Here is an 88365-nt window from a genome sequence, read left to right on the forward strand (position 1 = left end):
GGGCCCCGACCACCGGGGCCCGGGCCGGCGCGGCCTGGGCCGGCTGCTGGTGGTGCTTGCTGCCGCTGCGTACGCCGTCCTGCTCAGCATCTCCCCCGCCCAGGCGCACGCCTCGCTGATCGGCACCGACCCCGAGGAGGGGGCGGTCCTCGAACAGGCGCCGGAGACGATCACCTTCACCTTCGACGAGACGGTGACGCTGCCGCCGGCGGGCGTGACGGTCTACGACGCGAAGGGTCAGGAGGTGACCTCCGAGGCGACCGCGAGCGGCACCGAGATGAAGGTCTCCCTCGCGAAGGCGAGCAGCCTCGGCGACGGCACCTACGTCGTCGCCTGGCGGGCCGTCTCCGCCGACGGCCACCCGATCTCCGGCTCGCTGACCTTCGCGGTCGGCGCCCCGAGCCTCAGCGTCGCCCCGCCGCCGTCCACGGAGCCGTCCAGGGCGACGGCGGTGATCCACGGTGTCCTCCAGTTCCTCCAGTACGCAGCGTTGCTGCTGGTCGTGGGCCTGGTCTGGTTCCGCGGGGTGATCGTCGGTGAGCACCGCGTCCCGGACCGCGCCATCAGCCGGGTCCAGCGCGTCCAGATCCTCGGCGGCATGGTCGCCGTGGTCGCACTGGTGGCCCTGGCCCCGGCCAGCGGGGCGCTGCAGAGCGAGAGCGGACCGGGCGCGATGCTCACCTTCGACGCCTGGTCGCCGGCCTCGGTCGGCAAGGAGTGGCTCAGCGCCCTGGTCGGGATCGTGGGCATCGCGGCCACGCTCGCGCTGCGCGAGCGGCCCCGCCTGGCCTCGGCCACCGCACTGGTCGCGATCTGCGCCCCGGCGCTGGTGGGCCACTCCCGCGCGGTCGTACCTGCCTGGCTGGTCACGATCACCGATGTCGTCCACCTCGTCGCCGGTGCGCTCTGGCTCGGCGGCCTGGTCGGTCTCGCGCTGACCCTGCCGCTGATCACCAGGCGCGGCACGGTCGCGGCCGAGATCGTCACCCGCTTCTCCACCCTCGCCGCCGCGTCCCTGGCCGCTCTCGCCCTCTCCGGCGTGCTCATGGGCTGGCGGATCCTCGGCTCCTGGGACAACCTGCTCAACAGCACCTACGGCACTCTGCTGATGACCAAGATCGCCCTCGTCGTCGCGGTCGCGGTGATGGCGGCCGGCAACCGGCTGCTGGTCCTCCCCCGCGTGCGTCAGGCCGCCGGCCACGACGACACCGTCGAGGCGGGGTCGATGCTGCGCCGGGCGGTGCTGATGGAGGCGGGCGTGCTCGTCGTCGTCCTCGGCGTCACCGGCTTCCTGGTCGACCAGCCGCCGCAGGCCGGCGCGGGCTCGACCGGGGCCGGCACGGCCACGGTGGCGCAGACCAACACCCGGGCCGCGGAGCTCGGCGACGACCACCGCGTCTATGCGACCCTGACCCCCGCGGGTCCGGGCCCGAACGTGCTCCGGCTGCAGATCCAGGACACGGCCGGCGAACCGGTCGAGGCGGCCGCGGTCCCGACCGCGAAGCTGCGCTCAGGTGACGTCGACCTGGGCAGTCTCGCCCTGCGGTCGGTCGGCGCCGGCACCTGGGAGGCTGACGTCGTACTGCCCAAGGGTGGCACCTGGGAGGCGACCGTCGGGCTGCGGCTGGGTGAGTTCGAGAGCCCGCTGGGCGTGCTGAAGTTCCCCGTCAGACAGTGACCGGGAGTCGGAGCGTGTGGATCATCCCGTCCACCCGCGCCTGCACGAAGAAGACGTAGTCACCCGGCTTCGGCGGCTTCACGTGGATGCCGAGGCGGGTGCCGTCCTCGCCGTTCTCGGGGCCGCCGAGCGGGTGCAGGTGGATCACCTCGCCGGTCTCGCGGCTGAAGGCGGTCACGTGGGCGTAGACCCCGAGGTAGGTGCCGAGGTTGACCGGCTTGCCGGCCGGGTCGGAGAGCAGGACACCGATCTCCTGGTCGATCCCGGGCTTCGGGGTCTCCTCCAGCGCGGCGATGACGGTGCCGTCGTCGGAGCCCGGCACCTCCACCTCGGCCGGCCCCGCGACCTTCGCCGACGTGCCGAGCATCGCCTGGTCCCCCTTGCCGTCGGGAGCCCGAGCGGCGAACTCGACGACCACGCGGTAGGTGCCGCCGGCCGGCAGGGTCAGGTCGCCGGACCAGGCACCGGGTTCGCCCTCGGTCGGGTGCAGGTGGCGGAAGACCTCCAGGTCGTCGCGTACGACGTAGAGGTGGAGGTCCTTGGTCTGCTCCTCGATGTAGTCGGTGACCGGGTCGCCGTCCTTGGTGATCGTGAAGCTCACCTTGCCCGGGGTGCCCGCCTCGGCGGGCAGGCTGACGTCACCGAGCGTGTAGCCGCCCGCGGTAGCGACGGTGCCGTCGGCGCCCTCGATCTCGGTCACGACGGTCGCCTCGCTCGGCGTCGAGGTGGGGTCGGCCGCCTCCGGTTCGCCGCCGCAGGCGATCAGGGTGACCGCAAGACCGAGACAGAGAACGACAGCAGCAATTCCGACACGCACGGGGTAAAGAGTGTCATGCGACTGGTTGAAGCGGAGCCCGAGACCGTCAGCTGGGTCAGAACCCGACACCCGGATTGAGAATCCCCAGCGGGTCCAGGGCCGCCTTGATCCGGTGCTGGACGTCGATCGAGCCGGCGCCGACCTCGGGCTCGAGCCACCTGCGCTTGAGCCGGCCGACGCCGTGCTCGCCGGTGGTGGTGCCACCGAGCTCGAGGGCGAGGCCGAAGATCTCGTCCCCGGCGAGGGTCTCCGCCGGTGGCATGACGCCGGGGACGTCGCCGGGCGCAGGGTCCCAGCCGATGACCGGGTGGAGGTTGCCGTCGCCGGCGTGGGCGAGGGTATAGATGCGTACGCCGTGCCTGTCCGCGATCTCGGAGATCCGCTCGACCGCCTCGGCGAGCCGGGACCGGGGCACGCAGATGTCCTCGATGAAGAAGGCACCCTCCGCCTCGATGGCCGGCAGGACCTGGCGGCGGGTCGCGACGAGGCGGTCGGAGGACTCCTCGTCGACCCCCTGCTCGATCCAGGTCGCCTCCTTGCCGAGGACGGCCGCGATCGCCTCGATCTCGGACTCCGCCGCGGTCCCGTCGGCCTGGGCGATCACCAGGGCGTCACCGCGGGAGGCGTAGGAGGTGCCGGCGAACCGGTCGATCGCCTCGAGACAGCGCCGGTCGATGAGCTCCAGCATCGACGGCACCCGCCGGGCGGCGGCGATCTCGGCGCAGGCGCGAGCGGCCGCTGCCACCGAGGCGTACGCAGCAGACGCCGTCAGCGTGGAGAGCGGCCGTGGCCTGAGCCGCAGGGTCGCGCCGACGACGATGCCCAGGGTGCCCTCGGAGCCGACGAAGAGGGCGGTGAGGTCGAGCCCGGCGACGCCCTTCATGGTGCGGCGGCCGGTGTGGATCAGGGTGCCGTCGGCGAGCACGACGTCGAGGCCCAGGACCGCCTCCCGGGTGACGCCGTACTTCACGCACCGCAGCCCACCGGCGTTGGTCGCGACGTTGCCGCCGATCGAGCAGATCGCCGCGGAGGCCGGGTCGGGTGCGTACCTCAGCCCGACCTCGGCCGCCGCCGCATCGAGCCGCGCGGTGAGCACACCGGGCTCGACGACCGCGAGCTCGTCGACCGGGTCCAGCTCGAGGATCCGGTCCATCGCGGAGAGGTCGACGACGAGGTGGCCGGTGCCGGCCACCGCTCCCCCGGCCAGCCCGGTGCCGGTGCCCCGCGGGACGACCGGAACCCGGTGCGCCGAGGCGACCCGCATCGCCGCCTGGACGTCCGCGACGCTGTGGGCTCTCACCACCGCCGTCGGGAGACCGTCCGCGACCGATCCGGACCGGTCGGTCGAGGCGGCGAGCAGCGAGAGCTCGTCGGTCACCACCTCGGAGACGTTGGCGGAGAGGTCGTCGACCAGGGCAGGCTGTGGCTCCGTCGTCATCGCGCCATTGTGTCGTCCGGCCGATGTCCTTGACCACGATTTGCAGACCCGTTCGGCGATACCGGTACCCTTTGCCCCGAGGGGAGTACCTCACCAAGCTCATTCCGGTCAGTACGTCGGTGCCGACACCGTCCCGGAATGGCACCCCGATCCGGGGTGAGGGAGACCTCAGACGTTCATCGACACGCCTGAGGAACCCGCATGCTCGATACCATTGCCACGCCCACTTTGTGGGCCGTCACCATCGCCGCCGTCGTGGTGCTGATCGCCCTCGACTTCGTCCTGACCAGGAAGCCTCACGACGTCTCCATGAAGGAGGCCATCGGCTGGTCGGTCTTCTACGTCGCGCTTCCGCTCGCCTTCGGCGTCTGGGTCTGGAACGCCCACGGCAGCCAGACCGGATTCGAGTACTACACCGGCTACATCGTGGAGAAGTCGCTCAGTGTCGACAACCTGTTCGTCTTCATGCTGCTGCTCGCGGCCTTCGCGGTGCCACGCCACCTGCAGCAGAAGGTGCTGCTGTTCGGCATCGTCGGCGCGCTGGTGCTGCGCGGCATCTTCATCGCCCTGGGCGCCGCCGCGCTGTCCCAGTGGGACATCGTCTTCCTGATCTTCGGCGCGATCCTGCTGGTCACCGCGGCGAAGCTCTTCATCGAGGCGCTCCAGGGCCACGACCAGAAGGTCGACCCCGAGGAGATGCTGGCCGTACGTCTCGGCCGCAAGATCGGCCTGAAGCCGATGGCCATCGTGGTGCTCGCCATCTTCGCCACCGACATCATCTTCGCCGTCGACTCGGTGCCGGCCGTCTACGGCATCACCGGCGACCCCTACCTCGTCTTCGCCACCAACGCGTTCGCCCTGCTCGGCCTGCGAGCCCTCTACTTCGTGCTCGAGGGCGCACTGTCCAAGCTGGTCCACCTCTCCTACGGTCTGGCCGCGATCCTCGCCTTCATCGGCGTGAAGCTCGGCCTGCACTGGGCCCACGGCCACTGGGACGGCGTCCCGGTCGTGCCGACCTGGCTCTCCCTGGTGATCATCGTCGGCATCCTGGCCGTCACGGTCACCACCAGCCTGATCGCCTCCGCGCGCACGGAGACGCGCGAGGAGACCAAGGACATGGAGGAGACGAACGCGTAGGCGACCGCGTTGGTCTCGACACGCCTCCGCCTGGCGGCTCCGGCGGCTCCGGCGGCTCGACCGACGGGCACCCCGTCGGTCGAGCCGGACTCGTGAGGAACGAACGAGTCCGTGTCGAGACCAACACCTTCCTACCCTGGTCAGTCCAGCGCGAGTCCCTCCGCCGGGCTGACCCTGGTGGCCCGCTTGGAGGGCAGCACGCAGGAGACCAGGCCGGCGACGCCGGCGACGATCACGACGCCGATCAGCTGCAGCACCGGCGGGTCGAAGCTGGCGTCGGGCAGCATGTCGCCGATGAGGATCTCGCTGCCGCCCCAGGCGAAGAAGACGCCCAGCGCGGTGCCGACCACGGCGGCGACCGCGGAAAGCAGCACCGCCTCGGCGGCCAGCGTCCGTCGCAGCTGACGCTTGGTCAGGCCCAGGGCCCGCAGCAGGGCGTGCTCACGACCACGCTCGAGCACCGAGAGACCCAGCGTGTTGGCGATGCCCGCCAGCGCGATCAGCACCGAGATCGCGAGCAGCCCGATCACGGCCCAGGTGAACACGTCCAGCTGGAGCTCGACCCAGGCCCGCTGACCCTTGCCGTTGATCAGCTCGGCGTCCGGAGCGAGCACCCCGAGCGCCCCGGCCAGGTCCTCCGGGTCGGCTCCGGCATCGGCCCGGACCCAGACGGCGTACGTCTGCGGGTCGGCGGTCAGCTCGCGCAGCGTGGCGGCGGAGATCTGCGGCGCACCGTCGATCTCGCGTACGTCCAGGGTCACGGTGGCCTTCCGGTCACCGACGACCAGCTCGATCTTCTCCCCCGAGGCCTCGAAGGAGTCCTCCACGAAGGCCGAGGCGGCGACCGGCGAGAGCACCATCGTGCCCGGCTTCACGCTGAGGTCCTTCAGCGCGATGTCGCCCGCGGGCGGGGCCACGACCGGCACCGGAACGGGCTTGCCGTCGGCCTCGACCGAGGCCAGCGCACCAGGAACGGCGACCGCGTCCGCGACGCCCGGGACCGCCTTCGCGTCTCCGAGGACCGAGTCGGCCAGCGGCTCGGACTCGGCCTGCAGCGCGATGTCGATCGGGTGCTGCGCGGCCATCTCGTCCAGGGTGGCGGCCCGGATGGTGTTCATCCCGGTGAGTACACCGGTGGTGAGCGTGACGCCGACCAGCAGCGAGGCTGCGGTGGCCGCGGTGCGCTTCGGGTTGCGTCCGGCGTTGGCCGCGGCCAGCTTCGCCGGCGATCCGACGACCCGCGCCAGGGCCGACCCGGCCAGCCGTACCAGACCGGGCACCAGGGCCGGTCCGAGGAGCATCACGCCGATGAACGTGACCCCGCAGCCGACCAGCACGATCAGCATCCCGGTCTGCGCGTCGTCCCAGCCGACGGCCAGGAAGATGATCGCAATGCCGGCCAGCGTCGCGAGCCCGCCCAGCCCGAGCCGGAACATCCCGGCGCCGCGTACGTCGAAGCCCTCCTGGGGACGGAGCGCGGCCAGCGGGCTGAGCCGCATCAGGCGGCGGGTGGGCAGCCAGGAGGCGACCAGCGTGGTGAGGGTGCCGAGCACGAAGGCGCTGAGGAGCCACGGCCACTCCAGGGCGACGTCGCCCAGCGGCGCGGTCTCGGCAAGCTGCCGCACCACCGCCACGATCCCCCAGCCGAGGACGGCGCCCACGACCAGGCCGAGCAGCGAGGCGAGCAGGCCGAGCGCGAGCGCCTCGCGGCGTACCGACCTCAGGACCTGGCGCTTCGTCGCACCCATCGCCCGCAGCAGCGCGAAGTCGCGCATCCGCTGGGCGAACAGGATCGAGAAGGTGTTGGTGATGACCAGCACGGAGACGAACAGGGCGATGAAGGCGAAGATCAGGACCATGTACGCGACGATGTTGACCTCCTTGTTGAGCTGGGTCTGCAGCTCGGTGAGGTAGTCGTCGGTGTCCAGCCACTTGTCGGCCGTGTCGCCGGTGCCGGCGGTCATCACGGCCTGGACGTACTGGTCGTTCCAGCCCTGCATCTCGGGCCAGGTGACGTAGATCGGCGAGGACCACATCGACGGGGCGTCCACGAGGCCGACCACGGTCGTCTCGACCGCCGCCTTCCCGCTGCCGACCTTCAGCGTGTCGCCGATGGCGACCTTGTTGGTCTTGGCGGCATTGGCGTCGACGACGGCCTCGCCGGCGCGGGTCGGGAACCGGCCCTGCTCGAGCTCCTGCCACTGCCAGCGCTTCTCGGTGGAGACGGCGCCGACCATGATGTCCTGGCCGAGCATGGTCGTGTCGGTGCGGACCGGCTGCATCGACATCGCCAGCGCCCAGCCGCCCTTCTCGACGTACTTCTCGGTGACCTCCTCGCTCGGGAGGTCGACCGCGCCGGCCGCGTTCCGGAACGGCGCGTCGATGCCCGCGAACAGGCCCGACTTCGTCGCCGAGGTCAGCGCGTTGGTGACCACGATCAGCGCGACCGCGGCGACGACCGCCACCACGGCCGCGGCGTATCGGCGGGCGTAGGTCCGCAGGGATGCGAACAACACCGTCCGCATCAGCGCGTCACCCCTTCGATGTGTCCGTCCTTCACGGTGACGATCTCGTCGGCGTACGCAGCCGCGGAGGCCTCGTGGGTCACCATGACCACGGTCTGGCCGAGCTCGCGGACGCTGCGGCGGAGGTGGTCGAGCACCTCGGCCGAGGTCTCGGAGTCGAGGTTTCCGGTGGGCTCGTCGGCGAACAGGATCGCGGGCTGGGTGACCAGCGCGCGGGCGATCGCCACTCGCTGCTGCTGGCCGCCGGAGAGCTCGGAGGGCTTGTGGCCCAGGCGCTTGCCGATGCCGAGGGTGTCGGCGATCATCTGCGCCCGCGCGCGGGTCTCGTCGGTCACCCGCTTGCCGGCCAGCTCCAGCGGGAGCTGGATGTTCTGCCCGGCGGTCAGCATCGGCAGCAGGTTGAACGCCTGGAAGACGAAGCCGACGTTCTCCCGGCGGAACACGGTCAGCTGGTCGTCGTCGAGGTTCTCCAGCGGCTGGCCCGCGACGGTCACCTCACCGCTGGTGGGGCGGTCGAGCCCGGCCAGGCAGTGCATCAGCGTCGACTTGCCCGAGCCGCTCGGGCCCATGATCGCTGTGAACGCGCCGCGACGGATCTCCAGATCGACCCCGCGCAGCGCGTGTACCTCGGTGGCACCCTTGCCATAGGTCTTGGTCAGGCCCACCGCTCGGGCGGCGGCCGTCATCGTGGGAACAGAGGTCTGTGTCATGCCCCAGAGCCTCTCGTCGTGGGGAGTCAACCCACATCGGGCTGGAGGCTGATCCCGGCGTACGACCTGGGGTTGATCGGCAAGGGTCGGCTCAGGGTCATCCCCGGGTCAGGGTCACCCCGTCGGCCAGGCGGTAGGGGTTGGTCGAGACCAGGGCGCCGATCGAGCGGCGCAGCCGGGAGACCTCGGCGCGCACGGTGACGATGTGCTCGGCGTCGCCGAAGACGGCCTCGCTGAGCCCGCGGGCGGTGAGGCCGGCAGGACCGGCGGCGTCGACGAGGGTGAGGATCTCGACATGGCGGCGGGTCAGCGTCGTGCGCCAGCTGCCCGACTCCGAGGCGACCTCGAGGGTGCCGTCGGGATCGAGCCGGGCGGTCAGGCTTCCCGAGCCCGACGAGGTGGGCCGGACCAGCCAGCCGCGTTCGCCGACCCGCTCGGGCAGGCACAGGCCCAGGCCCGGGACGGTCAGCATCTTGTCCTGCCGGGGCGCCGCGATCCGGTCGCGGGCGGCCATCCCGGCGTGGTGGGCGACCCAGCCGTCGTCATCGACGACCAGCAGCGGCCCCTCGACGCCGGAGACGACATGGTCGGTCTCGCGGCGCAGCCGCTCCAGCCACTCCTGGTGGTGGCGCCACAGGCTCATCTCGGCCAGGCGCACCGCGCTCTCGACCAGGGCGCCGATCGCCGGGTGCAGGGTCAGCGCGGGCCCGCTGACGTCGACCACACCGAGCAGGGCTCCGGTGCGGGGGTCGTGGATCGGGGCCGCGGTGCAGTACCAGGGATGCTGGGCCTGCTCGAAGTGCTCCGCGGAGAAGAGCTCGACCGGCGCCGCCTCGGCCAGCGCGGTGCCGATGGCGTTGGTGCCGACCGCGCGCTCGGTCCACAGAGCGCCCTCGACGAAGCCGAGCTGGTCGGCGATCTTGAGCACCCGCGCCGAGCCCTCGCGCCACAGCACCACGCCCTCGGCGTCGGTGACCACCATCAGGTACGTCGCGGCATCCGCCGCCGAGGTCAGCACCGCCCGCAGGTCGCCGATCACCGTCGCCAGCGGCGAGCGGGCTCTTCGCGCCGCGCACTCGGCTGCGGACGGCGTACGCCTGCCGTTGCTGCTGCCGGGCTCGAGGCCCATGCTCATCACCCGGCGCCAGGAGCGCTCGACCAGGATCCGGGGTGTGCTCGGCGGGCGGCCGCCGGACAGGACGGCGTCGTGGACGCGTACGAGGTCACGGGCCAGGCGCGGCAGGTCTGCTCCCGCCGGCACTGCTCCGGTCGCTGTCATCTGGCGTCCACCTCCGACTCCGAGGGTAGGTGCTTGCTGTGACCCGCGCCACATGCAATCCGCTGCAACCCTTTCTCCCGCGCCCGCGTGGCGGTGTGCTGGAGGCATGACGCAGACACTCGAACCCCCTACCGCGGCCGTGCAGAACGGCCCGGCGCAGACCTGGCTCGCCGACTTCGAGGCGGCTCTGAAGGAACGCGACATCCCGCGGGCCGCGGGCCTGTTCGCCACCAAGAGCTTCTGGCGCGACCTGGTCGCCTTCTCCTGGAACATCACCACCGTCGAGGACCCCACCGGGGTCACCGACCTGCTCTCGGCCACGCTGGAACGGGTCGACCCCTCCGGCTTCGCGCTCGAGGAGCCGGAGGCGACCACGGACGGTGTGACCACGGCGTGGTTCACCTTCGAGACCGCCATCGGCCGCGGCCGCGGACTGCTGCGGCTGAAGGTGGAGGACGACCGCCCCAAGGCGTGGACCTTCCTGACCACGCTCTACGAGCTCAAGGGTCACGAGGAGCCCCGCGGCGTACGTCGTCCGAAGGGTGCCGAGCACGGCGTCAACCGGGACCGGGTCACCTGGGCCGAGAAGCGCCAGGCCGAGGCGGAGACGCTGGGCCTGACCGAGCAGCCGTACGCGGTGATCGTCGGTGGCGGACAGGGCGGGATCGCGCTCGGTGCCCGGCTACGTCAGCTCGGCGTGCCCACGTTGGTCATCGACCGCTACGAGCGGCCCGGGGACCAGTGGCGCGGCCGCTACAAGTCGCTGTGCCTGCACGACCCGGTCTGGTACGACCACCTGCCCTACCTGAAGTTCCCCGACAACTGGCCGGTCTTCGCGCCCAAGGACAAGATCGGCGACTGGCTGGAGTCCTACGTCAAGGTGATGGAGGTGCCGTACTGGTCCTCGACCACGGCGACCAGCGCCTCCTACTCCGATGAGGACGGGGAGTGGACGGTCACCGTCACGCGTGGCGGGAAGGAGATCACCCTGCACCCGAAGCATCTGATCATGGCCACCGGGATGTCCGGCAAGCCGAACATCCCCGACCTGCCGGGCATGGACATCTTCGAGGGCGAGCAGCACCACTCCTCCAAGCACCCGGGCCCGGATGCGTACGAGGGCAAGCGGTGTGTGGTGATCGGGTCGAACAACTCCGCCTTCGACATCTGTGGCGCGCTCTACGAGCACGGCGCCGACGTGACGATGGTGCAGCGCTCCTCGACCCACATCGTGAAGAGCGACACCCTGATGGACATCGGGCTCGGTGACCTCTACTCCGAGCGGGCGGTCGCCTCCGGGATGACCACGGAGAAGGCCGACCTCGTCTTCGCCTCGCTCCCCTACCGGATCATGCACGAGTTCCAGATCCCGCTGTATGAGCAGATGGCCGAGCGCGACGCCGACTTCTACGCGCGCCTGGAGAAGGCCGGGTTCCGGCACGACTGGGGCGACGACGGCTCGGGGCTGTTCATGAAGTACCTGCGCCGCGGCTCGGGCTACTACATCGACGTGGGCTCGGCCGAGCTGGTCGCCGACGGGTCGGTCAAGCTCGCCCATGGCCAGGTCTCCCACCTGACCTCGTCCGCTGTGGTGCTCGAGGACGGCACCGAGCTCCCCGCCGACCTGGTCGTGTACGCCACCGGCTACGGCTCGATGAACGGCTGGGCCGCCGACCTGATCAGCCAGGAGGTCGCCGATCGCGTCGGCAAGTGCTGGGGGCTCGGCTCCTCCACCACGAAGGATCCCGGGCCGTGGGAGGGCGAGCAGCGCAACATGTGGAAGCCGACCCAGCAGGAGGCGCTGTGGTTCCACGGCGGCAACCTGCACCAGTCGCGCCACTACTCGCTCTACCTCGCGCTGCAGCTCAAGGCCCGGTTCGAGGGGATCTCGACGCCGGTCTACAACTTGGCGCCGGTGCATCATCTGTCCTAGCTGGCCCCGGTGGTCGAGCTTGTCGAGACCATCTCTCACGGGACACGTGATGCCCCGGTGGTCGAGCTTGTCGAGACCATCTCTCACGGGACACGTGATGCCCCGGTGGTCGAGCTTGTCGAGACCATCTCTCACGGGACACGTGATGCCCCGGTGGTCGAGCTTGTCGAGACCACGCGTCCCGTAACCGTTTCTTCGGGGCTGGTCTGGGCCGCCGACCCTTTCCTGAGGGTCTTCTCGATCTGGTCCGGCGTCAAGGACGGGCCTTCGGCCCGCCGGCTTCGCCGGCCGCTTCGCGGTCCTGGACTCCGGACCAGATCGAGAAAAGATTTGGCTGGCTATCGGGGCGGCGGCCCGGGTGTGGCGCAGCGAGATTGTACGGAATCCGGAGTGTTCCGGGGAGGGATGGTGGCCCTTCGGGCCACTTACCATCCACAGAAACGAGCCCGTTCACTAAGTGCGAAAACCACGCTTGAACTGGGAAAATAGATGGATCGATCAGGGCTGCTGGCGTAGAATCAGACCCATCACAGCACACCTCTGAAGGGAGGAACGTGATGAGTCTCGGGCGCGAGATCGACCACTGGGGCACCAACCCCGGCGACATGATCGACGCCGCCCTGACCGCCATCGAATCCTCCCTCCACGACCTCCTCGCCACCGATCCTGCCTACTGGCGCACCGAGCAGAAGAAAGACCTCCTCGAGCGGCTGGAGCGACTCCAGGCCCAACAGGCCGCGGTGAAGCTGCGGGTCCTCGCTGCTGCTGGGGATATCGCCGAGGAGACCGGCGCCAAGGACGCCTCGGGGTGGCTGCGGACCGAACTCCTGGTCGACAAAGGTACGGCCCGTTCGCAGATCAAACTCGCCGCCGGGGTCGCCAAGTACGACCGCGTGGCCGCCGGCCTGGCCGAGGGCGCCGTGTCCGTCGACAAGGCGCGGGTGATCACGACGGCGCTGGACAAGATCCAGGCCGACCCGGTCGCGAGTGCCGAGGACCTGGTGCTGGCCGAGAAACTGCTGGTCGACCACGCCACCCGGCTCACCGCCAACGAACTACGCATCGTCGGGACCCGGATTTTGCGGGAGATCGACCCGGCCCGGTTCGAAGACGTCGAAGCCCAGGCATTGCTGGCTGAGGAGGAACGGGCCCAGCAGAAGACCGCGTTGCGGGTCTGGGACAACCACGACGGCACGATCGGGTTCGACGGCGTGCTGCCTGTCTCGATTGGGATGCGGTTCAAACGACTCGTCGAGGCCTACGCCCAACCCCGCAAACAACACTTCCTCGACAAGGGCGCCCCGCTGCCACCGTGGGAACGACTCATGGGGCAAGGCCTCACCCGGTTGCTGGAAACCATCGACCCCGCCAGCCTGCCCCGGCACGGCGGCGACGCCACCACCATCAACGTGGTCATCTCCCTCGCGGAACTCCGCAAAGACCTCGGTATCGCGACCCTCGGCTACGACCAGACCAACGGCACCACGATCAGTGCGGCCGAGGCGCGGCGGATGGCGTGCAACGCCACCATCATCCCCTGGGTCCTCGGCAGCGACAGCGAGGTCCTCGACGCCGGCCGAGCCAGCAGGCTCTTCCAACCCATCCAACGCAAAGCACTCCGGCTGCAGCAGAAATGCTGCCAAGCCGAAGGGTGTGACGTGCCACCCGAATGGTGCGACGCCCACCATCTCGACCCCTGGGCCGCCGGCGGCAAGACCAACCTCAAAAACGGGGCCCTGCTATGTCTGCACCATCACCGGCTGGCACACAACCCGGCCTACCTCCATGAACGACTACCCGACGGCACGATCCGGTTCACCCGCCGCCCCTGAGCAGCGCACGATTGGCGACGAAGGGTCGGCCGCAGACCCGCTTGACGAGCGCGCATCGCCGGCAGCACCATCGTCGGGGCACCCGAAGGAGGCCCCATGACCAAGGTGACCACTGGCACCGTCGAGGCGCCCGGCGCCGTCTTGACCTATGACGTCCGCGAACCGGACACGCCGAGCAAGCACCGTCCGCTGTTCATCTTCGGCTCCCCGATGGCGGCCTCGGGCTTCGAGCAACTGATCAGCCATTTCACCGACCGCACCGTCATCACGTACGACCCGCGTGGCGCCGAGCGCAGCACGCTGACTCCCGACGGCACGGTCACCGGCGAGCTTCACGGCGAAGACATGCACCGTGTCATCGAGGCCACCGGTCTGGGGCCGGTCGATGCGTTCGGCTCCAGCGGCGGCGGAGCCTTCGCCCTGCACTGGATCGTCAAGCATCCCCGCGACGTCCGAACGCTGGTCTCGCACGAACCGCCCCTCTCCACGATCCTCGAGGACCGCGAGATGGCCCTCCGGGTCAGCGAGGACATCGTCGCGACCTACCAGCGGGAGGGCTACGGCCCGGCGATGGCGAAGTTCATCCAGCTGATCATGCATCCAGGTCCGCTTCCGGACGACCACCTGGACCGCCCGGCACCGGATCCCGCAGCCTTCGGTCTTCCCACCGAGGACGACGGCACCCGCGACGACGCCCTGCTGAGCCGCAACCTTGCCATGCCGCCCTTCGAGCCCGACCTCGAGGCACTGCGAGCTTCCAGGGTTCGGATCGTCCCCGCGACCGGCACCGAAGGAGACGGCACGCTCGCCCGACGTGGCGGTGAGGCGCTGGCGGAGGAGTTGGGTGTGCAGCCCACGGTGTTTCCGGGCGACCACGGTGGATTCACGGTGAGCCCGATGTCACCCGGCAACGAGCCTGCGGCCTTCGCCGCGAAGCTGCGTGAGGTGCTCGACGACGCGTGATCGGGCTTGGTCGGGGTCAGCGGCCGACGAGGCCGGTCTCGTAGGCCAGCACCACGAGCTGGACGCGGTCACGGGAACCGGTCTTGGCCAGCAGCCGGCCGACGTGGGTCTTCACCGTCGCCTCGGCGACCACGAAGGTCTCGGCGATCTCGGTGTTGGACAGGCCACGGCCGACCAGCGTGAGCACCTCGCGCTCACGCTCGGTCAGTGCCGCCAGCCGCTGCTCGGCGGCTGCGGGGGCGGTGGTCGAGGGCGCGGAGGCGGCGAAGTGCTCCAGCAGGCGCCGGGTGGTGCTGGGCGCCACGACCGAGTCGCCGGCGTGCACGGTCCGGATCGCGGTGAGCAGGTCCTCGGGCCGGGCGTCCTTGAGCAGGAATGCCGCGGCGCCGGCGCGGATCGCGGCGAAGGCGTACTCGTCGAGGTCGAAGGTGGTCAGCACGATCACCCTGGGTGCGCCCTCGCGGCCGGCGATCAGGCCGGTCGCCTCGACCCCGTCCATGCGCGGCATGCGTACGTCCATCAGGACCACGTCCGCCTCGGTGCCGTTCTGGGTGAGCGCAGCGACAGCCTCCTGGCCGTCGCCGGCCTCGCCGACGACGCTGAGGTCGGGCTGGGAGTCGATGAGCATCCGGAAGCCGGCGCGTACGAGCTCCTGGTCGTCGACGAGAAGGACACGGATCGTCATAGCGGCATCTTTGCGTAGACGCGGAAGCCGCCGCCGGGAGCCGGGCCGGTCTCGAGCGTTCCGTCGTGGGCGCTGATCCGCTCCTCCATCCCGACCAGCCCGAGGCCGCCGGACTCCTTCGCGTCCGCGGCGGCGCCCCGGCCGTCGTCGGCGACCTCGATCTCGAGGCTGCCGCTCGCAGCCGTCACCATGACCCTGGCCGCGGCGCCGGGACCGGCGTGCTTGCGTACGTTGCTGAGTGCCTCCTGCACCACCCGGTAGGCGGTCAGCGCGACTCCCTCGGGCACGGCGAGGCCGGGCTCGGGAAGGGCCGCGGCCAGCTCCATCCCACCGGCCCGGGTCTCCTCGACGAGCGTCGCGATGTCGCCCAGCCGCGGCTGTGGGCGGGTCAGCGTGTCCCCGTCGCGCAGCAGACCGAGGAGCTGCCGCATCTCCGCCAGCGCCTCGCGCGCGGTCTGCGCGACGGTCTCCAGCGCCTTGGGCGCCAGGGCGGGATCCTGCTCGGCGGCATAGCGGGCGCCGTCGGCCTGCACCACGATCACGCTCAGCCCGTGGGCCACCACGTCGTGCATCTCGCGCGCGATCCGGGCCCGTTCCTGGGTCGCCCCGAGCTCGGCGCGCTGCTCGGCCTCGCGGCGCAGCTGCTCGTTGCGCTGGATGAGGGAGTCGACGTACGCCGTTCTCGTGCGGGCCAGCGCGCCCAGCGCCCAGGCGGCGACCGGGAAGGTGGCGAGCGAGAGCGCGACCGGGACGTACGTGCTCCAGTTGATGCCGTCCTGGGGCTCGCCGCCCGAGGTGGTGTCGACGGAGCTCATCCAGTCGTGCGTGCCGAGGACGGAGCCGAACAGGCCCACCGCGAGCGCCGCCAGTCCCCAGCGCGGGCTGGCGTAGCGTGCCACGGAGTAGACCGCGATCGGGTAGGAGACCTGCGAGACCAGCGGGTAGTCGATGAGGAGCACCTGCAGGCCGCAGGCGCCGGCCACGATGGCGTAGACGATCACCGGGTGCCGGCGACGCCACAGCAGCGGCACCAACTGGACCACCACGAGCACCAGGTCGGCGACGTGGCTGGTGCTGCCGACGTCCTTTGCGGCGCCACCGTCGAGCAGGACCTGGATGGCGTAGAACGGGATGATCAGGAACAGGGTGCCGGCGAGCAGGACGTCGAACCACCATCGCCCACGCGCGCCGAGCCGCCAGGGGCGTACCAACTCCTCCACAGGCCCACCGTAGAGGAGCCGAGGCGGGTGCGGCGTCAGCCCGGGGACGGATGTCAGGGTCAGACCGCGGGCGGACTAGAATCCAGAGGCTGGCAATGGATCTGGCATCGGTTACTGGGTTGGATGACTGGGTTGGAGGACTCGTGGAGGCAGTGCGCTACGTCGCGATCGGTGACTCGTTCACGGAAGGGGTCGGCGACGAGAGGCCCGACGGTCACGTACGCGGCTGGGCCGACCTGGTCGCCCAGGGCTGGGCGGCCTCGGGCACGCGGGTGGAGTACGCCAACCTCGCCATCCGCGGACGCCTGATCCGCCCGATCGTCGAGGAGCAGCTTCCCGCCGCGCTGGCGCTGAAGCCGACCCACCTCTCCTTCAACGGCGGCGGCAACGACATGCTCCGCCCGAAGGCCGACGCGAACGCGATCGCCGATCTCCTCCACCCCGTGCTCGAGGCCTGCGACACCCACGGGATCACACTGATCCTGCTCTCCGGCGCCAACCCGTCGGCCCGGCTCCCCCTCGGCAAGGTCTTCCAGCGCCGCGGCGACGAGCTCGTCGGCCTGGTCGAGCAGCGGGTCGCCCACCGCGACGACATCGTGCGCGCCTACAACTGGCCCGACACCACCCTCATGGACGGCCGCTTCTGGTCCGAGGACCGGCTGCACATGAACGCCCGCGGCCACCACCGGGTCGCCGCCCGCGTCCTCGACTCGCTCGGCGTCGAGGTGCCCGAGGGCTGGTGGGACCTCGACTTCGAGGCCGCCGTCGGCAAGAAGGGTCTGGCCTACTACCGCGAGTTCGTCGGGCCCTGGATCCACCGCCGGCTCACCGGTCGCTCCTCCGGCGACGGCCGCACCGCCAAGTTCCCCACCTGGACCGCGATCCCGAGCTGAACCTCAGCCGAAACTGCAGTTCTGGCGCGCCGAAACTGCAGTTTTGGCGGACCGAATGGGTTGTTCTGGCGACAGCGGGCGCCAGAACAACCGACTCGGCACGCCAAAGGTGCGGACTCGGGCTTCAGGACCAGTGGCGGCGGATCACGGCGGTGACGTCGAAGGGGTCGGCGCCGCGCTGGGCGGCCAGGAGGCCGGCGCCTTCTGGCGAGCCGGTGTAGAGCAGGCCGGAGCCGCCGACCCAGTGCGCCCAGGCTGCCCGGAACGCCTTCGCGTCGGCGGCGCGACGGCCGAGGGCTACGGGGACGGCGTGCCAGGCCTCGGACTGGGCAGCGTGCCGGCCGGAGATGCCGAGACGTAGCGTCTCGAGCGGATCCAGGGTGCCGACGACCGGACGCGAGACCAGGTAGCGGGGTGCCGCGATGGGCGCCAGCCCCTCCTCGAGCGAGGCGGCGAAGAGCGCCGACTCGCCCTCGGACACACCGGCCAGGTGGACGCGGTAGCTGCCGTCGGAGTCCACGGCGATCTCGAGTCCGTCGGCGCCGACCGAGGTCTGTCCGGTCTCGTGCAGACCGTCGGCGACCGCCGCAGCGACGGCGCCCACACTCGGTCGCCGACGCAGCTGGGAGGCGATCCGGGTGCCGTCGCGGTAGACGTACGCAGCCCAGAGTGCCCACAGCCCGCCGGCCGCGCCACCGAGCGCGGCCGCGCCGCCACCGGCGCCGGCGAGGACGACCGCGAGGAGCACGACGCTCAGCAGCGCCGCGGGCGCGAGGACAGCCTTGGCCGGCAGCCGCCACTCCGGGACCCGCCCTTCGAGCAGCCGGAAGCCCGGCGGCCGGGGCGCGAGCACGACTCCCGACGGCGCGCGCAGCGCACCCGCCCTGCGCAACCGGATCCTGACGGTGCGGCCGGCGACGTCGGCGTACGGCTCCCCGATCCGCCACCGCTCCCGGATCGCGGCACGATCCTCCGAGCGCGCGACCATACGGGCGTTGACGGTGTCGAAGTCGGACTCCGGCGGGGCGGCGTACGGGGAGAAGGACTCGTCGATGTGGCCGACGCCGTCGACGACGGAGCCGTCCTCGTCGGCGCCGAAGAAGCCGGTGTGCTTGCGGACCAGACGCTTCCAGTCGTTGTCGCCGCGCGGGTGCTCCTCCTCGACGCAGACGACGGTCCAGTTGACGGCGACCTTGTCGGGCCGCCCGGGATCCGTACGCAGCGACCGTCCGCGCAGCTGCACGACCGCCGTGGTGGTCGTGGCCGCGGTGAGATCGACGATCCCGGTCACCGACCGGGCGTCCCAGCCCTCCCCGAGCAGGCCGCGCGTGCCGACCAGGACCCGGCACCCGCCGGCCTCGAAGAACCGGGTCACGTGGGCGACCCACTGCCGGCTCCCCCAGCGCCCCACGAGGGTGGCGTACGCCTCCTCCTTCTCGACCGCAAGGCCCTGGGCCAGAGCGGGGTCGGTCTCGGCGATGTGCGCCACCAGCGCGTCGAGGGTCGCCGGCGGACCGGCGACGGTGGCGCCGGTGACCAGCAGGACGTCGTCGTGGGACGCGCACAGGGTGGCCAGCACCGCCCGTGCGGAGCCGGACTGCTCGGCGATCACCCCGCGCAGGTCGACCGGTAGCGTGGCCGAGGCCCGCTCGTGGTCGGTGACGACGAGGAGCCGCAGCGAGTCGCCGTGTGCGAGCCGCTCGTGGTCGACGATGGCCGCGGTCGCGGTCGTCTTGGCCTCCGAGCGCGCCAGCACCCGGTCCACCGGCGAGCGCCCGGCCCGGATGCCGCGCCGGGTCAGCGAGTAGCCGACCGCGGGCAGCGCCTGCTTGATCGCGGCCAGCGCCTCCTGATCCGCCGCCTCCTCGGAGGACATCAGGTGTCCGCGTACCCAGTCGCCGATCAGCGCCACCCAGTCCTCGGCGGACGGGTCGCGGCGATGGGCCTCGGTGAGCGTCGCCCCCTCGGGCAGCGCGAGCAGCCCGCGATGATGGGCCCTCAGGGCGGCGGTGGTCAGGTCGGGCGACGCCTTGGCGAGCTCGGCCCAGGACAGCGCGCCCTCGGACCGAGCCACGAAGCGCCGGTCCAGCCAGGTCAGGAACGGCACACTGCCCAGATCGGCCGAGGTCAGCGCGGTGAGCAGCTCCTCGAACCGCTCCGCGCTCCCCCTCAGCCACTCGCGCTCGCTCGGCGTGGGCGTTGTCAGCCACACCAGGTCGGCGAACGGCGCCAGGTCGCCCTCGCGGACGACCGCCGGGATCGAGGTCGAGAAGACGATCTCGCCGAACAGCGTCCCGACCAGCGCGGACTCCTCCTTGGTGAGCGCCTCGGGCGGGGTCGCGGTCAGCCCCAGCACCCGTGCGTCCGGCAGCAGCTGCAGGATCTCGCCCAGCAGCTCGCCCCAGACCTCGAGCAGGTGATGGCACTCGTCCAGCACGAGCAGCAGCGGCCCGGATTCTCGTAGCGCTTCGACCAGGGCACGGCCGTTGTCGTGCAGCCTGGCCAGGTGGCTCTCCCCGGTCTCCGCCTCGTCGTCGGGGTCCCCGAAGACCGCGACGGACTGGTAGGTCAGCGACGTCAGCGGCGCGACGAGCTCACGCGACGACGACGCCTTCAGATCCCGCGCCGCCGCCTGCCGCAGCCACTGCCCCTGGATGGCGGTGTTGGGGCTGAGCACGACGACCTTCGCCCCGTCCGCGATCGCCTTCCGTGCCGTCTCCAGCCCGACCAGCGTCTTCCCCGCACCAGGCGGCAGCACCACCCACGCCCGCGACCGCCCCGCCTCCTGGGCCGCGCCCAGCGCGGACAGCGCACGCTGCTGATGAACACGGAGCTCCACTCCGCGAAGCCTAGCCAGCGTCGAGGCGTCACCCTCGTCGGCAGGCTGGTCAGGCCGCCGTGGCGAAAGCCGCCTCCGACTCCGGGTTACGGGCGACCGAGCGGCGGGCGAGGGAGAAGGCGACCGCGCCGAGGACCGAGGTGAACACCATGGTGATCGCCAGCGGCACCGCGGTGTGCTCGCCCGCGACAGCACCGAGCGGCGAGGCGAGGCCACCGCCGAGGAACATGATGCCGCCCATCAGCGCCGATCCGGCACCGACCGAGGGGCGCGCCTGCTCGATGGCCAGGGCGCCGGTGTTGCCCATGATCAGGCCGACGGAGGTGGTGACGACCACGATCGGCAGCAGGATGAGCACCTTCGGCACCGGCAGCAGCGCCACGACCAGCACGGCCAACGCCGCCAGGGCCATCACCGGCTGTGCCGAGCGGATGATCCGCGCCGGGTGCACCTGCCGCTTGGCCAGCCGCGCCGAGACCAGCCCGGCGACCGTGAGGAAGGCGGCGTTCACCGCGAACCCGATGCCGTAGACCGCCGCAGAGGTGCCGATCACCGACTGGTAGAGGAACGAGGAGGAGGAGACGTACGTCATCAGGGTGGCGAACGTGAGCGACTGTGTCAGCGTGTAGCCGAGGAAGGCGGGCTTGGCGAGGAGGCGGCCGAGGTCGGCGTACTCGACCCGGATGCTCCGCCGCTCGACCGGCAGGCTCTCCCGGACCACCAGCAGCACGACGACGACCTGCAGCACGGCGATCGCGGCGACGATCCCGAGCACTCCGCGCCAGGGCACGAACCCGGCGAGGGCACCGCCGATCACCGGGGCCAGGATCGGCGCGATGCCGCTGATCGACATCATGATCGACATCGCCCGGGCGGCGGCGAAGCCGTGGAGTACGTCGGCCACGATCGCCCGCGCCATGACGATGCCCGCCGCGGCGGCGAGCGCCTGCAGGAAGCGGGCCGCGATCAGCAGCTCGACGGTCGGTGCCAGCGCGGCCAGCACGCCGGCGAGCGCGGCCACGACCGAGCCGATCAGCAGCGGCTTGAGCCGCCCGAACCGGTCCGAGATCGGGCCCCAGGCGATCTGCCCGAGGGCGAGTCCGATCAGGAAGGCGGTGAGGGTCAGCTGCACGTTGCTCGCAGCGGCGCCGAGGTCCGAGCCGATCTGCGGGAAGGAGGGTAGGTAGAAGTCGATCGCAAGCGGCGCGGATGCCGAGAGCAGGGCGAGTGCGAGCAGGAGCCGCGGCGGGACTGACGTCACCGAGGGAACCTCCGGAAGAGTCTGGTCGAAGAAAGACAGTTGAAGAAGACAACCAACCGAACGCCGTGGCCCCGCCGGGCATTCCTCACCAGAGCGTGATCGACCTCTCGAAGATCCCGGTCAGGTCCTCCGCCGACGGCTGCTTCGGCGCGGTGGCGAGCAGCCGCTGCTGCTTGAGCGCCCCCTCGACCAGGTCGGGGATGTCGCCGGTTCCGAAGCCGACCGAACCGATCCCCGCCGGGATCCCGATGTCGCGCATCAGGTCGGCGAGCACCCTGGGCAGCAGGTCGCGCGGCTCCTCCTGGGACTCGTCGAAGCCCGGGGCCAGCAGGCGGGCCGCCCGCAGGTGTCGCTCGGGCGCGGCGTCGAAGGTGTAGCGGAACGCCTCCGGAGCGGTCAGCGAGACCGCCATCCCGTGCGGCACCAGCGCCTCGTCGCCGGGGTAGTCCGCCGGGTGGAAGTCCCGCACCCGCCCGGCGATCGGGTAGGCGCACGCGTGCGGGATGTGCACGCCGGCGTTGCCGAAGCCCAGGCCCGCGAAGGTCGCCGCGAACGCCATGTCACCGCGCGCGGCGGTGTCGTCCCCGTGCGCGACCGCCTGCCGGAACGAGTTCGCCAGCAGGGACAGCCCCTTCTCCGACCACATGTCGGAGATCGGGTTGGCACCGCAGTAGGGCACCCGCTGAGCGGGCTCCTTGCGGTCGTAGGAGGTGTAGGGACGGGCCGTGTAGCTCTCCAGCGCGTGACACAGGATGTCCATCCCGGACGCGGCGGTCACCCCGGCCGGCTGGGTCATCATCAGTTCCGGGTCGACGACGGCCAGCGTGGGCCGCAGGCGCGCGTGCGAGATCCCGGTCTTCACCTTCAGCGACAGCACGTCGAGCACGCACACGGTCGTCGACTCCGCCCCCGTCCCGGTGGTCGTCGGCACCGCGACCAGCGGCAGCAGCGGCTTCGCAGGGGCGAGCCCGCGGCCGACCGGCGCGTTCAGATAGTCCTCCAGCGATCCGTCGTTGGTGGTCAGCAGGTTGACCGCCTTGGCGGTGTCGATGCTCGACCCGCCCCCGACCGCCACGATCGCGTCGAACGGCCCGTTCTCACGGGCGAACTCCACCGCCGTCCGCATGCTCTCGTCGGTCGGCTCGACATGGACACCGTCGAAGACGACAGCCGTGACGTCGTACGCCTTCATCTGCTCGGCCGCGCGCTGCGGCAGCCCCGTCGCGGAGATGCCGGGATCGGTCACCACGAGAGCACGGCGGGCGCCCAGCGACGCCAGGTCGTAGCCGATCTCGGCCGATGCACCGGTGCCGAACTTGAGCTGTGGGGAGCCATAGGTGAACACGGTCTCGGATGTGGCGAGCGTCATGAGGCGCACGATAGCGGCCGGCCGAGGCCGGTTTCACGGGTCGGACTGCCCAACCATCATCAGGCGAGCGTGAAGCCGACCTTCCGGGCGACGACGTCGGCCGTCTCCAGCCGCACCTCGACCTCCTCGCCGAGCGGGAGGGCCGTCGTGCCGGTGACCCTGGCCTCGATGGCCGGTTCCTCGACCGTGATGGAGCCCTTCTGCTTGTCCTCGTCGTCGACCTCGACGATGACGGCGGTGAACGTCTCCCCGACCCGCTCGGACAGCAGCCCGGCCTCGACGAGGTCGACCACACCGCGCTCGTAGGCACCGCTGGCCCGGGACGAGGCCCGCATCGTCTCGGGGAGTGTGGTGAACGCGCTGGTCACCCAGTCGGGGACCGGCTGGTCGGCGCACAGCGCCAGGCAGACCTCGCCGGCGTAGCGGTCGATCAGCCGGCGCAGCGGAGCGGTGACGTGCATGTACTCGTTGGCCAGCGCCGAGTGCTCGGTCAGCTCGGGGAGCTCGCCGTTGAACGAGGCGTACCCGCTCCCGCGCAGCAGCCTGGTGCAGGCGATCGCCATCGCGGCGTGCTTGCCGTTCTTGCCGTCCAGCGACCGGATGAAGTCGGGGTAGAGCATCTCGGCGGGCCACTCCAGCCCGAGCGCACGGGCGGTGCGGTGGAGCCGCTGTACGTCTCGGGGATCGGGCTCGGGAAGGGTCCGCAGGAGCCCGACGCGGGCGTAGACCATCAGGTCCGCCGCCGCGAAGCCGGTGAGCAGCGAGATCTGGGCGTTCCAGTTCTCGACCGGCAGCAGGTCGCGGTACTCGAGCGACCAGTGCTCCCCCACGACCGAGATCTCCTGGTCGCGCAACGGCAGGTTCACCCCGCCCCGGGCGGCCTCGAGGGCGATCCGCTTCTCGCCGATCTCCTTCAGCAGCTGAAGCGACTCGCCGATCCGTTGGTCGAGCTTGTCGAGACCAGCGAAGCCTTCGCCGTCGAACATCTTCTGCACACCCTCGTAGGAGAGCTTCGCCCGCGACCTCACCAGCGCGCGCTCGACGAAGGTGTCGATCCCCTCGCCGGTGGCATCGAGCTTGTGGGTCCACAGCAAGGCCGGTCGCACCTGGTCGGGAAGCAGCGAGGCGGCGTCCTCGGAGAGCACCTTGGGGTGGAGCGGGATCTTCGCATCGGCGGCGTAGAGCGACTCGCCACGCCTGTTGGCCTCGATGTCGACCGGGTCGCCGGGCGCCACGAAGGCGGCCACGTCCGCGATCGCGTAGTGCACCAGGTAACCATCGCCGTCGCGGGCCAGGTGGAGCGCCTGGTCGAGGTCCATCGACGTCGCGGGGTCGATGGTCACGAACGGCAGATCGGTGCGGTCCAGCTCGGGAAGCCTCGGGTCGGCCGCAGCGGCGGCCGCCGCCTGCTCCACCTCCGGCGGGAACTCGGCACTCACCCCCAGCTCGGCCTGGAGCGCGGCGATCCCGTCGCGGAGCGTGGTGGCGGCGACACCGTCGTCGGCACTGGCCACCCGGATGATGCGTGCGGAGCCCATGGCCGGAACTCTAGTGGCTCTCTGCTCCTCGAAGCCTCGTCCGTCCTGCGCGGCGGCGCGCCCCCATTCGGCCATCCCGGTCCCGGACGGCACCATAGTCACCGTGCTGATCCTGCTGCCGCCCTCGGAGGGCAAGACCACGGCCGTACGCGGCAACCCGCTCACGCTCGACGAGCTCCGTCTCCCGGTGCTCAATCCGGCCCGCGCCAAGGTCATCGACGCGCTGGTCGAGCTCTGCTCCACCCGCCCCGAGGCCGCCGTCGAGATCCTCGGCATCCCGAAGACCCAGCCCGAGCTGGTCACGTTGAACGCCGAGCTGTTCGAGGCGCCCACCGCGCGCGCCGACCGGATCTACACCGGCGTCCTCTACGACGCCCTCTCCCCCGCGACCCTGTCACCGGCCGCGAAGCGCCGCGCGACGAGCCGGGTCATGGTAACCAGCTCCGTGTTCGGCCTCGTCGGCCTGGCCGACCGGATCCCTGCGTACCGTCTCTCGGGGGACACCACCCTCCCCGGCATCGGTGGCATCCAGTCCCACTGGCGCGCCCACCTCGGCGCGGGCATGACCGAGGCCCTCGGCGACGACCTGCTCGTGGACCTCCGGTCCGGGACGTACGCCGCGTTCTGGCGCCCCGACGCCGAAGGGTCGAGCAGCGTGCCCGCCCGCACCGCCACCGTCCGCGTCCTCCACGAGCACAACGGCCAGCGCAAGGTGGTCAGCCACTTCAACAAGGCCACCAAGGGCCGCCTCGTCCGAGCCCTCCTGGAATCCGGTGCCAACCCCCGCACCCCCGCCAAGCTCGCCGAAGCCTTCCGCGACCTCGGCTGGACCGTCGAAGAAGGCGCTCCGACGAAGAAGGGCACCCAGCTCGACGTCGTCGTCACCGAGATCTAGCCGTCCCCGCCGAGTCGGCGCGTCTGTCCCACCAGGGACCGTCGAGTCGGCGCGTCTGTCCCACCAGGGACCGTCGAGTCGGCGCGTCTGTCCCACGAGCACGAGACAGACGCGCCGACTCGGCGTCCGGCGAGCGTCAGAAGGTGCCGGTGGCGAAGGGGTCCCGGGCGAGCGGGAGGCCGTTGAAGAGGCGCATGGAGGCGCGGCCGTCGGCGTAGAAGGACACCACGGTCACCGAGGCGGGTGAGAGCTCCATGTTGAAGACGCCGCCGATCGGGGTGCCCAGCGCGTGAGCGACGATCAGCTTGATCGGCGAGACGTGGGAGGTGACCACGACGGTCTGGCCGGCGTGGGCCTCGAGCACCCGCGAGAGTCCGTCGAGCACGCGGGCCCGGGCGGAGTCGAACGACTCACCGCCGGGAGGCGCGACCTCGGTCGCCCCCATCCAGGTCTTCATCTCGTCGGGGTACTGCTGGGCGACCTCGGCGAAGGTGAGCCCCTCCCACTTCCCGAACTCGATCTCCGCGAACGCCGGCTCCTCCTCCAGCCGGGCGCCGAGCGCGCCGGCGAGGATCTCACCGGTCTCGGCGGCGCGCAGGACCGGCGACGTCACGACGGCGTCGACAGCGGAGGCGAGCGGCTTGAGCCACTCCGCGGTCAGCAGCACCTGCTCGCGGCCCTCCTGGGTCAGCGGCGGGTTGTCGCCGCCGAGCCCGCCGGAGAACGCCTTTGCGGCCGTGTGCTTGGTGACCCCGTGACGCACCAGGACGAGCGTGGTCGCGGCCGCCCCGGCGCTCCAGCCCCGCGCGGGCTTCTCGCTCACAGGCCGGACTCGGCGGTGCGGACCAGGATGCGGGAGCACTCCTCGCAGCGCACCACCTCGTCGGCGGCGAGGCCGCGGATGCGGGAGATCTCGGCCGGATCGAGCTGGAGGTTGCAGCCCCCGCAACGGCGGGCACGCAGCTCCGCGGCACCGACGCCCATCTTCTCGCTCAGGCGCGAGTAGAGGGCGAGCAGGTCCTCGGGGATGCCCTCGAGCGCCGGCGTACGCTCCTCGGCGACCCCGGCCAGCTCGGTGTCGATCTTCGAGGTCTCGACGTTGACGGAGTCGACCGCGACCGCCAGCTTCTCGGTGATCTCGGCGAGCTCGGCCTCGAGCCGGGTCACCTTCGCCTGAGCCTCCTCGAGCTGCTCCATGACCTCGAGCTCCTCGTCCTCGAGCACCGAGATCCGGCGGTCGAGGGTGACCAGCTCGTGCTGCATGCGCTCGAGGTCCTTGGCGCTGCTGATCGCCCCGGAGTCCATCCGCTCCTGGTCGCGGCGGCGGCGGGTCTTGACCGCCTCGACATCGGCGTCGGCCTTCTTCTGCACCCGCTCGAGGTCGTCGCGGGCGACCCGGGCGTCGCGTACGGCATCGTCGGTGGTCTTCTTCGACGCCTGCAGCTCCGCCACGACGGCGGCCTGCGGCAGATGCGCACGGCGGTGGCGCAGCTGGAGCGCACGCGAGTCCAGCTCACAGACGTCGAGCAGCTTCACCTGGGCGAACGGGTCGGCTTTCAGCGGATTCTCCTCAGTTGTTCACAATCGCAAAGTCCACGGGTCGGTGACGATCTCCGAGACCCGGGTGTCCACCGTATCCCCGAATACCTCCCGAAGTCGCCTCGCCAGCACAGGCAACCAGGTCCACTCGGCCGCCCAGTGCGGGATGTCGATCAGCGCACCACCCTTCTCACAGAACTCCGAGGCCGGATGGTGGCGCAGATCGCTGGTCACATAGACGTCGTACGCAGCCACCTGATCGAGCAGGAAGTCACCCGCCCCGCCGCACAACGCCACCGAGGACACCGGCCGGTCGAGGTCGCCCGCGACCCGGATCCCGGCCGCGGTCGCAGGCAGCGCCGCGGCCACCGACTCGGCGAAGGCACCCAGGGTCGTCGGCTCCACCGTCCCGGCGCGACCCGTACCCACCTCGTCACTGGCCCCCGGGATCAGCGGCCGCAGCGAGCTCAGCCCGAGCGCGAGCGCCAGCGACTCCGAGACCCCGCCGAGCGCCTGGTCGGCGTTGGTGTGCGCGGTCAGCAGCGCGCACCGCGCGGAGACCAGCGTCGAGAGCGTACGCCCTTTGGGGGTCGTCGCGGCGAACCCGTGCACACCCTTCAGGAAGAGCGGATGATGGACCACGACCAGGTCCGCACCCCAGGCGGCCGCCTCCTCGGCGACCGGGAGGGTCGGGTCGACGGCGAGGAGCACCTTCGAGACCGGCTGCGAGGGTTCGCCCCAGACCAGCCCGACCGCATCCCACTCGTCAGCGGTGGCGGGCGGATACCAGTCGTCCAGCAGCGAGATGACGGCAGACAGTGTCGGCGGGGTAGGCGCGGTCGGCATGGTGCAACCCTAGATCCCGCCCCCGGGACCACGCCTCACGACAACGCCTGAAACGGAATCCAGTTCGTAACCGTTCTTTTACAACCGATTCCGTACTTTTCACCGGATCTTTGTGGTGGAATGCAGCGCTAAGTGAACAATCGACTGGAGCAGCGATGACCACGAAAGCTACCCCGGACCCATCCTCCGGCTCGGTGACGATCAGCGGCCTGACCAAGACCTATGGCCAGGCCACGGCGGTCGACGGCCTCGACCTGGAGATCAGGGCCGGCGAGTTCATCTCGTTGCTCGGTCCCTCGGGCTGCGGCAAGACGACGACGCTGCGCATGATCGCCGGATTCGAGAAGCCCGACTCGGGCAGCATCGTGATCGGCGGCAGGGACGTGGTCAGGCTCGCGCCCTACCAGCGCGACGTGAACACGGTCTTCCAGGCGTACGCGCTGTTCCCGCACAAGTCGGTCGCGGAGAACGTCGCCTACGGCCTGCAGCAGCGCAAGACGCCCAGGGCGGAGATCCGCGAGCGGGTCGTCGAGGCGCTGCGGATGGTGCGCATGCTCGACTTCGCCGACCGCTCGCCGACGCAGCTCTCCGGTGGCCAGCAGCAGCGGGTGGCGCTGGCCCGGGCGCTGGTCAACCGGCCCAGTGTCCTGCTCCTCGACGAGCCGCTGGGCGCCCTGGACCGCCAGCTGCGCGAGGAGATGCAGCTCGAGCTGAAGCTGCTCCAGTCCCGCCTCGGGATCACCTTCGTCTTCGTCACCCACGACCAGGGTGAGGCGCTCGCGATGAGCGACCGGATCGCGATCATGCGCGCCGGGAGGATCGAGCAGCTCGCCGACGCCGACACCGTCTACAACCAGCCGGCCAGCGCCTACGTCGCCGGCTTCGTCGGCCAGCAGAACTTCCTGCACGGCGAGGTCAGCGCCGACGGCACCACCGTCGAGACCCCCTTCGTGGTCGTCGAGGGCCCCGCCAAACCCGACGGGAAGCCCGGCGAGGCCCACCAGGCCGCGATCCGTCCCGAGCTGATCTCGATCGAGCCCGGCACCCAGGCCGAGGGCCTCAACACCGTCGCCGGCGAGGTGCTGCAGGTCTCCCCGCTGGGTGAGGTGATCCAGTACCTCGTCAAGGTCACCGACGAGACCAGCCTCCTCATCCGCCGCCCCACCCACGGCGCCGTCCGGCTCTCCCCCGGCGACCCGGTCCTCTGCGGCTGGGCCGCCGAGGACGTACGTCTCTTCCCCCTCGACACCCCACTCGACCCGACCACCGCTAGGAGCCCGCAATGAGCAAGCCTGTGAACAAGAGTGGCAACGTACGCATCCTGGCCAGCCATGCCGGCGCGCGAGCGATCCGCCAGGAGCTCTCCCGCCGCCACTTCCTCAGCCTGGCGGCTCTCGCCGGCGCCGGCGTCGCCCTGACCGCCTGTGGCTCGGACGGCGGCGAGAAGTCCAGCGCGGTCGAGCCGGGCGGCGGCGCGACCGGCGGGCCGGTGGAGAAGTCGCTCTCGATCTACACCTGGGGCGACTACGACTCCCCCGAGGTGATCGACGCCTTCGGCAAGACCGGCCCGAAGGTGACCCTCGACTCCTACGGTTCCAACGAGGAGCTGATCTCCAAGCTGGTCGCGGCCAAGGGCACCAGCGGCTACGACATCGTCGTGCCGACGGGCGTCTACATCCCGCAGCTGATCGAGAACGAGATCATCGTCCCGTTCAACAAGGACCTGATCCCCAACATGGCCAAGGTCGACCCGCAGTTCCTCGGCCAGGACTGGGACCCGGAGAACGAGTACTCGGTGTGCAAGTGCTGGGGCACCACCGGGTTCGTCTACGACACCACCGTGATCAAGCGCGACCTGGTGACCTGGAACGACTTCATCGACGCGATGCAGAACGAGGCCTCGGGCAGGACCTCGCTGCTCGACGACCCGCAGGGTGTCTCCGGCCTCTACTTCTGGGCCAACGACATCGACTGGAACACCGAGGACATGGCCGACTACGACGCCTACGAGGCCGAGGCGGTCGAGAAGTGGGCGCCACACATCGCCGGCTTCGACTCCTACCCGGCCACCGGCGCGATGCAGCAGAACACCTTCGCGCTGATGCAGAACTGGAACGGCGACTCCCGCCTCGGCATCCTCGAGCACAAGCAGCCCGACCGCTGGAAGTGGGTCCTCCCCGGCCCGACGACCGAGCTGTGGATGGACAACTGGTGCATCCCGGCCGGCGCACCTCACCCCGAGGCGGCCCACGCGTTCATCGACTACGTGCTGGAGCCGGAGAACTCCTTCCTGGAGATGGACTACATCGGCTACAACACCGGCATCCAGGGCATCGAGGAGATGGCCGAGGAACGCAAGGTCGAGCTGCCCGAGATGATCTTCTTCACCGAGGAGCAGCTCGCCACCATGAAGAACGGTGCGGTCAACGAGGCCCAGGACCGGCGTACGGAGGTCTACGACAAGCTGAAGGCCGCCGCCAGTGCCTAGGAGCGCGTCCAGCAGGCTCCCCGGGTTCGTCCTCGCCGTCCCGGCGTGGCTGTGGCTGACGGTCTTCTTCGTGGTGCCGTTCCTGCAGATCGCCTGGTTCAGCCTCGGCGAGAAGCCCGGGATGTTCGGCACCCACAGCAACGCGGTGATGTCGCTGGACCGCTACGCCGAGGCGTTCAGCCCGACCTTCTTCACGATCTTCCGGGCAACGCTGTGGATGAGCGTGCTGGGGACCGTCGCGTGCCTGCTGATCGCGCTGCCCGCTGCGTACTACATGGCGCTCAAGGTCCCCGCGCGCCGTCGCGGGCTGCTGGTCGCGCTGGTGATGGTGCCCTACTGGACCTCGTTCCTGATCCGGACGATCGGCTGGAAGGTGATCCTCTCCTCGGAGGGCGCCCTGGCCGGGTTCCTGACCGACGTCGGCCTGGTCGGGGACCCGCACGACCTGCTCAACACCCGCGGGGCGGTGCTGCTGGGCCTGATCTACAACTATCTTCCGCTGATGATCCTGCCGATGTACGTCGCCTTCGACCGCGTCGACAGCGCCCTCGGCGAGGCCTCCAAGGACCTCGGCGCCGGCCGGCTGCGGACGTTCTTCCAGGTCACGCTGCCGTTGGCTCGGCCCGGGATCATCGCCGGCGTGATCCTGGTCTTCATCCCGATGATGGGCGACTACGTCACTCCGGCCGTCCTCGGCGGCGCCAAGGGCACCATGGTCGGCTCGCTGATCGCCAGCCAGTTCCTGACCGCGCAGAACTGGGCGCTGGGCTCGGCGATGGCGGTCGTCCTCATCCTGCTCACCATGCTCGTCGTCATCCTCTCCATCGCCCTGCTGTGGGGCGTGGGGTGGCTCATCGGGCGACGGAGCAGGCTGGTCATCGGGACGAGGGCCGGGACGAAGGCCGTCGCAACGAAGGAGGTGGCGACCGCATGAGCAGGCCGTCCGGGACCAATCTCGCGCTCGGCGCGTGGACCACGCTGGTCTTCCTCTTCCTGTTCGCCCCGATCATCGTGATCGGCATCTACTCCTTCAACGGCGGCCGCCTGCTGACCGCCTGGGACGGCTTCAGCCTGGAGCCGTTCACGGCGATCGTCGAACGGCCGACCGTACGTCACACCGTCGCCGTCTCCCTGCAGACCGCCGTGATCGCAGCCCTCCTGGCCAGCGCGCTCGGCACCCTGGCCGGGATGGCGATGGCCCGGTTCCCGGGCCGCTGGACTGGCCCGTTCACGCTGTTGTTGCTGCTGGTCTCGGTCACCCCCGAGATCGTCGACGGCATCGCGCTGCTCCCCTGGTTCGTGACACTCGGCCAGGACTGGTCGCTGCTGCCGTTCAACAACGGCTACGTACGCCTCGTGATCGGTCACTCGCTGTTCGCGACCGCGGTCGTCACCTACATCGTCCGTGCCCGGCTGGTCGGGCTGGACGCGTCCTTGGAGGAGGCGTCGGCGGACCTCTACGCGAGGCCGGTCGCGACCTTCTTCAAGGTCACCCTTCCGCTGGTCGGCCCGGCGGTCCTGGCCGGCGGGCTGCTCGCCTTCACCCTGAGCCTCGACAACACGGTGATCTCCTCGTTCATCAACGTCTCCGGCACGACCTCGTGGCCCGTCTACGTGCTCTCCTCGGTCCGCTCCGGTCTCAAGCCCGAGATCGCCGCGGTCTCCACCATCCTGCTGGTCTTCACGCTCCTGGTCCTCGGCCTGGTGGCGCGGGTGCTCAAGCGCTCGGGCTCCTCGGTCACCGACACCATGGCCGCGGCCTGATGGGTGGACGGGCTCTCCCCGCGGAGCTGGTGCTGCGCGGTGGCCGGGTGTTGCGCGAGAACCGCTGGGAGGACGTGGCTGTTGCTGTCCGGGATGGGCGCATCGCCGCCGTCGGCGCGTCCCTCGACGCGCTCGTCGGTCCCGAGACCGTCGTCGAGGAGCTCGACGGTCGCTGGGTCCTGCCCGGCTTCCACGACTCGCACGTGCACCCGGTCCAGGCCGGGCTGGAGATGAACCAGTGCGACCTGACCGGTCTGTCCACGCTCGAGGAGTATCTGGACGCCATCGAGTCATACGCCTCCGCGAACCCCGGGCGTGCGTGGGTCACCGGAGGTGGCTGGTCGATGGACTCCTTCGCCGGCGGGGTGCCGGACGCTGCGCCTCTCGACCGCCTGCTTCCCGACAGGCCGGTCTTCCTGCCCAACCGTGACCACCACTCCGCCTGGGTGAACACTCGCGCGCTCGAGATCGCCGGCATCGACGCCCGCACCCCGGACCCGGCCGACGGGCGCATCGAACGGGACGCCGCCGGCAACCCGACCGGCGCGCTGCACGAAGGTGCGATGGCGCTGGTCGGGTCGCTGATGCCCGCCCCGACCTCGCACGACCTGACCGAGGCCCTGCTGACCGCGCAGCGCCACCTGCACTCGGTCGGCATCGTCGGCTGGCAGGACGCGCTCGTCGGCGCCGGTCTCGGCATGCCCGACTCGCTGCCGACCTACATCGCCGCCCGGGACTCCGGCGCGCTCACCGCGAAGGTCGTCCTGGCCCAGTGGTGGGACCGCGACCGGGGCCTGGAGCAGCTGCCGTCGCTCATCGAGCGGCGTGCCCTGGCAGCACAGGCGGGGCTGGACGCGGGCAGCGTGAAGCTGATGCAGGACGGCGTCTGCGAGACCCACACGGCCGCCATGCTCGACCCCTACCTCGACACCGACGGCCATCTCACCGACAACCGCGGGCTCTCCTTCATTCCGGCCGATGCCCTGGCCAGCTACGTCGCGGCGTTGGACGCGGCCGGGTTCCAGGCGCACATCCACGCCCTCGGCGACCGGGCGGTGCGCGACAGCCTGGACGCGATCGAGCACGCACGGGCGGCCAACGGAGCCAGCGGACTGCGCCACCATCTGGCCCACGTGCAGGTCGTCGACGCCGCCGACGTGCCCCGCTTCGCCGAGCTCGAGGTCACCGCCAACATCCAGCCGCTGTGGGCGTGCCTGGACGAGGCGGTGGAGGTGCTGACGCTGCCGTTCCTGGCACCCGCCGCGCGCGAGCAGCAGTACGTCTTCGGGTCGCTGCTGCGTACGGGTGCCCGGATCGCGTGCGGGAGCGACTGGCCGGTCTCCGACCCGGCACCGCTGCTCGGCATGCACGTCGCGGTCAACCGCCGCTCCCCCGACCAGCCCGCCGACGCCACCCCGCTGCTGCCCGAGGAGGCGCTGACGGTCGCGGAGGCTCTCGCCGGCTACACCACCGGCACCGCCCACCTGAACCGCCTCGACGGAACCACCGGCCGGATCGAGACCGGGTACGCCGCCGACCTGGTCGTGGTCGACCACGACATCCTCGGCGAGGACACCACCGTCCTCGGCCGGACCCAGGTGACCCACACCTACGTCGACGGTCGCGAGGTCCACCGGCGCTGAGCGCGTGCAAGACTCGTTGCCATGATCATCTTCGGGTTCAAGACCTACACCCGGCTGCTCGCGACGCTCTCGCTGGTCTGCCCGAACTGCCGCCAGCAGGCTGCCCAGCGGCTCTTCGAGGTCGTCAACAAGTTCACCCTCTTCTTCATCCCCCTCTTCCCCGTCAGCAGGTCGCGCCGGATGGACTGCACCTACTGCGGCTACGCCTCGAAGCTGTCCAAGGAGCAGGCGGACCAGCTCCAGTCCGCGCCACGTCCGAGCGTCGGCTGAACCTCGGCGGCTCTCACAGGAACCCCACAGCCGGGGCAGGAGGTCCTCACGGATCCGGACGTCAGAGTCAGGTCAACGCACCAGACAGACGTCAAGGAGAACCGAATGAGCCGCGTACCCGAACCCGAGAACACCCCTGAAGGCCCGGCCTATGAGGGCCGCCTGCTCGCCCGCCCCGAGGAGGAGGTGGTCGACCAGGGTGCCGGCTTCGACATCTCGACCCTGCTGACCCGCCGCCGGGTCCTCGGGCTCGTCGGGGTCGGCGTCGGGGCCGCTGCCCTGGCCGCTTGCGGGGCGTCCGGCTCGTCGGGCTCATCGGGCTCCTCGGGCGGCGCCGCGTCCAACGCGTCCACAACGGCCGACGGCGAGATTCCGCAGGAGACCAACGGCCCCTACCCGGCCGACGGCACCAACGGCACGAACGTGCTGACCGAGTCCGGGATCGTACGCAGCGACATCACCTCCAGCCTCGACGGCGGCACCACGGTCGACGGTGTGCCCCTGCGGTTCACCTTCACGGTCACCGACATGGTCGACGACAACGTGCCCTTCGAAGGCGCTGCGGTCTATCTGTGGCAGTGCGACGCACTGGGCCGCTACTCCATGTACTCCGAAGGTGTCGAGGACGAGACGTACCTCCGCGGTGTCCAGGTCGCCGACGCCAAGGGTCAGGTGACCTTCACGACGATCGTGCCCGGCTGCTACGACGGCCGCTGGACGCACATGCACTTCGAGGTCTACCCCGACGCCGACTCCGCCACGACCGGCGAGAACGCGATCGCCACCTCGCAGGTCGCCTTCCCGGAGAAGATGCTGAGCAAGGTCTATCAGGACGACGCCTACGAAGGCTCGGCCGAGAACCTGACCAAGGTCAGCCTCGAGAACGACAACGTCTTCAGCGACGGCTACGAACTCCAGATGGGCACGTTCACCGGCAGCCCGAGCGTCGGCTACCGGGGCTCGCTCGCCGTCGCCGTCGACACCACCACCGAGGCCGCCATGGGCGCCGCACCCCCGACCCGGCGCTGATGTCCCACCAGAACCCGCCGAGTCGGCGCTACTGTCCCGGGCTGGCGGGACCCCCACACCGGGATGGCCACGCGGCCGGCGCCCTACCCTGATCGGGTGAACGACGCCCAGAAGCCGAAGGATCCGGCCGGCGACGCCGCGGCGCGCGGGACGCGTCGACGGGAGCGAACCCGCGCCCGGGTGCTCGACGCCGCCGAGCAGCTGTTGTCGCAGCACGCCCCTGAGGAGATCCGGATCGAGGACGTCGCCGCCCTGGCGGGGATCTCCCCGGCCTCGGTCTACGTGCACTTCGGCACCAAGGACGGGCTGATGGCAGCCGTCACCGAGCGAGTGCTGACGGTGGCCACCGAGACCCTCCGGGCGGCCTACGCCGCGCAGACGACGCCGCTCGAGCGCTTCGCCGGCGTCGGGTCGGCCTACCTGAAGCTGCTGCTGGAGCACCCGACGGTTGTGAAGTACCTGATGGTCACCGGTGAACGCGGCCCCGGCTCGGCGGTAGAGGATCTGGTCGTCGAGCGGTTCAGCGAGCTGCGGGGCGAGTTCGAGCAGAGTATCCGTGATGCGGTGGACTCCGGCGCGATCCGGAAGGTGGATCCGGAGCTGTTGTCCTACTTCCTCTTCGGAGCCTGGAACGGGGTCGCCGCGCTGGCGTTGCGCCGGGACGCACTGGCGGTGGAGCCCGAGCGCGTCGAGCTGGCCGTGATCGAAGCCGGCCTGGTCCTGCTCGAGGGTCTGATCCAGGCACCGCCGCCCGCCTGACGGACATCGGGTCTTGGCGGAACGGGTCGAACCGAGTTAACTGGAGTCCGACTCCAAATTACTGCTCCGAAAGCGACCCGTGATGACGCAGACCGCGACACCCCCCGCTCCGGGCCACGAGGCCGACGACCACACCTGGGACGCCGTGGTGGTGGGCGCCGGGCCGGGCGGCCTCACCTGCGGGGCCTACCTCGCCGCCAACGGCAAGCGGGTCCTGGTGCTCGAGGCCAACCAGGTCGTCGGCGGCAGCACCCAGGTCTTCCGCCGCGCCGGCAACAAGTTCGAGTTCGACGTCGGCACCCACTACGTCGGCGAGTGCGGCCCCGGCGGCCGGATGCAGACCGCGCTGTCCGGCCTCGCGCTGGCCGAACGGATCAAGTGGCTGCGCCAGCGACCCGAGGGCCACTGCCAGGTGATGATCCCCGGCACCACCTTCCAGACGCCGACGGGCTGGGACACCTACCTCGACCGTCTCGTCGCGGCCTTCCCCCGCGAGGAGGCCGGGCTGCGCCGCTGCGTACGGATCATGCGGATCATCGCCGCCGGAGAGCAGCCGCGGCTGCGCCCCTACCACCTGCTGCGCTGGGGCATCCGGCCGATCACGAAGCTGATGGACGCCTGCGGCCTGAGCGCAGACGCGCAGGCCGTGATCCTCGCCGAGAACGGCGACTACACCTGGCCGCCCTACCGCACGCCCACCGCGATGCACGCCGGCTTCCTCCACCACTACCTCCAGGCCGGCGCCTACTACCCGCGCGGCGGCGGGCAGGTCATCGGCGCCCACCTCACCGACGTGATCACCACCCACGGTGGCCGGGTGCGCACCAAGGCCCGCGTCGAGAAGATCCTCATCGAGGACGGACGGGCGGTCGGCGTACGTCTGGCCGACGGTGAGGAGATCCGCTCCGAGGTCGTCGTCTCCGCTGCGGACTTCAAGAGGACCTGGGCCGATCTGGTCGGCGACGAGCACCTGACCCGCCGCCTGCGGCGCCGGCTGAAGGACCTCGAGATGACGCTGCCGATGTTCGCGGTCTACGTCGCCCTCGACGTCGACCTGCGCGAGCGCGGCACGCCGCCGCTGGCGTGGGTGTGGCCGACCAACGACATCGACGGCTACTACCGCGAGGTCGAGGCGGGCCGCTGTCCTGAGCAGATGCCCGTCGGGATCAGCTGCCCGACCGCCAAGGATCCTGAGGGTACGCACTCGGCACCGGCGGGGTACTCCACGCTCGAGCTGGTCAGCTGGGCGCCGAAGGACCACGGGTTCTGGAACGTCTCCGCGGACCCCACCGATGGAGCGTCGTACGGCCGGGACGAGCGCTATCTCCAGCTCAAGGAGGAGCTCACCCAGCGGGTGCTCGACACCGCCGAGCTGATGATCCCGGATATCAGGGAGCGGATGGTCTTCTGCGAGGCCTCCACGCCGATCACCCAGGAGCGCTTCACGTTGACCAGCGACGGCTCCTGCTACGGCATCGCGCCGCTGATCAAGAACCTCGGCCCCTTCCGGCCGCGGGTCACCACCCACATCCCCGGGCTGTTCCTCGCCGGCGGCAGCACGGAGCACATGTTCGGCATCAACGCCACGATCTGGGGCGGCATGGGCACCGCCGGTGCCGTGCTCGGTCGCGATCTCGCTGCAGAGGTACGCGACGGCGCGGTCTTCGTGGACGAGGCCGACCTGACCCCGATGACCGACGACTTCGACCCGCTCCTGGCCTCGAAGCCCGGCTCGGTGATCCGTCGGGCCGCCCGGCGTCGCCCCAGGGCGACGGCCTGAGCGACCCGCCGGATCGTCTAGTTGACCTTGCGCTCGCGGTCGCCCCAGTAGGGCTCGCGGAGCTTGAACTTCTGCAGCTTCCCGGTGGCCGTACGCGCCAGGGAGTCGCGGAACTCGACGACCGTCGGCGCCTTGTAGCCGGCGGCGCGCTCCTTGCACCAGGCGATCAGCTCCTCCTGGGTCGCGGAGGCGCCCTCGGCGAGGACGACGAGGGCGAGGATGGTCTCGCCCCACTTCTCGCTGGGGACGCCGATGACGGCGACCTCGGCGACCGCGGGGTGCAGGAAGAGGACGTCCTCCACCTCGGCGGAGCTGACGTTCTCGCCGCCGGTGATGATGACGTCCTTGATCCGGTCGGAGATGGTGAGGTAGCCGTCGTCGCCGAGGCTGCCGCCGTCGCCGGTGTGGAACCAGCCGTCGGCAAGGGCCTTCTCGGTCTCCTCGGGCTTCTCCCAGTAGCCCTCGAGCACCACGTTGGAGCGGGCCAGGACCTCCTTGTCGGGCGAGATGTCGAGGCTCACCCCGATCGCGGGCGCACCGGCGCGGGTCAGCTTCGCGGCGCGCTCCATCGGGTCGAGGTCGTCCCACTCGGCACGGGTGCGGTTGATGGTCAGCAGCGGCGAGGTCTCGGTGAGGCCGTAGATCTGGATGAACTCCCAGCCGAGCTCCTCCTGGACGCGCACGACCGTCTTCGTCGGCGGCGGAGCGCCGGCCATGATGATCCGCACCTTGTCCCGCCCCGGGATCTCGCCCTCGGTCTCCTGCCACTGCGGCAGCGCGTCGAGCACGGCGGCCGCCACGGCGGGGGCAGCGCACATGTAGGTGACCCCGTGGTCGCGTACGCGGCGCAGGATCTCCATCCCGTCGACCTTCCGCAGCACGACGTGCTCGATGCCGAGGCCGGTCGCGGCGAACGGCATCCCCCAGCCGTTGGCGTGGAACATCGGCAGCGTGTGCAGGTAGACGTCACGGTCGGTCAGCCCGGCGTGGAGCCCGAAGGTCAGCGCGTTGGTCCAGATGTTGCGGTGGGTGATCTGCACGCCCTTGGGCCGGGCGGTGGTGCCGGAGGTGTAGTTGATCGCCGCGGTCGCGTTCTCGTCCGGCTCCCACGGCGCCGGCTCGACGCCCTCTGCGGCGTAGAGGTTGGCGTCGTCGCCGAGCACGAAGCGGTGCTTCGCGGTCACGTCCTTCAGCGCCTCGTCGACCTCCGGGTCGACCCACAGCACCGAGGCGCCCGACTGCTCCACGATGTAGGAGACCTCGTCGGGACGCAGCCGGAAGTTCACGGGCACCAGGATGCGTCCGTAGCCGGAGACGCCGTAGAACGCGGTCAGCAGCCGCGCGGAGTTGTGGGAGACGATCGCGACCCGCTCCCCCACCCCGATGCCGAGCTCGTCCAGCTTCGCCGCCATCCGCTTGGCGAGCGACTTCATCTCCGCGTACGTCACCTCCCCGAGGGAGGCCGCCGGCTGGTCGGGCTCGTCGACGATGCCCACCCGCTCCCCGTAGACGGATGCGGCACGGTCGATGAAGTCGTTGACGCTGAACGGGACGAACACGGGCGTTACCTCCAGGTGCAAGTGGTGACCCGGATCACTGTATCGATGAGAGGTCTCTCATGGACCCCCACTTCGGACAGGTCGTCAGGCACTATCGGAGGGTCATGTCCCGCACCCTGAAGTTCCTTCTCCCGCTGGTAGTGCTCGTGGCGGTCGGCGTCTACCTGGCCGGCTCCTTCGCGGGAGCCTCCGAGAACGACCCGCCGCCGCGCGAGCCCGTCGTGCTGCCCTCGCAGTCGGCCACGCCGTCCGCCCCGAGCACCGGAGCGTCCCCGAGCACGGACCCCTCGGGTGTCCCGGTCGTCACCCCAGGTCCCGTCGACGATGATGATGACGACGATGACCGCGACGACCGCCATGACGACGACTGACCCTCGAGCTCCCGGGACGACGCCACCGCCTCGCCGGGGGCTGTCCGTACGCGCCCGGATCACCGCCTCTGTCGCCCTCCTGGTCACCCTCGCTCTGGCCGGCGCCGGTCTCATCGTCTACGCGGTCGAGCTCAGCCGGGTCGATGCCGCGACCACGCGCGAGATGGAGCAGGAGCTCGATGAGTTCTCCCGGCTGCGCACCGAGGGCATCGACCCCGAGACCCGGGCGCCGTACGACGTGGAGGGCCTGTTGCGGACGTTCCTGAGCCGCAACGTGCCCGACGACGACGAGCTCCTGGTCGCCTGGGTCGACGGCCGGCCGCGCGCGCACTTCCCCGAGGACCCGCTGATCTCCACGGCGCGGTTCAGCAGGGCCGTCTCCGGCGTCGTCGTCGACGGCGGGACGACCTATCTCGACACCCCCGACGGCGAGGTACGCATCACCAGCCAGCCGGTGCGGCAGGACACCGCCACGGGCACGACCGAAGGTGCCCTCCTGGTCGTCTCCTATCTCGACGAGGACCGTGCCGAGCTGCGCAGCACGATGCGGACCTACACGATCGTGGCGGGTCTCCTCGCCCTCCTGGTCACCCTGGTCGCGGCCTGGCAGTCGGGGCGGCTGCTGGCGCCGCTGACCCGGCTGCGGGAGGCCACCGGCGCGATCAGCGCGACCGACCTCTCGGCCCGGCTGCCAGAGTCGGGAAACGACGACATCTCGGCCCTGACCAGGAACTTCAACGACATGCTGGCCCGCCTGGAGCAGGCGTTCTCCGACCAGCGGCAGTTCCTCGACGACGCCGGTCACGAGCTGCGTACGCCACTGACGATCATCGGCGGCCACCTCGAGCTCCTCGACGAGTCCGACCCGACCGAGGTCGAGCAGACCCGGCGGCTGGCACTCGACGAGATCGACCGGATGAGCCGGCTGGTCGGCGACCTGATCCTGCTGGCCAAGCACGACCGTCCCGACTTCCTCACGCTCGAGGAGGTCGACGTCGACACCCTCACCGAGGACATCCTGGCCAAGGCCAGCGCCCTGGCCGATCGCGACTGGCACCTCGACGAGGCCACCCCCGGCACCTGGCGTCTGGACCCGCAACGGGTCACCCAGGCGATGCTGCAGCTGTGCGACAACGCCGCCGGCCACACCGCGCCCGGCGACCGGATCGCGGTCGGCTCGGCGGAGGTCGACGGCACCCTGCGCCTGTGGGTACGCGACACCGGCCCCGGGGTTCCTGCCGAGGACCGGGACCGGATCTTCGAGCGGTTCGCCCGCGGCTCCGAGACCGGCTCGGGCGACCGGCCGAGGCTCGGCCTCGGCCTGGCCATCGTCTCCGCCATCGCCACCGCCCACGGCGGCACCGTCGGCGTCGAGGACGCGACGCCACCGGGTGCCCGTTTCACCATCACCCTGCCCGCACGCCGCGACCCACACGAAGGAGAGGCATGGCCCGCATCCTGATCGTCGAGGACGAGGACCGCATCGCGGCGTTCCTGGCCAAGGGCCTCGGCGCCGACGGCCACCAGGTCAGCACCGTCGCCGACGGGCTCGAAGGACTCGAGGAGGCGCTCAGCGGCGCCTTCGACCTGATGGTGCTCGACATCGGCCTCCCGACCATCGACGGCTTCGAGGTGCTCGACCAGCTCCGCGCCCAGGGGTCCCGGATGCCGGTGGTCGTGCTGACCGCCCGCGACTCGGTGCACGACACCGTCTCCGCGCTCGAGGGCGGCGCCGACGACTACCTGGCCAAGCCGTTCCGCTTCGCCGAGCTGCGGGCCCGGATCAACGTACGCCTGCGGCAGCAGGACAACACCGACGCCGAGGCGGGCGAGCTCCGCTCCGGCTCGGTGGCGCTGGACCTGCGTACGCGACGGCTGCGGGTCGACGGACGCGAGACCGACCTCTCCGCGCGCGAGTTCGCCCTGACCGAGGTGCTGCTGCGGCATCCGGGTCAGGTGCTCTCCCGCGCCCAGCTGCTCGACCTGGCCTGGGGCATGGACTTCGACCCGGGCTCCAACGTCGTCGACGTCTACGTCGGCTACCTGCGCAAGAAGCTCGGCCCGGCCCGGGTCGAGACCGTCCGCGGCATGGGCTACCGCTTCCAGCCCTGACCCGGGCCCTGTGCCGGCTCGGGGGTCAGCTGATCCGCAGGCCGCCCAGCGAGGCTCGCGGAAGCCGGTCGAGCGCGGGCGAGACGGTCTCGGCGATCTCGGCGGGCGCGGGGCGGTCACCGGCCTCCGGGGCGAGGCACGCGTCGATGACCTTGACGATCTCGGGCGGCGTACGTCTGGGGAGGGCGTGGGGGCGGGAGACGAGCTGGGGGTAGCGCTCGGTGCGGACCTCGGCGCTCGGGTCGCCGTGGGGGAAGGGGCGTTCGCCGGTGACGGCGTGGAAGAGGGTCGCGCCGAGGGCCCAGACGTCGCTGGCCGGGCCGACCTCGCCGAGCTCCCCGGGCAGGCACTGCTCGGGCGCCATGTAGGCGTCGGTGCCGATCTCGTGGCGCAGCGCGGCCGCGGCGGCCACCGGCCGGGCCACCGAGAGGTCGATCAGCCGGGCCGGCGAGCCCATGATCAGGTTGCTCGGCTTGATGTCGAGGTGCACCCAGCCGGAGCGACGCAGGTAGTGCAGCGCGGAGGCGAGGTCGAGCGCCAGCGGCAGGTACTGCTGCTCCGGCAGGCGCCCGTGGCGGCGGATCAGGGTCGAGAGCCGCGGGCCCTCGACGTGCTCCATCACCACGTAGGGCCGCTCGCCGTCGAGGTCCTCACGCAGGGCGCGGACGAGGACGGGGTGCTTCAGGTTCGTCAGCGCGTCGGTCTCGCGCCGCAGTGCGTTGCGGCTGGTCTCACTGGCGACCAGCCCCGGTCGCAGCACCTTCGCCACGACCGGACTGTAGGTGACCTCGTCGAAGGCCAGGAAGGCCTCGTACGACGAGCCGCCCCCGAGCAGCCGCATCGCGGTCAGCTCGGGGGTGATCGCGTCACCCTGGACCAGGCCCCAGGTGTCGGTCATCTTCGACTCAGCCCTGGGTCCGGTCGTCGGTGTTGTCGTCGCGCGTGTTGTTCTTGGTGTTGTCGTCCTTGGTCTGGTCGTCGCGGGTGACCTTGTCGCGGGTGTTGTCCCGGGTGTTGTCCTTGGTCGCCCGGGTCACGCCGGTGCCGTTGGTCGCGGTGTCGTTGCCGGCGGCGTCGCGGGTGACGTCGTCGGCGTCGTTGTCGTCGTCATCGTCGACGGTGGTCACCTGGGTGTTGGACTTCTCCTCACGCTTGGCATAGCCGTCGTCATCGACAGCGGCAGCGCTCTGGTAACCGAACACAGCGGCCGCGACCACGCCGACCAGGCCGGTCCCGAGGATCATCGGAAGCTTCTTCATCATTCGTCCCTTCAGGTTCTGCCCCGGGTGTTCCCGGCGCCGTGCAAGAACCATCTCGACCCGCGGTGAGGTGATCGTGAGACGACCATGAGAGCTCTCTCATCCGCGAGCCGGTTCGGGTCCCGGGGCCGCTGGTGGTAGGAACGTCCCGTGCAGAGCAGCGAGTGGCGCGAGATCGCGCTCAAGGTCGGCGTCCTGGTCCTCGTCGGGGTGCTGATCTCGATCGCCGGCTACGGCTACTCCCGCTCCCGTTTCCGCGAGCACGCCACCGATCAGGCCGAGACCGCCGCCAGCCGGTTCGCGCGGACCACGAGCTGGACCACGGTCGAGGCGAAGCCGGAGCTGGTGGCGCAGTGGGCCCGGGCCTGCCCCGCGGTCCAGACCCCGCCGACCGAGAAGACCGCCGACGCCCGCGGCCACCTGGAGAAGGTACGCATCACCTCCACCGACCTCACCGAGACCGGCGCCACGGTGGAGCTGACCCCGGACGGCGGTCAGTCGGTGTTCACCCTCGTCGTCACCCGCTCCGGGAAGGGCAAGGACGAGGAGTGGCAGGTCACCGAGGTGACCTGCGCAGCCGGCTGAGCGAGGCCCGTGTCAGATCCCCCGCCGGTGGGTACCAGACCGGTATGGACACCGCTGGATTCACCAACCTGTTGAACCGCCCAGGTCCGTACGCCACCGTGCTGGCCGATGTCAGCCAGGACTCGGAGAACGCGGCCCACGCCAAGGAGCTGCGCGTACGCGCGGTCTGCGAGGAGCTCTCCGCCCAGGGTGCGCCGCCCGATGTCGTGGCACAGGTCTCGGAGAGGCTGGGGACGAACGTTCACCAGCCGGCTCCCCTGGCACACGTCGTCGTCGCGACCCCCGAGGGGATCGCCTACGACCAGGTGGCCGTCGCCGAGGTCCCGAACCAGGTCGCGACCTGGGACGCGCTGCCCGACCTGGGCTCCTGGATCGCCGCCCGCGACGCCTCGATGCCGTTCGTGCTGGTCCTGGTCGACCACGCCGGCGGCGAGATCTCGCTGTGGGACTCCGGACTGCCACGGCCGACGAGCACGACCACCGTGGAGGGCGACGAGCTCGAGCACGTGCACAAGGTCCAGGACAACGTCGGCTGGGCGGCCCTCCGCATGCAGCAGACCACCGACAACGTCTGGCGCCACAACGCCGACAAGGTGGCCGAGGAGGTCATCCGGCTGATCCGCGACCACGGTCATGAGCTCGTGCTCGTCGGCGGCGACCCGAACTCGGTCGGCAGGCTGCGCGACGACCTCGCCGACCAGCCCGTCGAGGTGATCGAGCTGGCCAGCGGACAGCGTGCCGCGGACGGCGGCGACCAGGCTCGTGACGACGCCATCCGCAGCGCCCTGCTGGACCGGGTCGTACGCCGCCGCACGGCCCTCGTCCGCCGCCTCGAGGAGGCCTGGGGCCGAGGGGACCGCGCCGCGACCGGCGTACGCGACGTCGCCGACGCGTTCGTCACCGGCCGCGTCGAGACGCTGCTGATCGACCCCGACGCGCTGGCCGGGCACACGCTCGACCCGGCGGACCACCCCGGCCTCACCTTCGGTGAGGCTCCGGTCACCGGTCCGGTCGAGGCCGGCGAGGCGCTCATCGCCGCGGCGGTCCTCACCGACGCCGAGGTGTGCGTCCTGCCCGCCAGCCTGCTCGGCGACGCCCCGGTCGCCGCGCTGCTGCGCTGGTCCTGACCCGCCTCAGCGGTGCCAGGCCCGGACCTTGTCCGGCTCGGTGTCGGGAGATTCCGTGGCCGCCCAGACCTTGCGCCACTCGGCGATCTCCTCGCCGGCCGGGTCGGGCGTGCTGCGCTCGGCCGCGCGGCGCATCGAGGCGTACCAGTCGGTGGCGTCCTCGTCCAGCAGTCTCGACACCGCCGACCGGATCCGCGGCCCGAACTCGCGCACCGACTCGCCCTCGGCCGGGCGGAGCGGCTCCCCGAAGCGTACGGTCAGCTGACGGCGGCCGCCGGAGGTGTCCTTTCCGGGCCAGTTGACCCCGCGCGGCATGGCCGCGTAGGTGCCACGGTGGGCGATCGGGACGACCGGGACACCGTACTCGATGGCCAGGTAGGCGGCGCCGGACCGGAACCGGCCGACGGTGCCGTCCTTGGAGCGGGTGCCCTCGGGGAAGACGACCAGCGACCAGCCATCGGCGAGCACCTCCCCCGGCTGGGTCGAGAGCGCTCCGCCACGACGGTCGATCGGCAGCGTGTTGAAGATCAGCGAGGAGCCCACCGCGCGCCACCAGGTGTCGAAGAAGTAGTCGGCCGCGGCCGCCACCGCGGTCTTGCGTCGCCACGTGTCGGGGAGCGACAGCAGGATCAGTGGCGTGTCCAGGTGGGAGGCGTGGTTGGCCACGAAGATCACCGGCCCCTCGAGCCGGTCGAGCACGTCGAGGCCCTCGACCTGGGTCTTCACCTGTGACCGGAAGACCGCCTCGAGCCCGGCCTGAGCCACCTCCCGGACCGCTCGCGCGGCCGGCTTGCGCGACCACTCGTTGTCGAAGACCGTCGTCGTCGCCGGCGGCACGAACGGCTCCGCCGACCGCGGCACCTGCGCCCGGTGGCCCCAGCGCCAGCCCCGCTTCATCAGACGTACGTCGCGGGCGGTCTCTTTCCAGAAGCTGCTCATCGACGACACCTCATCGCACGTCCGCCAGCAGGTGCGGAGGATTGCGCAGATAGGTGATCGACGGCGACGGCCCGACGGTCGAGCTGGCCATCTCCAGCGCATCGCGCAAGGTCGACGCCGACCGGAAGCCCATCCGGGCCGCGGCCTTCGGGTTCCCGCCGACCCAGATGACGTCGCCGAGGTGGTCGAGCGCGTGCGCGATCCAGTACCACATGTAGAACGGGTGGACGCCGTGATAGGCGTTCGAGGTGCGGTAGAGGTGGACGTACCAGGGATCGGTGGCGAACTGCTCCTCGAACTTCGGCCCGATCAGCGCCGGATCGGTGGTGTCGGCCAGCACCTCCTCGTAGAAGTCGACGTAGGAGGGGTGGGTCAGGGTGTTGAAGCCCTCGTCGAGCGGGTGGTAGAGGATCGCGACGCCGCCCTCGCGCACCACCGGCTGCCGCAGGTAGGAGTTGAAGTAGTAGCCCAGACCCATGCAGGCGGCCAGGATCGGGTTCATGGTCGAGTTGACGTTGTAGGGGCCGAGATAGGGCACCCCCATCACCATCACGTCGGACTGCCCCTCGACCTTGACCCGCTGCTGCTGGTGGACCCGCTGCACGGTCAGCTCGTGCACCGGCTCGACGGCGCCGGCGGTGATCCCGGTCAGGCCGTAGTTGGAGCGCAGGTCGTGGAACATCGTGTGGCGCATCTTCTGCGGCGCCACGGCCAGTCCTCGGCGCAGGCCGAGCACGGTCGCCTGGTCACGCAGCGACCACTCCCACTCGCGCTTGAGCAGCGTGTCGTAGGGCTTCCCGAAGACCTCGTTGTCGAGCGTCGTCTCGATCTGGAAGACCTTCACGTTCTCCCCGATCAGCCGGCCCATCCGCCAGGCCGAGGAGTGCATCTCGGAGTGCTTGTGGTCCATGAAGGAGCGCGAGTGGACCATCGTCTTGGCGTTGTGGTGGTGCTTGATCGACTTGTAGGACGCCAGCCCGATGCCGACCGACTTGTGGCCGCCGTCCATCGCGACGAGGTTGACGTTGACGTAGATCAGCAGGTCGGAGGTGGCCGCCCGCTTGTTGATCTCGACGTCCTCGCCCTTCTCGGTGACGCCCATGTGCTCGAGGTTGGAGCGGTCCTCGGCGTCGTGGTTGTAGAGCAGGCCCTGCGGCGCGAAGCTGCGGAAGACGCGCTCGCCGACGATGTGCTTCATCTCGGCATCGGTCATCCGGCGGTGCAGGGCGAGCGCGGCGATGATCTCGACGTCGTCGACACCCTTCTCGGCCGCGATCGTGAGCACCTGCTCGATGATCCGGCCGCGGATGTCGGGCGCCTTCATCGTGGGCAGCGGCAGGGAGAGGTCGTCGAAGGCGATCGTCAGCCGCATCCCCGGGAACATCAGCTCGCGCAGCGGCTCGGAGTCGACCGGGTTCTCCAGCGCCTCCCGGATCGCCCCCTCCACATCCGGCACCGTCGGCAGCGACTCGGGCGGATAGACCACCCGGGTGCCCTGCGGGAACTCCTCGAGCCGGAACCCGAGCCCCTCGTGGACGAGCAGGGGCGGCGTACGGTCGTCCACCTCCAGCACGAATCCTGGGCGTGTCATCGATGACTCTCCTTCTATGACGTACGTCGGGGGTCGAAGGCCACCTTGACGGTGCCGAGCCGACCGGCTGAGTGGGCATGGTCGAGGGCCTCGCGCCAACGGTGGAGCGGGTAGGGCGCGACGGTCTTGGCGAGGCGGCACATGGCGTCATGGCCGACCAGGTCGAGGGCGGTGGCGAAGTCGCCGGAGCCCCGCGAGGAGGCGTACGTCCCGACCACCTCGAGCTCGCGGAACCAGGCCGCGGACAGATCGGCGGAGGCGGGCATCCCGGAGAGCACCACCCGGCCACCGGCGCGGGTGGCGTGCAGGCAGGTCTGCAGCGACTCCTTGGAGCCGACCGCGTCGATGGTCACGTCCACGCCGCCGAGGAGGTAGGGCGCCGACAGCATCTCCGGCTCGAGCATGAAAGCGCTGGTCGCACGGCGAATTCTCCGCAGCGTCTCGGACGGCGCGACCACCTCGGTGGCGCCGAACTCCATGGCCAGCTCGCGCTGGTGGGCGTGCTTGGCGACGACCAGGATCTCGCCGGCGTCGGTGAGCTCGCGCAGGGCCAGCGTGGCCAGCAGACCGACCGAGCCGGCGCCCGAGACGAGCACCCGGTCACCGGGCTTGATCGCTGCCCTTCGCGCCGTGTGGACAGCACAGGCGACCGGCTCGGCGAGCAGCGCCTGCTCGTCGGAGTAACCCTCCGGTACCGCGTGGAGCTGGGAACGGTGCACCGAGAGCTGCTGGGACCAGCCGCCGCCGGTGTCATGGCAGAACCCGGTCTGCAGCCCCGAGGAGATGTCGCCGACGGTGATCCGCGAGCACCGGTTGGTCTCGCCCCGCGCGCACGCCTCGCAGGCCTCCAGCCCGCGCGCGGCACAGGTCAGGACCGGGTCGACGACCACGCGGGTGCCGGCCTCCAGGTCACCGCACGGGTCGAGCAATTCGCCGACGATCTCGTGGCCGGGCACGAACGGCAGGCTCACCAGCGGCTGGAAGTAGAGGGAGGTCTTCCCCGACAGCATCCCCAGGTCGGATCCGCAGATGCCGGAGAGCGAGACCCGCAGCCGGGCCCAGCCCTCGTGCTCGACCTTCGGCGGATCCAGCGTCACCATCCGCAGCGGTGCCGCGGCCCCGGTGAGCAGCAGCGGCAGCCGGCCGCCGGCCATCTTCCCCAGGGCAGTCTTCGCCACCGATCGATACATCTCAAGCGCGAGCATCGTCACCCCTCCTGCTGTCGAGTCGGCCCGTCAAGACGGGCCGACTCGGCACATATTTTCGTCAACATGGGCCGACTCGACATGGTCATCGCCTCCCCGCAGGGTCCAGCGTGCGGCTCGCGTGCCCGGGAGACTCCCAGTCGACGATCGTCCAGTGGGCCTTCTTGGCGTGCCGGAAGAGAGGTACGTCGGGCCGGACCGCGACCGGATGTCCGACCGCCGCGAGCAGCGGGAGGTCGGAGTGGGAGTCGGCGTAGGCGAAGCAGTCGGCCGTATCGATCCCGGATCGGCGGGACCACTCGCGGACGAAGGCCCCGCGCGACTCCCCGACCAACGGCGAGGAGGCCAGGTGTCCGGTGCAGAACCCGCGGTCGTCGACGGCCAGGTCGGCGGCCTCGATGTGGTCGAACAGCGGCAGCAGCGGCCTGGTCAGCGGCCGGATCGCACCGGTGACCAGCACCGTCACGTGCCCCGCGGCACGATGCTCTCGGATCCGCCGGACCGCATCCGGGGCCAGCCGCCCGAGGATGTGCGTGGTCAGGTGCTGGTCGACGATCTCGTCGAGCTCGGAGAGCCGCGCACCGGCGTACTCCTTGTAGACCGTACGCAGCAGCGAGCTGCGCTCGGCCCGGTCCGCCCAGACGTACTTGGGCACCTTGCCGGCCATCCGGGCGATCTCGGCGGCCTTCTTGGTGCCCGACAGCTCGCCGAGGCGCAGCCAGAGGTAGGTCTCGATCACGTTGGAGGACATCAGGGTGCCGTCGAGGTCGAAGAAGGCCGCGACCCGCTTCTCGTCGGTGGGCGAGGCCGCCGAGATCCGCGGCATCCGACCGGGGACCGGCTTCTTCCGCAGCTTGCGCAGCTCGTCGAGCTCGCGGACCGGCTTGGTCACCGACGGCACGTGGATGTCGTGGAGATACTCGTGCCAGTCGATCACCCCGGTGTCGAAGGCGAAGGTCTCCTGGTCGGCCGGCGACAGCGACCGATACAGGGCGAGGGTGTTGGCGTCGACGAAGCGGAGGTCGGCCTGGGCGTACTCCTTGTAGAGGTCCAGGTAGCGCCGAAGGAACTTCAGCCGCCGGCCCTGCCGGTCGAGGTCGCGAGCCCAGCCGCGGGTGCGGTCGCTGCGCGGGGCCAGCCCGAGCAGCGTGTCGGCGACCCTGTGCACCTTCTCCCCGGTCGCCATCATCCGCTCGACCGAGGCCCCGCCCGGGAAGGTCCACTCCGGCAGCCGCGCGGCACCGCGGTCGCCGGCCGCGAACGGCTCCTTGGAGAAGTAGGCGCGCACGGTCTCGTAGAGCATCCCGAACGTCACCGGGTTGCGGTCGCCCGAGGCGAGGTGGAAGTAGGCGGGCTCACCGTGCTGGGGCGGGTGCGCCAGGCAGGCGACGATCGAGGCGACCACGTGGTCGACGGGCACGATGTCGATGGCGGTGTCGGCGGCGGCCGGGAAGAGCGGCAGCTCACCGCGACCATAGGCCAGGATCAGCGGCTCGGCCATCTTGAAGCCCTCGATCCAGCCCGGATGAGGGCGGGAGACGGCCGACTCGATGATCGCCGGGCGATAGATCGTGGCTCGGTGGCCGGCGGCGGCGTGGGCCTCCACGACGCGCTCCCCCAGCGCCTTGGTGAAGGTGTAGCAGTCGGTCCAGCCCAGCGAGCGCGCCCGCTCGGTGCCGAGACGTACGAGCTCCTCCTTCACCCACTTCTTGCGCGCCTCCTCGGCGGCAGCGGCGGCGGTCATCAGCCCGGCCCGGCCGTGCTCGCGCTCGGCCTGCTTGCGCAGCTTGGAGATCACCTCGACGCTGCGCGAGCGCTCCTCGACGGCGGCGCGCTGCGCCAGCCCCCAGGCGAGCTCGGCGTCCACGTCGACGGCATGGTCGACGGGCCCCTCGGGGATGTGTCCCCGTCGCCGCCCGGAAACGTACGCGGTCGAGACGTGCAGATAGTGGATGTCGCGCCCGGTCTCCTCGACCCGCTTGAGCAGCTCGCGCACGCCGACGACATTGGTGACGAACCCTTCGTCGACCGGCGGGTCGAACGAGACGTCGCCCGCGGAGTGCACGACGGCATCGAGGTCCTGCGGCAGCGCGGGCGGGTCGGAGAGATCACCCTCGACGACGTTCACCTCCGCGTCCGAGACCGCCTCGAAGATCGGCTTGGCCAGCAGCTTCGCGATCCGGTCGGCTCCCGGGGTCGATCCCTTCGGGCGCACGAGCACACTGAGGCGTACGTCCGGCACCTCGGTCAGCAGCAGGTGCAGCAGCGCCTCCCCCACGAACCCGGTCACCCCGGTGAGCAGCACATGCTGTCCCGCGAGCCGCTCGCGGATCGAGGTCCGGGGGTCGCCGTCGTTGATTGCTACCTGCACCAGGTCCGAGGTCACGGATGCGATTGTGCCCGGTCCAGGCAACCCCCGTGACTCCTTTTCCGGGCTCGACCTGAGAAACTGCATGGAACCCCGCAACCCGAGGAGACGTACGTGTCGAGGAAGCTGCTGAGCGTCGCGGCTGTCCTCTCGGCGACCGCTCTCGCCGGCTGCGGGTCCGGGGAGCCCAGCAGCGGCAGCCCTGGCCCCAGCCCCTCCACCTCCGCACCCGCCGAGGCTTCCGGTCCTTGTCTCTTCGAGCCCGCCCAGGTCGCTCGTGCCATCCCTGGGTCCTGGTCGCAGAGCGCCGACGAGGACGTCTGCACCTACACCAGCGACCGGGGCGCGATCTTCGTGACAACGCTGGTCGACACATCTGTCTCGGCTGGGCTCTCCGCCAGCCGGGAGGACTGCATCCCTTCTCCTCCGCCTGTGGAGGTCGGCGATCGGGCGTTCGTGTGTATCGAGTCGCACGACGACGGGGATCTCGTGGTCGGGAACGTTGCTGTCGGGAGTCGGTTGTGGTCGCTCGTCATCGTTCCTGACCAGGGGGTTCATGATGCTGAGCTCGGGGCCATGGGGCGGCTGGTCGAGATGGTCGCTGACTCGTAGGACTGCTGGCACCGCCGGAGCCGCTGGGCGGACGCGTGTCGAGACGCGGCGCACCGGTGGTCGAGCTTGTCGAGGCACCCGTGAGGAAACCTCGGTTTAGCGGCTGTGCTTTCGTTTCAGGGTTCGCCGCCGACCCTTGCTTTGAGTGTTTCTCGATCGCGCGCCGCGTCAAGGACGGGCTTCGCCCGCCGCTTCGCGGTGGCCTTCGGCCATCCTTGACCCGGCACCCGATCGAGAAAGATTTCGCCTATATCGGGGCGGCGGCGAGGGTGTGGCGCAGCACTCACGCGTCTTGTTCGCTGACTGCATAATTGCGTTCTGAACAGCAAAAACAGATAGCACAATGGTGTTCGAACGCATATAATAAGCACTATGTACGAGACCATCGACCGCCTGCTCGACGGGCCACCTCCGGGTGCGTCCGAGGGTGAGCTGGTCGACTGGATCTCTCGCCTCGAAACGGTGAAGTGTCGCGCGGAGGCGGTGCAGGCCGAAGCAGCGGTACGTCTCGAGGAAGCCGCCCGGGCACGGCAATCAGCCGCGGGGGTTCCTGCCCGGAAACTCGGCGAGGGGGTCGCCTCGCAGGTCGCGCTCGCCCGGCGGGTCTCCCCGGCTCGGGGTGCGAAGCTGCTCGGGCTGGCGAAAATCCTTCTGGCCGAGATACCCCACACCTTCAACCTGATGAAGGCCGGACTGTTCTCGCAGTGGCAGGCCACCATCCTGGCCCGCGAAACCGCCTGCCTCTCGCTCGATGACCGTCGGGTCATCGACCACGAACTCTGCGCCACTGGGCCAGGCGGTGAACCCGCCCGAGCGGTCGCGATGGGACTACGCCAACTTGAGAACGCCGCCAAGAAGCTCGCTATCTCGCTGGACCAGGCCTCCGTGGTCGCCCGTGCCGCCAACGCCGCGAAAGACCGGCGGGTCAGCCTGCGGCCGGCACCGGACACGATGACCTGGTTGGGTGCCCTCCTCCCGGTCAAGGACGGCGTCGCCGTGTTCGCAGCATTGGACCGGGCCGCCAATGCCGCCCGCGCCGCCGGGGATGAGCGGAGCCGGGGTCAGGTCATGGCCGACACCCTCGTCGACCGGATCACCGGCCGCGAAGCCGCCGGGGCCAAGCCTCGGGTCGAGGTCAAGATCGTCATGACCGCCGACGCTTTGAGCAACGACAGCGAGCAGACGGCGATGGTGGAGGGCTACGGCCCCGTCCCCGCCACCTGGGCTCGCGAGGCTCTGGCCGACGCCGACGTCTTCATCCGCCGCCTCTTCACCGACCCCGCCGGCCAACTCGTCGCGATGGAATCACGCTCCCGCAAAGCCCCCGACGGACTCGCCGAGTTCATCACCACCCGCGACGGCGGTGTCTGCAGGACCAACGGCTGTGACGCTCCGATCCGCAACATCGACCACATCCAACGCCACACCGACGGCGGAACCACCAGCGCCGAGAACCTCCAAGGGCTCTGCGAGCGCTGCAACCTAGATGGGGAATTTAGTACCCTTGCCGCATGAGCACCGGCACCCTAGAACGACAAACCAGCCCCGAGGCTGACCCGCTCGCCGCCCTGATGGCCGCGAACCGGGACCTCATCAACACGATCACGTACCGGGTCCCCACTCGGCTCGTGACCTACTCGCGGATGTCCGACACCTCCCACAGTGAGGACGGCGAAGGCGTCGGCGAGCAGCGGGACGACTCGACCGTCTACGCCGAACGGCACTACCCCGACGCGGTCATCGTCGGCCACTACGCCGACGACAACCTCTCCGCATACGACGAGGACGTCGTCCGCGACGACTTCGAGCGGATGCTGCGAGACGCCAAGGCGGGCCTCTTCGACGGGGTCATCGTCCGCGACTCCGACCGGCTCTACCGGCGGGTCGCGGAGATCTCACGGATCACCAAGGAACTGATCCCGCACGCCCAGGTGATCGCCCGCCACGAAGGCGAGGTCGACCTCTCGACGGCGGCCGGAATCTTCCGCGCCCAGATGCTCGGAGCCGCCGCCGAGATGGAGTCCCGCCGCAAGGCCGAGCGGGTCCGAGACAACGCACGCCACCGCGCCCAAGGAGGCCGCATGACCAGCAGCACGAGACCGTTCGGGTGGGCCTGGAAGGAGCCCTGCGACGCCGGGGAAGGTTGCCGCCACAAGGGCCGTCCCTGCGCCGACTGCAAGGCCGCCAAGAGGTCCCGGGATTGCGAGCACAAGACGTGGCACGCCCCCGAGGAACTCCCCGTCATCGGGTCCCGACAGGGGCTCGTCCCGCACCCGGTCGAGGGCCCCCTGCTGGCCAACGCGTACGACAAGGTCGCGGCCGGGGAGGAGTTGCGGACCGTCGGCCGCTGGCTCGCCTCCCAAGGTGCCCGAGGTGTCGGCGGAGGCGTGTTCCGGCCCGACTCCCTGCTCTACATGCTGCGGTCCCCGAGGCATGCCGGGCTGGTCGCCCACGGTCGCTACACCGAGAAGGAGGCCGCGAAGGTAGGCAAGCGCCCCGGCGAGTGGCGGGTCGTCGCGGAGAGCGCGAACGGTCACCGGATCGTCGACGTCAACCTCTGGCAGCAGGTGCAGACGGTCCTCGACGCGTCGGCGAAGCGGAAGACCCCGGGCCGTCCGGCGAACAACTACCTGACCGGGATCGCCAAGTGCGGCCGGGTCATCTGCGAGACCTGCGCGAAGGACGAGGCCGACGCTCGGCATCACGGCGGAGGCGACCCCGCGTCTCTCGTGGAGGCCGAGCAGCCGCATTCCTACGAGCCCGTTGTGTGCGGTGCCCCGATGGTCGCTGGGGCGAAGCACAACACCCGGGCGAGCGGCGAGAAGGTGAAGACCCCGACGTACCAGTGCAGCCGGTACGTGCATACTCGGAAGGGTCGCGCCGATGTTGACGAGCATGTCCTCGACCTCGTCGGGGTCTACCTCGTGGAGCACGCCGACAGGTTGGCCGCGAAGGCGACCGTCGGTCCGGGCGCGGCCGAGCAGTTGGCGGCACGGGAGGTCGACCGTCTCGGCGAGCAGATCGCCTCCTATCAGCGGCTTGCTGCCGACTTCGACCCGGCCGACCTTGCTGCGATCCTGGCCGATCTGCGGGCCAAGCAGACCGAGGCGAAGCGGAAGGCCGTCGTGGTCGCTCCTCGCCCGGCTGTGGCTGCCCTGGTCGCCTCGGAGGACATCGGGGCCGTCTGGCAGGCGATGGTCGAGGACGAGGATCGCGACCCGGTTCGTGCGGTGCTCCGCGACCTCGTCGACGAGGTGACGGTCCGGCCGACCGGGAGGCGTGGTGCCCCGATGGACGAGTGCGTCGAGATCCGCTGGGCAGCCTGGGTTATCGACCCCTCCTGATCGTCTACGTCGAAGGCCCCGTCCACCTGATGGTGGGCGGGGCCTTCCGCATTCCCAATCTCGTCGGGATGAACAGGCCCGGCGCAACGGCGGCAGTGGGCGAATTTCTATCGGCCGAGTTCGAGAGCTTCTTGCGGTGGATTAGGTCCCGTATTCGGGGGATAACTGCCTTAGGTCGGTGGATAACCCTGTGAATGTTGGGCCGAGCCAAACAAGTTAGCGAGCGCCCAAACCGGTCACAGCGTGAATTCCTTGCATAACCCATACGCCGCCCGTTTAGGTGGGGAAAGCACAGGAATCACGCCGTATAAAGCACGGGGCGGCCGACTGAACACCGGCAAGTCTCCGGTCGGACCGCCCCGCCACCAATCCCAAGTAGGAAAGGCGGTACCAAGTATGCCCGCATCCGGAACCGACCCCGAATACGGCTCGCTCGCAACCGTCGGTCAGCGCTACGGCTACTCAGCCGACACCATCGAACTCCTCGTCGCACGAGGACTGCTCACCGCCTATCGGCTCGCAGGGACCGGGCACCGCCGCGTGCGATACGCCGACGTCGAGGCCCTCCTCGTCCCCGAGAAGGAGATCGCATGAAGCCCGCGACCGCCGCGTGGCTGCGATCCCGGTTGGCTGCCCGGATCCGGCCCGATGACGACTCCCCGGCTGCCGAGGCCGAGCGGGAGGCACGGTTCGAAACCATCGACCGCGAACTCGCCAAGACCCAGCCGCCCTCCGACGATCACGCCCGGCGGCTCGCCGCCCTCCTCGGCCTCCGTGCGGGAGGTGACGCCGATGCCGCGTGACCAGCGACCGCCCGGAGACGGGAGAGGCCGCCCCTGCAAGGGCGGCCCCGTATCCCCGTCGCCAACGAAGAACCAGGCCAGCGTAACCGAGCCCGTCGACATTCGGTCCGGCTCATGTCCCTGCGGCTGCCTCCTCGGCGTCGACTGCATCGCCGACCGGTCCGCGCCCGTCGTCGTCAACCACGGCTGCCACTGCGGACCCCTCGGGCTCGACGGGATCAAGGCCGCCACTGCCGCCGGGCTCGTCTGTGGTCCCGGGCGCTGTGCCTACGACGAGATGCGGGGTGCCGCATGAGCACCCCCGCCCTCGGTGTCACCCATCCGGAGAAGTGGTCCACCGAGCCGACCCCAGAGCCCGCACACCTCGCCGTAGACATCGAGGATGGGACACCCGTGCAACCAGCCGACGAGGAGTCGAAGGAGTCGCTGCTCGGACTCGAGATCACCACCGCCGACAAACTGCGCTACCTCCTCCCGGACCCACCCCCGCCACGCATCGCCGGAGTGCTCCCTGGACGTGGCGGGGCCGTCCTCATTGCCCAGGCCGGAGCCGGGAAGACCACCATGCTCGCCAACCTCGCCCGCGACCTCCTGGAGGGCACCGCGTTCCTGGGGCGCCAGGCCGTCCGCCAGATCGGGGGTCGGGTGGCGCTGCTGTCCTACGAGATGGACGCCGCCGAACTCATCGACTGGTGCGGCTCTGCCGGGGTCGATCTGGCCCGGCTGGTCGTGGTCGACCTCCGCGACATCCCGAACCCCCTGCGCGATCCGTTCGAGCGCGAGATCCTCGCCAGGGCCCTCGATGCGTTGGAGGTCGAGATCGTCATGGTCGACACCTTCGGCCGTGCGTTCACGGGGGAATCTCAGGACTCCGCCTCCGACGTGACGGCCTGGTTCGCCATGCTCAACCAATTCACCCGGAGTCAGGCAGGTGCGAAGGAGTGGATTGTCGCCGCCCACGCCGGGTGGACCGACGGCCGGGGACGCGGATCCTCGGCGTTGCATGACGCCCCCGACTCGGTCCTGATCTACAAGCGAGACCGCGATGGCGAGACCCGGACCCTCCGCGCCGACAAGTTCCGAGGCCGCGACCCGTTGCCCGAGGTTGCCGTCGTGATGGACCCGACCACGCTGCGGCTATCCAGCGAGTCCCCGGCCCCGAGGGGCGAGACGTATGCCGCCGGGGTGATGGCGTACGTGACCAAGCATCCGGGATGTAGCCAGCGCGATATTCGCACCGAGGTCCCGGGCAACGAGAAGTCGGTGGCCGATGCACTGGCTTCACTGGTCCGCCAGGGGGTTATCGAGCGGACCCCAGGCCCCCGGAATTCATGGCTTCACACCGTCACAGACCCGAGTGGTGCCACTGGTGCCGACCGTTGCCGGCACCAGTAGTGGTGAGTGGTGCCCCCTCTTTATAAGGGGCACCACTCACACCACTCACCAATCACCGGAACCAGCGGCACCAATCCTCACCCCATAACCAGCCGAAACGAGGAGCGACACGAATGACCTCAGCCCGCGCCACCCGCAGCGCGGTCCCGTACCTGCCCGAGACGATCGCCGCCGACATCCACGACCTCGATGAACGGGTCGTGTGCGACCGCTGCGGCGAGCCCTACCTGATCATCGGGAGCGGCAGGCAGCGACGTCTCCAGCCGAACCACCGGCCCACGTGCACCTTCTATCGGGCACCAAAGCTTCAGAACGCCCCTGTGAGTCCCGACCAGGCCCCGAGGGACCCCGAGGCCCAGGACGCGCAGCCAGGCCCCCACAGGCCCGGCTACATCCGGCCGGAGAACCGGCGCTGCAAGCCCTCAAGGAGCACCACGACGCCGCCGGTCGACATCGACCTCGCCCGCCTCAGCGACCCGGGCTATCTCCGCGCAGTGACCCGCGACCTGTTCGGGCCCCGAACGCCCGAACCAGGCCCATGACCCCGTCCGACACCCACGACAGGAGCACACCATGACCACCAGCCCGCTCAACCCCAACCTCAGGGGCACCATCACCCTGCTGACCTCGACCCTCCACGACCTCGGCCGCGACCTCCCCGAGGCCCTCACCGCCGCCATCGCCGAAGCCGACGCCGCAGCCCAAGTCCCGCGCGACCTGATGCCCGACCCGGAGCGGGCAGCCCAGCGCTGGTTCGAACTACGCCGGGCGGGCGAGGACCCCATCAACGACCCCGAGATCGCCGACCTGCTGACCCGCAACTGGCAGACCATCGGCTCCGTGGAAGACCACCTCCGGCGCTTCGCCGACGACCACAAGGCTGCCGCGGTCGCCGACGCAGCAGGCGACATCGTCGAGGCGCTGCGCGAGGTGGTCGCCGAGGCGCAGGAGCCCATCACCGAAGCCCAGGACGCCATCGGCGACCGAATCACCCGCGCCGACACCGGCGGCCTCTCGCCCGACGGGGCCCGGCAGCACGCCCGCGCCCGGGAGGCGTTCAGCCGGGTCGACCTCGCCCGACGAGCCTGGGTCCTCCTCGCCAAGCACACCGGAGCCGCGACCTGGCGTCCCGAAACCGCCGAGGAGTTGCTGATCCTCAGCGACCTCGACCTCGACGCAATGTTCGCCATCGACCAGCGGGTACGCCGAGCCAAGAGGGACCCTGGTACTGCGCCCCGGGTCGAGGCGTACGACGCGAGGACCATCGTCGCCGCCGGACACCCGCTCGACCTTGCGACGTTCGAGGAGTTCCGTACTCGGCTCGCCACGGTCACCGCACAGGCACAGCGCGAACGTGACGCCGACGCCCGCAAGAGGAGCCCCCGCGAACACGACGGCATCGACCCCGTGGGGACCCCCGTCCGAGCCTGGGTCGACGCCACGTATTAGTCAGCCAGCGGGTCAACGTCACCCGGGCCGAGGTCGTGGGCATGGCCTCGATGCGCAACCCGGGATCGAAGGTGGCGAGCGTCGAACTCCTTCCGCCTAGACCCACCTGCCCGCCTCCTGCGCCCCCTCCCCGCCAGCCCCGGGGAGGGGGCGCGTCGCGTCAGAGGTGGGGGGAGGTGCGCCCCCGACCCCGCCCCGCCCGACCCCGCCCCGCCCGACCCCGCCCCGCCCGACCCCGCCACGCCCGATCCCACCCGTACGCCGCCGCGACGGCCGACCACGACGGCCGACCACGACGGCGGAGCCACCGCGAACAACCGCCCCTCAGGGAACCGAAGTGCTCCGGCAGGCACAGACGCTCCGGACCTCGTCGTTAGCCCCATCAACGCCGTTAGCCCCATCAACGCCGACGGGATCGGCAGCCCGAGGCCGACGACATGGACCCGACGAGGTGCCGGTCGTCCAGTCGGCTCGGGTTGGCGCCTACGACCGCCACAGCGGGCCGCACAACGCGCTCTGCGCGATGAGAACCGACGAGGTGCATCCGAGGCCCGTGGGTCCCGGTCGAGGCCATCAGGGAGCCAGACACGGCGAGCGGGGGGTGGGGAACGTCCCCCCACCCCAACCGGGCAGCCACCCCTCGTCATAGGGCCGATCCCTCTAGATGCCCCTGGGGGTCACGCGGCCTGGCATCAGTTCCAGCGGTGACTGCCCGAGCGGGAGGCGTCATGTCGCGCCGCCCCATGCTCGGATCCTCGGCCGACTAGGTCGTCCAGCGGGGTAAAGAACTCCCGCCGATTTGCCACGCGACGGGACATCCCGATGCCACGATAACCCTCATGCTTCTGGCCTATGTCGATGAGACCGGCGACACCGGCGACCCGGCACTCGCAGGTTCGAGCGCCTGCTACGCGCTCGGGTGTGTCCTGGTGGAGGTGAGCGACTGGCCCGAAGCTTTCGACGCCATACTTGCCCACCGCCGCCGCATCCGGGACACCTTCGGAGTGCTGCTGCGTGACGAGTTGAAGGCCAACTACCTCATCCGTGGCTCCGGCCCGCTGAAGCGGTACAACCTTTCCCCGGACGCCAGGCACCGGATCTATCGGTCTGCCCTCACGACGCTCCAGTACCTGCCCGCCCGCGCGTTCACCGTGGTCACCGACAAGACGAAGACCGGGTGGCAGGGGCAGCAGTGCTTCGAGGGCACTTGGGAGATGCTGCTCCAGCGACTCGAACGCACGTCGTTCTACGAGGGCAAGAAGCCGCTCATGATCATCCACGACGAAGGCGAGAACGACGCCGTGCGCCGAATGGTACGGAAGGCCCGCCGACACCTCACCGCCGGGCGCATGTTCGGCGGTGGCACCGTGCGGAACCCGATCCCTCACCTCATCGACGACCCGTCGCCGCGCGCCTCGAATCACTCCTACTTCGTGCAGATGGCTGACCTCGTCGCATACGCCGGGTGGCGCACCTACATGCACCCCAGTAAGAATGTGGCCCGGGTCGTCCCGCCAACGATGTGGGACCACCTGGGAGACGCGACCCACCGAAACGTGAACGCCTACTCCGGTGGAGCGCCCGGGGTCGTGGTGCGGAAATGAATAGGCCCCCGGGTCTCCCCGGGGGCGGCAAGCGCCTACCCCGGCCAGTAGGGCGCGGATCAGCACTTACGGGCCAAGGTAGTAGATAGAGCCGAACGGTGTGGCATTTCGACCGTATGTCGCCGAATCTGGCCACATCTAGCCATATCCCGCTGAATCGGCCGAAGGCGGGACCAGACGCAGTGGGGGCAGATGAGAAAGTCGTCACCTTGCCCCGGTCACGGATGCGGGCTCGCCGGGTGTCAATGGACGAGCAGGGCCCGCACGTCTCCGGTCGCGTTCTTGATAGCGGCCTGGAAGGCCGGGATGGTCTCGTTCTGCACCTTCTCGACGTCGACGGCCAGCAGGTCGCTGTTCATGGCGTGCAATACGTTCACCAAGTCCAGGCCGTAGGTCTGAAGCGTCCGGCCGATGTTGGCGAGGCCATCGGGCCCGAACACCTCGGCTTCCAAGATCAATCGGCTCAGATCGCCCATCCCCGAGTTGAGGGTATTCGTAAACGCGGCGACCTGCTCCTCGTTGGGGTGTCGCCCGAGTGCACCCTGGTCGTATGCCACCTGGGCAAGGGTTCGGCCCTGGCGCTCAACGGTCGCTGCGGCCGTGAGGAGTCGGATGGAGCGGGCGGCCCGCTCCTGCTCCTCCTGTTCTTTGGTAGCTTCCTTGGCCCGCTTGGTCGTACCCAACTCCGAGAGCCACCAGCCGAGCCCGATACCCGCCGGGCCGACCGCGACCGCCACCACCGTCATCACCTGTTCAAACGTCACGGGCGCACCGTACGGCCGGGCGCTGCCCTCCGTGGCCGATTCAGATGCGTGCCCGCGAAATTCGATGAACCGTGCTCACCCCCCTCGCCAGCGCCCTAGTGTCGGTTGCTGTGACGGAGGGATCGGGCGATACGCAGGGATCGCACGCGAAGTTCAACGTCTTCGTGCGGTCGTATCTTGACTCCGATGCCGTGCACCGGGTCCGAGGCTTCATCCTGGAGAGCGCCGCGTCGCTGGAGTTCGGTATCAATGAGGTCCTCGGAGCCTGGCTGGCTTCCAACATCGAAACCAGTGACGAACTCGCCGTCAACGTCCTGACCCGCATGCCCGTCCGTGACCGCATCGCAATGCTCGATCGCCACATGAAGGAGACGGGAGCCGACGAACTGTGGCCGCTCCTGGTACCGGTACTCCAGCGCATCTATGACCTGCGCAACCGCTACTCCCACGGATGGGTGACGCGTCTCGGCGACGGTGGCATCCGGATCGTGACATGGAACCGAGGCAAGGGATCGGCGGTCGAGTACGACCCTGATCACCTACTATGGCTGGCCTACGAAGCGGAGATCGCGAGTATCGACCTGGCACGGCTGTGGGCGTTCTGGGTGCCTGCCGACCCGGTCTGGCATGGCGACGAGGCCGCAGAGTGAGAACCAGTAGGGCGAGGTTCACGACTTCTGCGATTTCACTGCGCATGAGCGGGTACTCGGTCAACATTGCGGCCGTGGACACAGCATGGATCAGCGCGGCCAGCGGATTCGTCGGCGCGCTCGTTGGCGCTGGCGCTGCATTGGGCGGCAAGTGGCTCGACGCCTATTTCGCGCGCAAGGCGGAGCGACGTCGACGGGCAGCGGAACTCCTAGAGCAGTTCTGGGAGGTCACCGAACGTATGTGGCGGCTCGGTATGGAGGCCGATGAACTCGACCACTGGATCGACGGCAACCCGGTCGGCGAAACCCGGTTCCCCGACGAGCCTCCGGTGTCCGAGCAAGACCATGCCGTTTGGAGGCGGGAGGCGTCAGAACGGCGTCTGGGCTGGACCGAGGCCAACAGAGAGGCTGGGATACTTCTCGGGCGCATGCGGCTACTGAATCTGCCGATCACCGAGGAGGCCAAAGCGCTCCGGGCAGCGTCAGTCCGCTCGTACGGGCGGGAGAAGAATCCGCTCGTGAAGCGAAAGGAAGCCCTTGAGACCTTCGAGAAGGCGGCGCAGCGCTTCATGGGCTCGTGAGGCCTGGTCCCGACCAGCGCTTGGGTACTGAATACCCCAACTAGCAATCAAGCCAAAGAAGCCCTCGGATGGCAGACCAGACCCGGACCCGACGGCAGCATCACCACCATCACACCCACCGGCCACACCTATGTCAGCCCACCACCCGACACCTGGCGGGCGAACCCACCACCCCTGTCTCGAGCCGAGTTCACGCTGCGCGACGTACTCCTCGACCACATCCTCGCGGCCTGACGCCGTGACCGCACCGTGTACGCCGAGATGAAGAACTACACGTGGCGCTTCACCACCGGCGACGGCCGCGTTCTGCGACGCCCGACTGCCCGAGCAGCACGACGTCTACCGCGACAGGCTGCGGGCCACCCTCAACGAGGTCGCGCAGAAGCTGTCGTGAGTCAGGGCAGCTCGAGGAAGACGTACTGGGCGACCTTGTGCGGGAGCTGAACCACGGGACCGCGCTTGAAGCCGTAGTCGTCGAGTCGGGCGATGGAGGCTTCGTTCGTGGCGTCCGGCTCGGCGACGATTCGGCGGGCGCCGGCTTTGACGATGACCTGGTCGATGAAGAAGTCGATGACGTCTTCGGTCCGGCCCTTACGGGCCGGGGTGTCGCCCAGGAAGAGGTGCGCGCCGAGGTCGCCGGGGCGGCGGTCGTAGAAGGTGCCGAGCTCGTCGACCTCGGGGTCCCAGGTCTGGAACAGGGCGACCGGCTCGCCGCCGATCTCGACGATGTACGCCGCCAGGTGCGGTTGCTCCTGCAGCCAGGTGTAGATCTCCTCGATCTCCTCGCGCGGCTTCTCGACCATGCCCCAGAACTCGGCCCGGTCGGCGTGCAGCCAGTCGCACAGGAGGTCGATATCGGCCGAAGGCTCGAGGTCGCGGATCGTCAGGGGCATGTCTTCTCCTCGGTGAGCAGGGACCAGTCGGTGACGACGCGTACGGCGCCTCCGCCGGCCCAGGCATCGTGCTGGTCGGTGTGGTGGGGGCTGTCGGGGTCGCCGCTGACACCCAGCGGCACGACCCAGCGGCTGTTGTCGCGGTCGGCCAGGTCCCAGGCGTAGCGCGCCACCGAGCCGCGGACAGTGACGGTGGTGCCCGGGATCCAGGCGTTGCAGCGGACCGTGTCGGTGTCGCCGGGCAGCGGAGTGGCGGGCGCCGATCGCGTGTGCGGGAGCTCGAACTGCTCCAGCGCGTGCAGCGGCCAGAAGCGGTGGCTCTCCGGCCACGGCGCCGACTCACGGCCGGAGACGGCCTTCGCCGCCTCGGTGACCAGCTCGCGCAGATCAAGGCCGAACGGCTTTTCGGCGGCCAGGATGACGTGCAGCGCACCGGCGACCCGGGCGGGCAGGCTGAACCACGGCGCATAGAGCGGCCCGTGCTCCGACGGCTCCCGCAGCGGCGCGAGCGTGGGTGCCGCGCAGATCCGGTCGACGACCTCGGCGCGCAGCGCGGCGTACCAGGCAGCGCCCGGCGACCCGTCCATCGCGCCGTCCCACTCGTCCAAGGCCTGCGGCCGCAGGTCGACGGGAACCAGCGCCAACAGCGGCCCACCGGCGCTCTGGGCGGTGTCGGCGAGCACCGCCACCGCGTCCGTCGCTTCGAGCGGGCCGGCGCCGTCGAGAAGCTCGCCGATCCGGTGCGCGCGGAACGGCGGCGCGAAGCCGGTCGCGAGCACGTCGAACTCCGGCATGCACCGGTCGTTGGCGGTCACCACGGCGCCGCCGGGAGAAGCCGTACGCCGCGGGAGCGGGTCGACCCAGCCGGTCCACTCCCCCGCCTCGTCACGCGTGGGCACCCGGCCGCCGACCGTGTGGACGACGTCGCCGGCCACGTCGGCGATCACCCAGTTGTTGACCGGCTCGACCCAGTGCGCCACCGCCGCCTCCACGTCGGCGACGGAGCGGGCCCGCAGCAGCGGCAGCAGGGCTCCGAAGCCGAGGTCGCCGAGCTCGTGGCCGGGCGTACGCAGCGCCTGACCCCAGCCCTCCTCCGGATCACCGAGGACCACCGGCCCGCGCTCGGTCTCGAGGATCTCGACCGAGACCGGCTCCTGTCCGCGGACGAGAACCGTCTCCTCGCTCCGCCGCACCGCGTCACCGCCCGGGCGCAGATCGACACGGTAGAGATCCTGGTAGTCACCCATCGCGTTCGTGATCCCCCACGCAACGGACCCGGCATGCGCGAAGTGCTGCACACCGGGAACACCGGGGAAGGTCATCCCGACCACGTCGAAGGCGTCGTCGGGATCGGTGCACGCCAGCCGTACCTGGAGGTAGACGTTGGGCGCCTCGAAGACCCGGTGCGGGTCACCGGCGACCAGGGGCAGACCGGAGCGGGTGCGGCCGCCGCCGACGGCGTACGCGTTGGAACCGCCGGAGAGGCCGCCGGTCAACCCTTCGGTGCGGAACAGCTCGGCCTCGGAGCCGAGCACCCGCGCGGCCCGGGCACCGAAGAGCTTGGAGGGGAACGAACCGAAGAGGATCTGCTGCACCCAGAAGACCGCCAGCGGCGTCCACGGCTGCCAGGTTCCCGGCGCCGGACCGAACCCGTCAGGCCCGTCGAGCTCGACGCAGGACGTCTCGGCGAGGCCGGTGCGGACCCCGTCGACGTACGCCGTCAGGAACTCCTGCGTCTCCTCGTCGAGCCCGGCATAGGCAGAACGCGCGACGGCAGCGATCCGGGCGCGGCGGGCGAAGACGTCCCACTCCAGCCCGGCCGGGCCGAGCAGCTCGGCGGTGCGGCCCTCACCCCGCAGCCGCTCGATCTCGAGCTGCCAGGCGCGGTCCCGCGCGGTGGCCCAGCCCTGCAGCCGGGCCACCTCGGTCAGCGAGGCACCCCGCACGTGCGGAATGCCCCACTCGTCTCGACACAGCGTCATGCGACCGGATCGGCGATCGGGTTGGCGAGCGTGCCCGCGAAGATGAGCGACTCGGCCTGGTCGGTGATGTCGACCATCTGCAGCGTGTTGCGCAGCTGCAGCCGGTTGAGGCACGAGTGGCGGAAGCGCGGGCGCAGGAAGTCGTAGCGCGCGACCGCGTCGGCCAGCTCGGGGTGGTCGGCGGCGTGGTCGACGATGCACGCCCGGGCCTCGGCCCAGAACTCGGTCTCCGGCAGCACCCCCTCATCATCGAGGATCGCGGCGACGTAGCGCAGCACCCCGTCGAAGATGTCGGTGTGGACCGCGAGCGCCTTGACGTCATCAGGGAAGGAGCCGCGGATCCGGGAGACCTCCTCGGGCAGCGGCAGGTCACCCATCACCGCCACCTCCTCGCCGATGTCCTTCATGAACATCCGCACCGGGACGTGGTCGCGCAGCACCATCACCAGGTTCTCGCCGTGCGGCATGAACGCCAGGTCGTACGCCAGCAGGCAGTGCACCAGCGGCCGCAGGTAGGCGTCGAGGTAGCTGCGCACCCACTCCCGGGCGGGCAGCCCGGAGGCACGGACCAGCTCGGCGGCGTACGAGGCACCGGCCGCGTCGCGGTGGAGCAGCGCCGCCATCGTCGCGCACCGCTCCCCCTCGGCGAGCCGCGGCACCGGCGACTCGCGCCACAGCGCGGCGATCATCTTCCGGTAGGGCGAGGGGGTCGGCAGTTCGTGGAAGATGTCGCCGGTCCAGCCGATCGAGGCCAGCTCGCGCAGCACGCCGAAACCGCGCTCCTTCAGCTCCGCGTCACCCTCGACCAGGTCGGCGACCCAGTCGTTGATGACCGGGGTCGCCGCCATGTAGGCGGGCGAGAGGCCGCGCATGAAGCCCATGTTCTGGATCGACAGCGCGGTCTTGACGTAGTGCCGCTCGGGACGAGAGGTGTTGAAGTACGTCCGGATCGACTGCTGCGGACGGTGAACATCTTCCCCCGAGCCGACCAGCACGATCCGGCGCGCGGCGACGTCGGCCGCGAACGTGACCGCCAGCTTGTGGCGCCACTGCCACGGGTGGACAGGCAGGTAGCGGAACCCGTCCGGGTCGAGCCCGAGGCCGCGCAGCTTCGCGGCGAACCGGGCCAGCGTCGGCTTCCCGAGCTCGGCCTCGTAGAGACGCTCCTCGTCCTCGCCGCGGCCCAGGGCCAGGTGGGACTGGTCCCGCGGGACGGCGACCCACAGCAGGCTGAGGTCGTTGCTCGTCTCCGGCGCCCAGCGGGCGTGGTCGTCGATGTCGAAGCCGATCCGGCCGTTGTTGGCGACGAAGGCGGGGTGGCCCTCGCTCATCGCACCCTCGACGCTCTGGTGGTCGGCGTCGACCAGGTCGGCCGCGGTCAGCGTCTGGTGCTCGAGCTTCCAGCAGGCCGAGGCGATCGTGGCCGCCAGCTCCTCCAGGTAGGTGGGCAGCAGCTTGTCCGGGATGCCCAGGTCGGGCGCGAACTCGGCGACGAACGCCTGCGCGTCGACCACGTCCTCCACGTTCGAGTCGAACACGGTCCGCGCCTCGCCGGTGCGCCGCACGATCGAGTCCGGGTCCACGACCCAGTGGTCGAGCAGGAAGCGCCGAGCGGTGAACGAGTACGTCGAGGACGGCCCCTTCAGCTCCCAGCCGCCGTCGGTCTCGACGGGGGCGATCAGCCGCTCGTGGCTGAACTCCGCGATCGCCTTGGCGACCAGGTGCCGGTGGGCGACCTGCACGTTCTCCGGGCGCAGGTGCGAGGCTGCGTACATCTCCCGGGTGCAGACCGACAGCATCGCGGTCTTCTCCCCGATGCTGATCTCGCGCAGCTCGACGAAGCCGGCCTCGGTGTTCTTGCGGCGGATCGGCTCGTTGCGTACGTCGGGCTCGACCACCACGCGACGGACGCCGGGGTCGGCGAAGCAGTGCCGCATGACCGCCCGGAAGACCCGGGTCGTGTAGCCCGAGACGGGCTCGCCCGAGGTCGGTGCGACCAGGACGTGCATGCCCAGGTCGCCGTCGGCCAGATCGGGCAGGTGCGTGATCCCGGCGAGCTCGCTGCGGGCAGGGTCGTAGGTCTCGACCAGGAACGCCGGCACGCCGTCGACCCGGCCGAGCCAGGCGTCGTGGTGGGGGTGGCCGGCGATGCGCGCGTACTCCGCGGCGACGTCCTCCAACGTGGCGTCGAGCATCATCCAGTACGCCGAGCGCGGGTGGGTCACCCACGAGTGGACGGTGCCGAGGTGGGCCTCGATCTCGAGCGGTTCGATCGTGATCCTCATCGGTTCTCCTCCGTAGGCTGAAGCTTGAAGCGGTCGGGGACGCCGAACTCCTGGAAGGCGACCCGCTTCTCGACCGGGTAGGGCTCGCGGCCGAGGATGGCGGCGAGGATCACCGAGCTGCGGTACGCGCCCATGCCGAGGTCGGGGGCGACGAAGCCGTGGGTGTGCTCCTCACCGTTCTGCACCCAGATCTCCCTGTCGGCGGTGTCGACCGAGAAGGTCGGGCTGGCCGCGTAACGACCCTGCTCGTCCAGGCGGATCCGGTCGCGGACCGGCTCCAGGAAGTCCGGGATGCCCGCGCGGTAGCCGGTAGCCAGGACCAGCGCCTCGGTCGCCATCGCGTAGTCCTCCTCCTGCTCCACGTGGTGCAGCGCGAGGTGGTAGCCGTCCTCGGTGCGGGTCACGCCGCGCACCTCGGTGTTGGTCAGCAGCGTGGTCTCGGCGGCCTCGGTGACCGAGCGGGTGTAGAGCGCCTCGTGGATGGCGTCGATGGTGTCGCCCGAGATGCCCTTGTAGAGGCTCTGCTGCGACTTCAACAACCGGTCGCGCTTCTCGGTCGGGAGCGACTGGAAGTAGGCGGAGTACTCCGGCGAGGTCAGCTCGAGGGTGAGCTTGGTGTACTCCATCGAGAAGAACCGCGGGCTGCGGGTCAGCCAGGCCAGCTGGTAGTCGTGGTCCGGCTGGGTGTTCAGCAGGTCGAGGTAGACCTCGGCGGCCGACTGGCCGCTGCCGACCACGGTGATACTGCGCCGGGTGACGAGCTCGTCCTTGCGGGCCAGGTACTCGGAGCTGTGCAGCGCCGGACCCTCGGCCGCCACCGCCTCGGCCGCGCAGTCCGGGACGCGTGGGGTCGTCCCGGTCCCGAGCACCAGCCGCCTGGTCCGATGGATCTGGGATCGATCGCCTTGGCCGGAGGCGGTGGTGACGACGTACGTCTCGCCGTCGTGCTCCACGGAGGTGACCTGCTGCCCGAACCGGACGGAGCCGAGCTGCGAGGCGACCCACTGGCAGTACTGGTTGTACTCACGCCGGTGGGGCAGGAAGTTCTCGCGGATGTAGAACGGGTAGATCCGGCCGGTCTGCTTGAGGAAGTTGAGGAAGCTGAACCGCGAGGTCGGGTCGGCCATCGTCACCAGGTCGGCGAGGAAGGGCACCTGCAGGGTGGCCTCGTCGAGCATCATGCCCGGGTGCCAGTCGAACCGGTCGCGGCCCTCGAGGAAGAGGCAGTCGAGCTCGTCGATCGGGTCGGCGAGGGCGGCCAGTCCGAGGTTGAACGGACCGAGCCCGATGCCGATCAGGTCGTGGACGGGAGCTGATTCGTGGGGAGCATTCATCGGACGACCTCCGGGACGGGACGACCCAAGGACAGACCCAGCGCACGGACCTGCTCGATGATGTCGAGAATGTCCGAGACGGTGGCCTTGGGGTTGAGCAGGGTGAGCTTGAGGAACTGACGGCCGTCGACCTTGGTCGCGGCGATGACGCCGCGGCCGCCGCTCCACATCTCGGCGCGGATACGTCGGTTGAGGTCGCCGACCGCGTCCTCGTCCAGGTGCGGGTCGACGTAGCGGAAGACGACGGTGGAGAGCTGGGAGGGCGTGATGACCTCGATGTCGGGCTGCACGCTGAGGTTGTCGTAGACCTCGCGCGCCAGGTCGATCACGGTCTCGAGGTAGGCGCCGATCTGGTCGGCGCCCATCGTGCGCAGGGTCAGCCACAGCTTGAGTGCGTCGAAGCGGCGCGTGGTCTGCAGGGACTTGTCGACCTGGTTGGGGTTCTCCGACTCCCGCGGGTTGAGGTAGTCGGCGTACCAGGAGGCGTGCTGCAGACTCGCCTGGTCGCGGACCAGGAGGGCGCTGGAGGAGACCGGCTGGAACCAGGTCTTGTGGTAGTCGATCGTGATCGAGTTCGAGCGCTCGATGCCGTCGAGCAGGTGGCGGTACTTCAGCGAGGCGAGCAGCCCACCGCCGTACGCCGCGTCGACGTGGAACCAGACGTTGAAGTCCTGGCAGGCGTCGGCGATGGCGTGGAGCGGGTCGATCACGCCGAAGTCGGTGGTGCCGGCGGTGGCCACGACCGCAGCGGGCACGAGACCGTCGACGACGCACTCGTCCAGCGCCTCGCGCAGCGCGGCCACGTCCATCCGGTGCTCGGCGTCGGTCGGGATCGCGATCGCGGCCGCGTCGCCCATGCCGAGCAGGCGGGCGGACTTGGCGATCGAGAAGTGGCTGTCCGCGGAGGTGAGGAAGCGCAGCCGGTCCAGAGGTACGCCACGGCGCTCCGCCTCACCTCGGGCCAGGAGCAGCGCCTGCAGGTTGGACTGGCTGCCGCCTGAGGTGAAGATGCCGTCCCGGGTCGCCTCCGGGTAACCGGCGCGAGCCGCGGTCCAGTCGATGAGACGACGCTCCATGAAGGTGCCGCCCACGGACTGATCGAAGGTGTCCATCGAGGTGTTGACGGCCGCGATCAGCAGCTCCCCGACGAGGGAGGGGATGACGACCGGGCAGTTGAGGTGAGCGGCGTAGGAGGGCTCGTGGAACCAGACCGCGTCCTCGAGCCACAGTCGGCTGACCTCGGCCAGCGCCGCGGTGCTGTCGACGAGCGGGTGGTCCAGGTCGACCTCGGCGACTGGTTCTGCTGCCGCCGCGGGCGAGATCCCGGTGGTGGGGCCTTCGAGCGTCGCGAGCTGGTCGACGAGCAGTCGGATTGCTTCGGTGATGCCGCTGGTGTACTCACGAGCATTGTCGGGGTGGAACAGATGCTCCAAGTGCGGTGCGCTCACTGGTCTCCTTCGACACGGGGGGATTAGGTTAGGCGAACCTAAGTGAGGCTACCCTAATCGCATCCCCGCCAGACAGGTGGGCCAGAGAGAGGACGATCACACCCGTGCCGAACTCCCCCAGCCAGGCCACTCGCGTGCTCGTGGGCTTCGCGTTCGCCTCCCTCGGCAACGGCCTCACCCTGCCGTTCCTCTACGTCTACATGGCCCAGGTCCAGGACCTCGGGTCATCGACCGCCGGCTGGATGTTCGCCTGGATGGGTGTGGTCGGCCTGCTCGCCGCCCCCGGGGTCGGAGCACTTCTCGACCGCTTCGGGCCCCGCCCGGTCCTGCTGGCCTCGCTGGCCGTGGAGTCGATCTCCATCGGGTCGCTCGGCTTCGTCGACGGCACCGTGCCCACGATGGCGGTGCTCGCCGGCGTCGTCGTGGGTGCCTCGCCGCTGTGGCCCGGCACGACGACCATGCTGGCCGCGATGGTGCCGGCCGCCGACCGCGAGCGCGCCTACGGCTTCGCCTTCCTGGGGCTCAACGCCGGCATCGGCCTGGGTGGCCTGGTCAGCGCTTTCCTGATCGACGTCGAGCGTCCGGAGACCTTCCAGACGCTCTACCTGTGCGACGCCGTCGCCTACCTCGCCTACGCCGCGGTGCTCGCCTTCCTGGTCCGCTCCCCCGCCCGTCCCACGCAGGACGACGCGGACGACGCGAGCGCCGGCTCCTGGGGCGAGGTGCTCCGGGACCGCCGGGCGGTGGCCCTGGTCGGCTGCGGCGTGCTCGCGGTGACCTTCGGCTACGGGCAGCTCGAGGCCGGCGCGACCGCCTACGCCGTGGACGTGGCCGGTGTGCCCGCCACCGCCCTCGGCTGGGCCTTCGCCGCGAACGCCGCCGTGATCGTCTGCGGGCAGGTCGTTCTGCTGCGGCTCACGTCGGGGTGGCGGCGTACGACTGCTCTGGCGTGTGCCGTGCTGACCTGGTCGCTGGCCTGGAGCGTGCTCGCGGCGGCGGACCTGATGCCCGTCGCCGGCGCGGTGGCCGCCGTCGTGATCGGGCTGGCGATCTTCGGCCTCGGCGAGACGCTGTGGGCGCCGATCGTGACCGGCCTGGCGAACACCATCGCCCCCGACCACCTGCGCGGCCGCTACAACGCCTCGCTCGGGCTCACCCTGACCCTCGGCCAGATCCTCGGACCCGCACTGGCCGGCTCGCTCATCGGCAGCGGCCTCGGGCACCTGTGGGCGTTCGTCGTGATCGGCGGCACCCTCACCGCAGGCCTGGTGCTGACCCGGCTCCGTTTCCTGCTCACCGCGGCGGAGGACGGCGCCTCGGAGGCCGAGACCTCCGAAGCGCCGGTCGCCGAACGGATCTGATCAGCTGGTGAACGGGACCGCCTTCGCGGCGTCGGTGTGCCAGTTGGTGCCGATCGGCTGGTCGACCTCGGCGGTGCTCGGCAGCTTCAGGGACACCGGGTCCATGTCGCCCTCGCCCGCGGAGACGATGATCTCCTCGAACTGCACGCCGCCGTCCTGCGACCCGCTGTGCGGGTTGACCCCGGCGTAGGCCTTGGTGGAGCCGGTCATCGTGATCGGGTCGCCCTCGGCCTGCTCGCTCGGCATCACGTCGCCGGAGACGTTCGAGCCGGCGAGGACGAGCGGCGCGACACGGCGCCGGACAGGGAGAGCCACCTGCTGAATCTATACAGAGCGAGTCGTGTTCTTCACGTATCCCAGCCGCCCTCGCGTGGCGAGGACGATGACGGCCGCCACGATCCCGGCCGCGAGCAGCACGGCGAGCTGGAAACGGTCGGCATCGACGCCGGGGAAGAGCTCGGTGGAGGCCACCGAGGCGTAGTTGTTGACGCTGGTGTGCAGCAGCATCGCCAGCGGCAGGCTCTGCCCGGTGCGGTTGAAGACCCAGGTCATCACGATGCCGAAGGTGAAGCAGAAGGCCGTGAAGACGAGCGGGGCGTACCAGCGTACGTCCGGCCAGCCGGCCCAGTCGGTCAGGAACAGCGGCATGTGCCACAGCGCCCAGATCGGGCCGAGCACGAACGCGGACCCGAGCGGCCCGACCTTCCGCTGCAGCCGGGGCAGGGCGAAGTCGCGCCAGCCCGGCTCCTCGGCGAGACCGGTGGTGATCATCTGCAGGATGAGCCCGGGGACGTACGCCACCAGCACGATCAGCCACGCCTGCGACGGCGCCGCCATCTGCCCACCGACGGCCTGGGTCGCGACGATGATCGAGACCGGTACGCCGATCAGGATGCCGGCGTACCAGCGCCAGCTCGCCCGCCAGCGCCACATCCCCCGGACCCAGGCCCGCAGGCCGGCCCGGCCGCCGGCGATCCCGGTGACCAGCGCCGCGCTGCCGATCGGGCCGAGGTACGCACCCGGAAGCATCCCGAGGAGCTGGCCGCCGATCATGCCGCCGGGGAAGGTGAGGTCCCAGAGGCCGAGGCCGCTGTTGGAGAGGACGTAGGGCGTCCAGGCCAGCCAGCTCGCCGCGAGGGCGAGCACGAAGAACGTGGAGAGCTGGTGGCGGCGTACGAATGCTCGTAGGCCTTGGTCCGGCTCGATCTCCGGCTGAGTCACTGGCGGGGTCGTGGTCATGGTCGTTCCCTTTCTGCGTGGGTCGCTTTCCTGACCTGAACCTAGGAACGGGGCCGGTCCGGTCGCGCCGGGCAAAAGAGCGAACCTTCGCACTTGCATCGAAAGATGCTGGCGACCGCGACCGGTTGCGTAAAGGATGATGGCGTGAACGACATGACGACCCGGATGGTGCCGCGACTGCTCCCACCCGTGGTGGTCTGGCTGGCCACGACGGTGCTGCTGGTGGTCGCGCCGGGGCTCGACTCCGCCGATCCGTCTGTCGCCGGGTCCCCGGCTCTCGGCAGCGGAGGCTGGTGGGTCGCGTTCGCGGTGCTCACCGTCCAGGCGGCGGCGCTCGTGGGGCGGCGTTCGCGACCGCTGACGGTGCTGCTGGTCGTGGCCGCGGGTGCGGTGGCGCTGGCGACGAGCCGGGCGGGCGACGTCACCAGCCTCTCCTCCGCCGCCGTGGCCGTCGCGGCGTGGTCGGCGGTGACCACGACTCCGCTCCCCAACCGGATCCGTGCCCTCGTCGGGGCGTTGGCCGGTGCCGGGCTGCTGGTCGCGGCCGGGACCTGCCTGAGCCAGACGAGCATCGGTCTCGCGGCCGGCACCGCCGCCCTCGCCGGCATCGTCCAGGGCGCGGGGGTGATCGCCGCGCCGGCACTGCTCGCCGCCACCGTGCGCGCACGCCGCGACGCACGCGAGGCCCGGACCGACCTCGCCGACGCGGTCGACCGCGAGCAGTCCGCCCAGATCGCGGCGGCGATCGCGGAGGAGCGGACCGCGATGGCGCGCGAGCTCCACGACATCGCCGCCCACCACCTGACCGGGATCGCGGTGATGACCGGCGCGGTCGAGCGGCAGATCGACACCGACCCGGCGGGCGCTAAGGAGGCCGTACGCCAGGTCCGCACCCAGAGCACCGCGATGCTGCGCGAGCTGCGCGGGCTGGTCACGCTCCTGCGGAGTCCCGGGCAGGCCGAGGAGGCGAGCGGGCACGAGCGCCTCTCCCATCTGGGATCGCTCGTCGAGGACGCCCGTCGTGCCGGGCTCCCGGTGTCGCTCTCGCACCTGGGGCCCGAGACAGCGTTCGAGAAGGTCGGGCCGCTCGCCCAGCTCTCCGCCTACCGCACCGTGCAGGAGTGCCTCGCCAACGCCGCCCGGCACGCGCCGGGAGCGCCGTGCGAGGTGGTCGTCGACGCCCGGGAACCGGCCGAGGTGGTGGTGACGGTGCGCAACGGGCCGCCGCCCGAGCCCGTCTCATCGGGCTCCCCGAAACGGCGTGGCCTCGGCCTCGTCGGCATGCAGGAGCGCGCCGACCTCACCGGCTCGACCCTCGAGGCCGGACCGACCGCCGAGGGCGGCTGGCAGACCCGGCTGCTGATCCCCGCGGCCGCGACCGCGGAGGTGTCCGGATGATCCGGGTCGTGGTCGCCGACGACCAGCCGCTGGTGCGTGCCGGGCTGCGTACGCTGCTGGGGACCGAGCCCGACATCGAGGTCGTCGCGGTGGCCGAGGACGGTGCGTCCGCGGTCGAGCAGGCGCTGGTACTGCGACCCGACGTGGTCTGCATGGACATCCGGATGCCCGGCCGCGACGGGATCAGCGCCACCCGCGAGCTCTGCGGGCCCGACGTCGCCGACCCGATCCCGGTGCTCGTCCTGACCACCTTCGACATCGACGACTACGTCTTCGGTGCGCTCGAGGCCGGTGCCTCCGGCTTCCTCCTCAAGGACTCCGACCCTGACGCGATCGTCGCCGCGGTCCGCTCCGTCGCCGCCGGCCACGGCACCCTCGACACCTCGCTCACCCGTCGCGTCCTGCGCGAGGTCGTCACCCGCCGGCGTACGCAGCCCGTGACCGCCGCCCGCGGCAGCGAGCTCCTGACCACCCGCGAGCTCGACATCCTCCTCCATCTCGCCGAGGGCATGTCCAACGAGGAGATCGCCCAGGCCCTCGTCCTCGAGGTCTCGACGGTGAAGTCCCACCTGGCCCGGATGATGCCCAAGCTCGGGGTGAAGTCCCGGCTCCAGGCCGCCGTCTGGGCCTACCAGTCGGGGCTCATCGAGCACTGATCCCGCCTCACCCCAGCTCAGATCAGGCCGGTCTCCTGGGCGACATGGATGGCGCGGGAGCGGCTGTCGACGTCGAGCTTGGTGAAGATGTGCGCGAGGTGGCTCTTCACGGTGGCCTCGGTGACGAAGAGGGTGCGGGCGATCTCCCGGTTGGTGGCGCCCCGCGCCAGGTGGCGCAGCACCTCGATCTCGCGATCGGTCAGCCGTGGCAGCGGGCTCCGCATGCCCTTGAGCACGCGCGCGGCGAGGTCCGGCGCGAGCACCATGTCGCCGGCCGCGGCACGCCGGATGCCCTCGACGATGACCTCGGGGTCGACGTCCTTGAGGAGGTAGCCGGCGGCACCCGCCTCGATCGCACCGAGCACCTCGGCGTCCCGGTCGAAGGTCGTCAGGATCAGCACCGCCGGCGCCGGGTCGAGGGCCCGCAGGGCGACGGTGGTCCGGATGCCGTCGATCCCGCTGCCGAGGCGCAGGTCGCACAGCACGACATCGGGTCGGAGGTCACCGGCGAGCACGATCGCCTCCTCCCCGGTGGCCGCCTCCCCGATCACTTCCAGCGACTCGCCGGCGTCGATCACCGCGCGCAGCCCGCTGCGTACGACCGGGTGGTCGTCGACGAGGAGCACCGTGGTCATCGCGTCCCCTCGATGTGGATCGGGAGGTGCGCGGAGACCGCGGTGCCCTCGCCGGGTGTGCTCTCCACGTCGAGCCCGCCGCCGAGCTCGCGAAGACGGGCCCGCATGAACCGCAGGCCGTAGCTCGACGACCCCGCGCCGGCGTCCTGCTCCCAGGCGGCGACGTCGAAGCCGGCGCCGTCGTCGCTGATGTCCATGCGTACCGAGTCCTGGTCGTCGGTCAGCGTGACGACGACGCGGGTGGCGCCGGCGTGGAGACGTACGTTGGACAGCGCCGACTGGGCGGTGCGGAGTAGCGCGACCTCGACCTCGGTCCGCAGCAGCGGGAGCGTGTCGTCGACATGGAGCTCGGCCAGCAGCCCGGCCTCGTCGTGGGTGCGGTCGATCATGCGTCGCAGCGCCGAGGCGAGCGCGGCGTCCTCGAGCTCGGCGGGAGCCAGGGCCGCCACGATCCGGCGTACGTCGGCGAGGCTGTCACCGGCGAGCGCCTCGACCTGCGCGAACGTCCGCGACGCCTCCTCGTCCGTGGTGCGGCTGCCGCCGGCATGGGTCAGCAGCCGGATCGAGGAGAGCGCCTGGGCGATGGTGTCGTGGATGTCGCGGGAGATCCGGGTGCGCTCGGCGACCGCTCCGGAGTGCCGCTGCGCCAGCACGAGCTCGTCCTGCAGCTCGGCCATCTCCTGCTGCGCGCTCCGCAGCGAGGTCACCAGCCGCTCACGCTCGGCGGCGTCGCGCAGCAGCTGGAGGTAGCCACGCGAGATGCCGAACGCGAAGACGCCGCCGATGACGGGGCCGAAGACGTCCGCGTAGCTGCTCGTGCCGCGGCCCAGGATGGGGGCGGCGACCACGACCACGAGGATCAGCGACGAGAAGGCCAGCCCCCAGCGCAGCGGCAGCAGGTGACCGGCGAGCAGCCACAGCAGGAACGCCAGCCAGACGAACTCGGCCGAGACCGCCACCGCGGCGGTCCAGATCGCGGCGAAGCCGACCAGCCACCCCACCAGCAGCCGGCGCGAGCGTGTCCGGGACGACAGGACCGCGCCGGCGGTGTGCCAGCCGAGGATCGCGACTCCCGAGGCGACCGCGACGGGAAGCGCCACGCCGTCGCCGACGGCCCGGCTGACGCCGATCGCGGTCAGCACGACGGCGATGACGTGCTGACCGACCTCCATGGCCCGCACCGTCGACCGGGCCGATGTCGAACCCGAGGGGCCGGTCCACCCCAGCGGCATGTGCACGACGCTCATGGGACCAATACTCTCCCGCGCTCCCCCACAGACCTGCTCGGCCACCAGATTCGCTCGCCGACGAGTGCGAAGATCGCCGGGACGATCACCGTACGCACCACCAGCGTGTCGACGAGCACGCCGACCCCGACGATCAGGCCGAGCTGCCCGAGGACCACCAGCGGGAGCACGCCGAGCGCGGCGAACACCGCGGCCAGCACGATGCCCGCGCTGGTGATCACGTTGCCCGTGTGGGCGACCGCCTCGACCATGGCCGCCCGGGTGCCGACGGTCACCACCTCCGCGCGCGCCCGGTGCACGAGGAAGATCGTGTAGTCGATGCCGAGCGCGACCAGGAACAGGAACGCCAGGATCGGCACCTGGAGGTCGAGCGCACGCTGGTCGAACAGCACCCGGCTCAGCCAGCTCCCCGCCCCGATCGCGGCCGCCGCGCTGGCGAGGTTGACCAGGAGCAGCAGCACCGGGGCCACCAGCGAACGCAGCAGCACGAGAAGGACGAGGAAGCTCACCGCGAGCACCAGCGGCGCGACCAGCAGCAGGTCGCGCTCACTCCCCTGCTTCGCGTCCAGCTCGGTCGCGACCGCACCGCCGACGAGGGCGTCCGCACCCTGGACCGGGTGGACGGCGTCGCGCAGCTCGGTGATCTGGTCGAGGCTGCGCTCGGTGCCCGGCGAGAAGGCGCTGGTCACGGAGATCTTCGTGAGCGATCCGTCGTCGGTGGTCCCGGCCGGGTGAGCGCGTACGACGCCCTCGACCTCGGCCACGGCCGCCATCACCTCGTCGGCCGCCGTGCTGTCGGCGACGATGTGGATCGGCTGAGCCTCGCCCGCGGGGAAGTGGGCCGAGAGCGTCTCCAGGCCCGCGGCCGACTCGGACTGCACCCGGAACTTCTCGACCTGGTCGAGCCCGACCGAGGTGCCGAGAAGACCCGCGGCCATCACCGCTAGCAGCGCGAGGCCACCGATCAGGCTCCCCGCCGGCCGCTTCGCGACCCGGGAGGCGATCAGCCGCCACGTACGCCCCTGGGCGCGGGCACCACCAGGCCGAGGGATGAACGGCCAGAACAGCCGGCGCCCGCACACCGCCAGGAACGGCGGCAGCACGAACAGCACCGCGACCAGCGCGATCAGCAGACCGATCGCCGCCGGGATTCCCAACCCGCGAGTCATCGGGATCGTGGCGAAGACCAGGACCAGCAGGGCGAGGACGACCGTCACGTTCGAGGCGAGCACCGCGGGGACCGTCTTGCGCCAGGCACGGCTCAGCGCCGCCCGGTCGTCCTCGCTCTCCTGCAGCTCCTCCCGATAGCGGGAGATCAGCAGGAGCGCGTAGTTGGTGCCGGCGCCGAAGACGAGCACGCTGATGATGCCGGCGTCGAACTCGAGTCCCCACAACGCCCCGGCCGCGGCCGTGACCCTCGCGGCCAGCCCGTCGGCGAGCGCGACCACGATCAGCGGGACGAGCCACAGGACCGGCGACCGGTAGGTGATGATCAGCAGGATCGCGACGATCCCGATCGTCACCAGCAGCAGCGTGACATCAGCGCCCTCGAACGCGGAGGCCATGTCGGCCCCGAACGCCGGCCCGCCCGTCACCTGCACGGTGAGCCCGTCGGGAGCCTGCGCCGCGATGTCGGTACGCAGATCCTCGATCACCTCCGCCGTCCCGGCGTTGTCGGCACCGACCGTGATCGGCACGGCCAGGACCGCGGCCCTGCCGTCCGCGCTGACCTCCGGCTCGCTCGAACCAGCCGCGTCCACCACCGGAACGAGCCCCTCCAGGTCACCCGCGGAGAGCTCGCCGCCGCCGGTACGCGAGGCGACGACGAGCACCGTCTGCCGGTCCGCGTCCGGGAACCCCTTCATCAGCTCACCGACACGCGTCGCCTCCGAGCCCACCGGCGCGTCACCGCTCCCCGCCGGGGCCTCCGCCCCACCGAGGACCCCGAAGAGCACGCCCATCACGACCACCGCGAGCCCCAGCGCTGCCCACGCTCCCCGTAGTGAGGTCAACCTGTCTGCGAAGTGCGGACGGGCGACCGACCGCGTACGAACCAGAGAATCTGCCATGCCACCAACTTCATCAGCCGCGGCTTCGCCGATCATCGCGAACAAGGCTGAACCGGAGATCAGCCAAAAGGCTGATGTTCCAGCTTGTGCCTCAGGCCTGGTCGCCCTCCCAGACGAGCGGCTCACGGGTCACGAGCGGTGCGGTGAAGCCGACGCGACGGACCGGGTCGAACTCGGTCTCGGTCTCGGAGTCGTCGGTGTGGACGCGGTCCGGGCCGCCGGAGAAGCTGACCGACGCCTCCGGGAGAGCGCGATCGTGGTGGAGGACCTCGACGGTCCCGTCGAAGTAGCCCCTCGGTGCCGTTGGCTGCCACCTGCCGATGTTCCGACCCTGCCCTGCCATGCCGTCATGATGGCACTGCGGGATCAGGTGCCGCACTGATTTCTCGAGGACGGATCACGCGACCGGCGGGTGCAGGCCGATCTCGGTCAGCCGTCGTCCGCGCCGACGCAGCAGGTCCTGGAAGGCAGCCGCGAGCGTCGACGGCTTGCGGTCGAGCCAGCAGGCGCCGATGTGCCGCACCGCCTCCGGGTTGGTCAACGGCACCTCCACACAACCGGTGGCCCCGTGCGGGTCGCGGGGCGCCAGGCTGACACCGAGGCCGGCCGAGACCAGCCCTCGGAGGGTGGCGAGGTCGTCGCCCTCGAAACCGATCGTCGGCGTGATCCCGCTGGCCTGGGCGAGCTCCTCGAGCAGCGTACGCATCCCATAACCGCGCCTCATGCAGATGAACGTCTCCTCGGCGGCGTCCTCGAAGCTCACCCGGGCACGTGTCGACAAGCGGTGGCCTGGCGGCACGACCAGGACGAGCGGCTCGGTGTGCAGCCGCCGGTGGCGCAGGCCGGCGCCTTCCTCGAGCGGCGAGATCAGGGCGACCTCGGCGGTGCCGTCGGCGAGAGCCGCCAGGCACCGCGGACGCGAGGTCTGGATCAGGTCGACGGACGCACCCGGATGCTCCTGGAGGAACGCCTTGACCAACGCCGGTACGACCCGCTCGCCGAGCGTGCTCTGGAAGGCGAGGGCGATCCGTCCGCGCGCGCCGGACTCCTGAGCCTGCACCGCCTCGATGCCCGCCGTGGCCGCCGCGACCGCGGCCGCGGCATGGGGTGCGAGCGCCTCTCCGGCGCGGGTCAGCCGCAGGCCCCTCCCGTGCCGCTCGACCACGTCCACGCCCAGCTCTCTGCCGAGCCGGGCGAGCATGCGGCTCACCGTCGGCTGAGGCATCTGCAGCAGGTCGGCCGCGGCGAGCGTCTGGCCGGTCTCGGCGAGCGCAGCGAGGGCGGGGAGCATCGGCAGGACATTTCGGGCGGCGGCATCCACCTTCGACACTGTATGCGTGAACGCATTGTTATCGCATCACCAATGCATTGGACGCAGGGTTTCGAGCTGCCTAGCGTGACGAGGGTGAGCGAACCGGCCGAAGCGGGACACCGACGCGTGCTGATCGCCCTCGTCGCGATCGGGATGACGACGTTCGTGCAGCTCTACTACCCCCAGGCGCTGATCCCGGCGATCAGCCGCGGCTTCGGGGTCGATGCCTCGCAGGCCGCGCTGACGATCTCCGGGGCGACGATCGGGCTCGCCGTCGCCGCGCTCGGCTGGTCGTGGATCGCCGACAGGATCGGCCGGGCCAGGGCGATGACGATCGCCATCCTCGCCGCGGCCGCCATCGGGCTGGTGCTGCCGTTCGTGACGTCGTTCCCCGTGCTCGTCCTCCTGCGCGTCGGACAGGGCATCGCCCTGGGCGGCACCCCGGCGCTCGCCATGGCCTACCTGGACGAGCGGGTGAGTCGACGCCGCGCCCTTGCTGCGGGGGCGACGTACATCTCCGGAACGGTGCTCGGGGGCGTGACCGGACGGCTCATCGCGGCGCCGGTCGCCGACGTGAGCGACTGGCGCGTGGCGGCCCTGGTGGCCGGTGTCGTCAGCGCGCTCGGTGCCGCCGTGGCGGTCACCGCCTTGCCGCGCGAGCGCTCCCGCCCGGCCACGGCACGGTCACGCCTCACCGGTGTCTGGCCGGGCATGGTCGCCAACCTCACCAACCCCGCCCAGCTGGCGCTCTACGCGCAGGGATTCCTCCTCATGGGCGCCCAGGTGGCGGTCTTCAACTACCTCGGCTACCGGCTCGAGCTGGAGCCGTTCGACCTGCCTCCGTCGCTGACCGCGGTGATCTTCCTCGCCGGGCTCTCCGGGGCGGTGTCGGCCCGGCTGGCGGCCACGCTCGCCGGCCGCTTCGGCCGCCGACGCGTACTCCTGGCCTCGTCCCTGACCATGGTCACCGGCGCCGCCCTGACGATCCCCGACCGGCTGACCTCGGTCCTGACCGGGCTGCTGCTGTTCGCCACGGCCTACTTCGCCGCGCACTCGATCGCTTCGGGCTGGGTGGGACCGATGGCGACCGGCGGCGTGGCCCAGGCCACCTCGCTCTACACACTCTTCTACTACGCCGGATCCAGCCTCTTCGGCTGGCTCGGCGGCCTCGCCTTCGCCGCCGGCTGGACCGGCACCGCGAGCATGGTCATCGCGATCGTCCTGATCGCCTTCGCCGCCGCCCGCACGCTCCCGCCCCGCTCCTCCGGCGTCAGCGCGCAGACACCACCGAAGACGTACGCAGCTTCGCGCTGACCCGGCGAGTCGGCTGTCGCCGTATCGTGGACCAGCGCGGTCGGCCTGTCATCCGCCCAGGCACCACCGTCGGACCACGAACCCGAGGAGAACGCCGATGGCCAGGATCTATCACGTCAACGCCGTCACACGCCTGGTCGACCGCGTATTCGCGGCGATGACCCGGCTGGGGCTGGGCAAGTCGTACCGGCACATCCTCACTGTCCCCGGCCGCCGCACAGGCACACCCCACTCCACGCCCGTCGATGTCATGGCCCGCGACGGCGAGCGCTGGCTGGTCGCCGCCTACGGTGTCACCAACTGGGTGCGCAACGTCCGCGCCGCCGGCCGGGTCACACTCAGCCGGGGCGGCCGCTCAGAAACGGTGCACGTCAGCGAGCTGGACCCGTCGGCCAGCGTTCCCGTGCTTCGCCAGTATCTGCGCGAGGTACCGGTGACCCGGCCTTACTTCGCCGTGACCGCGGACTCCCCCGACGAGGACATCATCGCCGACGCACTCCGCCATCCGGTCTTTCGCCTCACCGTCGCCGACATCGCCGCGGAGGACTGATCCTGTGGTGGACGCAAAGGGACTCGAACCCCTGACATCCTCCTTGTAAGTCAGGTGCCGGAAGCGGCGCCCTACTCCCCCACCCTTACGCCCACTGACTTTTCGTCATGGTTGTTCATGGCTCTTCGGGACCGTTTCGAGAGCGCCGGGGACACCACGGGGGCATCGCTGGGAGTCCGTATCGCGGGGGCGGAGCGTAACCCCGGTTGGCACCTGGCCCCATTGGCGGGGGTCTGGGGGCTTGCCCCCACGCGACCCAACCGCACGGTGCCTCGAGGTGTCGCGGGGAGTGTCCCCGCCGGCAGCAACCCCTCCCCCTCCCTCGTCATCAGCCAACAACCCGAAATTGAGACCAGCTCAAGGTCGCCCTCCTCTACCGTTGCGTGCATGAGTCGCGTGAAGAACCCACAGGAGAAGAAGCGGCTGAGCCTCGAGCGCGACCGACGCCCGAACTACGGCAACAACGACAAGGCTGCTCGCAAGGCGATTCCGCGTCGAAAGGCTGAGGTGAACCGCGCGAACCGTCGTGCTGACTCTGTCGCCCTGTCGGATGCGATCGGTGCTCCGGATGCAGAGGTCGAGGCCGGAGTCGAGGATGCGGTCTTGGGTCGTCGACGGAAGGTCTGGCGGAAGTTCCCGGATCTGCGGCTGAGGACGAAGGTCGCGGAGAAGCTGGGCGATGAGGAGTACGTCGATCCGGAGTTCGGTCAGCGAGGTCCACGCGGGCGGTGATCGTCGACATGGAGAGCGAGCGCTTGGTCTACGGACTGAGCGCCCTTCTTCATTTGCGCGGCACGTAGGGGGACCGGCCGCCGGGCCGCACGCCCCCGGAGGCCGCGCCCGCGGCCGAGGCCGCCTTGAGTCAGTAGAGAAAGTTCTCACGGCCCAGTCGGCTTTGCTGTTGTGCTCCGTCGACGGTTCCACAACATATGTCCGTTACCTGATCTGCGGCACCGTGTGTGCCTACGTGCGAAAGACCAAGTCGAGCGCGCATTGGTCCTCATGGAAGTAGTCGACTGCGTAGCCGTGGCGGCGAAGCCGGCTGGCAATGCGGCTGCCTTGCAGCAGCCAGGCTTTCGCTTCAGGCTCGTCCTTGAACCCTGAAGTACTCGGGTCAGCCTTGTCGAGCGTGGCCGTGTAAGCGTCAGCCCACCCGTCTAGGGAACTTGCGACGTCAGCGGGAATGTCAATCGTCCACGGATCGATATTGTCACGTCCCTCCCAGAGGGCATGGCACTCGTAGTCAGCCATCAGGCGGAATCGGCGCACAACACAAGTATGCAGCGATGAGCGCTCTCGCATCGATGGTGCTCCTCGGGCGTCGTCGGCCGAATGACCAAGACTGACCGAGTCCGCTACCTGAACCCGCGGAAGACACCATCGGGGCTGACAGCTCGGGAGAACTCTTCCCAGTCCATGTTCGCGATGTTGAGGTTGTTGTCGACGCCCCACAGCTCAGCGGCGACACAGCGAAACGGCGGACGGCCATCGGCCAGGTCGACCACCAAGATCGGATACTCCGCGCCCAATGCCTCCTGGTCGACCACGAACATCACAGCCGGCCTGTCCGACGACTCCGGCAGAGCATGTACCAGCTCTTCCCAGGACACGCCCTGGTTCGATGGGTCATCGACGGGGTGCAGGTAAGCGCAGAACCCGTCCTCGTTAGTTGCTGTAGCCGCGGCCTTCGCCCGCCGCCAGGCGCCGTCGTTCGAGAACTCGACACGGACCAGGAGCGACTCACGGACAGACGGCAAGGTGACCATGTCACCGATTAAACCCGAGCACGGTGCGACTGCGGCCTAGGACCGAACACAGCGGGCCACGGTCCGCTGACCCTCAATCTCCTAGGCGGACTGTCAACCACGTCCTGACACAGATCCGTCAGGAACCTTCCGCTTCACGACACTGCGTCAACTCACGTGAGCCTCACTCTGTGAGCTCGACGTGGTACCGGCGAGCGAAGTCGGACTTAAGGCGGTCTGCGCACTCAGCCATCACTGCGAGCCGCCGCCCTTCCTCCAGGGTTTCGGCCCGCTTGACCTCCTTCATGATCCGATGGAACGTGCCCTCATCCATCCTTCGTGAGAGCTGAACGCCCAGGACGGAGGGGAATACGTTCGCGAAGGTTCGACGAACCTCCGTAGCCTTCGGAGCGAACGTAAGGAAGTTCAGTAGGAAATCTGGTCGCATCATGTAGCGCGCGCCGTGGTGCTCGTCCTCTAGAAACCGCGAGTGCCGCAAGATTCGAGTCTCGTTTGTGAGCCACCATGTGCGAAACCCGAACTGGTTTGCTTGCGAAGTCTCGCGTTGAGCCTTGCGATGACCGTAGACCGAGCACGCGAGCAGGGCATCATTCATCGCCAACTCCTCCTTGTCCTTCGTCTCCAGAAGGTTCGACGTAAGCTCCGCCACCTGGCCGGGATCACTAAGGTTCTCGAGCGCCTCGCGCGTTCTATATTCCATCGAGAATGTCGCCTGTAGGTATCGACGAATCTGATCTTCGGCTTCGGGCCGGAAGAGAGACGAGTGATTGCAAAACTGCTCAACAAAGCCTGGCCACGTCGCAGGTCCGTCAACACCCACCCGATTATAGAGATAAGCGCGGACAAGAATTTTTGGGACCTCGCGGATTAGATCAGCATCAAGGCGGTGCTCCACACCTTCGATGTGATTTCTGAACTCCAAGTCGGAAGATCTCAGGTTCCAAACGACCTCTTCGAGAACTGGCTGGGTCAGTACCAACGTCGCTCCGCCGGCAGAGGCCATCAACAGAACGTTACGAACTAACTGGTCCTTAGGATCTAGATAGCGCTCACTAAGCGCTCGCACCAGGATGTCGCTTCCCACGTAGAGATAGAAGTCCGCCGCCATCTTTTCGAAGTAGCTGACAAGGCGTGGCTCATTCCTAAGTGTGAACAGCAATGTGTATGTACGCGCCAGTCGCCCAAGATACTTCCTTTCGTCGTCGGAACCGCGATAGAGGCACTCTCGTGCGATCGTGAGACAAGTCCGCGCCAGTTGAATCGATCCTTCGCCCGAAACTCCCCTATCCTCGATTGCCCGGCGGACCGCGTCACCGATCTTGACGTACTCCGAATCAGACTCGGTGGAAACGAAGTGGGCAAACTCAAGGCCCTCCTCCTCGAACGCAAGTTGGAATGCTCGCAGCGTCGTCTCAGCTGCAATCGTCCCTGCCTCATCGGAGACCAACTGGTCGGGCATCTCTCGAGCTCGATCTTCGAAGCGCCGCAGCACACGAAGCCTCAGGGCCTCATCTTCTTTGTTCTCGTCGGCAATTCGTTCACGCGTGCGGAGCGGGAGAACGTACCGGTCGCGATCTCGGTGCCAGTTGACTTGGCGGCCACCCGGATAGGACTTTTTCGACAGAGCGTGAAGCCTAGCCTCGATTCTTCCTTCGATCAGAGTTCGCGCAGACGGAACGTGCTCATTGATCCGATCGAGGACATCTTCCGCCGACATAAATATTTCGGCGTCTGGATCAGTACCTTCTAGCGCCCAGATCGCCAAACTGTCAGTCACAGAGTTAATGAGCGATATATCGCCGTCGAGCTTGTCGATCTCTTGGCGAAGAAATACGTATACCGCTGGACTAGTGACATGCTTCGAGTCGCCAATAACCTTCGCAGATCCAACCGAGCGCAAGAAGTCCGTTTCCGGAGCAAGATACTTGTCATATGCCGAAACTGTGCTTGCATGATCGTTTATGTGCGACCGAATGTATGCGCCGTCACGAATTCTGATCACGACGTCGAGGTCCTCGCCAAGCTTGTCCTCGAGCACATCGATCGCCGGAACGACTCTAGACGTAAAGTAGGTCATGAGTTTGGGCTCACGCCCAAATTCCCGCAACCGTTCCACGGTCGCCTTTATCTTTGCTCGCGTATCAGCCTGAACGCTGGATTGGTAGAAGTGCCCAGCACGACCTCGACGCTCGTTAACGATGTCACCGCCGAACGCATCTGCGCCACCGTCATGAAGGCCCCCGAGAGGGGAGTACTCCACGCCGAGCAGCGCCGGGAAGAATGCATTGGCAAACTTTTCGAACTGTGTGCCCGAGATACGTGAGAGCGCAATATCGACGAGATCCGGGTCGATTGACATTAGCGGCTTGTCCAATCGGATTGGGTTGCAGCAACTGTGCCAAATATTGGCTGGCCAGATTTCTGCGTACGCTAGCCGCTACTCCCGGATTGTTCCGATAAACGCCGCAACGACAGTCGCATATCATCCAAATTGGCTATAAGTGGGCCTCGATCGCAGATTCGTGCCCCGCCGGCCTTGCGGACGTTGTTGCCCAGGTACCTTAGATAGGCGATAGCGTGTGTCGGGTGTCTGACGCATTGAGTACTGCACGTGACGAGGCCCGCCGGTTGATTGAACCTTTGGGTCTGCGGTGGCGCCATCTGGCCGCGGTTGGGCGGAAGGCAGAGGACGTTGGGCGGCGTCTCGGCCTGGATGTCGACCTGCTGGCCCCTGCTTGCTGGCTTCACGACGTTGGGTACGCGCCCGATTTGGTGGACACCGGCATGCATGCGATCGACGGTGCGCGGTACCTGCGCCACACCGGATGGGATGAACGGATTGTGTCGATGGTGGCGCATCACTCCTGCGCGATCCTGGAAGCCGATGAGCGAGCGCTGGTCGATGAACTGGCGGAGTTCGAGCGGCCTCCGGCGGAGTACGAGGATGCGGTGTGCTTCTGCGACATGACAACGGGTCCGTCAGGCGCGACGGTAAGCGCGCGCGAACGCCTCGAAGAGATCGAGGTTCGTTACGGGCCGGAGGACCTCGTTACGCGGTTCATCCGGCGGGCTCGGCCGGAGATCCTTGCCGCAGTGGCGCGGGTAGAGGAGCGGATCCGGCTCGCCGAGTCGGCGTGATCAGCTGGCGGCTGTGATCTGGTCGATGTGCGGCCACCGCTCGTTGAGCGCCCAGTCGATACGAACGCGCTGGCTGCGGTCCATCTGGAGGCTTGGAACCTTCTCAGGGTCGACCCACTCGACACTGAGGCTCTCCTTGCTCGGCGTCGGTTCGCCGGCGAGGTAGCGGCCGGCATAGATGACGGTGAACTCCTGGCGGACCTCACCGTCTGAGGTGTACTCGATCCGATGGAGCGGGTCGGTCCAGATGCCAACTAGGTCCGTGATCGCGACAGAGATTCCAGTCTCCTCAAGCGTCTCCCGAGCTGCGCACGCGGTGAGGGATTCGCCGGGGTCCATCGCTCCGCCAGGCATTGACCAGTTGCCGTTGTCGTCGCGGCGGATAAGCAGGACTCGCCCGTCCTCGTCGCGCACGAACGCTCCGGCGCTCGGTTTGATGCTGTTAACCTCCGGCGCAGCGGGGTCGTCGTACCAATCGATCCTTCGGCCCATGCCCAACAGGCTACGACTCAGGCGGGCGTGGCGTCCTTCCAGACCCGGTCGAAGGCGGCGGCGTAGTAGTTGAAGAGATGCGCATCGGCCGCTCGCTGGTAGTGGAAGACGGGCGAGTCTTTCGCCGGCGCACCGTGGGTGTGCGTGTTCGCCAGGACCTCGTCGTCGAAGCGGTAGAGCGATACGTACAGCGGGGCGCTCTGCTGTCGTACCTCCACGCCGGGCAGGTTCTTGACCTCAGCGAGGTACTCAAGGGTGGATCGCGCCCGCTCGGGAAGCGCCGGCAGGCCCTCGTTGAGGCCTCGCAGGCGGACGGCTTCGCTCTCCGGGTCACCCAGCGCGATACGGACCTGTCCGCCGGCCTCTGAGATTCGCTCGATCTCGGCGGCGAGTCCGTAGACCTCGACGAGGAATCCGCCGGAGTAGGCGAGCACGTCTAGGCGCTTCGAAGTGCGCGTCAGCAGGGAGCGCCACACATCGCCCGGGACGCTCTCTCGACTCGGCCAGAGCTGCACCAGCTCGGACTGGGCGGATGACGCAGCTCGAGAGTCCAAGAGCAGTTGAGGCCACAGGTGGGTCTCCTCGTAGCCGAGGGCCTCCGCGACGCGTGCACGGGTTCCTGGGTGCGGGACGCGTCCCTGACTGATCCAGCGCTCAACGCTCTTCGGGTCGACGCCTACGGCGCCGGCCAGAGATGCGGCCGTCATGCCTTTGTTCGTGAGTGCCGAGCGGATGCGCTGGTTCGCTGCCATGTCTCCATTCTGGGGCAAATGTCCCCAAATGTCCACGGTTTGGGGTGAAGACGTCCCCCGGTTTCACGGGTCAATGGATACAAGCCGGAAAAGGTCCGGCCAACCGACACAGGAGAACTAGCAATGGCGATGAAGCAGCGTTTCGCAGTCCAGCACGGTGACGTGTTCCCGCAGGGAGCGTTCCTCAAGGGCGAGGTCGAGCCGGTCCTCGACTTCGACGCCGGCAAGCGCGCCGATGGGTCGATGCCCCAGCAGCTCGAGAAGGAGACGGGGCTGCCGGTCTGGCAGGTCGTGGTTCTCGATGCCGACGACGCAGTCGGGAAGAAGGACACCGCGATCACGGTCAAGTTCCTGGCCAAGCACCAGCCGGTGCCGCCGGCCAACGACACCCCGTTCCCCTGGACCCCGGTCGAGTTCGTCGGCCTGACGGCACTTCCGTACGTGGAGTACACGGGCGGGAAGAACCGTGAGGGTCAGGACCGGACCCGGATCACCTGGTCGTACCGGGCTGAGTCGATGGTGAAGCCGGGCGAGAACGCCGCGCGTAAGCCTGCTGCCGGTGCTGCTGCCGCTAGCTCGAAGGCAGCGTGATGAGCGCAGATCAGTGGACGGCAGACACGTTGGTTGGCTGGATCACAAAGTCGTTGACAGATGGTGCCGGCCAGCCGGTCTCTCTGGCCGAGGCCGTCGGCGGCATCGGGTACCTCGAGGGCGTCCACCAGACCTGCCTGCTACTCAACGCGTCGCAGACCTGGGACGAGGTCGCTCGTCGCCTGGTCGAGGCCGGGGTGCTGGAGATGGGGCAGCGCCGTTTCACCAGCGGCCTGGCCGAGGTCACGGCGTCATGAGCGTCTACCTGGTGTGGATCGGTGACGGATCGGGGCCGGCGCACTACTCGGCTGCGATCACTGCCGACACCACCTTGTGCGGCCTGCCGAACTACGGCCGCGCCTGGTCGTGGGATCACCCCGATCTCTCGACCCCCGTGTGCCCGGTCTGCCGCACCAAGGCGGCAGTTCAGACAACACCCCAATGACTCCCGCCTG

Annotated in this window: 81 protein-coding genes; 42 read left to right on the forward strand and 39 right to left on the reverse strand. The window is 69.8% G+C overall.

The genetic code is table 11. The annotated features are described in order from the left end of the window. The coding region (locus ACFVDI_RS13955) for a copper resistance CopC/CopD family protein (RefSeq protein ID WP_378905876.1) at window positions 1-1678 on the forward strand (1678 nt) is incomplete at its 5' end. Here the strand turns inward: ACFVDI_RS13955 and ACFVDI_RS13960 are convergent. Together ACFVDI_RS13960 and ACFVDI_RS13965 are read right to left on the reverse strand one after the other, a co-directional pair. Then, window positions 1668-2495, reverse strand: coding sequence for a hypothetical protein (locus tag ACFVDI_RS13960; protein ID WP_378905878.1), 828 nt, complete (start codon window positions 2493-2495; stop codon window positions 1668-1670). The genes ACFVDI_RS13955 and ACFVDI_RS13960 overlap by 11 nt on opposite strands. A gap of 55 nt (window positions 2496-2550) precedes the next feature. After that, entirely contained in the window at window positions 2551-3933 is a 1383-nt protein-coding gene (locus ACFVDI_RS13965; protein ID WP_378905880.1) for an FAD-binding oxidoreductase, read from the reverse strand. 201 nt (window positions 3934-4134) lie between these two features. Between ACFVDI_RS13965 and ACFVDI_RS13970 the strand changes: the two genes are divergently transcribed. Continuing rightward, the gene (locus tag ACFVDI_RS13970) at window positions 4135-5070 is read left to right on the forward strand and encodes a TerC family protein (RefSeq protein ID WP_378905882.1); all 936 of its coding nucleotides are present in this window, start codon (window positions 4135-4137) and stop codon (window positions 5068-5070) included. A gap of 140 nt (window positions 5071-5210) precedes the next feature. Here the strand turns inward: ACFVDI_RS13970 and ACFVDI_RS13975 are convergent, their stop codons facing one another. The 3 genes from ACFVDI_RS13975 to ACFVDI_RS13985 all read right to left on the reverse strand — a co-directional run bounded on the left by ACFVDI_RS13975 (window position 5211) and on the right by ACFVDI_RS13985 (window position 9584). Then, complete coding sequence (locus ACFVDI_RS13975; RefSeq protein WP_378905884.1) at window positions 5211-7595, reverse strand: ABC transporter permease; 2385 nt, start codon at window positions 7593-7595, stop codon at window positions 5211-5213. After that, a complete protein-coding gene (locus tag ACFVDI_RS13980; RefSeq protein WP_378905886.1) occupies window positions 7595-8305 on the reverse strand; it encodes an ABC transporter ATP-binding protein in 711 nt (236 codons plus the stop codon). The genes ACFVDI_RS13975 and ACFVDI_RS13980 overlap by 1 nt, the downstream gene beginning before the upstream one ends. Before the next feature lie 97 nt (window positions 8306-8402). Then, on the reverse strand, window positions 8403-9584 hold the full coding sequence (locus tag ACFVDI_RS13985) for a GAF domain-containing protein (protein WP_378905888.1): 1182 nt from the start codon (window positions 9582-9584) through the stop codon (window positions 8403-8405). Between the two features lie 106 nt (window positions 9585-9690). Between ACFVDI_RS13985 and ACFVDI_RS13990 the strand changes: the two genes are divergently transcribed. The 3 genes from ACFVDI_RS13990 (at window position 9691) to ACFVDI_RS14000 (ending at window position 14312) form a co-directional block, all read left to right on the forward strand. After that, on the forward strand, window positions 9691-11517 hold the full coding sequence (locus ACFVDI_RS13990; protein ID WP_378905890.1) for a flavin-containing monooxygenase: 1827 nt from the start codon (window positions 9691-9693) through the stop codon (window positions 11515-11517). Window positions 11518-12074: 557 nt separating this feature from the next. Continuing rightward, the gene (locus tag ACFVDI_RS13995; protein WP_378905892.1) at window positions 12075-13349 is read left to right on the forward strand and encodes a DUF222 domain-containing protein; all 1275 of its coding nucleotides are present in this window, start codon (window positions 12075-12077) and stop codon (window positions 13347-13349) included. Between the two features lie 96 nt (window positions 13350-13445). Beyond that, on the forward strand, window positions 13446-14312 hold the full coding sequence (locus ACFVDI_RS14000) for an alpha/beta fold hydrolase (RefSeq protein ID WP_378905894.1): 867 nt from the start codon (window positions 13446-13448) through the stop codon (window positions 14310-14312). 16 nt (window positions 14313-14328) lie between these two features. On the opposite strand, the gene ACFVDI_RS14005 is transcribed toward ACFVDI_RS14000, so the two are convergent. Both ACFVDI_RS14005 and ACFVDI_RS14010 read right to left on the reverse strand, forming a co-directional pair. Then, window positions 14329-14997 (reverse strand): response regulator transcription factor, encoded by a 669-nt coding sequence (locus ACFVDI_RS14005; RefSeq protein WP_378905896.1) that lies wholly within the window; start codon window positions 14995-14997, stop codon window positions 14329-14331. After that, window positions 14994-16217 carry a sensor histidine kinase gene (locus tag ACFVDI_RS14010; protein ID WP_378905898.1) on the reverse strand — a complete coding sequence of 408 codons (1224 nt, stop codon included), beginning with the start codon at window positions 16215-16217 and terminating at the stop codon, window positions 14994-14996. Before ACFVDI_RS14010 ends, ACFVDI_RS14005 begins: the two co-directional genes overlap by 4 nt. A gap of 143 nt (window positions 16218-16360) precedes the next feature. Between ACFVDI_RS14010 and ACFVDI_RS14015 the strand changes: the two genes are divergently transcribed. Further along, window positions 16361-17110, forward strand: coding sequence for an SGNH/GDSL hydrolase family protein (locus ACFVDI_RS14015; RefSeq protein WP_378905900.1), 750 nt, complete (start codon window positions 16361-16363; stop codon window positions 17108-17110). Window positions 17111-17234: 124 nt separating this feature from the next. Here the strand turns inward: ACFVDI_RS14015 and ACFVDI_RS14020 are convergent, their stop codons facing one another. The 4 genes from ACFVDI_RS14020 to ACFVDI_RS14035 all read right to left on the reverse strand — a co-directional run bounded on the left by ACFVDI_RS14020 (window position 17235) and on the right by ACFVDI_RS14035 (window position 24117). Continuing rightward, window positions 17235-19949 carry a DEAD/DEAH box helicase gene (locus ACFVDI_RS14020; protein ID WP_378905902.1) on the reverse strand — a complete coding sequence of 905 codons (2715 nt, stop codon included), beginning with the start codon at window positions 19947-19949 and terminating at the stop codon, window positions 17235-17237. A 49-nt stretch (window positions 19950-19998) separates the two neighbouring features. After that, window positions 19999-21210: a Bcr/CflA family efflux MFS transporter gene (locus ACFVDI_RS14025; RefSeq protein WP_378905904.1), complete on the reverse strand. Its 1212-nt coding sequence runs from the start codon at window positions 21208-21210 to the stop codon at window positions 19999-20001. 85 nt (window positions 21211-21295) lie between these two features. Then, a complete protein-coding gene (locus ACFVDI_RS14030) occupies window positions 21296-22579 on the reverse strand; it encodes a hydroxyacid-oxoacid transhydrogenase (protein WP_378905906.1) in 1284 nt (427 codons plus the stop codon). Between the two features lie 59 nt (window positions 22580-22638). Beyond that, complete coding sequence (locus ACFVDI_RS14035; RefSeq protein ID WP_378905908.1) at window positions 22639-24117, reverse strand: RNB domain-containing ribonuclease; 1479 nt, start codon at window positions 24115-24117, stop codon at window positions 22639-22641. A 103-nt stretch (window positions 24118-24220) separates the two neighbouring features. Here ACFVDI_RS14035 and yaaA point away from each other — a divergent pair, with 103 nt between their 5' ends. Continuing rightward, window positions 24221-25012 carry a peroxide stress protein YaaA gene (gene yaaA, locus ACFVDI_RS14040; protein ID WP_378905910.1) on the forward strand — a complete coding sequence of 264 codons (792 nt, stop codon included), beginning with the start codon at window positions 24221-24223 and terminating at the stop codon, window positions 25010-25012. Window positions 25013-25148: 136 nt separating this feature from the next. Here yaaA and ACFVDI_RS14045 read toward each other — a convergent pair whose 3' ends face one another. From ACFVDI_RS14045 to ACFVDI_RS14055, 3 genes are read right to left on the reverse strand one after another with little or no spacing between them, the layout of a single operon-like run. Further along, the gene (locus tag ACFVDI_RS14045; protein ID WP_378905912.1) at window positions 25149-25835 is read right to left on the reverse strand and encodes a histidine phosphatase family protein; all 687 of its coding nucleotides are present in this window, start codon (window positions 25833-25835) and stop codon (window positions 25149-25151) included. After that, entirely contained in the window at window positions 25832-26548 is a 717-nt protein-coding gene (locus tag ACFVDI_RS14050) for a zinc ribbon domain-containing protein (RefSeq protein ID WP_378905914.1), read from the reverse strand. Before ACFVDI_RS14050 ends, ACFVDI_RS14045 begins: the two co-directional genes overlap by 4 nt. A gap of 42 nt (window positions 26549-26590) precedes the next feature. Beyond that, on the reverse strand, window positions 26591-27397 hold the full coding sequence (locus tag ACFVDI_RS14055) for a Nif3-like dinuclear metal center hexameric protein (RefSeq protein WP_378905916.1): 807 nt from the start codon (window positions 27395-27397) through the stop codon (window positions 26591-26593). Window positions 27398-27552: 155 nt separating this feature from the next. Between ACFVDI_RS14055 and ACFVDI_RS14060 the strand changes: the two genes are divergently transcribed. From ACFVDI_RS14060 to ACFVDI_RS14100, 9 genes are all read left to right on the forward strand, one after another. Continuing rightward, a complete protein-coding gene (locus ACFVDI_RS14060) occupies window positions 27553-28683 on the forward strand; it encodes an ABC transporter ATP-binding protein (RefSeq protein WP_378905918.1) in 1131 nt (376 codons plus the stop codon). Next, window positions 28680-29885, forward strand: coding sequence for a spermidine/putrescine ABC transporter substrate-binding protein (locus ACFVDI_RS14065; protein ID WP_378905920.1), 1206 nt, complete (start codon window positions 28680-28682; stop codon window positions 29883-29885). The genes ACFVDI_RS14060 and ACFVDI_RS14065 overlap by 4 nt, the downstream gene beginning before the upstream one ends. Further along, the gene (locus tag ACFVDI_RS14070) at window positions 29878-30819 is read left to right on the forward strand and encodes an ABC transporter permease (RefSeq protein ID WP_378905922.1); all 942 of its coding nucleotides are present in this window, start codon (window positions 29878-29880) and stop codon (window positions 30817-30819) included. Before ACFVDI_RS14065 ends, ACFVDI_RS14070 begins: the two co-directional genes overlap by 8 nt. Beyond that, a complete protein-coding gene (locus tag ACFVDI_RS14075) occupies window positions 30816-31649 on the forward strand; it encodes an ABC transporter permease (RefSeq protein WP_378905924.1) in 834 nt (277 codons plus the stop codon). Before ACFVDI_RS14070 ends, ACFVDI_RS14075 begins: the two co-directional genes overlap by 4 nt. Next, window positions 31649-33292 carry an amidohydrolase gene (locus ACFVDI_RS14080; protein ID WP_378905926.1) on the forward strand — a complete coding sequence of 548 codons (1644 nt, stop codon included), beginning with the start codon at window positions 31649-31651 and terminating at the stop codon, window positions 33290-33292. The genes ACFVDI_RS14075 and ACFVDI_RS14080 overlap by 1 nt, the downstream gene beginning before the upstream one ends. Before the next feature lie 21 nt (window positions 33293-33313). Beyond that, window positions 33314-33562: a zinc-ribbon domain-containing protein gene (locus ACFVDI_RS14085; protein ID WP_378905928.1), complete on the forward strand. Its 249-nt coding sequence runs from the start codon at window positions 33314-33316 to the stop codon at window positions 33560-33562. 105 nt (window positions 33563-33667) lie between these two features. Beyond that, the gene (locus tag ACFVDI_RS14090) at window positions 33668-34591 is read left to right on the forward strand and encodes an intradiol ring-cleavage dioxygenase (protein WP_378905930.1); all 924 of its coding nucleotides are present in this window, start codon (window positions 33668-33670) and stop codon (window positions 34589-34591) included. Window positions 34592-34687: 96 nt separating this feature from the next. After that, window positions 34688-35350, forward strand: coding sequence for a TetR/AcrR family transcriptional regulator (locus ACFVDI_RS14095; RefSeq protein WP_378905932.1), 663 nt, complete (start codon window positions 34688-34690; stop codon window positions 35348-35350). An 82-nt stretch (window positions 35351-35432) separates the two neighbouring features. Then, window positions 35433-37130 carry a phytoene desaturase family protein gene (locus tag ACFVDI_RS14100; protein WP_378905934.1) on the forward strand — a complete coding sequence of 566 codons (1698 nt, stop codon included), beginning with the start codon at window positions 35433-35435 and terminating at the stop codon, window positions 37128-37130. 17 nt (window positions 37131-37147) lie between these two features. Here ACFVDI_RS14100 and ACFVDI_RS14105 read toward each other — a convergent pair whose 3' ends face one another. Then, the gene (locus ACFVDI_RS14105) at window positions 37148-38689 is read right to left on the reverse strand and encodes an AMP-binding protein (RefSeq protein WP_378905936.1); all 1542 of its coding nucleotides are present in this window, start codon (window positions 38687-38689) and stop codon (window positions 37148-37150) included. Window positions 38690-38793: 104 nt separating this feature from the next. On the opposite strand from ACFVDI_RS14105, the gene ACFVDI_RS14110 reads away from it, so the two are divergent. The 3 genes from ACFVDI_RS14110 to ACFVDI_RS14120 are packed head-to-tail and all read left to right on the forward strand — an operon-like array spanning window position 38794 to window position 41172. After that, complete coding sequence (locus tag ACFVDI_RS14110; protein WP_378905938.1) at window positions 38794-39060, forward strand: hypothetical protein; 267 nt, start codon at window positions 38794-38796, stop codon at window positions 39058-39060. Then, complete coding sequence (locus tag ACFVDI_RS14115; RefSeq protein ID WP_378905940.1) at window positions 39029-40522, forward strand: sensor histidine kinase; 1494 nt, start codon at window positions 39029-39031, stop codon at window positions 40520-40522. Before ACFVDI_RS14110 ends, ACFVDI_RS14115 begins: the two co-directional genes overlap by 32 nt. Continuing rightward, the gene (locus ACFVDI_RS14120) at window positions 40507-41172 is read left to right on the forward strand and encodes a response regulator transcription factor (RefSeq protein WP_378905942.1); all 666 of its coding nucleotides are present in this window, start codon (window positions 40507-40509) and stop codon (window positions 41170-41172) included. Before ACFVDI_RS14115 ends, ACFVDI_RS14120 begins: the two co-directional genes overlap by 16 nt. Window positions 41173-41197: 25 nt before the next feature. On the opposite strand, the gene ACFVDI_RS14125 is transcribed toward ACFVDI_RS14120, so the two are convergent. Together ACFVDI_RS14125 and ACFVDI_RS14130 are read right to left on the reverse strand one after the other, a co-directional pair. Continuing rightward, a complete protein-coding gene (locus ACFVDI_RS14125; RefSeq protein ID WP_378905944.1) occupies window positions 41198-42070 on the reverse strand; it encodes a serine/threonine-protein kinase in 873 nt (290 codons plus the stop codon). Window positions 42071-42077: 7 nt separating this feature from the next. Beyond that, window positions 42078-42431 (reverse strand): hypothetical protein, encoded by a 354-nt coding sequence (locus ACFVDI_RS14130; protein WP_378905946.1) that lies wholly within the window; start codon window positions 42429-42431, stop codon window positions 42078-42080. 150 nt (window positions 42432-42581) lie between these two features. Here ACFVDI_RS14130 and ACFVDI_RS14135 point away from each other — a divergent pair, with 150 nt between their 5' ends. Further along, the gene (locus ACFVDI_RS14135) at window positions 42582-43016 is read left to right on the forward strand and encodes a hypothetical protein (protein ID WP_378905948.1); all 435 of its coding nucleotides are present in this window, start codon (window positions 42582-42584) and stop codon (window positions 43014-43016) included. Between the two features lie 44 nt (window positions 43017-43060). Next, complete coding sequence (locus ACFVDI_RS14140) at window positions 43061-44143, forward strand: Vms1/Ankzf1 family peptidyl-tRNA hydrolase (RefSeq protein WP_378905950.1); 1083 nt, start codon at window positions 43061-43063, stop codon at window positions 44141-44143. A 6-nt stretch (window positions 44144-44149) separates the two neighbouring features. Here the strand turns inward: ACFVDI_RS14140 and ACFVDI_RS14145 are convergent, their stop codons facing one another. The 4 genes from ACFVDI_RS14145 to ACFVDI_RS14160 form a co-directional block, all read right to left on the reverse strand. Further along, window positions 44150-45082 carry a lysophospholipid acyltransferase family protein gene (locus ACFVDI_RS14145; RefSeq protein ID WP_378905952.1) on the reverse strand — a complete coding sequence of 311 codons (933 nt, stop codon included), beginning with the start codon at window positions 45080-45082 and terminating at the stop codon, window positions 44150-44152. A gap of 10 nt (window positions 45083-45092) precedes the next feature. Continuing rightward, window positions 45093-46673 (reverse strand): lactate racemase domain-containing protein, encoded by a 1581-nt coding sequence (locus ACFVDI_RS14150; RefSeq protein WP_378905954.1) that lies wholly within the window; start codon window positions 46671-46673, stop codon window positions 45093-45095. A 14-nt stretch (window positions 46674-46687) separates the two neighbouring features. Continuing rightward, on the reverse strand, window positions 46688-47878 hold the full coding sequence (locus tag ACFVDI_RS14155) for a zinc-binding dehydrogenase (protein WP_378905956.1): 1191 nt from the start codon (window positions 47876-47878) through the stop codon (window positions 46688-46690). A gap of 85 nt (window positions 47879-47963) precedes the next feature. After that, entirely contained in the window at window positions 47964-50264 is a 2301-nt protein-coding gene (locus ACFVDI_RS14160) for an HAD-IB family hydrolase (RefSeq protein WP_378905958.1), read from the reverse strand. Between the two features lie 96 nt (window positions 50265-50360). Here ACFVDI_RS14160 and ACFVDI_RS14165 point away from each other — a divergent pair, with 96 nt between their 5' ends. From ACFVDI_RS14165 to ACFVDI_RS14205, 9 genes are all read left to right on the forward strand, one after another. Then, on the forward strand, window positions 50361-50858 hold the full coding sequence (locus tag ACFVDI_RS14165) for a hypothetical protein (protein ID WP_378905960.1): 498 nt from the start codon (window positions 50361-50363) through the stop codon (window positions 50856-50858). Window positions 50859-51230: 372 nt separating this feature from the next. Further along, window positions 51231-52373, forward strand: a complete 1143-nt coding sequence (locus ACFVDI_RS14170; protein ID WP_378905962.1) for a DUF222 domain-containing protein — start codon at window positions 51231-51233, stop codon at window positions 52371-52373. After that, window positions 52370-54202: a recombinase family protein gene (locus ACFVDI_RS14175; RefSeq protein WP_378905964.1), complete on the forward strand. Its 1833-nt coding sequence runs from the start codon at window positions 52370-52372 to the stop codon at window positions 54200-54202. The genes ACFVDI_RS14170 and ACFVDI_RS14175 overlap by 4 nt, the downstream gene beginning before the upstream one ends. Window positions 54203-54598: 396 nt before the next feature. Next, a complete protein-coding gene (locus ACFVDI_RS14180) occupies window positions 54599-54796 on the forward strand; it encodes a hypothetical protein (protein ID WP_378905966.1) in 198 nt (65 codons plus the stop codon). After that, window positions 54793-55005 (forward strand): hypothetical protein, encoded by a 213-nt coding sequence (locus ACFVDI_RS14185; RefSeq protein WP_378905968.1) that lies wholly within the window; start codon window positions 54793-54795, stop codon window positions 55003-55005. The genes ACFVDI_RS14180 and ACFVDI_RS14185 overlap by 4 nt, the downstream gene beginning before the upstream one ends. 291 nt (window positions 55006-55296) lie before the next feature. Further along, window positions 55297-56400: an AAA family ATPase gene (locus ACFVDI_RS14190; protein ID WP_378905970.1), complete on the forward strand. Its 1104-nt coding sequence runs from the start codon at window positions 55297-55299 to the stop codon at window positions 56398-56400. Window positions 56401-56513: 113 nt separating this feature from the next. Further along, window positions 56514-56942, forward strand: coding sequence for a hypothetical protein (locus tag ACFVDI_RS14195; protein ID WP_378905972.1), 429 nt, complete (start codon window positions 56514-56516; stop codon window positions 56940-56942). A gap of 31 nt (window positions 56943-56973) precedes the next feature. Next, a complete protein-coding gene (locus ACFVDI_RS14200) occupies window positions 56974-57849 on the forward strand; it encodes a hypothetical protein (RefSeq protein WP_378905974.1) in 876 nt (291 codons plus the stop codon). Window positions 57850-58688: 839 nt separating this feature from the next. Further along, window positions 58689-59453, forward strand: a complete 765-nt coding sequence (locus tag ACFVDI_RS14205; RefSeq protein WP_378905976.1) for a DUF3800 domain-containing protein — start codon at window positions 58689-58691, stop codon at window positions 59451-59453. A 242-nt stretch (window positions 59454-59695) separates the two neighbouring features. Here the strand turns inward: ACFVDI_RS14205 and ACFVDI_RS14210 are convergent, their stop codons facing one another. Next, the gene (locus ACFVDI_RS14210) at window positions 59696-60217 is read right to left on the reverse strand and encodes a hypothetical protein (RefSeq protein ID WP_378905978.1); all 522 of its coding nucleotides are present in this window, start codon (window positions 60215-60217) and stop codon (window positions 59696-59698) included. A gap of 110 nt (window positions 60218-60327) precedes the next feature. Between ACFVDI_RS14210 and ACFVDI_RS14215 the strand changes: the two genes are divergently transcribed. Together ACFVDI_RS14215 and ACFVDI_RS14220 are read left to right on the forward strand one after the other, a co-directional pair. After that, on the forward strand, window positions 60328-60867 hold the full coding sequence (locus ACFVDI_RS14215; protein ID WP_378905980.1) for a hypothetical protein: 540 nt from the start codon (window positions 60328-60330) through the stop codon (window positions 60865-60867). A gap of 74 nt (window positions 60868-60941) precedes the next feature. Further along, the gene (locus ACFVDI_RS14220; protein ID WP_378905982.1) at window positions 60942-61448 is read left to right on the forward strand and encodes a hypothetical protein; all 507 of its coding nucleotides are present in this window, start codon (window positions 60942-60944) and stop codon (window positions 61446-61448) included. A gap of 395 nt (window positions 61449-61843) precedes the next feature. Here ACFVDI_RS14220 and ACFVDI_RS14225 read toward each other — a convergent pair whose 3' ends face one another. The 5 genes from ACFVDI_RS14225 to ACFVDI_RS14245 are packed head-to-tail and all read right to left on the reverse strand — an operon-like array spanning window position 61844 to window position 69390. Further along, the gene (locus ACFVDI_RS14225) at window positions 61844-62341 is read right to left on the reverse strand and encodes a GNAT family N-acetyltransferase (RefSeq protein WP_378905984.1); all 498 of its coding nucleotides are present in this window, start codon (window positions 62339-62341) and stop codon (window positions 61844-61846) included. Beyond that, window positions 62332-64323, reverse strand: a complete 1992-nt coding sequence (locus ACFVDI_RS14230; protein WP_378905986.1) for a penicillin acylase family protein — start codon at window positions 64321-64323, stop codon at window positions 62332-62334. The genes ACFVDI_RS14225 and ACFVDI_RS14230 overlap by 10 nt, the downstream gene beginning before the upstream one ends. Further along, window positions 64320-66608, reverse strand: coding sequence for a GNAT family N-acetyltransferase (locus tag ACFVDI_RS14235; protein ID WP_378905988.1), 2289 nt, complete (start codon window positions 66606-66608; stop codon window positions 64320-64322). Before ACFVDI_RS14235 ends, ACFVDI_RS14230 begins: the two co-directional genes overlap by 4 nt. Then, window positions 66605-67942, reverse strand: a complete 1338-nt coding sequence (locus ACFVDI_RS14240) for a lysine N(6)-hydroxylase/L-ornithine N(5)-oxygenase family protein (protein WP_378905990.1) — start codon at window positions 67940-67942, stop codon at window positions 66605-66607. Before ACFVDI_RS14240 ends, ACFVDI_RS14235 begins: the two co-directional genes overlap by 4 nt. After that, window positions 67939-69390 (reverse strand): pyridoxal phosphate-dependent decarboxylase family protein, encoded by a 1452-nt coding sequence (locus tag ACFVDI_RS14245; protein ID WP_378905992.1) that lies wholly within the window; start codon window positions 69388-69390, stop codon window positions 67939-67941. The genes ACFVDI_RS14240 and ACFVDI_RS14245 overlap by 4 nt, the downstream gene beginning before the upstream one ends. A 104-nt stretch (window positions 69391-69494) precedes the next feature. Here ACFVDI_RS14245 and ACFVDI_RS14250 point away from each other — a divergent pair, with 104 nt between their 5' ends. Beyond that, window positions 69495-70751 carry an MFS transporter gene (locus tag ACFVDI_RS14250; RefSeq protein WP_378905994.1) on the forward strand — a complete coding sequence of 419 codons (1257 nt, stop codon included), beginning with the start codon at window positions 69495-69497 and terminating at the stop codon, window positions 70749-70751. On the opposite strand, the gene ACFVDI_RS14255 is transcribed toward ACFVDI_RS14250, so the two are convergent. Next, on the reverse strand, window positions 70752-71066 hold the full coding sequence (locus ACFVDI_RS14255) for a hypothetical protein (RefSeq protein WP_378905996.1): 315 nt from the start codon (window positions 71064-71066) through the stop codon (window positions 70752-70754). 9 nt (window positions 71067-71075) lie between these two features. After that, window positions 71076-71990 carry a type II CAAX prenyl endopeptidase Rce1 family protein gene (locus ACFVDI_RS14260; RefSeq protein ID WP_378905998.1) on the reverse strand — a complete coding sequence of 305 codons (915 nt, stop codon included), beginning with the start codon at window positions 71988-71990 and terminating at the stop codon, window positions 71076-71078. A 153-nt stretch (window positions 71991-72143) separates the two neighbouring features. On the opposite strand from ACFVDI_RS14260, the gene ACFVDI_RS14265 reads away from it, so the two are divergent. Continuing rightward, window positions 72144-73388, forward strand: a complete 1245-nt coding sequence (locus tag ACFVDI_RS14265) for a sensor histidine kinase (RefSeq protein WP_378906037.1) — start codon at window positions 72144-72146, stop codon at window positions 73386-73388. Next, window positions 73385-74044: a response regulator gene (locus ACFVDI_RS14270; protein WP_378906000.1), complete on the forward strand. Its 660-nt coding sequence runs from the start codon at window positions 73385-73387 to the stop codon at window positions 74042-74044. The genes ACFVDI_RS14265 and ACFVDI_RS14270 overlap by 4 nt, the downstream gene beginning before the upstream one ends. A 17-nt stretch (window positions 74045-74061) precedes the next feature. Here ACFVDI_RS14270 and ACFVDI_RS14275 read toward each other — a convergent pair whose 3' ends face one another. The 5 genes from ACFVDI_RS14275 to ACFVDI_RS14295 form a co-directional block, all read right to left on the reverse strand. Further along, a complete protein-coding gene (locus ACFVDI_RS14275; RefSeq protein ID WP_378906002.1) occupies window positions 74062-74679 on the reverse strand; it encodes a response regulator in 618 nt (205 codons plus the stop codon). Beyond that, the gene (locus ACFVDI_RS14280; RefSeq protein ID WP_378906005.1) at window positions 74676-75926 is read right to left on the reverse strand and encodes a sensor histidine kinase; all 1251 of its coding nucleotides are present in this window, start codon (window positions 75924-75926) and stop codon (window positions 74676-74678) included. The genes ACFVDI_RS14275 and ACFVDI_RS14280 overlap by 4 nt, the downstream gene beginning before the upstream one ends. After that, window positions 75923-77995 carry an MMPL family transporter gene (locus ACFVDI_RS14285; RefSeq protein ID WP_378906007.1) on the reverse strand — a complete coding sequence of 691 codons (2073 nt, stop codon included), beginning with the start codon at window positions 77993-77995 and terminating at the stop codon, window positions 75923-75925. The genes ACFVDI_RS14280 and ACFVDI_RS14285 overlap by 4 nt, the downstream gene beginning before the upstream one ends. A gap of 91 nt (window positions 77996-78086) precedes the next feature. Beyond that, window positions 78087-78338 (reverse strand): hypothetical protein, encoded by a 252-nt coding sequence (locus tag ACFVDI_RS14290; RefSeq protein ID WP_378906009.1) that lies wholly within the window; start codon window positions 78336-78338, stop codon window positions 78087-78089. A 54-nt stretch (window positions 78339-78392) separates the two neighbouring features. Beyond that, entirely contained in the window at window positions 78393-79316 is a 924-nt protein-coding gene (locus tag ACFVDI_RS14295; RefSeq protein ID WP_378906011.1) for a LysR family transcriptional regulator, read from the reverse strand. 84 nt (window positions 79317-79400) lie between these two features. On the opposite strand from ACFVDI_RS14295, the gene ACFVDI_RS14300 reads away from it, so the two are divergent. The 3 genes from ACFVDI_RS14300 (at window position 79401) to ACFVDI_RS14310 (ending at window position 81903) form a co-directional block, all read left to right on the forward strand. Further along, on the forward strand, window positions 79401-80621 hold the full coding sequence (locus tag ACFVDI_RS14300; protein WP_378906013.1) for an MFS transporter: 1221 nt from the start codon (window positions 79401-79403) through the stop codon (window positions 80619-80621). Between the two features lie 97 nt (window positions 80622-80718). After that, on the forward strand, window positions 80719-81171 hold the full coding sequence (locus ACFVDI_RS14305; protein WP_378906015.1) for a nitroreductase family deazaflavin-dependent oxidoreductase: 453 nt from the start codon (window positions 80719-80721) through the stop codon (window positions 81169-81171). 387 nt (window positions 81172-81558) lie between these two features. After that, on the forward strand, window positions 81559-81903 hold the full coding sequence (locus ACFVDI_RS14310; protein WP_378906017.1) for a hypothetical protein: 345 nt from the start codon (window positions 81559-81561) through the stop codon (window positions 81901-81903). 231 nt (window positions 81904-82134) lie between these two features. Here ACFVDI_RS14310 and ACFVDI_RS14315 read toward each other — a convergent pair whose 3' ends face one another. The 3 genes from ACFVDI_RS14315 to ACFVDI_RS14325 all read right to left on the reverse strand — a co-directional run bounded on the left by ACFVDI_RS14315 (window position 82135) and on the right by ACFVDI_RS14325 (window position 85296). Continuing rightward, window positions 82135-82422, reverse strand: coding sequence for a hypothetical protein (locus ACFVDI_RS14315; protein WP_378906019.1), 288 nt, complete (start codon window positions 82420-82422; stop codon window positions 82135-82137). A gap of 104 nt (window positions 82423-82526) precedes the next feature. Continuing rightward, a complete protein-coding gene (locus tag ACFVDI_RS14320; protein ID WP_378906021.1) occupies window positions 82527-82937 on the reverse strand; it encodes a DUF6924 domain-containing protein in 411 nt (136 codons plus the stop codon). Window positions 82938-83100: 163 nt separating this feature from the next. After that, window positions 83101-85296 (reverse strand): hypothetical protein, encoded by a 2196-nt coding sequence (locus ACFVDI_RS14325; protein ID WP_378906023.1) that lies wholly within the window; start codon window positions 85294-85296, stop codon window positions 83101-83103. A 227-nt stretch (window positions 85297-85523) separates the two neighbouring features. Here ACFVDI_RS14325 and ACFVDI_RS14330 point away from each other — a divergent pair, with 227 nt between their 5' ends. Next, window positions 85524-86075 (forward strand): HD domain-containing protein, encoded by a 552-nt coding sequence (locus ACFVDI_RS14330; RefSeq protein WP_378906025.1) that lies wholly within the window; start codon window positions 85524-85526, stop codon window positions 86073-86075. Here ACFVDI_RS14330 and ACFVDI_RS14335 read toward each other — a convergent pair whose 3' ends face one another. Further along, a complete protein-coding gene (locus tag ACFVDI_RS14335; RefSeq protein WP_378906027.1) occupies window positions 86076-86567 on the reverse strand; it encodes an NUDIX hydrolase in 492 nt (163 codons plus the stop codon). It abuts the gene before it with no gap. A gap of 17 nt (window positions 86568-86584) precedes the next feature. Continuing rightward, on the reverse strand, window positions 86585-87319 hold the full coding sequence (locus ACFVDI_RS14340; RefSeq protein WP_378906029.1) for a helix-turn-helix domain-containing protein: 735 nt from the start codon (window positions 87317-87319) through the stop codon (window positions 86585-86587). A gap of 123 nt (window positions 87320-87442) precedes the next feature. Between ACFVDI_RS14340 and ACFVDI_RS14345 the strand changes: the two genes are divergently transcribed. Genes ACFVDI_RS14345 through ACFVDI_RS14355 form a run of 3 tightly spaced genes read left to right on the forward strand, consistent with a single transcriptional unit; the run spans window position 87443 to window position 88355 of the window. Then, entirely contained in the window at window positions 87443-87910 is a 468-nt protein-coding gene (locus ACFVDI_RS14345; protein WP_378906031.1) for a plasmid replication, integration and excision activator, read from the forward strand. Further along, window positions 87910-88167 (forward strand): hypothetical protein, encoded by a 258-nt coding sequence (locus ACFVDI_RS14350; protein ID WP_378906033.1) that lies wholly within the window; start codon window positions 87910-87912, stop codon window positions 88165-88167. The genes ACFVDI_RS14345 and ACFVDI_RS14350 overlap by 1 nt, the downstream gene beginning before the upstream one ends. Continuing rightward, window positions 88164-88355: a hypothetical protein gene (locus ACFVDI_RS14355; RefSeq protein WP_378906035.1), complete on the forward strand. Its 192-nt coding sequence runs from the start codon at window positions 88164-88166 to the stop codon at window positions 88353-88355. Before ACFVDI_RS14350 ends, ACFVDI_RS14355 begins: the two co-directional genes overlap by 4 nt. Window positions 88356-88365: the final 10 nt, after the last annotated feature.

The sequence above is a fragment of the Nocardioides sp. NPDC057767 genome, assembly GCF_042798275.1.
Taxonomy (GTDB): Bacteria; Actinomycetota; Actinomycetes; order Propionibacteriales; family Nocardioidaceae; genus Nocardioides.

Excerpts from the sequence above, each read along its gene's own strand:
- ACFVDI_RS13970 (WP_378905882.1), top strand. The coding sequence starts at position 4,135 with ATGCTCGATACCATTGCCACGCCCACTTTGTGGGCCGTCACCATCGCC.
- ACFVDI_RS14130 (WP_378905946.1), bottom strand. The coding sequence starts at position 42,431 with ATGAAGAAGCTTCCGATGATCCTCGGGACCGGCCTGGTCGGCGTGGTC.
- ACFVDI_RS14125 (WP_378905944.1), bottom strand. The coding sequence starts at position 42,070 with ATGACCGACACCTGGGGCCTGGTCCAGGGTGACGCGATCACCCCCGAG.
- ACFVDI_RS14340 (WP_378906029.1), bottom strand. The coding sequence starts at position 87,319 with ATGGCAGCGAACCAGCGCATCCGCTCGGCACTCACGAACAAAGGCATG.
- ACFVDI_RS14180 (WP_378905966.1), top strand. The coding sequence starts at position 54,599 with ATGCCCGCATCCGGAACCGACCCCGAATACGGCTCGCTCGCAACCGTC.
- ACFVDI_RS14240 (WP_378905990.1), bottom strand. The coding sequence starts at position 67,942 with ATGAATGCTCCCCACGAATCAGCTCCCGTCCACGACCTGATCGGCATC.
- ACFVDI_RS14195 (WP_378905972.1), top strand. The coding sequence starts at position 56,514 with ATGACCTCAGCCCGCGCCACCCGCAGCGCGGTCCCGTACCTGCCCGAG.
- ACFVDI_RS13985 (WP_378905888.1), bottom strand. The coding sequence starts at position 9,584 with ATGACAGCGACCGGAGCAGTGCCGGCGGGAGCAGACCTGCCGCGCCTG.
- ACFVDI_RS14285 (WP_378906007.1), bottom strand. The coding sequence starts at position 77,995 with ATGGCAGATTCTCTGGTTCGTACGCGGTCGGTCGCCCGTCCGCACTTC.
- ACFVDI_RS13980 (WP_378905886.1), bottom strand. The coding sequence starts at position 8,305 with ATGACACAGACCTCTGTTCCCACGATGACGGCCGCCGCCCGAGCGGTG.
- ACFVDI_RS14335 (WP_378906027.1), bottom strand. The coding sequence starts at position 86,567 with ATGGGCCGAAGGATCGATTGGTACGACGACCCCGCTGCGCCGGAGGTT.
- ACFVDI_RS13990 (WP_378905890.1), top strand. The coding sequence starts at position 9,691 with ATGACGCAGACACTCGAACCCCCTACCGCGGCCGTGCAGAACGGCCCG.
- ACFVDI_RS14145 (WP_378905952.1), bottom strand. The coding sequence starts at position 45,082 with ATGAGCAGCTTCTGGAAAGAGACCGCCCGCGACGTACGTCTGATGAAG.
- ACFVDI_RS14090 (WP_378905930.1), top strand. The coding sequence starts at position 33,668 with ATGAGCCGCGTACCCGAACCCGAGAACACCCCTGAAGGCCCGGCCTAT.
- ACFVDI_RS14000 (WP_378905894.1), top strand. The coding sequence starts at position 13,446 with ATGACCAAGGTGACCACTGGCACCGTCGAGGCGCCCGGCGCCGTCTTG.
- ACFVDI_RS14270 (WP_378906000.1), top strand. The coding sequence starts at position 73,385 with ATGATCCGGGTCGTGGTCGCCGACGACCAGCCGCTGGTGCGTGCCGGG.
- ACFVDI_RS14310 (WP_378906017.1), top strand. The coding sequence starts at position 81,559 with ATGAGTCGCGTGAAGAACCCACAGGAGAAGAAGCGGCTGAGCCTCGAG.
- ACFVDI_RS14035 (WP_378905908.1), bottom strand. The coding sequence starts at position 24,117 with ATGGGCTCCGCACGCATCATCCGGGTGGCCAGTGCCGACGACGGTGTC.
- ACFVDI_RS14320 (WP_378906021.1), bottom strand. The coding sequence starts at position 82,937 with ATGGTCACCTTGCCGTCTGTCCGTGAGTCGCTCCTGGTCCGTGTCGAG.
- ACFVDI_RS14315 (WP_378906019.1), bottom strand. The coding sequence starts at position 82,422 with ATGGCTGACTACGAGTGCCATGCCCTCTGGGAGGGACGTGACAATATC.
- ACFVDI_RS14290 (WP_378906009.1), bottom strand. The coding sequence starts at position 78,338 with ATGGCAGGGCAGGGTCGGAACATCGGCAGGTGGCAGCCAACGGCACCG.
- ACFVDI_RS14005 (WP_378905896.1), bottom strand. The coding sequence starts at position 14,997 with ATGACGATCCGTGTCCTTCTCGTCGACGACCAGGAGCTCGTACGCGCC.
- ACFVDI_RS14085 (WP_378905928.1), top strand. The coding sequence starts at position 33,314 with ATGATCATCTTCGGGTTCAAGACCTACACCCGGCTGCTCGCGACGCTC.
- ACFVDI_RS14200 (WP_378905974.1), top strand. The coding sequence starts at position 56,974 with ATGACCACCAGCCCGCTCAACCCCAACCTCAGGGGCACCATCACCCTG.
- ACFVDI_RS13965 (WP_378905880.1), bottom strand. The coding sequence starts at position 3,933 with ATGACGACGGAGCCACAGCCTGCCCTGGTCGACGACCTCTCCGCCAAC.
- ACFVDI_RS14265 (WP_378906037.1), top strand. The coding sequence starts at position 72,144 with ATGACGACCCGGATGGTGCCGCGACTGCTCCCACCCGTGGTGGTCTGG.
- ACFVDI_RS14350 (WP_378906033.1), top strand. The coding sequence starts at position 87,910 with ATGAGCGCAGATCAGTGGACGGCAGACACGTTGGTTGGCTGGATCACA.
- ACFVDI_RS14235 (WP_378905988.1), bottom strand. The coding sequence starts at position 66,608 with ATGAGGATCACGATCGAACCGCTCGAGATCGAGGCCCACCTCGGCACC.
- ACFVDI_RS14175 (WP_378905964.1), top strand. The coding sequence starts at position 52,370 with ATGAGCACCGGCACCCTAGAACGACAAACCAGCCCCGAGGCTGACCCG.
- ACFVDI_RS14345 (WP_378906031.1), top strand. The coding sequence starts at position 87,443 with ATGGCGATGAAGCAGCGTTTCGCAGTCCAGCACGGTGACGTGTTCCCG.
- ACFVDI_RS14155 (WP_378905956.1), bottom strand. The coding sequence starts at position 47,878 with ATGCTCGCGCTTGAGATGTATCGATCGGTGGCGAAGACTGCCCTGGGG.
- ACFVDI_RS14190 (WP_378905970.1), top strand. The coding sequence starts at position 55,297 with ATGAGCACCCCCGCCCTCGGTGTCACCCATCCGGAGAAGTGGTCCACC.
- ACFVDI_RS14100 (WP_378905934.1), top strand. The coding sequence starts at position 35,433 with ATGACGCAGACCGCGACACCCCCCGCTCCGGGCCACGAGGCCGACGAC.
- ACFVDI_RS13995 (WP_378905892.1), top strand. The coding sequence starts at position 12,075 with ATGAGTCTCGGGCGCGAGATCGACCACTGGGGCACCAACCCCGGCGAC.
- ACFVDI_RS14305 (WP_378906015.1), top strand. The coding sequence starts at position 80,719 with ATGGCCAGGATCTATCACGTCAACGCCGTCACACGCCTGGTCGACCGC.
- ACFVDI_RS14325 (WP_378906023.1), bottom strand. The coding sequence starts at position 85,296 with ATGTCAATCGACCCGGATCTCGTCGATATTGCGCTCTCACGTATCTCG.
- ACFVDI_RS14030 (WP_378905906.1), bottom strand. The coding sequence starts at position 22,579 with ATGACGCTCGCCACATCCGAGACCGTGTTCACCTATGGCTCCCCACAG.
- ACFVDI_RS14230 (WP_378905986.1), bottom strand. The coding sequence starts at position 64,323 with ATGACGCTGTGTCGAGACGAGTGGGGCATTCCGCACGTGCGGGGTGCC.
- ACFVDI_RS14140 (WP_378905950.1), top strand. The coding sequence starts at position 43,061 with ATGGACACCGCTGGATTCACCAACCTGTTGAACCGCCCAGGTCCGTAC.
- ACFVDI_RS14355 (WP_378906035.1), top strand. The coding sequence starts at position 88,164 with ATGAGCGTCTACCTGGTGTGGATCGGTGACGGATCGGGGCCGGCGCAC.
- ACFVDI_RS14280 (WP_378906005.1), bottom strand. The coding sequence starts at position 75,926 with ATGAGCGTCGTGCACATGCCGCTGGGGTGGACCGGCCCCTCGGGTTCG.
- ACFVDI_RS14185 (WP_378905968.1), top strand. The coding sequence starts at position 54,793 with ATGAAGCCCGCGACCGCCGCGTGGCTGCGATCCCGGTTGGCTGCCCGG.
- ACFVDI_RS14150 (WP_378905954.1), bottom strand. The coding sequence starts at position 46,673 with ATGACACGCCCAGGATTCGTGCTGGAGGTGGACGACCGTACGCCGCCC.
- ACFVDI_RS14065 (WP_378905920.1), top strand. The coding sequence starts at position 28,680 with ATGAGCAAGCCTGTGAACAAGAGTGGCAACGTACGCATCCTGGCCAGC.
- ACFVDI_RS14275 (WP_378906002.1), bottom strand. The coding sequence starts at position 74,679 with ATGACCACGGTGCTCCTCGTCGACGACCACCCGGTCGTACGCAGCGGG.
- ACFVDI_RS14170 (WP_378905962.1), top strand. The coding sequence starts at position 51,231 with ATGTACGAGACCATCGACCGCCTGCTCGACGGGCCACCTCCGGGTGCG.
- ACFVDI_RS14075 (WP_378905924.1), top strand. The coding sequence starts at position 30,816 with ATGAGCAGGCCGTCCGGGACCAATCTCGCGCTCGGCGCGTGGACCACG.
- ACFVDI_RS14060 (WP_378905918.1), top strand. The coding sequence starts at position 27,553 with ATGACCACGAAAGCTACCCCGGACCCATCCTCCGGCTCGGTGACGATC.
- ACFVDI_RS14080 (WP_378905926.1), top strand. The coding sequence starts at position 31,649 with ATGGGTGGACGGGCTCTCCCCGCGGAGCTGGTGCTGCGCGGTGGCCGG.
- ACFVDI_RS13975 (WP_378905884.1), bottom strand. The coding sequence starts at position 7,595 with ATGCGGACGGTGTTGTTCGCATCCCTGCGGACCTACGCCCGCCGATAC.
- ACFVDI_RS14115 (WP_378905940.1), top strand. The coding sequence starts at position 39,029 with ATGACCGCGACGACCGCCATGACGACGACTGACCCTCGAGCTCCCGGG.
- ACFVDI_RS14225 (WP_378905984.1), bottom strand. The coding sequence starts at position 62,341 with ATGCCCCTGACGATCCGCGACCTCGAGCCTTCGGCCGATATCGACCTC.
- ACFVDI_RS14120 (WP_378905942.1), top strand. The coding sequence starts at position 40,507 with ATGGCCCGCATCCTGATCGTCGAGGACGAGGACCGCATCGCGGCGTTC.
- ACFVDI_RS14110 (WP_378905938.1), top strand. The coding sequence starts at position 38,794 with ATGTCCCGCACCCTGAAGTTCCTTCTCCCGCTGGTAGTGCTCGTGGCG.
- ACFVDI_RS14055 (WP_378905916.1), bottom strand. The coding sequence starts at position 27,397 with ATGCCGACCGCGCCTACCCCGCCGACACTGTCTGCCGTCATCTCGCTG.
- ACFVDI_RS14260 (WP_378905998.1), bottom strand. The coding sequence starts at position 71,990 with ATGACCACGACCCCGCCAGTGACTCAGCCGGAGATCGAGCCGGACCAA.
- ACFVDI_RS14205 (WP_378905976.1), top strand. The coding sequence starts at position 58,689 with ATGCTTCTGGCCTATGTCGATGAGACCGGCGACACCGGCGACCCGGCA.